Source organism: Agrococcus sp. TSP3-2-1 (assembly GCF_049897585.1).
Classification (GTDB): domain Bacteria; phylum Actinomycetota; class Actinomycetes; order Actinomycetales; family Microbacteriaceae; genus Agrococcus.
The window spans coordinates 110,900-223,059 of the sequence record NZ_JAFCWN010000002.1; the positions used below are offsets into that span (position 1 = coordinate 110,900).

Annotated in this window: 104 protein-coding genes (2 of these 104 running past the window's edge); 59 read left to right on the forward strand and 45 right to left on the reverse strand. The window is 71.0% G+C overall.

Going from position 1 to position 112,160, the window contains the following annotated elements:
- Positions 1-464, reverse strand: the beginning of a protein-coding gene (locus tag ACP7BI_RS03070) for a dihydrodipicolinate synthase family protein (protein WP_425843659.1). 472 nt of this gene lie to the left of the window's left edge; only the first 464 of its 936 coding nucleotides appear in the window; its start codon is at positions 462-464; its stop codon lies off the left edge, out of view.
- Between the two features lie 173 nt (positions 465-637).
- Between ACP7BI_RS03070 and ACP7BI_RS03075 the strand changes: the two genes are divergently transcribed.
- Together ACP7BI_RS03075 and ACP7BI_RS03080 are read left to right on the forward strand one after the other, a co-directional pair.
- Positions 638-1,639, forward strand: coding sequence for a LacI family DNA-binding transcriptional regulator (locus tag ACP7BI_RS03075; protein WP_425843660.1), 1,002 nt, complete (start codon positions 638-640; stop codon positions 1,637-1,639).
- Positions 1,640-1,673: 34 nt separating this feature from the next.
- Positions 1,674-1,979, forward strand: a complete 306-nt coding sequence (locus tag ACP7BI_RS03080) for a putative quinol monooxygenase (protein WP_425843661.1) — start codon at positions 1,674-1,676, stop codon at positions 1,977-1,979.
- Between the two features lie 54 nt (positions 1,980-2,033).
- Here the strand turns inward: ACP7BI_RS03080 and ACP7BI_RS03085 are convergent, their stop codons facing one another.
- The 4 genes from ACP7BI_RS03085 to ACP7BI_RS03100 all read right to left on the reverse strand — a co-directional run bounded on the left by ACP7BI_RS03085 (position 2,034) and on the right by ACP7BI_RS03100 (position 6,207).
- On the reverse strand, positions 2,034-2,816 hold the full coding sequence (locus tag ACP7BI_RS03085; protein WP_425843663.1) for an HpcH/HpaI aldolase family protein: 783 nt from the start codon (positions 2,814-2,816) through the stop codon (positions 2,034-2,036).
- Entirely contained in the window at positions 2,809-4,131 is a 1,323-nt protein-coding gene (locus ACP7BI_RS03090; RefSeq protein WP_425843664.1) for an MFS transporter, read from the reverse strand. Before ACP7BI_RS03090 ends, ACP7BI_RS03085 begins: the two co-directional genes overlap by 8 nt.
- Before the next feature lie 53 nt (positions 4,132-4,184).
- On the reverse strand, positions 4,185-5,264 hold the full coding sequence (locus tag ACP7BI_RS03095) for a zinc-binding dehydrogenase (RefSeq protein WP_425843666.1): 1,080 nt from the start codon (positions 5,262-5,264) through the stop codon (positions 4,185-4,187).
- 166 nt (positions 5,265-5,430) lie between these two features.
- Positions 5,431-6,207: an IclR family transcriptional regulator gene (locus ACP7BI_RS03100; protein ID WP_031224291.1), complete on the reverse strand. Its 777-nt coding sequence runs from the start codon at positions 6,205-6,207 to the stop codon at positions 5,431-5,433.
- A gap of 82 nt (positions 6,208-6,289) precedes the next feature.
- Here ACP7BI_RS03100 and ACP7BI_RS03105 point away from each other — a divergent pair, with 82 nt between their 5' ends.
- Entirely contained in the window at positions 6,290-7,750 is a 1,461-nt protein-coding gene (locus ACP7BI_RS03105; protein ID WP_425843668.1) for an aldehyde dehydrogenase (NADP(+)), read from the forward strand.
- Positions 7,751-7,830: 80 nt separating this feature from the next.
- Here the strand turns inward: ACP7BI_RS03105 and ACP7BI_RS03110 are convergent, their stop codons facing one another.
- The gene (locus ACP7BI_RS03110; RefSeq protein ID WP_425843670.1) at positions 7,831-8,127 is read right to left on the reverse strand and encodes a hypothetical protein; all 297 of its coding nucleotides are present in this window, start codon (positions 8,125-8,127) and stop codon (positions 7,831-7,833) included.
- Between the two features lie 70 nt (positions 8,128-8,197).
- Between ACP7BI_RS03110 and ACP7BI_RS03115 the strand changes: the two genes are divergently transcribed.
- Both ACP7BI_RS03115 and ACP7BI_RS03120 read left to right on the forward strand, forming a co-directional pair.
- Entirely contained in the window at positions 8,198-9,076 is an 879-nt protein-coding gene (locus tag ACP7BI_RS03115; protein WP_425843672.1) for a DUF2510 domain-containing protein, read from the forward strand.
- 228 nt (positions 9,077-9,304) lie between these two features.
- A complete protein-coding gene (locus tag ACP7BI_RS03120) occupies positions 9,305-11,200 on the forward strand; it encodes a DUF262 domain-containing protein (RefSeq protein WP_425843673.1) in 1,896 nt (631 codons plus the stop codon).
- A 25-nt stretch (positions 11,201-11,225) separates the two neighbouring features.
- Here the strand turns inward: ACP7BI_RS03120 and ACP7BI_RS03125 are convergent, their stop codons facing one another.
- Together ACP7BI_RS03125 and ACP7BI_RS03130 are read right to left on the reverse strand one after the other, a co-directional pair.
- Entirely contained in the window at positions 11,226-12,236 is a 1,011-nt protein-coding gene (locus ACP7BI_RS03125; protein ID WP_425843675.1) for an EcsC family protein, read from the reverse strand.
- Positions 12,233-13,402: a DUF3320 domain-containing protein gene (locus ACP7BI_RS03130; RefSeq protein ID WP_425843677.1), complete on the reverse strand. Its 1,170-nt coding sequence runs from the start codon at positions 13,400-13,402 to the stop codon at positions 12,233-12,235. Before ACP7BI_RS03130 ends, ACP7BI_RS03125 begins: the two co-directional genes overlap by 4 nt.
- Before the next feature lie 204 nt (positions 13,403-13,606).
- On the opposite strand from ACP7BI_RS03130, the gene ACP7BI_RS03135 reads away from it, so the two are divergent.
- From ACP7BI_RS03135 to ACP7BI_RS03150, 4 genes are read left to right on the forward strand one after another with little or no spacing between them, the layout of a single operon-like run.
- Complete coding sequence (locus tag ACP7BI_RS03135) at positions 13,607-17,590, forward strand: Eco57I restriction-modification methylase domain-containing protein (RefSeq protein ID WP_425843679.1); 3,984 nt, start codon at positions 13,607-13,609, stop codon at positions 17,588-17,590.
- On the forward strand, positions 17,587-21,012 hold the full coding sequence (locus ACP7BI_RS03140) for an SNF2-related protein (RefSeq protein WP_425843681.1): 3,426 nt from the start codon (positions 17,587-17,589) through the stop codon (positions 21,010-21,012). Before ACP7BI_RS03135 ends, ACP7BI_RS03140 begins: the two co-directional genes overlap by 4 nt.
- On the forward strand, positions 21,009-21,143 hold the full coding sequence (locus ACP7BI_RS03145) for a hypothetical protein (protein ID WP_425843683.1): 135 nt from the start codon (positions 21,009-21,011) through the stop codon (positions 21,141-21,143). Before ACP7BI_RS03140 ends, ACP7BI_RS03145 begins: the two co-directional genes overlap by 4 nt.
- Before the next feature lie 6 nt (positions 21,144-21,149).
- On the forward strand, positions 21,150-21,458 hold the full coding sequence (locus ACP7BI_RS03150) for a hypothetical protein (protein WP_425843685.1): 309 nt from the start codon (positions 21,150-21,152) through the stop codon (positions 21,456-21,458).
- A gap of 24 nt (positions 21,459-21,482) precedes the next feature.
- Here the strand turns inward: ACP7BI_RS03150 and ACP7BI_RS03155 are convergent, their stop codons facing one another.
- From ACP7BI_RS03155 to ACP7BI_RS03175, 5 genes are all read right to left on the reverse strand, one after another.
- Positions 21,483-23,705: a hypothetical protein gene (locus ACP7BI_RS03155; protein WP_425843687.1), complete on the reverse strand. Its 2,223-nt coding sequence runs from the start codon at positions 23,703-23,705 to the stop codon at positions 21,483-21,485.
- Complete coding sequence (locus tag ACP7BI_RS03160) at positions 23,698-27,153, reverse strand: TM0106 family RecB-like putative nuclease (protein ID WP_425843689.1); 3,456 nt, start codon at positions 27,151-27,153, stop codon at positions 23,698-23,700. The genes ACP7BI_RS03155 and ACP7BI_RS03160 overlap by 8 nt, the downstream gene beginning before the upstream one ends.
- A 98-nt stretch (positions 27,154-27,251) precedes the next feature.
- On the reverse strand, positions 27,252-27,896 hold the full coding sequence (locus tag ACP7BI_RS03165; protein WP_425843691.1) for a VWA domain-containing protein: 645 nt from the start codon (positions 27,894-27,896) through the stop codon (positions 27,252-27,254).
- Between the two features lie 164 nt (positions 27,897-28,060).
- Complete coding sequence (locus tag ACP7BI_RS03170; RefSeq protein WP_425843693.1) at positions 28,061-28,591, reverse strand: hypothetical protein; 531 nt, start codon at positions 28,589-28,591, stop codon at positions 28,061-28,063.
- Between the two features lie 54 nt (positions 28,592-28,645).
- Positions 28,646-29,269 (reverse strand): NUDIX hydrolase, encoded by a 624-nt coding sequence (locus tag ACP7BI_RS03175; protein ID WP_425843695.1) that lies wholly within the window; start codon positions 29,267-29,269, stop codon positions 28,646-28,648.
- 92 nt (positions 29,270-29,361) lie between these two features.
- On the opposite strand from ACP7BI_RS03175, the gene ACP7BI_RS03180 reads away from it, so the two are divergent.
- From ACP7BI_RS03180 to ACP7BI_RS03210, 7 genes are all read left to right on the forward strand, one after another.
- Positions 29,362-30,789, forward strand: coding sequence for an ADP-ribosylglycohydrolase family protein (locus tag ACP7BI_RS03180; protein ID WP_425843697.1), 1,428 nt, complete (start codon positions 29,362-29,364; stop codon positions 30,787-30,789).
- The gene (locus ACP7BI_RS03185; protein ID WP_425843699.1) at positions 30,786-31,505 is read left to right on the forward strand and encodes a hypothetical protein; all 720 of its coding nucleotides are present in this window, start codon (positions 30,786-30,788) and stop codon (positions 31,503-31,505) included. The genes ACP7BI_RS03180 and ACP7BI_RS03185 overlap by 4 nt, the downstream gene beginning before the upstream one ends.
- Positions 31,502-32,326: an N-formylglutamate amidohydrolase gene (locus tag ACP7BI_RS03190; RefSeq protein ID WP_425843701.1), complete on the forward strand. Its 825-nt coding sequence runs from the start codon at positions 31,502-31,504 to the stop codon at positions 32,324-32,326. The genes ACP7BI_RS03185 and ACP7BI_RS03190 overlap by 4 nt, the downstream gene beginning before the upstream one ends.
- Before the next feature lie 9 nt (positions 32,327-32,335).
- Positions 32,336-33,904 carry an SIR2 family NAD-dependent protein deacylase gene (locus ACP7BI_RS03195; RefSeq protein WP_425843703.1) on the forward strand — a complete coding sequence of 523 codons (1,569 nt, stop codon included), beginning with the start codon at positions 32,336-32,338 and terminating at the stop codon, positions 33,902-33,904.
- Between the two features lie 75 nt (positions 33,905-33,979).
- A complete protein-coding gene (locus ACP7BI_RS03200; protein ID WP_425843705.1) occupies positions 33,980-34,936 on the forward strand; it encodes a hypothetical protein in 957 nt (318 codons plus the stop codon).
- A complete protein-coding gene (locus ACP7BI_RS03205; protein WP_425843706.1) occupies positions 34,933-35,370 on the forward strand; it encodes a hypothetical protein in 438 nt (145 codons plus the stop codon). Before ACP7BI_RS03200 ends, ACP7BI_RS03205 begins: the two co-directional genes overlap by 4 nt.
- 193 nt (positions 35,371-35,563) lie before the next feature.
- On the forward strand, positions 35,564-37,363 hold the full coding sequence (locus tag ACP7BI_RS03210) for a hypothetical protein (protein ID WP_425843707.1): 1,800 nt from the start codon (positions 35,564-35,566) through the stop codon (positions 37,361-37,363).
- A 59-nt stretch (positions 37,364-37,422) separates the two neighbouring features.
- On the opposite strand, the gene ACP7BI_RS03215 is transcribed toward ACP7BI_RS03210, so the two are convergent.
- The 3 genes from ACP7BI_RS03215 to ACP7BI_RS03225 all read right to left on the reverse strand — a co-directional run bounded on the left by ACP7BI_RS03215 (position 37,423) and on the right by ACP7BI_RS03225 (position 40,766).
- Positions 37,423-37,971, reverse strand: coding sequence for an NYN domain-containing protein (locus tag ACP7BI_RS03215; RefSeq protein ID WP_425843708.1), 549 nt, complete (start codon positions 37,969-37,971; stop codon positions 37,423-37,425).
- A gap of 87 nt (positions 37,972-38,058) precedes the next feature.
- Positions 38,059-39,759 carry a BCCT family transporter gene (locus ACP7BI_RS03220; protein ID WP_425843710.1) on the reverse strand — a complete coding sequence of 567 codons (1,701 nt, stop codon included), beginning with the start codon at positions 39,757-39,759 and terminating at the stop codon, positions 38,059-38,061.
- Between the two features lie 62 nt (positions 39,760-39,821).
- Positions 39,822-40,766 (reverse strand): flavin reductase, encoded by a 945-nt coding sequence (locus tag ACP7BI_RS03225; protein ID WP_425843712.1) that lies wholly within the window; start codon positions 40,764-40,766, stop codon positions 39,822-39,824.
- Positions 40,767-40,790: 24 nt separating this feature from the next.
- Here ACP7BI_RS03225 and ACP7BI_RS03230 point away from each other — a divergent pair, with 24 nt between their 5' ends.
- The 7 genes from ACP7BI_RS03230 to ACP7BI_RS03260 are packed head-to-tail and all read left to right on the forward strand — an operon-like array spanning position 40,791 to position 46,428.
- A complete protein-coding gene (locus tag ACP7BI_RS03230) occupies positions 40,791-41,648 on the forward strand; it encodes a GntR family transcriptional regulator (RefSeq protein WP_425843714.1) in 858 nt (285 codons plus the stop codon).
- A gap of 41 nt (positions 41,649-41,689) precedes the next feature.
- Positions 41,690-42,301 (forward strand): amino acid synthesis family protein, encoded by a 612-nt coding sequence (locus tag ACP7BI_RS03235; RefSeq protein WP_425843716.1) that lies wholly within the window; start codon positions 41,690-41,692, stop codon positions 42,299-42,301.
- A complete protein-coding gene (locus ACP7BI_RS03240; protein WP_425843718.1) occupies positions 42,298-42,849 on the forward strand; it encodes an amino acid synthesis family protein in 552 nt (183 codons plus the stop codon). Before ACP7BI_RS03235 ends, ACP7BI_RS03240 begins: the two co-directional genes overlap by 4 nt.
- A 60-nt stretch (positions 42,850-42,909) precedes the next feature.
- A complete protein-coding gene (locus ACP7BI_RS03245) occupies positions 42,910-43,659 on the forward strand; it encodes an alpha/beta fold hydrolase (protein WP_425843720.1) in 750 nt (249 codons plus the stop codon).
- On the forward strand, positions 43,652-45,133 hold the full coding sequence (locus ACP7BI_RS03250) for an aldehyde dehydrogenase (protein ID WP_425843722.1): 1,482 nt from the start codon (positions 43,652-43,654) through the stop codon (positions 45,131-45,133). The genes ACP7BI_RS03245 and ACP7BI_RS03250 overlap by 8 nt, the downstream gene beginning before the upstream one ends.
- 6 nt (positions 45,134-45,139) lie before the next feature.
- Positions 45,140-45,337 carry a tautomerase family protein gene (locus tag ACP7BI_RS03255; RefSeq protein WP_425843723.1) on the forward strand — a complete coding sequence of 66 codons (198 nt, stop codon included), beginning with the start codon at positions 45,140-45,142 and terminating at the stop codon, positions 45,335-45,337.
- 44 nt (positions 45,338-45,381) lie between these two features.
- The gene (locus ACP7BI_RS03260; RefSeq protein ID WP_425843724.1) at positions 45,382-46,428 is read left to right on the forward strand and encodes an LLM class flavin-dependent oxidoreductase; all 1,047 of its coding nucleotides are present in this window, start codon (positions 45,382-45,384) and stop codon (positions 46,426-46,428) included.
- A gap of 61 nt (positions 46,429-46,489) precedes the next feature.
- On the opposite strand, the gene ACP7BI_RS03265 is transcribed toward ACP7BI_RS03260, so the two are convergent.
- The 10 genes from ACP7BI_RS03265 to ACP7BI_RS03310 form a co-directional block, all read right to left on the reverse strand.
- On the reverse strand, positions 46,490-47,650 hold the full coding sequence (locus ACP7BI_RS03265) for an iron-containing alcohol dehydrogenase (RefSeq protein ID WP_425843725.1): 1,161 nt from the start codon (positions 47,648-47,650) through the stop codon (positions 46,490-46,492).
- A gap of 223 nt (positions 47,651-47,873) precedes the next feature.
- On the reverse strand, positions 47,874-48,872 hold the full coding sequence (locus ACP7BI_RS03270; RefSeq protein WP_425843726.1) for an arginase family protein: 999 nt from the start codon (positions 48,870-48,872) through the stop codon (positions 47,874-47,876).
- A gap of 42 nt (positions 48,873-48,914) precedes the next feature.
- Positions 48,915-49,736, reverse strand: coding sequence for an FCD domain-containing protein (locus ACP7BI_RS03275; RefSeq protein ID WP_425843727.1), 822 nt, complete (start codon positions 49,734-49,736; stop codon positions 48,915-48,917).
- A complete protein-coding gene (locus ACP7BI_RS03280) occupies positions 49,729-50,376 on the reverse strand; it encodes an amino acid ABC transporter permease (protein ID WP_425843728.1) in 648 nt (215 codons plus the stop codon). Before ACP7BI_RS03280 ends, ACP7BI_RS03275 begins: the two co-directional genes overlap by 8 nt.
- On the reverse strand, positions 50,373-51,125 hold the full coding sequence (locus ACP7BI_RS03285) for an amino acid ABC transporter permease (RefSeq protein ID WP_425843729.1): 753 nt from the start codon (positions 51,123-51,125) through the stop codon (positions 50,373-50,375). Before ACP7BI_RS03285 ends, ACP7BI_RS03280 begins: the two co-directional genes overlap by 4 nt.
- A 12-nt stretch (positions 51,126-51,137) precedes the next feature.
- Entirely contained in the window at positions 51,138-51,932 is a 795-nt protein-coding gene (locus ACP7BI_RS03290) for a transporter substrate-binding domain-containing protein (RefSeq protein ID WP_425843730.1), read from the reverse strand.
- An 86-nt stretch (positions 51,933-52,018) separates the two neighbouring features.
- Complete coding sequence (locus tag ACP7BI_RS03295) at positions 52,019-52,747, reverse strand: amino acid ABC transporter ATP-binding protein (RefSeq protein WP_425843731.1); 729 nt, start codon at positions 52,745-52,747, stop codon at positions 52,019-52,021.
- 209 nt (positions 52,748-52,956) lie between these two features.
- Positions 52,957-54,216 (reverse strand): alpha-hydroxy acid oxidase, encoded by a 1,260-nt coding sequence (locus ACP7BI_RS03300; RefSeq protein ID WP_425843732.1) that lies wholly within the window; start codon positions 54,214-54,216, stop codon positions 52,957-52,959.
- A 47-nt stretch (positions 54,217-54,263) separates the two neighbouring features.
- Positions 54,264-55,595 (reverse strand): MFS transporter, encoded by a 1,332-nt coding sequence (locus tag ACP7BI_RS03305; RefSeq protein WP_425843733.1) that lies wholly within the window; start codon positions 55,593-55,595, stop codon positions 54,264-54,266.
- 124 nt (positions 55,596-55,719) lie between these two features.
- Positions 55,720-56,421, reverse strand: coding sequence for a FadR/GntR family transcriptional regulator (locus ACP7BI_RS03310; protein ID WP_425843734.1), 702 nt, complete (start codon positions 56,419-56,421; stop codon positions 55,720-55,722).
- Between the two features lie 63 nt (positions 56,422-56,484).
- Here ACP7BI_RS03310 and ACP7BI_RS03315 point away from each other — a divergent pair, with 63 nt between their 5' ends.
- The 6 genes from ACP7BI_RS03315 (at position 56,485) to ACP7BI_RS03340 (ending at position 63,904) form a co-directional block, all read left to right on the forward strand.
- Complete coding sequence (locus ACP7BI_RS03315) at positions 56,485-56,727, forward strand: hypothetical protein (protein ID WP_021065117.1); 243 nt, start codon at positions 56,485-56,487, stop codon at positions 56,725-56,727.
- Positions 56,724-57,161 (forward strand): type II toxin-antitoxin system VapC family toxin, encoded by a 438-nt coding sequence (locus tag ACP7BI_RS03320; protein ID WP_425843736.1) that lies wholly within the window; start codon positions 56,724-56,726, stop codon positions 57,159-57,161. The genes ACP7BI_RS03315 and ACP7BI_RS03320 overlap by 4 nt, the downstream gene beginning before the upstream one ends.
- A gap of 89 nt (positions 57,162-57,250) precedes the next feature.
- Positions 57,251-58,705: a DUF3375 domain-containing protein gene (locus tag ACP7BI_RS03325; RefSeq protein ID WP_425843737.1), complete on the forward strand. Its 1,455-nt coding sequence runs from the start codon at positions 57,251-57,253 to the stop codon at positions 58,703-58,705.
- On the forward strand, positions 58,702-59,433 hold the full coding sequence (locus tag ACP7BI_RS03330) for a DUF4194 domain-containing protein (protein ID WP_425843738.1): 732 nt from the start codon (positions 58,702-58,704) through the stop codon (positions 59,431-59,433). The genes ACP7BI_RS03325 and ACP7BI_RS03330 overlap by 4 nt, the downstream gene beginning before the upstream one ends.
- 2 nt (positions 59,434-59,435) lie before the next feature.
- Complete coding sequence (locus tag ACP7BI_RS03335) at positions 59,436-62,759, forward strand: ATP-binding protein (protein ID WP_425844066.1); 3,324 nt, start codon at positions 59,436-59,438, stop codon at positions 62,757-62,759.
- Between the two features lie 26 nt (positions 62,760-62,785).
- Positions 62,786-63,904, forward strand: a complete 1,119-nt coding sequence (locus ACP7BI_RS03340; RefSeq protein ID WP_425843739.1) for a Wadjet anti-phage system protein JetD domain-containing protein — start codon at positions 62,786-62,788, stop codon at positions 63,902-63,904.
- Positions 63,905-63,941: 37 nt separating this feature from the next.
- On the opposite strand, the gene ACP7BI_RS03345 is transcribed toward ACP7BI_RS03340, so the two are convergent.
- Both ACP7BI_RS03345 and ACP7BI_RS03350 read right to left on the reverse strand, forming a co-directional pair.
- Positions 63,942-64,202 carry a type II toxin-antitoxin system Phd/YefM family antitoxin gene (locus ACP7BI_RS03345; protein WP_425843740.1) on the reverse strand — a complete coding sequence of 87 codons (261 nt, stop codon included), beginning with the start codon at positions 64,200-64,202 and terminating at the stop codon, positions 63,942-63,944.
- A gap of 52 nt (positions 64,203-64,254) precedes the next feature.
- Positions 64,255-64,902 carry a hypothetical protein gene (locus ACP7BI_RS03350; protein ID WP_425843742.1) on the reverse strand — a complete coding sequence of 216 codons (648 nt, stop codon included), beginning with the start codon at positions 64,900-64,902 and terminating at the stop codon, positions 64,255-64,257.
- A 150-nt stretch (positions 64,903-65,052) separates the two neighbouring features.
- Here ACP7BI_RS03350 and ACP7BI_RS03355 point away from each other — a divergent pair, with 150 nt between their 5' ends.
- From ACP7BI_RS03355 to ACP7BI_RS03380, 6 genes are all read left to right on the forward strand, one after another.
- On the forward strand, positions 65,053-65,985 hold the full coding sequence (locus tag ACP7BI_RS03355) for an SDR family oxidoreductase (protein ID WP_425843743.1): 933 nt from the start codon (positions 65,053-65,055) through the stop codon (positions 65,983-65,985).
- A 192-nt stretch (positions 65,986-66,177) separates the two neighbouring features.
- Positions 66,178-67,275 carry a type I restriction endonuclease gene (locus ACP7BI_RS03360; RefSeq protein WP_425843745.1) on the forward strand — a complete coding sequence of 366 codons (1,098 nt, stop codon included), beginning with the start codon at positions 66,178-66,180 and terminating at the stop codon, positions 67,273-67,275.
- Between the two features lie 42 nt (positions 67,276-67,317).
- Positions 67,318-67,716 carry a VanZ family protein gene (locus ACP7BI_RS03365; protein ID WP_425843747.1) on the forward strand — a complete coding sequence of 133 codons (399 nt, stop codon included), beginning with the start codon at positions 67,318-67,320 and terminating at the stop codon, positions 67,714-67,716.
- Between the two features lie 102 nt (positions 67,717-67,818).
- Positions 67,819-68,847, forward strand: a complete 1,029-nt coding sequence (locus ACP7BI_RS03370) for a 3-oxoacyl-ACP synthase III (RefSeq protein ID WP_425843748.1) — start codon at positions 67,819-67,821, stop codon at positions 68,845-68,847.
- Positions 68,841-71,846 (forward strand): alpha/beta fold hydrolase, encoded by a 3,006-nt coding sequence (locus ACP7BI_RS03375; protein ID WP_425844068.1) that lies wholly within the window; start codon positions 68,841-68,843, stop codon positions 71,844-71,846. Before ACP7BI_RS03370 ends, ACP7BI_RS03375 begins: the two co-directional genes overlap by 7 nt.
- Positions 71,843-72,820 carry an NAD-dependent epimerase/dehydratase family protein gene (locus tag ACP7BI_RS03380; protein WP_425843750.1) on the forward strand — a complete coding sequence of 326 codons (978 nt, stop codon included), beginning with the start codon at positions 71,843-71,845 and terminating at the stop codon, positions 72,818-72,820. The genes ACP7BI_RS03375 and ACP7BI_RS03380 overlap by 4 nt, the downstream gene beginning before the upstream one ends.
- Before the next feature lie 62 nt (positions 72,821-72,882).
- Here the strand turns inward: ACP7BI_RS03380 and ctlX are convergent, their stop codons facing one another.
- The gene (gene ctlX / locus ACP7BI_RS03385) at positions 72,883-73,884 is read right to left on the reverse strand and encodes a citrulline utilization hydrolase CtlX (protein WP_425843751.1); all 1,002 of its coding nucleotides are present in this window, start codon (positions 73,882-73,884) and stop codon (positions 72,883-72,885) included.
- Positions 73,885-74,050: 166 nt separating this feature from the next.
- Here ctlX and ACP7BI_RS03390 point away from each other — a divergent pair, with 166 nt between their 5' ends.
- The 5 genes from ACP7BI_RS03390 (at position 74,051) to ACP7BI_RS03410 (ending at position 77,172) form a co-directional block, all read left to right on the forward strand.
- Positions 74,051-74,566, forward strand: a complete 516-nt coding sequence (locus tag ACP7BI_RS03390; protein ID WP_425843752.1) for a helix-turn-helix domain-containing protein — start codon at positions 74,051-74,053, stop codon at positions 74,564-74,566.
- A 4-nt stretch (positions 74,567-74,570) separates the two neighbouring features.
- Positions 74,571-75,140 carry a PIN domain-containing protein gene (locus ACP7BI_RS03395; protein ID WP_425843754.1) on the forward strand — a complete coding sequence of 190 codons (570 nt, stop codon included), beginning with the start codon at positions 74,571-74,573 and terminating at the stop codon, positions 75,138-75,140.
- A 334-nt stretch (positions 75,141-75,474) separates the two neighbouring features.
- Entirely contained in the window at positions 75,475-75,804 is a 330-nt protein-coding gene (locus ACP7BI_RS03400) for a LuxR family transcriptional regulator (RefSeq protein ID WP_425843755.1), read from the forward strand.
- Between the two features lie 4 nt (positions 75,805-75,808).
- Entirely contained in the window at positions 75,809-76,789 is a 981-nt protein-coding gene (locus ACP7BI_RS03405) for an NAD(P)H-quinone oxidoreductase (protein ID WP_425843756.1), read from the forward strand.
- 236 nt (positions 76,790-77,025) lie between these two features.
- A complete protein-coding gene (locus ACP7BI_RS03410; RefSeq protein WP_021011530.1) occupies positions 77,026-77,172 on the forward strand; it encodes a hypothetical protein in 147 nt (48 codons plus the stop codon).
- Between the two features lie 56 nt (positions 77,173-77,228).
- Here the strand turns inward: ACP7BI_RS03410 and ACP7BI_RS03415 are convergent, their stop codons facing one another.
- Together ACP7BI_RS03415 and ACP7BI_RS03420 are read right to left on the reverse strand one after the other, a co-directional pair.
- On the reverse strand, positions 77,229-77,939 hold the full coding sequence (locus ACP7BI_RS03415) for an SRPBCC domain-containing protein (RefSeq protein WP_425843757.1): 711 nt from the start codon (positions 77,937-77,939) through the stop codon (positions 77,229-77,231).
- 2 nt (positions 77,940-77,941) lie between these two features.
- Complete coding sequence (locus tag ACP7BI_RS03420) at positions 77,942-78,301, reverse strand: ArsR/SmtB family transcription factor (protein ID WP_425843758.1); 360 nt, start codon at positions 78,299-78,301, stop codon at positions 77,942-77,944.
- 100 nt (positions 78,302-78,401) lie between these two features.
- Between ACP7BI_RS03420 and ACP7BI_RS03425 the strand changes: the two genes are divergently transcribed.
- The 6 genes from ACP7BI_RS03425 (at position 78,402) to ACP7BI_RS03450 (ending at position 83,289) form a co-directional block, all read left to right on the forward strand.
- Positions 78,402-79,178, forward strand: coding sequence for an SseB family protein (locus ACP7BI_RS03425; RefSeq protein WP_425843759.1), 777 nt, complete (start codon positions 78,402-78,404; stop codon positions 79,176-79,178).
- Between the two features lie 70 nt (positions 79,179-79,248).
- Positions 79,249-80,313, forward strand: coding sequence for a 2,3-butanediol dehydrogenase (locus ACP7BI_RS03430; protein WP_425843761.1), 1,065 nt, complete (start codon positions 79,249-79,251; stop codon positions 80,311-80,313).
- 173 nt (positions 80,314-80,486) lie between these two features.
- On the forward strand, positions 80,487-80,627 hold the full coding sequence (locus ACP7BI_RS03435) for a hypothetical protein (protein ID WP_425843762.1): 141 nt from the start codon (positions 80,487-80,489) through the stop codon (positions 80,625-80,627).
- 2 nt (positions 80,628-80,629) lie between these two features.
- Positions 80,630-81,259: an ArsR/SmtB family transcription factor gene (locus tag ACP7BI_RS03440; protein ID WP_425843763.1), complete on the forward strand. Its 630-nt coding sequence runs from the start codon at positions 80,630-80,632 to the stop codon at positions 81,257-81,259.
- 118 nt (positions 81,260-81,377) lie between these two features.
- A complete protein-coding gene (locus ACP7BI_RS03445; protein WP_425843765.1) occupies positions 81,378-82,664 on the forward strand; it encodes an MFS transporter in 1,287 nt (428 codons plus the stop codon).
- A gap of 133 nt (positions 82,665-82,797) precedes the next feature.
- Entirely contained in the window at positions 82,798-83,289 is a 492-nt protein-coding gene (locus ACP7BI_RS03450; protein WP_425843766.1) for a glutathione peroxidase, read from the forward strand.
- Between the two features lie 272 nt (positions 83,290-83,561).
- Here the strand turns inward: ACP7BI_RS03450 and ACP7BI_RS03455 are convergent, their stop codons facing one another.
- Genes ACP7BI_RS03455 through ACP7BI_RS03465 form a run of 3 tightly spaced genes read right to left on the reverse strand, consistent with a single transcriptional unit; the run spans position 83,562 to position 86,698 of the window.
- A complete protein-coding gene (locus ACP7BI_RS03455) occupies positions 83,562-84,740 on the reverse strand; it encodes a thiolase family protein (RefSeq protein ID WP_425843768.1) in 1,179 nt (392 codons plus the stop codon).
- Between the two features lie 32 nt (positions 84,741-84,772).
- Positions 84,773-85,933: an acyl-CoA dehydrogenase family protein gene (locus tag ACP7BI_RS03460; protein WP_425843770.1), complete on the reverse strand. Its 1,161-nt coding sequence runs from the start codon at positions 85,931-85,933 to the stop codon at positions 84,773-84,775.
- Positions 85,934-85,939: 6 nt separating this feature from the next.
- Entirely contained in the window at positions 85,940-86,698 is a 759-nt protein-coding gene (locus tag ACP7BI_RS03465; protein ID WP_425843771.1) for an SDR family NAD(P)-dependent oxidoreductase, read from the reverse strand.
- 242 nt (positions 86,699-86,940) lie between these two features.
- Between ACP7BI_RS03465 and ACP7BI_RS03470 the strand changes: the two genes are divergently transcribed.
- From ACP7BI_RS03470 to ACP7BI_RS03480, 3 genes are read left to right on the forward strand one after another with little or no spacing between them, the layout of a single operon-like run.
- Positions 86,941-88,119, forward strand: a complete 1,179-nt coding sequence (locus tag ACP7BI_RS03470; protein WP_425843773.1) for an acyl-CoA dehydrogenase family protein — start codon at positions 86,941-86,943, stop codon at positions 88,117-88,119.
- 11 nt (positions 88,120-88,130) lie between these two features.
- Entirely contained in the window at positions 88,131-89,201 is a 1,071-nt protein-coding gene (locus ACP7BI_RS03475; RefSeq protein ID WP_425843774.1) for a 3-hydroxyisobutyryl-CoA hydrolase, read from the forward strand.
- Positions 89,194-89,970 carry an enoyl-CoA hydratase-related protein gene (locus tag ACP7BI_RS03480; protein WP_425843775.1) on the forward strand — a complete coding sequence of 259 codons (777 nt, stop codon included), beginning with the start codon at positions 89,194-89,196 and terminating at the stop codon, positions 89,968-89,970. The genes ACP7BI_RS03475 and ACP7BI_RS03480 overlap by 8 nt, the downstream gene beginning before the upstream one ends.
- A gap of 108 nt (positions 89,971-90,078) precedes the next feature.
- On the opposite strand, the gene ACP7BI_RS03485 is transcribed toward ACP7BI_RS03480, so the two are convergent.
- A complete protein-coding gene (locus ACP7BI_RS03485; protein WP_425843776.1) occupies positions 90,079-90,642 on the reverse strand; it encodes a MarR family winged helix-turn-helix transcriptional regulator in 564 nt (187 codons plus the stop codon).
- 63 nt (positions 90,643-90,705) lie between these two features.
- On the opposite strand from ACP7BI_RS03485, the gene ACP7BI_RS03490 reads away from it, so the two are divergent.
- From ACP7BI_RS03490 to ACP7BI_RS03510, 5 genes are all read left to right on the forward strand, one after another.
- A complete protein-coding gene (locus ACP7BI_RS03490) occupies positions 90,706-91,497 on the forward strand; it encodes an electron transfer flavoprotein subunit beta/FixA family protein (RefSeq protein WP_425843777.1) in 792 nt (263 codons plus the stop codon).
- The gene (locus tag ACP7BI_RS03495; protein WP_425843778.1) at positions 91,494-92,459 is read left to right on the forward strand and encodes an electron transfer flavoprotein subunit alpha/FixB family protein; all 966 of its coding nucleotides are present in this window, start codon (positions 91,494-91,496) and stop codon (positions 92,457-92,459) included. The genes ACP7BI_RS03490 and ACP7BI_RS03495 overlap by 4 nt, the downstream gene beginning before the upstream one ends.
- Before the next feature lie 881 nt (positions 92,460-93,340).
- A complete protein-coding gene (locus ACP7BI_RS03500) occupies positions 93,341-94,279 on the forward strand; it encodes a cytochrome b/b6 domain-containing protein (protein WP_425843779.1) in 939 nt (312 codons plus the stop codon).
- A gap of 79 nt (positions 94,280-94,358) precedes the next feature.
- A complete protein-coding gene (locus tag ACP7BI_RS03505; protein WP_425843780.1) occupies positions 94,359-95,207 on the forward strand; it encodes a hypothetical protein in 849 nt (282 codons plus the stop codon).
- A gap of 35 nt (positions 95,208-95,242) precedes the next feature.
- Positions 95,243-96,037: a sulfite exporter TauE/SafE family protein gene (locus tag ACP7BI_RS03510; RefSeq protein WP_425843781.1), complete on the forward strand. Its 795-nt coding sequence runs from the start codon at positions 95,243-95,245 to the stop codon at positions 96,035-96,037.
- Between the two features lie 34 nt (positions 96,038-96,071).
- Here ACP7BI_RS03510 and ACP7BI_RS03515 read toward each other — a convergent pair whose 3' ends face one another.
- The 4 genes from ACP7BI_RS03515 to ACP7BI_RS03530 all read right to left on the reverse strand — a co-directional run bounded on the left by ACP7BI_RS03515 (position 96,072) and on the right by ACP7BI_RS03530 (position 99,431).
- Positions 96,072-97,337, reverse strand: a complete 1,266-nt coding sequence (locus ACP7BI_RS03515; protein WP_425843782.1) for an MFS transporter — start codon at positions 97,335-97,337, stop codon at positions 96,072-96,074.
- Entirely contained in the window at positions 97,334-97,753 is a 420-nt protein-coding gene (locus ACP7BI_RS03520) for a MarR family winged helix-turn-helix transcriptional regulator (protein WP_425843783.1), read from the reverse strand. Before ACP7BI_RS03520 ends, ACP7BI_RS03515 begins: the two co-directional genes overlap by 4 nt.
- A 72-nt stretch (positions 97,754-97,825) precedes the next feature.
- Positions 97,826-98,155 (reverse strand): hypothetical protein, encoded by a 330-nt coding sequence (locus tag ACP7BI_RS03525; protein WP_425843784.1) that lies wholly within the window; start codon positions 98,153-98,155, stop codon positions 97,826-97,828.
- Positions 98,156-98,195: 40 nt separating this feature from the next.
- The gene (locus tag ACP7BI_RS03530) at positions 98,196-99,431 is read right to left on the reverse strand and encodes a phosphotransferase family protein (protein WP_425843785.1); all 1,236 of its coding nucleotides are present in this window, start codon (positions 99,429-99,431) and stop codon (positions 98,196-98,198) included.
- A gap of 100 nt (positions 99,432-99,531) precedes the next feature.
- On the opposite strand from ACP7BI_RS03530, the gene ACP7BI_RS03535 reads away from it, so the two are divergent.
- Complete coding sequence (locus tag ACP7BI_RS03535; protein ID WP_425843787.1) at positions 99,532-101,118, forward strand: ATP-binding protein; 1,587 nt, start codon at positions 99,532-99,534, stop codon at positions 101,116-101,118.
- Complete coding sequence (locus ACP7BI_RS03540; protein WP_425843788.1) at positions 101,103-101,765, forward strand: response regulator transcription factor; 663 nt, start codon at positions 101,103-101,105, stop codon at positions 101,763-101,765. The genes ACP7BI_RS03535 and ACP7BI_RS03540 overlap by 16 nt, the downstream gene beginning before the upstream one ends.
- A gap of 22 nt (positions 101,766-101,787) precedes the next feature.
- Here the strand turns inward: ACP7BI_RS03540 and ACP7BI_RS03545 are convergent, their stop codons facing one another.
- The 4 genes from ACP7BI_RS03545 to ACP7BI_RS03560 all read right to left on the reverse strand — a co-directional run bounded on the left by ACP7BI_RS03545 (position 101,788) and on the right by ACP7BI_RS03560 (position 105,267).
- Positions 101,788-102,906: a phosphotransferase gene (locus ACP7BI_RS03545; protein WP_425843790.1), complete on the reverse strand. Its 1,119-nt coding sequence runs from the start codon at positions 102,904-102,906 to the stop codon at positions 101,788-101,790.
- A gap of 86 nt (positions 102,907-102,992) precedes the next feature.
- Positions 102,993-103,475 carry a MarR family winged helix-turn-helix transcriptional regulator gene (locus tag ACP7BI_RS03550; RefSeq protein ID WP_425843792.1) on the reverse strand — a complete coding sequence of 161 codons (483 nt, stop codon included), beginning with the start codon at positions 103,473-103,475 and terminating at the stop codon, positions 102,993-102,995.
- Entirely contained in the window at positions 103,472-104,089 is a 618-nt protein-coding gene (locus tag ACP7BI_RS03555; protein WP_425843794.1) for a CE1759 family FMN reductase, read from the reverse strand. The genes ACP7BI_RS03550 and ACP7BI_RS03555 overlap by 4 nt, the downstream gene beginning before the upstream one ends.
- On the reverse strand, positions 104,086-105,267 hold the full coding sequence (locus tag ACP7BI_RS03560; protein WP_425844070.1) for an LLM class flavin-dependent oxidoreductase: 1,182 nt from the start codon (positions 105,265-105,267) through the stop codon (positions 104,086-104,088). Before ACP7BI_RS03560 ends, ACP7BI_RS03555 begins: the two co-directional genes overlap by 4 nt.
- A 184-nt stretch (positions 105,268-105,451) precedes the next feature.
- On the opposite strand from ACP7BI_RS03560, the gene solA reads away from it, so the two are divergent.
- On the forward strand, positions 105,452-106,594 hold the full coding sequence (solA, locus tag ACP7BI_RS03565; RefSeq protein ID WP_425843795.1) for an N-methyl-L-tryptophan oxidase: 1,143 nt from the start codon (positions 105,452-105,454) through the stop codon (positions 106,592-106,594).
- 13 nt (positions 106,595-106,607) lie between these two features.
- Here the strand turns inward: solA and ACP7BI_RS03570 are convergent, their stop codons facing one another.
- Complete coding sequence (locus ACP7BI_RS03570; RefSeq protein ID WP_425843797.1) at positions 106,608-107,924, reverse strand: uracil-xanthine permease family protein; 1,317 nt, start codon at positions 107,922-107,924, stop codon at positions 106,608-106,610.
- 107 nt (positions 107,925-108,031) lie between these two features.
- Between ACP7BI_RS03570 and ACP7BI_RS03575 the strand changes: the two genes are divergently transcribed.
- On the forward strand, positions 108,032-108,550 hold the full coding sequence (locus tag ACP7BI_RS03575) for a VanZ family protein (RefSeq protein ID WP_425843798.1): 519 nt from the start codon (positions 108,032-108,034) through the stop codon (positions 108,548-108,550).
- Here the strand turns inward: ACP7BI_RS03575 and ACP7BI_RS03580 are convergent.
- Positions 108,544-110,220 (reverse strand): thiamine pyrophosphate-dependent enzyme, encoded by a 1,677-nt coding sequence (locus ACP7BI_RS03580; RefSeq protein WP_425844072.1) that lies wholly within the window; start codon positions 110,218-110,220, stop codon positions 108,544-108,546. The genes ACP7BI_RS03575 and ACP7BI_RS03580 overlap by 7 nt on opposite strands.
- Positions 110,221-110,618: 398 nt before the next feature.
- Here ACP7BI_RS03580 and ACP7BI_RS03585 point away from each other — a divergent pair, with 398 nt between their 5' ends.
- Positions 110,619-112,160, forward strand: partial view of an ATP-binding cassette domain-containing protein gene (locus ACP7BI_RS03585; protein WP_425843800.1) — the 5' portion only. Its footprint extends 717 nt past the window's final position; only the first 1,542 of its 2,259 coding nucleotides appear in the window; it begins with the start codon at positions 110,619-110,621; its stop codon lies off the right edge, out of view.

Below are 112,160 nucleotides of genomic sequence, written 5' to 3' on the forward strand. Positions count from 1 at the left end.
TGTGTGTCGAGGTTGTAGGTCGCCTTCGTCGCGTCCGGGTACTGGAAGAGGATGAGCGGGAGGCCGCTCGTCTCGTAGATCTCGCGGTAGCGCACCTGCGGCGCGCCGTCCTGGTAGCCGAAGCGCAGCCATCCGTGCGAGGGGTAGACGAGGCCCGCCGAGGCGCCGGCCTCCACCGCGCGCTTCGCCTCGAGCGCGGCGACGGTCGAGCCCTCGCCGGTGATGCCGGCGATGACCGGCACGCGGCCCTCGGTCGAGTCGACGAACGCGGTGATCACCTGCGCCTGCTCCTCCTGCGTCAGGAAGGTGCCCTCGCCGGCGTGGCCGAGCACGACGAGGCCCTTGACGCCGTCGATGCTGCCGAGCCAGCCGCCGAGGCGCTTGATCGCCTCGAAGTCGACCGCGCCCTCTCGGGTGAACGGGGTGACGGGAGCGGGGGTGAGCCCGCGAAGGTCCAGAGCCATGGTGGCGTCCTCTCCATTGAGTGTCGCGGCGAAACCGCGGAGGTCTGTTGCGATTCAACGTGCAAACGTTTGCGCGAACGATTGCAGTCTGCACGCCGATGCGGTTGGCTGTCAAGCACCGGATCAGAATTGGTGTCCGGATGCGGTGACTACGCTGAGGCGAGGAGGTGCTGATGGCAGCGCAGCAGAACGACGTCGTGACGCTGCGCGACGTCGCGGCGGCGGCCGGCGTGAGCATCTCGACCGTGAGCCGGGTGCTCGACAGCAAGATCGCTCACTCAGCGCACGGCGACCGCATCCGTGCCGTCGCGGAAGAGCTCGGCTACCGGCCGAACCGGGCCGCATCGGCACTGCGTCGCGGCGAGACCGGCACGATCGGTGTGCTCGTGCCGCGCCTCTCGGACGCGGTCATGGCGCTCATGTACGAGTCGATCGCGGCGGCGTGCGAGCGGCAGGGCCGGTTCGCGATCGTGGCCACAGCCGGCGACTCGGAGGAAGGGGAGCGCCACGCTGCCGAGACCCTCCTCGCTCGCGGGGTCGACGGCTTGATGCTCGCCTCCGCTCGCATCGACGACCCGCTCGTGCGCTCGCTGCGGTCGCGGCGCATCCGTCACGCGCTCGTGCTCCGCTCCGACGGCGTGAGTCCCGCCTCGGTCGGCGATGACGAGCTGGGCGGCTACCTCGCGGTGCGGCACCTGCTCGACCTCGGGCACCGCGAGATCGCGATCGTCACCGGCCCGCTCTACACGACGAGCGCGCGCGACCGCCTCGCCGGCGCGAAGCGAGCACTCGGCGAAGCCGATGTCGTGCCGCTCATCGCCGAGACGGACGACTACCGCATCCCGTCGGGCGAGCGAGCGGCGAGCGGTTGGCTCGACGGCTCCCGCCGACCGACCGCGGTCTTCGCGGCGAACGATGACCTGGCGATCGGCGTCCTCGCCGCGTCGCACCGCGCCGGCGTCGAGGCGGGACGGGACTACGCGCTCGTCGGCTACAACGACATCCCGATCGCCGCACGCCTGCCGGTGCCGCTCACCTCGGTGCGCACCAACTTCGAGCAGATCGCGGTCGCGGGGCTCGAGCTCCTCAGCAGCGACTTCGAGGAGGGGGCGGTGCGGACCTCGATGCCGACGCTCATGCCGCGGAGCAGCTCGATGCGCGCGTCGCGTGGTTGAGTCATCTGGTCGGCAGCAGTCGAGAGGAATCACCATGACTGAGCACTTCGTCGCGATCGCGACCTACATCGCCAAGCCCGATGCCGCCGACCGCGTCGCGCAGCTGCTGCCGACGCTCGCGGCCGAGAGCCGCCAGGAGCCGGGCAACATCTCCTACTCGATCGCGCGCGATCTCGAGCGCCCGAACGTCTTCACGATCGTCGAGGTCTACGACGATGCGGATGCGTTCACCGCGCACCGTGAGAGCGCGCACTTCGCGTCGATCGGCAGGATGCAGATCATCCCGATGCTCGAGAGCCGGGAGGTCGTCGGCTACTCCGGGGACGGGGCGCTGGACTGAGACGAGGAAGGGCGGGCTCCGAGGAGCCCGCCCTTCCTGACGTCCGACCGCGCGTCAGTACGCCCGCGATGCTTCGAGCCGTGCGCCGGTCGCCGCGCCGAGCTGCGCCTGCATGTCTGCCCGGAGTGACGCCACATCGGTGGCAGCAGTCACCATCGTGAAGCCCTGCTCGGTGCGCCGCGCGGCCTGCTCGCCGTCGGCGCAGTGCACGCCGGCGATCTTGCCGCGCTCGCGGCACGCTGCCGCGACCCGGTCGAGCTCCGCGTCGAGGCGCGGGAGGATCTCGACCTCGAACGGCACTCGCGCGCCGAGCGCGAGCGAGAGGTCGTACGGCCCGACGTAGACGCCGTCGATGCCGTCGACGTCGAGGATCGCGTCGAGCTCCGCCAGCCCCGATGCCGTCTCGATCATCGCGAGCACGGTGACCGACGCATCCGTCTCCTCCGGCGTCGCACCGAAGTGCGGGCCGAGCCGCATCGGCCCGTAGGAGCGGCGCCCGCCGGCCGTCGGGTAGCGAGCCGCCTCCGCAGCCGCGCGCGCTTCGTCGGCGGTGTCGATGAGCGGCACGATCACGCCGCGCGCGCCGGCGTCGAGCACGCGCCCGATCTCGGCCGCGCTGTTCGTCGACACGCGCGCCCACGGCGTCGCGCCGCCCGCCGCGACCGCGAGCAGCGCCCGCACCTGCGCGTCATAGCCGAGCAGCCCGTGCTGCCCGTCGACGCACACGTAGTCGAAGCCGGTGCGCGCGATCTGCTCGGTCGCGACGGGGGAGTCGAGCGTGGCCCAGGCGCCCACGCGGGGCGCCCGGGCCTGCTCAGCGAAGCGCTGCTCAGACATCGAGCTCTTCGTTGTGCCGCACCTTCACGAACGACACCGACACGAACCCGACCACAGCGCAGAAGACCACGAAGATGGCCACCGGGATCCAGCTGCCCATGAACGCCGCGAGCAGCGCGGTCGCGATGAGCGGCGCGGGGCCACCCACGATCGCGGCGCCGAGCTGGTAGCCGAGCGATGCGCCGGTGTAGCGGATCTCGGGCGCGAAGTTCTCGGCGAGCACGGTGCCGATGAGCGAGCCGTAGGTCGGCCAGATGACCGCGAACGACAGGATGATCGCGAGGCCCGCGAGCCACAGGTTGCCGCTCGAGAGCATCGCGAGGTACGGGAAGATGAAGATCGCCACCGCGACGGAGCCGCCGAGGAAGACCTTCTTGCGCCCGATGCGGTCGGAGAGCCCGCCGTAGAACAGCATGCCGCCGATGCCGAGGATCGCGCCGACGAGCAGGAACGCGAGCACCGCGCCGAAGTCGTAGCCGAAGCTCGTGGCGTAGGAGATCGAGAACGTCGCGAAGATGAAGAAGGTGGCGGTCTCGACGAACTTCGCGCCGGTCGAGATGACGACCTCTCGCCAGTAGTGCTTGAAGACGGTGGCGATCGGCAGGCGCTGCGTCGTGCCCTCAGCCTTCACCTTGCGGAACGAGGGCGTCTCGTCGATCTTCGAGCGGATCCAGAGGCCCACGACGAGCAGCACGCCCGAGAGCAGGAACGGGATGCGCCAGCCGAACGACTCGAACGCCTCCTCGGGGAAGATCGCGCGAGCGCCGATCGTCACGATGTTGCCGAGCGCGAGGCCGGCGAGCGCGCCGATCTGCGGCACGGCGCCGTAGAAGCCGCGGCGGTTCTTCGGCGCGTACTCGACGGCGAGCAGCAGGCCGCCGCCCCACTCGCCACCGAGGGCGAGGCCCTGCACGAGGCGAAGGAGCGTGAGCAGGATGGGTGCGGCGACGCCGATCGCGGCGTAGTCGGGCAGCACGCCCATGAGCATGGTCGCGACGCCCATGAGGGTCAGCGTGATGACGAGCGTCTTCTTGCGGCCGATGCGGTCGCCGACGTGGCTGAAGACGACGCCGCCGAGCGGGCGCACGAGGAACGCGAGCGCGAACGAGGCGAACGCGAGCATCGAGCTCACGACCGGATCCTCGCTCGGGAAGAAGTGGAGGTTGAAGACGGCCGTGGCCATCGTCCCGTACAGGAAGTAGTCGTACCACTCGATGGTCGAGCCGACGGCGCTGCCCCACAGGGCGCGGCGGCGGTCCTTGGCCGAGACGACGATGTCAGGCATCGTCGGCGGCTTGTCGTCGATGGCGGTCATGCTCTCTCCTTTGATAAGCAAAGCGGATGCGTTGGTGCGGTTGAAGGGGGAGTTCAGGGGACGAGGATCGGGCGACCGACCGCGCCGGTGCGCAGGTGCTCGATCGCCTCGTTGGCGTCCTCGAGCGCGAAGGACTGGTCGAGCAGCTTCTCGAGCGGGAGCCGGCCGGCGCGGTAGAGGCGCAGGATCTCGGGCAGCTGCACGGGCGTGTTCGACGAGCCGTAGAGCGCGCCGACGACCTTGCGGTCGCCCTGCACGAGCAGGTTGATGGGGATCGAGAGCTCCTCGCCGACGGCGCCGAGCCCGACGACGACCTCGGTGCCGCCGGGGCGGAGCGCCTCGAAGCCTGCGCGGATGGTCGCGGGGCGGCCGATGGCCTCGAGCACGTAGTGCACGCCGGTGCCGGTGATCTCGAGCACCCGGTCGGTGAAGTCCTCGATCGACGAGTCGATCGTGTGGGTCGCGCCGAGCTCGCGCGCCTTCTCGAGGCGCGAGGCGACGACATCCGAGACGATGATCTGCGCGGCGCCGACGAGCTGCGCGGCGATGACGGCGGAGAGGCCGACGCCGCCCGCGCCGATGATGGCGACCGACTTGCCGGTCAGGTCGGGCATCTTGTTGAGCACGGTGCCCATGCCGGTGATGACGGCGCAGCCGACGATCGCGGCGATCTCCGACGGGATGTCGGCGTCGATCGCGATGAGCGACTCCTGCGAGACGACCGCGTGCTCGGCGAAGCACGCGTCGCCCATGAGGTGGTGGTAGCGCACGCCGTCCTTGCTGAGGCGCGTGCCGCCGCGCAGCAGGCCGTTCGTCTGGCCGTGCACCTTGCCGAGCGCGCACTGCGCCGGCTGCCCGGTGAGGCAGAACTCGCACTCGCCGCAGCGCGGGCGCCACATGAGCACGACCTTGTCGCCGGGCCGGAAGCCGCTCACGCCGTCGCCGACCTCCTCGACGATGCCGGCGCCCTCGTGGCCGAGCACGATCGGCGTGCGGGCGGCGAGGCCGCCGGAGATGTAGTGGACGTCGCTGTGGCAGACCCCGGCCGCCTCGATGCGCACGCGCACCTCGCCGGGACCGGGCTGGTCGAGCTCGAGCTCCTCGAGCACGAGCGGAGCACCTGTCTCGTGCATCACCATCGCCTTCACGCGGCGCCTCCTCGTTGATCGGTCGCTGCGCATCGATGCCGATGGGCGGCCCTGTGCGCAGCCCTGCGCAGCAGTCGATGTCTGACGACGTCGCTCAACGTAGGGCCGCGGTGCCGGTGCGGCGCAAACCGCGTTCCGGTCAGCGGAGCGGCTACAGCGAGCTGAAGGCGGAGTTGGCGCGGATGCGTCGGTTGAGGCCGAGGGCCGTGATGCGGACGGCGGGTGCGTACTGGAGCATGTTCGCGCGGTGCGCGGGGCCGGAGATCGAGATCGCCGCGATCGGCGTCCCGTCGGCTCGCAGCAGCGGGCACGCGACGCACTCGACGCCGGGGTTCGACTCCTCGACCTCGTGCGAGAAGCCGTTGGCCCGCACGGCGTCGAGCTGGCGGCGCAGCGCCGCCTCGTCGGTGACGGTGCCGGGGCCGAGCTGCTCGAACAGCTGGGGCGTCGCGCCGGCGACGACCTCGTCCGTCGAGTGCGCGAGCACGGCCTTGCCGCCGGCGGTCGCGTAGGCGGGCACTCGCCCGCCGATCCGCGAGCGGATGGGCATGTCGGCGTCGCGGCCGCGCAGGATCTCGACGTACACCTGATCGGGGCTCTTCAGCACGCTGAGCTGCACGGTCATGCCCGTCGCCTGGCGCAAGTCGGCCATCGCGGCGAGTGCCAGCTGCCGCAGCTCCTTCGAGCGCTGCGCGAGCTCGCCGAGCTCGAACATGCGGATGCCGACGCGCACGCCGTTGTCGGCGCGCTCGAGGAAGTCGACGGCGACGAGCTCGCTCACGATGCGCGACGTGACCGACTTCGCGAGCCCCGCCGAGCGCGCGATGTCGTTGACGCCCAGCACGGGCCGCTCGCCGCTGAACGCGCCCAGCACGGCAGCGACGCGACCGATCATCGAGCGCGGAGCGTTCCGTTCATCGGAACTCATGGCATCACTCTAGCCGCGCGGCGGTTTCAATGTGGGACGGCACGGTGCAGTCCCCGTGCCCTGCCGACGACTGGAGGACCCGATGACCGAGACCACGACGATCGCACGCACGACCGACGAGGCCGTCCTCACGGTCGCCGACGCATCCGCCGTCTGGGCCGCGACGCCCTACGCGGAGCGCGCTCGCGTGATGCGCGCCATCGCTGACGCGCTCGACGCGGCCGGCGCCGAGCTCATCGCGATCGCGCAGGAGGAGACGGCGCTCGCCGAGGCGCGCCTGAAGGGCGAGCTGAAGCGCACGACCTTCCAGCTGCGCCTGTTCGCCGACGAGGTGGAGCGCGGCGACTTCCTCGACGTGCGCATCGACCGGCCCGACGCGGAGTGGCCGATGGGCGCCCCGCGGCCGGATCTTCGCCGCATGCTCGTGCCGATCGGCCCGGTGCTCAACTTCGCCGCCAGCAACTTCCCGTTCGCCTTCTCGGTCGCCGGCGGCGACACGGCCGCGGCGCTCGCGGCCGGCAACGCCGTGCTCGTGAAGGCGCACTCGGGCCACCCGCGACTCTCCGACGCGACCGTCGCGGTCATCCGCGAGGCCGCGATCGAGGCCGGCGCGCCGGCCGACCTCGTCTCGGTCATCCACGGCACGCAGCACGGCGTCGAGGCGCTCCAGCACCCGGCGATCAAGGCTGCTTCGTTCACGGGCTCGATCGGCGGCGGCCGCGCGCTGTTCGACATCGCGAACGCGCGCCCCGAGCCGATCCCCTTCTACGGCGAGCTCGGCAGCGTGAACCCGGCGTTCGTCGCGCCCGGTGCCGCGTCGCGCCGCGCGCAGCAGATCGCGGAGGAGTACCTCGCGTCGGTCACCGGCAGCCAGGGCCAGCTCTGCACGAAGCCGGGCGTGCTGTTCGTGCCGGCGGGGTCGGGGATCGTGGATGCGCTGCGGGGCGCGGCCGTGCCGGCTCCCGCGCCGCTCCTGAACGACCGCATCCAGGAGGGCTTCGTCGCGGGGCTCGAGGAGCTGACGGGGCGCGGCGACGTCGAGGTGCTGCGCGAGGGCGAGGCGAGCCGCCAGTCGCCGCCCGAGGCGACACTGCTGCTGACGACGATCGACGCGGTGCTCGACGACCCGGAGGCGCTCGTGCGCGAGGTCTTCGGCCCCGCGGGCCTCGTCGTCACCTACACCGACGCATCCGAGCTCGAGCGCGTCGCGCGCGGCCTCGAGGGCCAGCTCACCGCGACGATCGTCGCCGACGAGGACGACGCCGCCGACCTCGAGGTCGCCCGCGGCCTCGTGCCCGCGCTCGTCGACCGGGCCGGCCGGGTGCTGTGGAACCAGTGGCCCACCGGCGTCTCGGTGACCTTCGCGCAGCAGCACGGCGGCCCGTACCCGGCAACGACCGCCCCGACGGCGACCGCCGTCGGCACCGCATCCGTCACCCGGTTCCTGCGCCCCGTCGCGTTCCAGAACTTCCCGGCGGCGCTGCTGCCCGAGGCGCTGCGCGACGAGAACCCGCTCCAGGTGCCGCAGCGCGTCGACGGCTGATCCCGCCGAGGACCCATGAGAAGCGAGGAGCCCGGGTCGGACGATGTCCATCCCGGGCTCCTCGTATGTAGTGACGGTCGTCAGCGCACCGGCGCCCACGCCCCCGTGGCGACCTCGTCGCGCTGCTGCTCGTCGCTGAACCGGTCGAGCGTGAACGGCGCGAGCACGGGCGACGGCGTGGCGGTGACGATCTCCTCCGCGAGCAGCTCGCCCAGGATGAGGCCGAGCGTCGCGCCCGAGTGCGTGAAGAGCGTGTAGAGCCCGTCGATCGACGGCACGCGGCCCGCGACCGGCTCGCCGTCGCCCGGGATGGGCTTGAGCCCGGCGGCGACGCGCTGCGCGGCGAGCTTCGGGTTGCCCGCGAGGCTGACTTCCAATCAATCGGCGGTCATGAAGACGGCTCACATTGGAGCGTCGATGCGCCCCTGGCGTGGTAATCGTTGAGGTGTGAGCGAGCAGGCCGCACCCGGTTGGTATCCCGACGCGCCGGGTCAAGAGCGCTACTGGGACGGCGCGGCATGGACCGCGTCGATTCGACCCCACGCATCGGGCGCGCCCGCCTCGCCCCCGCAGCCTTCCAGCGCCGCCAAGAGTTCAGGCGTGTTCTCGCGACTGAAGCAGGGCGTTGCAGACATGCAGACCACTCGACGCGAGGCTCTCGCAGAGGCGGAGCGTTCGCATGCAGAGGCTGAAGCCGCGGCGGGGCGAGTGGTGACAACGGGCATCTTCGGCACATCGACCATCGAGATCGACGAGGGCGTGTACGTCCGTATCGCCGTCGGGGACAAGACTCACACCGAAGCGGCGAAGATCTTCAAGAAGACCCCGTTCGAGAAACTGCGCTCCATCAAGTTCGCTGCCGCGGCCGCCGACGCGCCGCAGGAACGCGGGTCGGCCCTCGATGGCGTCGTGGGGTCGGCGGTGAGCACTCTCTTCAAGGGTGGAGCGGGGCTTATGAAGTCGAGCGTGCCGGGGCTCGCGGTAGCTGGCGTCGCGCATCTCGCGAGCGCAGAATCTCGACGCGCGTACCTCACCATCGCGACGGACAGGACGATCCACAATCTCACCAACGAGAGCCACAACTGCGTCATGGTCCGCAGCGTCAAGGCCCACAACGAGGTCGGTGCCGAGCTCGCGCGCGCAGGAGCCTCCGTGCTCGGTGAAGTGCAGGTCGAGATCTCGAGCCACGAGGCGGCGCCGCCGGTTCAGGCCGCGCCGCCCTCGCTCGCCGACCGCCTCCGGGAGCTCGCCGCGCTGCACCAGGAAGGCGTGCTCTCCGACGAAGAGCTCGCAAGCGCGAAGGCTTCGCTCCTGTCCGGGCTCTGATTGGTGTGACGAAGGCACTTCATCCATCACTCGCGCCCCCGCAGTCGAAGGGCGTTGGTCTAGACCAGGGTCACGCGTCGGCATCGTCGACGACGGCCCGAGCGCGCGGCATTCCGATGAAGCAGGCGGCGGACGAGTCATAGCGCCCTGACATCGGCCAGAATCTCCGACTCATGGCAATGTCGCGAATCGCGTCAGCTGGGAATCGCCCGATGTAGCGTGAGCAGCATGAAGGCTGCCGCGGTCACGCTCCGAACCCTGCTCCAGGGCACCGACAGATACGAGATCCCGCTATACCAGCGTCCGTACGTCTGGGAGTCGCGTCCGGGTGAGCCTGAGAGCGATCGTCTCGGACCCTTCTGGGAGGACGTCAAGGAGACGACGGACGCATACTTGGAGCGCGCGCGGCTGGTGCGTCAGGTAGGCGGCGATGAGGAGAAGGTCGCGCCGATGACGCCTCACTTCTTCGGGGCGGTCGTCATCGATCTCCCGTCAAAGAGCGGTGAGGTGACGACGCAGGAGGTGATCGACGGCCAGCAGCGACTCACTACGACGCTGTTGCTGCTCGCCGCCGCGACGCGACTCTCGGAACAGCGCGGCATGCACATGCCGGCGACGCGTCTGCGCCGGCTCTGGAAGCAGGACGACGAACTCGAGCTTCGGGGCCTCGCGCAGTTCAAGCTCACTCCTACCCGTCAGGATCAGGCGGCTTTCCTCGCCGTCATGGATGACGCTGAGGCCTCAAGGGTCGAGGGTCACAACATTACGCGCGCCTACGACTTCTTCGTCGAGCAGCTCGAAAGCTGGGTCGATGAAGCGCCAGAAGGCTCCGAGCGGGAACTGTTCGACGCGCTCCGCGTGACGCTCTACGAGCACCTGATGTTCGCCGACATCAGGCTCGAGGCTGGCGACAATGCGCAGGGCATCTTCGAGTCGCTCAACGCCCAGGGAGAGAAGCTGCTCGCGATGGACCTCGTGAAGAACGAGGTCTTCCGTCGTGCGAAGCGATTCACGATTGATCTCGACGCGCTCGACCGCGACGAGTGGTCTCGTCGTTTCGCCGATCCGTGGTGGCGCGGTCAGGTGCGCCAGGGACGGTACTTCCGTCCCGCGGCGGAGCTGTTCCTGATGCACTGGCTCATCGACCAACACGGCCGAGACATCTCGGCAACTGCGCTGTATGTCGAGTTCCAGGCGCTGGCGCGGACGGAGATGGAGAGTGTCGATGCGACGAACACCTTCGTCAGGCGCTTCCTCGCGGATGCCGACCGCTATAGGGCGCTGCAGGACCTCCCGCACAACACGGCGGAGCGCCGGTTCCTCGACCGGCTCAAGAGGCTTGACATCACTGTCATGTATCCGGTCGTCCTGCGTCTCTGGCGTTGGAAGGACGAGGGCCGCATCACCCGCGAGGGCATGCTGACGGCCTTCGCGGCACTCGAGTCCTACCTGTTCCGCCGATTCGTCGTCGTCCCCAATGCGGGCAAGAACTACAACTACATCGTGATCGGCCTGCTTCGAGCGCTCGGCACGGCGCTGGAGCCCGTCCAGGATCCAATCGCGGCGCTTGTCTCCTATCTCCGAGCCAGCGATGACAAGACTCGAATGTGGCCGAGCGACGACGTCTTCATCGCCAAGCTCTCGACACAGTCGTTCTACCGCTCCTATACGAATCGCAGAGACCTGTTCCTGCTTGAGGTGATCGAGCGACGCATGACGAGCGCGAGCCGCAAGACCGAGCAGATCGAGGTGCCGGCTGGGCTCACCATCGAGCATGTGGTGCCGCAGAGCTGGCAGGAGCACTGGCCACTCCCGGAGACAGGCGACGAGGAGGCGAGCGAGCGCGCTTCGCGCGCAAGGCAGGAGAGGATCCACCGGTTGGGGAACCTCTCCCTGGTCACGAAGAACCTCAACCCGGCGATGGGCAAGGATCCGTGGGAGTCGAAGCGGGAGCAGCTGCTGAAGTTCAGCAACCTGCAGCTCAACGCAGATCTCGTGACGAATCCGCTGTACGCGGCCGGCTTCGATGAGGATTCGATCGATGAACGCGGAGACAGGCTCGCCCGACTGCTCGTCGACGAGTGGCCGGGGCCTTGGCACGACGCCTGGCCCGCGACCAAGTAGCCGAGACTCTTGCGCCTCTTCCCGATCACTCCGCGTCCGTCGAGGACGACGACTCCCCGTCGCGCAGGCGGCTCAGCGCGACGGGCAGGGGAAGCCCGTACTTCTCGCATAGGAAGCGGGTCTGGCAGAAGCGCTGCGCGTCCCTCGCCACAGCGCCGAGCACTGTGGAGTTCGTCCCTGCGCCGACCAGGATGCCGACGACCGGCAGCACCTTCGCGACCTGCTGCACCGACACGTGGCCGCCCTTGGGACCGAGGAACTGCAAAAGCTTCTCGACTGCTTCCGCCAGGCGATGGTCGGCCCGCAGCTTCTGAGACCAGTTCACCCGATCCTTCATCGCCCAGGCGGCCTGCGCCGTCTCGCGGAGGGGCTCCGCCTTGGCCGCCTGCGAGACGAAGGACCGTCGCACCAGGCGGTGGATGAACTCTTGCTCCTGCGGATCCTTCGCATCGAACCCGTACGAGTAAGCGATGCGGGAAGCGATCACGACGCTCATGGCCTGCACGAGCACCAGGTCGGCGGTAATCGATGTGGGCAGTCCGGCCACGGGCACGAGGGCCAAGGCGCCCATGCCGCCGCCCTCGATCGCGCCCACCGTGCGCCATCTGAGCGTGTTCCTCGTCAGCAGCCGATCGCAGGACTTGAGATCGAGGTCGCGAAGGTCCTCGAACGACTCGATGTCGAATCCGCGCTTGCGGGCGAGCTTCTCGACGGAGCGCGGGTCGACCAGGTCGGTCGCCCAGTCGTTGAAGAGCTCCAAGACACGAGCCGCGTTGGCGGCGAGCGGCTTGACGGCCGCTTGCCCTATGGCGTCACCGGCCCTCTGAGCCCCTTCCACGATCACGCGCGGCATGCGGTCGACCGCTTTCTGGCCTGCGCGACCAGCGGCGTCGAGCGAGCCCTCGACGGTTCGATTGATCCAGTTGGGCAGGCCGCGGCGGTTCGCCCTGCCCTCCCAGTAGTCGTTGACGGATGCCCAGACGTCCAGCTCGTAAGGGCTCATGTCCGACGTGCGGTCGGTGCCGGTCGCACTCATCGCGTGCCCTCCGATCTGGGGAAGTGGTCGACCCGCTGACGGGCCGCTGCAAGGAGTCTTGTGGCGAGTGCGGTGCGGCGTCGACGGCCGAAGGTGCTCAGAACGCGGGCATCGAAGTTTACGTCATCGATTGGCGACGGCTGCTGAGCGCGGAGATGCCGCATCGCGTTCGCGACCTCGACGGGACTCATCTCCTCGATGCCGCGGTTGTCGTTAGGCCCGCTTGGTCGGAACTCCCTCCAATCGTCCCGTTCCACGTCCTCTGGCCACACGAAGCCGTCGCCGTCGACCAGCAGTCGCGAGGCCTTGATCTGATGCACGATGCTCCGGTGCTTGTCACGGCGAAGCCTTGCGACGCCGAAGGACCGAGCGACGAGCTTCGCCAGGCGGTCGATCTGCACGGGGCCTTCGAACGCGACGATCTCCTCGATCACCGCCCTGACGGCCTCCTTCGAGGCAGCTCGACGAAGGTGATCGAGCACTTCCGGGGTCCCGACCTGGACGATGACCCAAGGCTCGAACTCGATACGGCGCTGGCCGACGGTCGGCGTCCGAGCCGCGTCGTCCCGGGCGAACGCCTCCTCACCAGGCGCCGTCTCGTGCTCCGCCGCCTGCTCCGTCGACCCACCGTCGCCCGCGATCTCCGCTGGCTCGAAGAGCGGGAGCCGCTCAGGCGGAGCCTGCAGCTCGAACGCAGGCTCCGGCGCGCGGTCCACTGTTGCGTCATCCACCTGCGTCTTGCCCCAGAGCGGGTCTCGCTGTCGCGCGAGCGAAGCCGCCCCGTCGTCGTCCCCGAGAGCCTCGAGGAGGCGAGCCGCGTAGTCGAGGGCACGCCAGGTGTCGAGCACGTCGAAGGGGTGGAGGTGGGCCCATCGATTGCGGACCACGCGCAGTTCGCTCCCGAGGCGAGAGACGGTTCGGCTCGAGTCGTCGAGCGGATAGCCGAGCCCTCCGAGCCGCTCCGTCAGAACGCGCAGTTGCGACTGGAGATCGTGCCGGTCATGCACACGTGGCGAGCGACCCTTGATCTTGTCGAGCTCACCCAGGATCGCGTTCCACTCGAGGCCGCCGAGGTGCGGAGCCAACCGCGTGGCGATGATGGGATCGAGCCGTGAGGCCAACGCCTCGAGTCCGAGACCGACTGCGGCGCGACCATCTGCTGGCATGAATTCCTCGTTCTCGACAGGGCGGACCGAACGTACCGAGCCTCGCTGACATCCGTCCCCTTTCGGACAAGCCTCGCCGCAGGAAAGCTGATGACGCGTCACCATCTCGCGCTAGCGTTCGATCCAGGCGTCCCCACCGGGATCAGCCGTCGCGCACCGCGCGCCGCCTCAGCTCCGAGCTGAGGGCTCGAGAGAGGTATGACCGTGCCGGCATTGCAGCTGCAGAGCTCGACTTCCGTGGCGTGGAGCGAGGCGGGCGCTCTGGCGTCCGACGCGATCGTTCATCTCGGCCGCGATGACGCGGGCGCCGGGGCGATGCAGGTCGGCGTTGCCACGCTTCCCGCGCAGCCGACGAAGGGCATGCTCGAGACGCTCTGGAAGTCGAGGTCGGGCCGCGCGCCGATGGGCTTCATCGCTGCTGTCGTCGCTCCCGGCGGTGTCTGGATCCACTACCCCGCGTCGGGCGCTCCATCCATCGGGCCGATCACGGTCGGCCAGGCGGAGCGACAGCTGCAGTCGGTGCTGGACGAGCGAGACGGCCTCGCGGCCCACGCCCAGATTCGCGCGATCCAGGAGGCGATGGCGGCCTCCGGATCCGACGGGTTCTCCAACCACTTCCTCTTCGCCACGTATCACCTCCTCCGCGATGTGCCCAAGCGAGCCGACTGGCAGTCGGCCGGCGAGGCGGCGGCGACGATGCTGCCCAAGCGGGGCGCCGAGCTCGTCGCGGCGCTCGGCTTCTCTAGCGAGACCGCAGGCTCCGATCGCGTGCTGGTGCTGCGCACCGCCACGGGCCCGCGCCGTGCGGTCGCCGTGCTGCTCAAGGAGGACGAGCAGTTCGACCAGAAGTCGGCCACCTACCAGCTGACGCCGGTGGCGAAGGCGCTCGAGGTGGCGGGCCGCGAGGACGTGCCGTGGGTAATCGCGGTGCGGAAGTCGACCCTGCGGCTCTATCCCGGCCGGGACGGCGTCGGCGTAGGCCAGCGTGGGCAGTCGGAGACCTATTTCGAGCTCGACCTCGCTCTGCTCGCGCCGGAGCAGGCGGCGCTGCTCACGCTGATCTTCTCGGCTGCCGCGCTCGACTCAAACGGCTCCGCCCAGCAGCTCCTCGACGGCTCGGGCAAGTACGCCGCAGACCTCGGCACGCGCCTGCGCGACCGCGTCTACGAGGGCGTCGTGCCGAGCATCGCGCTCGCAGTGGCGGAGCAGCTGCCCTCGCTCGGGATCCCGCTCGACGCGGACGGGCTGCAGAACGCGTATCGGGTGACGATGCGCATCCTCTTCCGCCTGCTGTTCCAGGCGTACGGCGAGGCGACCGAGCTGCTGCCGGCTGGTAGGAACGAGCACTACGACGCGAACTCCCTGCAGACGTTCATCGCGCTCGAGAAGGACACCGAACCGGACCAGTTCGCGGCCGAGTCCGCCGCGATCTGGTCGGATCTCGTGCAGGTGTGGGAGGTCATCTTCCACGGCAACGGCCGGTGGGAAGTGCCCGCCTACGGCGGGAGCCTCTTCGATCCGGGCAGCGGCGAGGGGGCGCTCATCGGCAAGCTCCGGCTGACGGATCGTGTGCTCGGGCCTGCGCTGCAGCAGCTGCTGAGCGAGCAGACCGTGGATGGATCACGCGGCCCCGTGGACTTCCGGAGCCTGCAGGTGCGCGAGTTCGGAACGATCTACGAAGGGTTGCTTGAGTCCAGCCTCTCGGTGGCCGAGCAGGATCTCGCCCTCGATGCGAAGGGTGCGTTCGTGCCCGCGAAGGAGGGTGACCGAGTAGAGGCGTTCGCCGGGCGTCCCTACTTCCACTCGGCGTCTGGTGAGCGCAAGGCGACGGGCTCGTACTACACGCCCAAAGTTGTGGTCGACCACCTCATCGAGCGGTCGGTCGAGCCCGCTCTGCATGGCCATCTTGAGCGCGTCCGTGCGCTCATGGACAGCGGCAAGGATCGCGCGGCCGCAGACGCCTTCTTCGACTTCCGAGTCGCCGACCTGGCGATGGGTTCCGCGCACTTCCTCGTCGCGGCGGTCGACAAGATCGAGCGCGGCATGCGCGACTTCCTGACCGTGACCGAGGTGCCCGGCGTCCGCGCCGAGCTGGCGCGGCTGGCGGAGACGGCGCGTGACGCCCTCGGCGCCGACATGGAGGGCGCCCTCGCGATCACCGAGGGGCAGCTGCTTCGACGGCAGGTGGCGCGTAGGTGCATCTACGGGCTCGACATCAACCCGCTCGCGGTCGAGCTGTCGCAGCTCGCCCTGTGGATCCACACGTTCGTACCTGGGCTGCCGATGTCGAGCCTCGACCATGGTCTAGTGCTCGCAAACTCGTTGACCGGCATCGGCACGATCGACGAGGCTCTCGAGGCGCTCGGCGCCGAGGGGGTGCTCGAGCCGATCATCCGCGAGCCTCTGTCGGCTGCACGCGATCTGCTCCTCGACCACGCGAGTGCTTCCGAGGCCGACAAGTCGGAGGTGGCAGAGGGCGTCGCGATGCTCGAGCGCGCGCGGGCCGCTGCTGCCCCCGCGAAGGCGATGTTCGACGTGGCAGTCGCGAAGCGTCTGGGTCGCGCGGCCGGAGAAGCGTGGGACGAGGAGCAGTTCGTCGAGCTCGCGTCGACCGATGCAGTCCGTTCGGCGGTCGAGCCACTCCATCCGGCGCACATGCCCTACCTCTTCCCCGAGGTGTTCCTCCGCGACCGTCCCGGCTTCGACGTCCTCATCGGCAATCCCCCGTGGGAGGAGGTGATGGTCGAAGAGCCCAAGTTCTGGCTGCGAGTGCGCCCCGGCCTGCTAGGGCTCAAGCCCGCAGCGCTGAAGGCCGAGATCGCACGCCTCAGGGTGGAACGAGCGGACTTGCTGCCGGAGCTGCAGCGAGAGATCGACTCGGTCGAGGCGCTCCGGAAGGTGCTACTCGCCGGGCCGTACCCGGGACTCGGGACCGGCGATGTCGACCTCTATTCGGCATTCGCCTGGCGGTTCTGGCACTTGCTTCGAAGCGGGGGCCGGAGCGCAATTGTCGTGCCTCGGTCGCAGTTCAATGCCGCCGGCGGCAGGGCGTGGCGCGAAACCGTACTTCCGCGCTCCAGTGCCGAGATCGTCGTGCTCCTCAACAATCGACGTTGGGTATTCCCAATCCATCCCCAGTACGCCATTGCTCTCGCTGCACTCGAGAAGGTGGCGTCTGGTCGTGTGGCTCTTGCAGGCCCCTTCGCTAGCGAAACCGACTTCCTCGACGGACGGCACCGCCTCGGCGTAACTGAATTCGCCACGATTTCGGAGGCGAGCGCGGCGGCCGCGATCCCGAACCTTCCCGACGCGAAGAGCGTCGAGGTGTTCGCTCAGATCCGGCAGGCGCCTCGCCTGGACGCGAAGCGTCCCGGTTGGGACTTCCGGCCCGTCGCCGAGTTCCATGCCACCAACGACCGCAAGACGTTCGACGATGGGCCCGAGAGCCCGGACCGGATTCCTGTGCGCGGCGGCGCCGGATTCGACCTGTGGACGCCTGAGACGAGTGAGGTCTACGCGTGGGCGGATCCCGCGAAGGTCGAGGCGGCCCTCCAGGCGAAGCGACAGCGCCAGATCGGCCTGAAGTCATCGGCGTTCTTCGGCAAGCCTGCGTCCTGGGCTGCTGACGCGAGCACGCTGCCGCTCCGCCACCCTCGGATCGCATTCCGCGACGTCACGAACGCGACGAACACGCGCACCTCGATCGCTGCACTGGTGCCGCCCGGGACTGTGTTGACGAATAAGGCCCCGTATGTGTTTCGCTACGCGGGTGATGCCAAGGCGGAAGCGTATCTTCTCGGGATCCTGTCGTCGGTGCCTCTCGACTGGTATGCGCGCAAGTACGTCGAGATGGGCATGAACCTGCACATCTTCAACGGATTGCCTATTCCCGAGTTCCTGCCTGCCTCAGTCCGGTGTCAGCGCGTGACCGAGATTGCCGGTCGGCTGGCCGCGGCAGATTCTCGATACCGGGCCTGGGCGGGTGAAATCGGCGTCGAAGTCGGAAGCGCCAAGGCGGAGCCGATCAAGTCTGCCCTCATCGCCGAGCTCGACGCGCTCGTCGCATCGCTGTACGGCCTCACGCGCGATCAGTTCGAGCACATCTTCGCGACGTTCCACAGAGGGTGGGACTACCGCGCTCGGCTGGATCGCTCCTTGGCCTACTTCGACGAATGGAGCGCACGATGACCGAGCAGCTTCCGGTCTTCGCGACGAACCGCATCGCGCCGCCGATGACCGTGCGCGAGGAGGTGCGACGGCTATTCCGAGTGAACCGCGCTGCGCTCAAGGAGGCGCCGCACGCCGCGATCGCCACTGCCTACATCAACCCGGCCGGTTTCATGCTCCTCGCCGACGAGCTCGAGCGGCTGCCACGGATCCGCGTGCTGCTGGGCGCCGATCCTCTGCCCGACCCCCTGCTGCCGCCGGACGCCAGCGATGCTCTGCGGCGCCGGCTCGAAACGGCGCTCTCACGGCACGAAGACTGGCTGAAGGCGGAGCGTGACGCACTCGGATTCGAGGTGGGTGCGACGCAGTCGGCGAAGCGTCTCGTGGCCTGGCTGCGCGCGGCCGACGAGCGCGGTGATCCGGTCGTCGAGATCCGTCGGTACACCGGCGGCTTCCTGCACGGCAAGGCGTTCATCAGCCACCACCCGACGCACCCCGCCTACCTCGCGGGCTCGTCGAACCTCACGTTCGCGGGCCTGACGAGGAATGCAGAGCTCAACGTCGGCGCATCCGGCCAACACGGCTCGACCCAGCAGGTGATCGACTGGTTCGAGGAGTGCTGGAACGACTCGGAGGCGTTCGATCTGGCCGCGCTGTACGAGCCGCTGTGGGAGGAGCATTCCCCGTGGACTGTCTTCGTGCGCATGCTGCTGGCGCGCTACGGCGACCACCTCGACGAGGAGGAAGCCGGCGCGACCAGGTTCGAGCTGACGCAGTTCCAGGCGGACGGCGTCAAGCGCATGCGGCGACTCCTCGACGAGATCGGTGGCGTGCTTGTCGCCGACGAGGTGGGACTCGGCAAGACCTTCCTCGCCCTCGAGGTCATCGCTGCCGCGACCGAGCAGCAGCGGCAGCGCGTGCTCGTCGCCGCCCCCGCCGCGCTGAAAGCCTCCGTGTGGGATCCGGTGCTCGAGCAGTTCGGCATGTCTCGCCGGGTCACGGTGCACTCCTACGAAGAGATCCGAAGCCGCATGGATCCCCTCCACGCCGAGCACGCGACCTTCGTCGAGCGCGCAGAGGACGCGGCGCTCGTCATCGTCGACGAGGCGCACAACCTCCGGAACGCGGGTGCGGCTCGGTCCGAGGCCATGGATCGCATCATCCTGGCGGGTAAGCACCCGAAGAAGGTGGTGCTGCTGACAGCGACGCCCGTGAACAACTCGCTGATCGACCTCGAAACGTTGGTCAAGTATTTCATCCGCGACGACGCACGCTTCGCGCCGATCGGCATCCCGTCCATCCGCAAGTACATCCGCGAAGCCCAGGCGATGGATCCCGAGGCGCTGACTCCAGCGCACCTGTTCGACCTCATGGATCAGGTCGCCGTGCGTCGCACCCGCCGGTTCGTGAAAGAAAACTACAAGGGGCAGATGATCACCGGGCCGGGCGGCAAGAAGATCCCGGTTGAGTTCCCCGACGCCGACGTGCGGCGTGTGGACTACGCGCTCGACGCGCCGGGCGACGCACTGGTCGACGGCGTCACCTACGCGCTCGACATCCCTGAGGCGGAAGCGCATGTCGCGTCGTTCGAGGTGCGCCGGGGTGACCCTGGGCGGCTGCTGCTGGCGCGCTACGTGCCGAGCCGCTACCTGAGGTCGGAGGATCTCAACTCTACGCAGGTGTCGAACATGGGACTGCTCCGATCCGCGCTACTCAAGCGCCTCGAGTCCTCTCCCACGGCGCTCGCCGGCACCCTGAGCGTGCTCGAGCGGACGCACGAGGCGTTCCTCTCCGCGCTGGGGAGGGGCACCGTGCTCACCGGCGGCGCGCTGCGCGACTATGTCGGCTCCGAGTCCGAGGACCTCGACGAGATCGTCGCCGGGCTCGATGCCGACACGGAGCACCAGGCGTCACCTGCCGCGCTCTACGATGCGGACCTGCTCGCGTCCGATGTCGCGCTCGATCTCGAGCTGATCCGGCGGTTGCGCACACTCGCCGAGGCGGCGGCGCACGCAGGAGAGCCCAAGGTCGAGGCGCTCCTCTCCGAGCTCGAGCGCATCGCCGCAGAGGCCGAGAAGCCCGCCTCCATCGATGCACCGACCGGCGATCGGCGCAAGGTGATCGTGTTTTCCACCTACGCAGACACCATCAGAGATCTGCACGATCGGCTCCTGGACGCGCTGGAGGCTGCACCGGCCGACTCGCCTCTCGCGGCATATCGGAATCGTGTCGCACCGGCGATCATCGGCGAGTTCGCGTCTGGCAAGCGAGGCGGCATCGACCAGCCCACGCGCGCGAAGGCGGTCGCCAACTTCGCACCCCGCACCGCTGGCAAACTGAAGGCCGACGGGACGCCGATCGAAGCTGACCTGTACGACGTGCTCCTGACCACCGACGTCCTCGCGGAGGGCGTCAACCTGCAGCAGGCGGCGCACATCGTGAACTACGACCTGCCGTGGAATCCAATGCGCATCGTGCAGCGGCACGGCCGCGTCGATCGCATCGGCAGCCAGCACCGCTCGATCGAGCTCGACGTCTTCTTCCCCGCGGAACGGCTCGACGACTTCCTCGGCCTCGAGCAGACGCTGATCCGCAAGCTGCGCCAGGCAGACGCGGCAATCGGTGCCGGCAAGGTGCTGCCCGGTTTCTCTCACCTCACCCCGCAGGACCACTACGACGCCGACGCGATCGTCGAGGAGATCGAGCACCTGGTGGAACAGGGCGGCGGCTCGGCGGCAGGCTCCGGTGAGGAGTACCGGCGTCGGCTCGCGAACGCGCTCGATGCTGACTCGCAGCTCGAGGCACGGCTCAAGGACCTGCCGTTCGGCATCGGCAGCGGATTCGTGAATCCCGCGGTCCAGGGCCGGGCCTATGTGTTCTGCCTCCAGATGGGCGACAGCGGCCAGACCTGGTTCCGCAACGTGCAGGTTGACGAGTCCTGGCAGCCGATTGAGGTCGAGGACGGTGAGCTCGTGCAGGACGACACCCTCCAGTCGCTCGTCACCGCGGATCCGGGCAGCGCCACCCGGGCTCGCTCGCTCTCGGAGGCTGCCTTCCAGGGCGCGTACGAGGCGTGGGCGCTCGCGCGTGAGCATGCGCACTCGACGTGGATGCGATCCACCGATCCGAACGCGCTGGCGGCCGAGGCGCCGGCATCCTTTCGCGAGGCTCGCCAGGTCATCCTGAACCACGGAGGCCACCTGGGGACCGCCCAGATGGAGACGCTCAAGCGGCTCAAAGCGGTGCCGTCCGCGAAGGCCAGGAAGGCGATGCGGGGCGCTCTGCGCACGGCAGGGACTCCGGTGGATGTCGTCAATGCGATCGTCGGGGTGCTGGACGCCTTCGGCATCCAGGCGGCCGGAAATGTGGAGCCGCTGGCGCCGGTGGAGCTCGACGAGGTGCGCCTGATCGCGTGGATGGCCGTGGAGGGTGTCGAGTCATGACGCTCGACGACTGGGCGTTCGTGCTGCAGTGCGTGACGCTCGTCGCGGTCCTTCTCGCTGCATGGCAGGTGCTCTTCCACAGTCGCCAGATGCACCGCGACTTCGAAGCCGTGTATGTCCAGCGATATTAGGAGCTGATGGACCGGGGGAGCCCTGAGTTCGTGCTCCACGATGACGTGCTTCCATCGGACCGTGTTGTGCTGCGCGGCTACCTCCAGCTCTGTGAGGACGAGGTCGATCTGCGCAGGACCGCGCGGGTCACGGATTCCTCCTGGCTGTTCTGGCGTGAGGCAGTGCTCGCGCAGCTCCGCGAGCCCGCGTACCGGCGCGAGCTCGATGAGATCGATGTCGAGCGATTCCCGATGCTTCGCATGCTTGAAGCGCAGGGCGCATCCCTCGACCCGTTGTCGAGGCACTGGCTCTGGCGGAAGCTGCACGGGCTCTGACTCAGGCTCGTCGGATCGGCGGCGTCAGCTGTCTCCTGGGTCCTTCAGCTTGAACACCTCGTAGCCCTCGAGTCGCTCGAAGCCTTCCTGTGCCTCGAGGACCTGCGGCTGTCCGACGAGGCAGAAGAGATCCTTCGTTGTGATCTCCCAGGTGAACAAGACCATCGCCAGCACGTTGGCGACGATCGTGTACCCGCTCTGATGCGCTCCGAACCGCTTCGTCGGATTGGGGGAGTCTGCCTGCTCCTGCAGCAGCGGCTCCTCCGTCGGGTCCACCTCGTCACCTCGGATGCGCCACCCGAGCATCCTTGCCCGCTCCTCCCAGGCCGGCAGCGAGCTCGTCGGCTCCGGCCACGGACCACGCACCTCGGCGAGCAGGGTGCCATCGGACTGCCTGAGGAACTGGAAGTACGGGGACACGTGCGGGTCGTAGCGGAACTGCGCCGCGTAGAGCTGCAGGATCCTGGGCGCGTTCGCATCCACGACATCGAGCTCGTTCGCGATCGCGTCGATGAGCGGCATCCACGACGGGCCCAGCATCGGATCATCCAGCGCACGAGCTCTCGCGACCTCGGTCCGCTCGGCCTGCTCGATCGCCGCCTCGGCGAGGAGGATCGGCGAGCCGACGCCAGCACTCCGCGCCTTCGTCATCGCCTCGGCGAGATCGCGCGCCCGGCAGCGGAACATCGCAGTCTCCTGATCGTCGACCTGGAACTCGAAGAGGCGCATGGCGGGCGATTCCGAAGGCGGCAGTGCCGGTGCCTGGTCCGCATCCTCCTCCGGTGTGCTCGACGCCTCAGCGCGGACGTGCGAGAACCCGAGCAACCAGCTGTCGCCGAGCCTGGAGGTCGCGGGGTCTCGCGGGAACCAGTAGTCCAGGCCATGGATGGTCACCGGGTCATCGGCTGTGATGCCGTGGTGCAGGGTGAGCTGGACCAGCAGCTCGTGCGCCACCTCGAACGGGCTCGTCCCGCTTGGGAACCAGCGGCCGACGCTCCAATCGGACGGATCTTCGTCGGGGACGGTCGGCTCGCCAGCGAGCACGAATCCGCGGCCCCACCCGCGCGGCACGATACCGAGACCCTGCAGCCGAGCTGAACGCTCATCGTCCGTGCCGGAACGGATCTGGCAGTACCAGCCGCCATCGCGCACGATCACGCGAACGTGCGGAGACTCGTCGCCGTCGAAGCCGTGCACCACTGCGTAGGTGGTCATCGAGAGGGTGCCGAGGCGGCCGCCCATCAGGTCGCCGTCGAGCGCCAGGATCGAGGATGCGAGGCGGTCGGCGAAGCCGTGCCATCGCTCGTCGATCAGCGGATCGTTACGGAGGGATCCACGCGCCTCCATGTCGCGCTCCCAGCGCTCCTTCGCCCGTCGCTGATCGCTGGCCCCGCCGTGGTCGACGTTCGTCGGGGGATGCAGGATCGGCAGCTCACCCGGCTCCGCGAGCTCCGCCTCCTCGACGTCTTCCACGAGCACGTCGACGAGGTACTGCGAGGGCTCCGCGCCGATCGCGAGCCTCGCTCCGAGCAGCAGCACCTCCGCCAGCTCAGGGATCTCGTGCTGTCGGTAGAGCAGCTGGAGTGCGCCATGATCGCCGCGCTCCATGTCGAACCGGGCCATCTCCACACCGCGCCACTGGCCCAGTCGCACCAGCTCCTCGATGAGCCACGGATCGACACGGTGCGGGGGCATCGGGACGGTCGCGCACCAGAGCGCGGGCGTCAGGCGAGTGGCAGTCAGGCCAGGGAGATCGTGGTGCGTCACGATCAGCTCGGCGATCTGGCCCGGCTCGACCCAACGGAGCTCTCGGCTGATCTGCTCGAGGGTGTCGCCGTATCCCGGGGCAAGCCGGGGAGCCGAGCCGGCCGATCCCGGAAACGCGCGGTCGGCTGGCCAGAGCGCCGCGAAGTGGTGACTCGGCAGTCGCTCGCCCGAAGCCACTCGCTCTCGGGTCGCGAATGCGCCCAGCGCCCAGGCCAATGCCTCCTCGCGGTCGAGGAGGAGCTGCCCGGACCGTGGCGGGAATGCCGGCGCCTGCCCGTGGGCGACCGAAGGCAGGAAGTACTCCGTGTGCTTGAAGACCTCCCGACCCCCGGCATGCCTCGCAAGTCCGTCTGGCATCGCGCGACCCACCTCGAACAGCATCATCTTCCGGTCGAACTGCTGGGTTCGGCGCGCAAGCCGATACCAGTTGCCTTCGATCTCGTCCACGAGTTCAGCGTCGTGGTGCTGCGCGTCAGTCATACGTGCCTCCCAGGCTCCGATCCTGCATGACATGCGGGCCGGCCAGCCTCAGGAACGCGCTCAGCTGCGCGACACCCTCGGGCCTGGGCGGCAAGTGCGCCCGCAGCCCGGGTGAGTGCACGAGGTAGGCGAGCCACTGCCCCCGGGAGATCGCGACGTTCAGCCGATTGATCGAGAGCAGGAACTCAATACCGCGCGGCACCTCCGCCGCGCTGGATGCCGAGAGCGAGACGATGACGACGGCGGCCTCGCGGCCCTGGAACCGATCGACCGTCCCCACCGACGCAGCGCCGAACCCCGCTTGCCGCAGACGGTCCTGCAGCAGGCCCACCTGCGCGTTGTAGGGCGCGACGACGATGGCGTCGGCGGCGGTGAGCGGGCGTCGCCCGTGCTTGTCGATCCACTCGCGACCGACAAGCCCGCGAATGATCCGCACGACCTCCTCCGCCTCTTCCGGCGAGGTCGTGGTGTTGCCGCTGTGCTCGACCCGCACCGGCACGAGCCCCGGCTCGATGCCCGGCATGCTTCGCCCCGAGTCGTGCGCGCTGAGCATGCCGTCGTACGCGAGGTCGGATACTGCCTCGCAGAGGGCCGGATGCATCCGCCACGAGGTGCCGAGGAAGTAGCCGAACTCCGGCGGCACGACCGCGGCTCCGTCGCACAGCCAGCCGAGCGCCGAGTCGTCGACCGGCGCGGGGTGCGTGCCCTGGCTCACCTGCGGCAGCTGCTGCGGGTCGCCGATGAGCAGCAGGCGCTTCGTGGCGCGTCCCGCGGCGATCGTGTTGGCGAGCGAGAACTGGCCTGCCTCGTCGATCACCAGCAGGTCGAGAGGCGAGCGGCCCTTGTTCGCGAGACCCGCGAACGTCCACGCGGTGCCACCGACGACGCCGCCCGCGGTACCGAGCTCGCCCTCGGGATCGGACGAGGCCGTCCAGGAGTGCGAGGCGGTGTCGCCCTCCTTCCGCTTCTTCAGCACGCGATCGGCCGGCACGCCGGCCTCGATGACGCCCTCGAGCATGTGCTCGACCGTCGCGTGCGACTGGGCGACCACGCCGATGCGCCAGCCGCGCTCGACGAGGCGCGCGATCACCCGTGCGCCGGTGTAGGTCTTCCCAGTGCCGGGAGGTCCCTGCACGGCGACGAAGCGGGCGTCCAGCCCGGCGAGAGAATCGGCGATCGCCGTGATCGTCGCGCGGTCGCCCTCACCGACAGGCGCAAGCGCCCGAGGCGCGCGGCGACGGAGGACGTCGAGCGCGGCGTCGTCCGGCAGGCTCTCCGACAGCGCGTGTTCGGTGGGGACGGTCGCAGCCACCTGCTCCGCCCACGCCTCGATCGACTCGATGAGGGGGCCGGCGTTCGGCGGCTGCGCCGGCGTGAGCGCGATCGGCAGCGCGTCCCAGGGCGAGTTGCCCTTGCCCGCCTGCTCCACGAGCTCGAACTCATCGCCGTCGATCGCCGTGAGCGTCGTCCTGGCGTGGGCTCGCAGCTCTGTCGTCGCGTCAGGGTCGACCGGGCTCGGCTGCGTGTACACGGCATGCATGCCGGATGCCTCGTCGCCGAGGCGAGAACCCGGCGCGACAGTGCCGCGGAAGCGGATCCGGCGCGAAGGGCTCTGCTTGCGCGGCTCCTGCTCCCAGCCACCGACCTCGAGCACCTCGTCGATCGTCACCACGTCTCGCTGGTCGCGCCACTCCTCGACGAGTCCGTCGAGCCGAGAGAAGTGCTCCCACCAGAACGTCTTGCGCTCCCGCGTGTGGAAGCCGACCGCGGCCGCGGCGAGCCAGAGCGCTGTCTGCTCGGCGTCGCGGTGGGCCGGGTCGTCGCCGGCGCGCGCGAGCAGCCGCTCGACGAGCCGCTCGCGGGCCGCGACGACCTCGGCGCGCTCGGGCGAGAGCTCCTTCGGCGAGACCGCGGCGCGCTCGGCCCCGGTGCCCGACACGAGGCTCCGGAGCCAGTCGCGGAGGCCATGCGTCGACTCGACGTCGTAGGCGTTGTAGGCCTCGATCTGCCGGAAGAGGCGATCGGCCTCCTCGTGTTCGCCCCGCTCCCGCAGCTCGGTCGCCTGCTGGAACCATACGATCGAGTCGCCGGCGTTCGTCACCTCGCCCGCGCGCTCCGCGGGCATGTAGAGCGGCTCGAGCTTCTTCAGCGAGTAGCTCGGACTGCCGACCACGAGCGAGCGCTTCACCACCGGGTAGAGGTCGACGAGCACGCCCGCACGCAGCAGGTCGTCGACCTCCTCCTCACCGACGCCGTGCCGGGCGGCGATGCTCAGCAGGTGCGTGCGCTCGTACGACGCGTAGTGGTAGATGCGGAGGTCGGGGTGGCGCTCGCGGCGCTCGCGCACGAAGGCGAGGAAGTCGATGAGCGCCTGCCGCTCCTCGGCGAGGGAATGCGCCCAGAAGCCCGTGAACGCGCCCGTGGCGTCGCGTACGCCGAAGAGGTAGTCGAGGCCCCAGAACGGGCCGTCCTGCCAGAGCGGGTCGCCCTCGAAGTCGAAGAACAGGTCGCCGTCGCTCGGCGAGGGCAGTGCCTCGATCGGCGCCGCGTCGACGAGCTCGAAGGACACGGCATCCGCCTCGCGCGAGCGCAGCTGTGCCGCTGCCTGCTGGCGGAGGGATGCGAAGGTCGCGATCGCCATACGGGGAGGCTTCGCCGCGTCGTCAGCCGCGGCGAGCTCAGCGACCGAGCAGATGCCGGCGGCGCGCAGCCGATCTCGCTGGTCGCGACGGAGGCCGGCGATCTGGAAGACGTCGTCGGTCGCCGCGATCTGCTCCTCGCAGGCGGGGCAGGACCCGCAGGCGAGGATGCCGTCGGTCGCCCAGGCCAGCGGATCCGTCGCCTGCAGCCGCTCGTCGACCAGGTGCTCGAACCGCGCGCGCCGCTCGAGCAGCACCGGCTCGATGTCGCGCAACGCGTGGGTGCTGACGGTGTCGTCGCCCAGCAGCAGCCGCACCTCGTCGCCGACCGGCGCTCCCATCGCGCGGATGGCCCGCGCGTAGGCCGCCAGCTGCAGCAGCGCGGTCACCTTCGCGTGGCGCGCGAGCTTCGCATCCGACACGACGTATCGTCCCTGCTCGTCGAGCTCGACGAAGTCGGCGTAGCCGAAGAAGCGCTCGCCGCGGAACGCCGCCTGGAAGATGGCGGGCGCTCGGGCATCGAGCGCCGCCTGTGTGCGGGCGACGGCCTCGCTCCGGCCCTCGTCGTCGAGCGCTCGGCGGATCTCGACCACCGGACCACGCTCGCGCATCCCCGCGAGCAGGCGCTCCTCGTGCGCGTCGCCGAGGATCGCCGTGCGAGCGAGCATCGCGTCGTCGTCGGCGGGCGGCCGCTCGCGCCGGCCGAGGCGGGCATCGAGGGAGGTGAGCACGCGCCACTCGCACGCGCTCGCGCTGGTCAGGTCGCTGGCCGTCAGCAGCAGCTCTCCGGTCGTGTCATCGATGATCACGGCGCCCCTTCGGCTGTGGTCGTGCGGGCGGGGTCGCTGCGCGAGCGGACCCCGCCCGGGGTCATTGTGCGGCAGCCGCCCGTCGACGGCCCGCAGGGTCAGCGCAGGTCGTCGTCCTCGTTCTCGACCGCCGCCTCGCGGTCTGCGTCCGTGAACCCGCCGGTGCCGCCGGCGCGCACCGTCGAGATGTGGCGGCTCATGGTGCCGACCATTGAATCGATGTTGTGCGCGCCGCGCGAGAACGTCATCGACCGGTCCGCTCCGATGCCCAGGTCTGCGGCCGCGAGCACCGCGTCCTGATCCGCGCCGAGGAAGACGACATCCCATCCGGCGCGCTCGCGCTGACGCTCGATGAGGCGTCGGACGGTGCCGGGCGTGTACTCGAGGCTGCGGTTGTCGAAGCCGTCGGTGACGACCACCACCTGCGCCGTGGCGGGGCGGGCGTGCTCGGGCAGCGCGTCGAGCCGGGCGGCGAAGCCGTTGATCGAGCTGCCGACTGCGTCGTAGAGAGCGGTGCCGCCGCGCGGCTCGAGCCGGATGCGGACGTCCTCGGGTGCCGCGGAGACGTGCGTGTGCTCGACGACGTCGTCGAAGGTGACGAGGTCGACCGTGAGCATGCCAGGCTGCGCCGCCTGGTCGCGGAGCATCTGCTCGAGCGCGTCGACCATGTCGTCGCGGATGCCGCTCATCGAACCGGATCGGTCGAGCACGATGAGCAGCGCGGTGTAGTCGGTGTCGGCCATGGCCGGCTCCTTCCGTCGCAGGGATCCGACCGCGGCCCCGGCCTCCGGGCGGCTCTCGCCGCCCTCCGGGCGCCCCGCCGGTGTCGGTTCCGAGCGGTGATTCCAGTGTGTGGGCGACCACTGACGTCGGCTCAGGTTCGGCGGTTCGGGGAGAGGACCGCTCGTCACGCGTACATGGCGGTCGCCGTCGGGAGGTCGCCGATGCGAGGGAAGCCTCGGGGCTGCTCGGAACGCTCCCAGATCGCGGCGTCGATGACGTCGCCGGGGCGGGGCTCCAGGACGGCCGCGCAGATCGTCGCGAGCTCCATGGCAAGGGCTGAGGCCTCATCGTCCGCGAAGCGGAGCAGTACGAACGCGTCGCCCACGACCGCCATGGCTTCAGGGCGTCGACGGGACAGCTCCGTGAGGAGCGGGAGCAGCACGGTGTGATCGCCGGGAAGATCGAGGTCGACGCGGAGGGTGTACCCGGACGGCTCGTCAGCCTGGACCGAGCACCAGTGCAGCTCGTCGCCATCGACCCAGCCCTCGCCGTCTGGCGCTCCTGTCGAGAAGTGAGCGATTCCAAGCCAGTCCAGCGCGCCGATCGCCTGCTCGATCGCTGCTGCCCATGACGGACCAGCAGCGTCCTCTGACATCTCAGGGCGAGTAGCGAGAGCGTTGGACAGGTGCCGAGCAAGACGGTGAGCATCGTTCATGCGTCTCATCCTTCGGCCTGAACACGGCGGAGGCAAGGCTCTGAGGCGGCACGCTTACGCTCGCCGGAACAACCCCGCCGGCTTCCCCACCCCGCCGCGCTGCATGTCGCCAGTGTCCAGGAGCTGCGGTAGCACGCGCCGCCGGAACGTGTCCGGCTGCAGGAGCGCGCCCGCGACCGCCTCGTGCACCTCGCGCAGCTCCGCGATCGTAAACGGTTCGGTGAGGAGGTCCGCGGGATCCGGGTGCTTGTCGTAGTCGAGCCGCAGGCGCTCCACCGCGAACCGCACGATCGCGTCGTGGTCGAAGTCGAGGCCGACCGCGTCCGCTATGGGGGCCGCATCGAGGGCGCCCAGCGCATCCGCGCGCACGACGGCCATGTGCGCGACCGACAGGACCCATCCGCGTGAATCCCGGTCGAGCGCGTCGAAGACGTGGAGCTGCGCCGGTTCGACATCGCGGATGCCGGCCTTCTCGCGCAGCGAGCGCCGCACCGCGTCGGCCAGCACCTCTCCCTCGTGGAGGAAGGTCCCGGGCAGTCGCCGTCGTCGCGTCCGCTCGTCCGTCAGGAGCCCCACACAGAGTCTGCCGTCACGCACCGTCAGTACCGCGGTGTCGACCGCGACCGACGGCCGCGCGTAGTTGGTGAGGCTCGCATCCCTCTTCGCCCTCGTGCTCATTCACCGATTCAAGCAGGTCTGCGCTAATGTCAGTGGCCATGAGTTAGATCAAGAGTGAGCAAACCCGCTCGACTCGACCGGAAGGAGCCACCATGGCCCTCACCTCCCCTCAGACGGACCGCGCACTCGGCGCGATCCTCGCCGCCGCCGCTGGCGACGCCCTCGGCGCCCCGTACGAGTTCGGCCCGGCCGTGCTCCCGCCCACCACGATCGCGGCTCACGCCGGGGGAGGGTGGGAGCTGGGCGAGTGGACCGACGACACCGCGATGGCGCTGCCGATCCTCCGTGCGCTCGCCGATGGCCGCTCGCTCGACGACGAGGCGACGCTCGACCGCCTCGTCGCTCAGTGGATCGGCTGGAGCGCCACTGCGAAGGACGTTGGCATCCAGATCCGTGCGGTGCTGCGCGATGCGCGGCAGCCCAGTGCCGCGGCCGCTCGCGCCGCGGCCGTGCATCTGCACGAGCGGCGCGGCCGCTCCGGCGGCAACGGCTCGCTGATGCGCACGGGGCCTGTCGCACTCGGCTACCTCGAGCGCGGCCGCGCGGGAGACGCGGCCCGAGCCGCTCGCGCGATCAGCGACCTCACGCACTTCGACGTCGACGCGGGCGACGCGTGCGTGATCTGGACGCTCGCCATCCGTCGCGCGATCCTCACGGGCGACCTCGATCTCGAGCGCGCCATCGCAGCGCTCCCGGAGGAGCGCCAGCAGCGCTGGCGTGAGCTCGCCGGCGAGGCCGAACTGCGGATGCCGTGGGAGCTGACGGCGAACAACGGCTGGGTGGTCGGCGCGTTCCAGGCCGCGTGGTCGGCGATCGTCCACGGTGCGACGCTCGCCGAGGTGCTCGAGCTCGCTGTGCGCTCCGGCAAGGACACCGACACGGTCGCCGCGATCGCCGGCGGGCTCGCCGGTGCCGTCTACGGCGCGTCGGCCATCCCGGCTTCGCTGACCCGGCACCTGCACGGGTGGGCGGCTGAAGGAGCCGAGGGCGACCGCCGCACCCTGATCGAGCTCGCGACGCTCGCCGTCCGCGGCGTCGACTCCTATGGCTGGCCGATGGCAGAGCGCATGCCGCTGCTGAACGATCCGCTGCTCGTGCCGCACCCCGCAGACTCGGGCGTCTGGCTCGGCGACCTCGGCGCGCTCGACGTCGTCCCGGCATCCGTCACCGCCGTCGTCTCGCTGTGCCGGGTCGGCCGCCAGCAGGCGCGGGTCGAGGCGGCCAACCACATCGAGGTGCGGCTCATCGACCAGCCGGGCAAGAACCCGCACCTCGATCTCGTGCTCACCGACGCGGCGGATGCGGTGGCGATGCTGCGCGCGGAGGGTCACGAGGTGCTGCTCCACTGCGCGGAGTCGCGCTCGCGGACCGCGGCCGTCGGGGCGCTGTACGCGGTGCGGCACCGCGGCGCCAGCGCCGAGGAGGCTCTGGCTGCGCTGCGGGCCTCGATGCCCCGCTACAACCCGCAGCAGTTCCTCGTCGACGCGGTGCGCCGGCTCGCCTCGGAGATCGCACGATGACCGCCGACCGGTTCAAGCTCCAGCAGGCCTGGTGGCTCGCGAGCGAGCTCGGCCGCCGGCACCCGCGGGTGTGGATCGAGCGCTTCATGCACTCCACCGGGCCGGTGCTGGTCGCGGCCGAGGCAGGCGACGACGCCCAGGCGCGCGTCTTCTTCGACCTGCACGCGGGCGTGCGCGCGTACCGCGGGGAGAGCGAGTCGCATTGGTCGTGGGAGACGGTGCTGCACTGTCCCGGCGCGCACGACACGCTCAAGCGCATCGAGGTGACGAGCGGGCTCGGCATTCCGCACCGTTCACCGGCGACGACCGCCCGCTCGATCGTCTACCGGCTGATCGCTCGGCTGCTCGCGATGCACCTCGACGCACCTCGACCGTGGGTGCCGGTGCCGATCGAGGTGCAGCCGATGGTCCACGGCCTCCTCGAGCCGGAGGACGAGCCGCTGCTCCTCGGGTTCGAGACCGTGCACCACGACGTGCACAACCATCGCGACGATGCGGCGAAGCGCTTCGGCGACCCGAGGTCGGTGCAGGTTCGGCCCTGGCTGTGGGCGATGACGAGGGATGTCGAGACGACTTTCGTGCTCGACACGGACGGCTTCGTGCACACGCGGCAGGTCGGGGTGCGGCCGCTGCTCATGATGTACGACGAGCTGGGCCGCGACATCGACCGGCTCGCAGTGCGGGTGCTCGAGCTGGCGGGAGTGACACGCGGATGAGCGCTCTTCACGCGTCGGCGGCGGACGGTGCTCGCGGCCTTGAACCGACGGTCGTCGACGCCACGGATCGCTCGCCGGTCATCCTGCACGCGCCGCACGGATCGACCCGGATCCCGTCACCGTTCCGCGACCACTTCACGATCGACGACGCGGGGCTCCGGCGTGAGCTGCTCGCGCTGACCGATCACGCGGTCGATCGCATGGTGCGTCGCGCGCTCGAGTCGTGCGACGCATCCGCGGTGATCGCCGAAGTTTCACGACTCGTCGTCGACGTCGAGCGCTTCCCCGGCGATGAGGAGGAGATGAACGCCGTCGGCATGGGTGTGCTGTACACGCACGGCGCGCGTGGAGAGCGCATCCGCGAGGTGCCCGAGCCGGCGCGGGCCGAGCTGCTGCTGCACTTCGAGCGCTACTCGCGCGCGGTCGAGCTGCTCGTCGATCGGGCCATCGACCGGCACGGACGCGCGGTCATCATCGACGTGCACTCGTACCCGAGCCAGGCTCTGCCGTACGAGCTGCACGCCGATGGCCGTCGGCCGCCGCTGTGCGTCGGCTACGACGAACGTCACACGGCGGCGTCGCTGCTCAGCTGCGTACGCGAGGTGTTCGGCCATCTCGAGCAGGCGGACAACGAGCCGTTCGCCGGCGCCTACGTGCCGCTCAAGCACTTCGGCCGGGACCCTCGAGTGCAGTCGGTGATGCTCGAGCTGCGACGTGATCAGTACATGGATGAGCGCACAGGCGACCTCGACGGCGGGACGGTGAATGCGCTGGGGGACGCGGTCGCGCGGCTCGCGAGAGCGGCGACCGCGTCCGGATAGATTGCGGCCATGAGTGGCGGTCACGTGTTCATCACCATGGGCGACATCACGCATCTCGAATGCGATGCATGGTTGCTGCCCACGGATGAGCGGCCGGAGATCACTCCCGGATGGTTCGAGGCGCTGCCGGAGCTGCGCGAGCGCCTCGCTCGGACTGACGTCGCGAGTCTGCGTGCCGGAGACGCGCAGGCGGTTCCCCTCGCGCCGGGCGGGGACGGCCCGGCCCTCGTGCTCGCGACCGTGCCGCTCAACGGCGTGCTCAACGCCGCCGGCGTCGAGCACATCGAGACGTCGGTGCGTGAGTTCGTGGAGTGCGCCGCGCACATGGCCGCCGCTCCTCGTCACGAGCGGTCGAAGCGGCTGCTGGCACTGCCGAGCTTCGGAACCGGGAAGGGCGGTGGTGCGCACCTGAGGGGTCAGCTCGCCGAGCGGCTGCTCGACGTCTGCGCCGAGATGGCGAGCGCGCACGATGTCGACCTCGCCATCGTGCTACGCGACGAGCGCAGCTTCGCTCGCATGCAGGAGCTGCGGAAGCGCCGCGAGGGGTGGCAGACCGGCCTCTCCCAGGAGCAAGTCGGCGATGCCCAGCGCCTCGCCGACCTCGCGAGAAGTGGCCAGCTGGTGCCATTCCTCGGGGCGGGGACCAGCATGAGCGCTGGCGCCCCGAGCTGGCACGACCTGCTCGATCGGCTCGCGGACGACGCCGGGCTCGACGAAACGCAACGGAAGGCGCTGGAGAAGTGGGGCGAGCTCGATCGCGCCGCGTTCCTGCGACAGCGCACCATTGAGCGGCACGTCGAGCAGGGCAAGACAAGCCAGGAGGCGGAAGCGGCCTTCGCGGAGGCGGTCGTGCGGCTTGTCGACGTGCCCCGGTACGGGCTCGCGCCTGCCCTGCTCGCGAGCCTCCGCACGCCGCAAGCGATCACCCTGAACTACGACCGGCTGTTCGAGAAGGCGTCGGACGACGCAGGCCTGCCGCGCGTCCGCATTCCTGACGGCGAGAGGGCCGAGACGGGCGACGCGTGGCTTCTGAAGCTGCACGGGAGCGTCGACAGACCGGCGTCCATCGTGCTGACGCGCGATGACTACCTCGGTTACGCGTCGCAGCGGGAGGCGCTGTCGGCGATCGTAAAGGCGAACCTGCTCACGCACCACCTGCTGTTCGTCGGTTTCGGCCTCGCCGACGAGCACTTCCACCGCATCGTCCACGACGTGCGTCGAGCACTACCTCGGCCCGCATCCATGGCTGAACGGGCGACCGCGCTCACGCTGACCGACGACCGGATCGCGGCCGAGCTGTGGAAGGACCAGGTGCGGATGCGCCCCCTCGGCTCGGGACCAGAGCCTGACGGGCGCGCCGTCGAGGTGTTCCTCGACGTGCTGGTCGCCTATGCGACCGACGCACACTCCTACCTTCTCGCCGACGACTTCACCTCGTCGCTCAGCGGCGATGAGCGGCGCCTGCGCGACGCGCTGCGCAGACTCGGGGACGAGCTCGAGCAAGTGCCTGCCTCGACGGCGGGCCATGCGCAGGCGACCGCCATGCTCGCGGCGCTGGGGCGACGACAACCGGGATAGCGGCTCGACGGCCACAGACCCCCGACAAGCCCTGGCAGATCGAGCGTTGTCAGCGGCTCCCATGACAGTTGCCACATGACGGTGATCGATGGAGATCCAGCGCGGGCGACCGCTGACGCAGAGATGGAGCGCGAGATCGCGTGGCTGGCCGCGCAAGTGCCGACATGGCCGTGGAAGTGGGCGTCGACGTTCGAGGGCGGCGCGGAGCACTCCTATGTCATCAAGGGGCGCCATCTCGACGAGGGGGTCTACGAACGCGCCGCTCGCATCGTCCACGGTGCAGGCATGCCCAGGAAGTTCTACCGGCGCCTGAACATCGAGTTGCACCTGGCGGACGTCGAGGTGCCCTACGGTCGAGAGCCGCTCGGTCAGCGCGAGATGCAGCTCGGCGTCAAGCTGTGGCTCATGTCGCATCGCACGAGCGTCAGCAAGGCGCTCAACATCGCTCCCGTCACTGCCGAGTACGGCCGCCAGGACGCGCCGGCGACCGCGACCGACTCTCCCTCGCCATGGGATCTTGCCGCCCTCGACTTCGACGACGCGTTCGAGGCGAGCGGAGTGCTCGCGCTGGGCGAGCGGCTGCGCCAGCTCGGGGTCGAGGCCGGACACGTGACGGATCTCGGCTCGCGCGCGGGCGCCGCGCTCGACCTGGGCCTCGCCGGCCAGCAGCACGGGTACACAGCCGTGGAGAGCAGTCGCGGGTTGATGCACTCGCTCCTCTTCAAGCACCAGTGGGTCCGCGACGTGCACGTGAGCCCGGTCGAAGAGTTCCTTCGGGCGCGGGGCGAGCGCCGCTTCGAGACGGTGGTCTCGCTCTTCGGCGCCGCGTCCTACCTGCGCCCGGAGCGCATCCGCTCGTTGCGTGCTCGATCGGAGCGGGTCGTCCTGATGCACCACCTCGGTCGACCCGAGCGCGACTTCTTCGCCGAGACGCACCTTCCTGACTGGGCGGATGCGTCGCGGGCGGCGGCGGCGGAGCTCCCGGTTGCGAGAAGTGAGCGGCTCGGCGACTACCTGCTGACCGTCGCGTGAAGTCCGGGCAGGATGGCGGCATGACTGATCGCACGATCGACACGCTCGGGGACGCGTTCCGCGAGTACCGGACACCGTTCGAGAACCAGCGCTTCATCGCCGACTTCGTGGCGAAGGTCGACGTCGCCGCGCTGCTGCGGTACAGCGACCACTTCCGCGTGGAGCGGCGCTCGGGAGAGCCGGCTCTGCAAGTGCACCATGGCTCGACCATCGGGTTCCGCTCTGAAGACGAGGTGCAGGAGCTCGTCGGCGACGTCAAGCCCTTCCCGAGCGAGTGGCTGCCGGGTCGCTGGGGAGTGCGTCATCCCGTATCGGCGCAGTCGGGCGGTGGCGAGCGAAGCGGCAGCCCCCGCCAGGTGTCCAACGAGCCGTGCCCCCAATGCGGCGAGGTCATGTCTCTCGCAGGCTGCGACTGGTGCGGGTGGAAGCCTTGACCACCGGCCCCAGACTGCGGCGGCCATTTTATGAACGCGCCAGCCGGTCTCGGTGATTTACCAGTCCGCGCGTGCCATGAACGATGGGCGCTGTTGGCGTGCATGATGCTCATTAGGACGGCCTTCGCCGCCAGTCACCCCTACTCCCACGCCGCGCTCGGATGCCAGCGCTGACCTACCACCGGAGACGCTCGTGTCACAGAAGACCACCCTGCTGTTCCTGCACGGAGTCGGCGACGGCGATCGCGAGCGTCAATGGCAAACCGTGCTGGACGCGAGTCTGCAAACAGCGGGCTATCCATCGCTAGCGTCGACGTACGCCGTCGCGCCGAGGTACGCCCATCTCCTGGACGGGGTCGATGACGACGAGAAGCTGCCGCCCATGGTCATCAAAGCGCCTGCGCGGGATCTCGCGAGGCAGAACCGCCGGGACTTCGAGCGGAGGATCGGCGCGCTCGAATATCGCATCGGACGCCCCGATCGTGGTGCGACGCGGCCGGCGCAGGATGTGCTGATCGGTGCCGCCCTGGTCATCCCCCATTTCCAGCAGGCGCGCAACTACCTCTCGAATGCCCACATCCGAGCGGCTGTGCTCAACAAGGTCCTGAACGCGCTTCCGGCATCAGGGCGACTCGTCATCGTCGCGCACAGCCTCGGCTCGGTGATCGCCGCTGACGTCTTGCGGCGATTGCCGGTCGGCTTGCGCGTGGCTGGGATGGTCACCATCGGCAGTCCGCTCGCGAACGCGAACTTCTCAGGCTCGCGGTTGCGAGAGGACTTGAAGGACCCGCCTTCGAATCTGGACTGGTGGGTCAACTTCTGGAAAGGGCCGGATCCGGTGGTCGCCAGTCGCGGACTGTCGTCGGTGTTCCCATGGCTGCTCGACTATCGCATCCCGGCCCGACAGATGTACGGCGCTCCCGCTCACGCCGCCGTCGACTATCTCGGCCACGGAGCCGTCGCGGCGGCCATCGGATATGCCGTGTTCGGGTCGCTCTCGAAGGAGCTCGTAGCAGCGGACTCCGGCGTGGACGTTCCCCTGGACGCGGCTGAGACGATCACACTCCTCGCGCTCCGGTACGCCCATCACCTCGGACTGCGGATGCGCGGCGATCACCAGGAGCGCTTCGCGGGTGCGCGCCGAGCGGTCCAAGCGGAGGCCGTGTCGGAGCTGATATCTCAGCGCAGCGCTGCCCTACGGCCCTTGCCGTCCGCCGTCGCGCGGCTCGCCTTCGACCTATCGGCCCCGGACGCGGCCCCCCCGGAGCCTCTGCCTGTCACCACCCCCGGGAAGGAGGAAGCAGTTGTCCTGCTGACCGTGCTTGCCGCGCAGAATGTCATACGACCCTTCGAGATCACGGTCTCCTCGGACCTGCGGCGCGACGCGATGCGGGACCTCGCCGCGGAGATGGCACTCGGCAGCCAGTTCGGTGACGACGTCTTCGCGGCGGCGAAGGAAGCGCAGGAAGTGCTCGGCGGAGGCGGCCAGATCAACTGGCTCAAGTGGGGCGCGATCGGGGCCGGGGCGGTGGCGCTCGTCGTGGCAACCGGCGGTCTCGCGTTGGCAGCGGGCGCGGGGCTGGCGGGGGCCGCGGCGCTGACGAGTGCGCTCGCCGCTTTCGGTCCCGGGGGCATGATCGGCGGACTGCTCACTGCTGGAGCTCTGGTCACAGCTGGCGGCGGCGGCATCGCATTCGGGCTCGCCAGTCCTGGAACCACCGCAGCTGCGCTGGAAGCGGTGGTCGCGGGTCAGCTCGCGACCGCCATCCTTCGGAGGAAGCATGACCTCGAGCAGGATCCGGCGGTCTGGGACACGCTCGCCGACGCCGAAGTGGAGGTTCGTCGCGAGTACGAGCGCCTGGATGAGTTCTCAGACGAGAAGGCGCCCGGAATGCGGGAGCTGCATCGGAAGATGGTGACGCTGGGCCGAGCGCTCGACTACCTCCAGCGAGCAGGACTGGCGCCCGGGCAGGCGGAGTTCCGGACGGCGTAGGCGGTCGCGGCCCCGCAGCGCGGTCGCGCGTGCAGCCGCGATGCGACGTACTGACGGGGCTAGAGGAACTCGAGCGGGTCGAACTCGTCGATCGGGATGATGCGCACGCGCGGCAGGCGGCTCGTGAATGCTGCGACGTCGTACTCGAGGTCGAAGAACTCGATACCGTCGACGTCGCGCAGGTCGCCGGCCATGAACTCGCCGAAGCCGACGATGCCGACGCGGCGGGCGCCGTCCTCGGCCAGGCGCTGCATCTGCAGGGCGAAGTCGCGGTCGTGGCTCACGAGCATGACGTCGTCTGCCCGCTCGGCCAGCGCATCCGCCGTCTTCTGGATCGCGATGTCGACGACCTTGCCCTCGCCGCTCAGCGGCACCGGCCGGTAGCCCATCGCGATGAGCGCCTGCACGAACGACGCCGGCAGCTCGTGCGAGACCGCGAGGAAGAACAGGCCCTTCACCGGCTGGTGCCACGCGCGCTCGGCGAAGTCGAGCACCTTGTTCCAGCGCGGGCGCTCCTGCGGCTCAGGGCGGCGGTCGAAGATCGAGACGCCGAGCGTGGCGTCGATGTTCTCGCCGTCGATCAGCAGATACGTGGTGCGCTCGGGCATGGGGCGAGACTACAAGGCTGTGCTCCGGCTTCAACGAAGCTGGCCGCGCCCTCCGAGATGGAGGACGCGGCCGACTGCGGTCGAGCGCTACTCGGAGATGCGCAGCGTTCCGGTCTTCAGCTCCTCGCGGCGGACGTCGCGCATCGAGTCGAAGTGCGGGTCGTTGCGGAGCAGCATGATGAGCGAGATGCCCAGCAGCGCGACGATGATCGTGAACGGCAGCGCCGAGAGCATCGCCGCTTGCTGCAGCGCGCCGAGTCCGCCCATGAGCAGCAGTAGCGCGGCGCAAACTCCGGTCAGGGCCCCCCAGGCCGTGAGCACCGGCTTGGCCGGCTCGAGGGCTCCGCGGGAGGAGAGCATGCTGAGCACGAAGGTGTTCGCATCCGCTCCGGAGATGAAGAACAGCACGATCAGGATGATCGCGATCACCGAGGTCACGCCCAGCAGCGGCAGGTTCGAGAGCATCTCGAAGAACGCCGAGTTGATGTCTTCACCGGTCGCGGCGCCGATCGTGCCGCCCCCGTCCATGTCGAACTTGATCGCCGCGCCACCGAAGACGGTGAACCACGCGAAGAAGACGAGGCTCGGTACGACCATGACGCCCAGCACGAACTGGCGGATGGTGCGGCCGCGCGAGATCTTCGCCAGGAAGACGCCGACAAAGGCACCCCAGCTCAGCCACCACGCCATCATGAAGTACGTCCACCACTGCATCCACTGGGACGTGTCGGTCGTCAGCGGCGTGACGAGGCTCATCTCGAAGAAGTTGCCGAGGTAGGCGCCGGTCGAGCGGACGAAGAGGTTGGCGATGAAGCTCGACGGGCCGAGGAAGAACACGTAGATGCCGAGGCCGACCGACAGCAGCATGGTGATCTGGCTGATGTACTTGATGCCGCGGTTGACGCCCGACAGCGCCGAGAGCGTGAAGATGACGGTGATCACGGCGATCACGAGCACCTGGATGAACGTCTCGGTCGGGAGCCCGAACACGCGGTTGAGTCCCTCGGTGATCTGCGACGCACCCAGGCCGAGCGACGTCGTCGTGCCGAAGAGGGTCGCGATGATCGCGAAGATGTCGATGACGTTGCCGAGCACCCCGTCGACGCGGTCGCCGAAGATCGGGCGGAGCATCGGGGACACGAGGCCGGTGTTGCCCTTGCGGTGCGTCGAGTAGGCGATGGCGAGGCCGAACACCCCGAACACGGCCCAGGCGTGGGGGCCCCAGTCGAAGTAGGAGAACTGCATCGCCAGGACCGCCGCTTCGGTGGTGCCCGCGTCAGCGAGCCCGTGCGGCGGCGAGACGAAGTGCGAGATCGGCTCGGCGACGCCGTAGCTGATGAGGCCGACGCCCATCACCGCCGAGAGGATCATCGCGAGCCAAGCCCACGTGCTGAACTCCGGGCGGTCGGTGTCGGCTCCCAGACGGATGCGGCCGAAGCGGCTGAACGCGAGGTAGATCAGCAGGAAGATGCAGCCCGTCGTGACCACCAGGTAGGACCAGCCGAGGGAGTCGGTCGTCCACGTGGTAGCCGCGGTCATCACGGCGCTCAGCGACTCGGGCGAGAAGCCTGCCCAGGCCACGAACGCCAGGATCAGGGCGATGGATGCCCAGAAGACCGTGCCCGGACGGTGCCTGAGCGAGTCGGCCCGCAACTGCGCCGGGCTCGGTCCGCCCGCGGCGATGAGCCCGTGGCCGGCGAACTCCGGATGGTCGGGGTCGGCGAACTTGTCGTAGTCCGGGCCTCGCCCGGCGACCTGCTCTCGCAGCGGTGTACGACGGTCGGTCATGTCCTGCTCCACTTCATCGTGTTGCTCGTTCTCAGGTCTTGGGTAATGAGGGTCGGTGGGGATCACAGCGCCGAGAGGCCGCGGCCGTCGTAGAACGCGCCGGCCTTGTAGAGGATCGGGGCGGCTTCGGTGGTCTCTGCGTGATGCACGCGACCGACGAAGATCGTGTGCGTGAGCGCCTGGAACCGCTCCTTGATCTCGACCTCGATCGACGCGGACGAGCCATCGATCAGCGGGCTCCCCGCGGGAGCTGCATGCCACGCGACGGTCGCGAACTTGTCAGGGGACTTCGACGCGAAGACCGATAGCGTGTCGCGCTGCTCGCTCGAGAGGATGTTGATGCCGAGATTCGTCGAGCGGAACAGCGCGGGATAGCTCGACGATGTCTTCTGCACGCAGACGATCACCAGGGGCGGATCGAGCGAGACAGACGTGTATGCGCTCACAGCCAAGCCGCGGGGCTGGCCTTCGTCATCGATGGTGGTCACGACGGTGACCCCCGAGACGAACTGCTTGTTGAACGCCTTGAGCATCTCGCGGGGCGCGGGCACGGTCTCGTCGGCATAGTCCTCGTCGGCCTCTTCGAATGCGGAGTGCAGCGACGGCAGCCCGAGGTGCGTCAGCAGCTCGCTGGAATCCCACGTGACGCGCTCGTGCGCGATACGGCCGTCGAGGAGCGTGCTGAAGTTCGAACCGCGGGTGACGACCCGCTTGCCCGTCGGCGGCACCGTGCCGAGCGGCTCGGTGAACGTGCCCTCGGAGGTCCAGAAGATCGCGAGCGAGTCAGCCTCGACGATGAGCTGCTCGATGCGAGTCGCGAGGTCGGGGAACGCTGCTCGGACCTCGCGGATCTCCTGCTCGAACTCCGCGAAGCTGGAGGTGCGTCCGGAGCCGGTGCTCTCCCGGCGGTAGTTGGGGGCCACCAGGCGTTCGAACGCAGCGAAGTCCCCGTGGTCCCATGCGTCGGACCACGCGCGGGTCACCTCGTCCTTGAGCGATTCATGCATGCATCGGAGCGTAGACCGGTCTCCATGCATGCGTCAACCACCAACGCCTGCGCTGGGCTGACCGCGTCGATCCCGGTACCAAAACGCGGAACGCGGGGATTACCGCCGCGGGGCACTGCCCGCGCATTGACACCGTTGGCGGGCTACCGGTACGTTTCATGCATGCAACACGCTTGGCCTCTGGAACCGGGAGACGCGGCCTTCGCCGACCTCCCTCTGCTCGAACGGCTGCGTCGACTCGTGACGAGCGGGGTCTACGCGCCGGGTGCGCTCATGCCCGAGGTCGCGCTCGCCCAGGAGTTCAAAGTGAGCCGCACTCCCATCCGTGAGGCGCTCAAGCAGCTCGAGACCGAAGGCTTGGTCGAGATCCGACCGCGGGTTGGCACCTTCGTGCGGATCCCGACGCGGCGGGAGATCGTCGAGCTGTTCCAGCTCAAGGTCTCCCTGGAGGGTCTCGCAGCCAACCTGCTCGCCCGCCGCGGGCCGGCAGCGGAGCTGAAGACGCTCGCCCGCAACCTCGCCGAGAGCGAGGAGGCCGCACGCTCGCACCAGACCGAGGAGTACGCGCGCCTCGTGCACGAGTTCCACTGGACGATCGTGCTCGGCGCCGACAACGCCAAGCTCGCGGAGCACTACGAGCGCCTCATGAACCAGCTCGCGTACCACCGCATCGTGTTGCAGACGATCGAGCGTCCGGGTCGCCTCGTCGCGTCGACCGGCGAGCACCGAGCCGTGCTCGAGGCGATCCTGCAGAAGGATCCGATCGGCGCCGAGTTCGCCATGCGCGGCCACATCGAGGCCTCGAGCCTCGCCGCCCTGGCACCGGCCGAGACGCAGGCCGACGCGCTCAGCGGATCTGCCACGCAGGGCGGACCCGCATGACCATCACGACGAACGCGCGACGCGGTGGTGACGACCCTCTGATGGCGCGAGCCACGGCCCTGGGGCTCCGCCGGCTGCTGACGACCGTCGACGAGGTGCTGGCTGAGGGAGGTGCTCCGTCGGAGTCGTCGCTTCGCCAGGCGAGCGCGATCGCGGTCGTCAGGAATCCGTGGATCGACGATGCGCCGCTCGCGGACCTCTCGGCCGCGACCGCTGAGGTCGCGCCGGTGCTCGCGAAGCTGCTGACCGACCGACTGCTCGCAGCTCTCGGCGGGGTGGACGCGATCGAGGCCTACGGGAAGGCTGCCGTCGTCGGGCTCGGCGGCGAGCTCGAGCACGCCGGGGCCCTCATCCACACGCCCTACTTCGGGAACCTGATGCGGGAGTTCCTCGACGGCACCTCGATCATCTGCTTCTCCGACACCCGCGCCGACGCCGGGAGCGATCTGCGCGTTCCGCTGTGGCACAAGCGGCAAGCGGCGACTCGCAGCCATTACCAGAGCCTCGACGTGCACCTCGCGGACGCCCCGCACCGCGACGAGATCGCGGTCATCGCGGTCGCATCGACCGGCGCACGCCCGCACCCCCGGATCGGCGATCGGACCACCGATGCGCCGGTTGACTCCAGCGTCCTGAAAGGACTCGAAGTATGAAGGTTCGCAGGATCATCACCATCGTCGACGAGACGCTGCTCGAGGGCGGCCGGCCCGTGTCGCCAGTGGCGCGCACCGCTGTCGTCGCCGCGATCATCGACAACCCGTGGGCAGGGCAGGGCTTCGTCGACGACCTGTCCGTGGGCATCGAAGCCACCGCGTCCGACCTCGGCGCGTTGCTCGCTCCGCGCGTGATCGAAGCGCTCGGCGTACCGCTCGAGGCGTACGGCAAGGCCGCGATCGTCGGCCTCGACGGCGAGATCGAGCACGGCTCGGCGCTCATCCACACGCTGAAGTTCGGCGACCACTTCCGGAAGGCCGCCAACGCGACGACGCTGCTGCCCGCCGTGGAGAAGCGCGGCCCCGCGGGCGTGCTCTTCGACATCCCGCTCAAGCACTTCACCGACGCGACCATCCGCTCGCACCACCAGTCGTTCGAGGTCCGCATCGCCGACGCACCGCATCCGGGCGAGATCCTCGTCGCGCTCGCGGGCGCGAGTCGAGGCCGCCCACAGCAGCGGCTCGCGGCGCTGAGCACCGAGCAGTAGCAGCACAGAGCAGTAGCGACCCGAGCAGTAGCGGCCCCGAACCCAGTCAGGATCCCGACGATGACGTCAAGCGAGACCCCAACGCCGATCGTGCTGCTGCACGGCGTCGGGCTGGAGCGCTCGATGTGGCGAGCGGTCGCCGAGCGGCTACCGCGCCCGGTGCTTGCCCTGGACCTGCCGGGCCACGGCGGGCAGGCGCCGCTGCGGGAGCCGACGTCACTCGCCGAGCTCGCCCGCAGCGTGCTGGTGCAGCTGCCGGCCGGCCGATCGCACCTGGTCGGCTTCTCGCTCGGCGCCCTCATCGCGCAGCACATCGCCCGGTTCTCGCCCGAGCGCGTCGCGACCCTCACGTGCGTGAGCTCGGTCTGCCGTCGCACCCCGGAGGAGGCCGCTGCCGTGCTCGAGCGCCTCGAGTCGGCGAGGACGGACTTCGCCGCGACGGTCGACCGCTCCATCGAGCGATGGTTCGAGGGTGTGCCGGTCGCCCCGACGGTCGTGCAGGAGACGCGCTCGGTGCTCGAGCGCAACGACGCAGGGTCGTTCGTCCACGCCTACGAGGTCTTCGCCACCGGTGACCGCGACATCGCCGACGAGCTGGAGCGCATCACCGCCCCGACGCTCGCGATCACCGGCGAGCTCGACCCCGGGTCGACGCCTGAGATGACCAGGCGGCTCGTCGCCGCCGTGCCGGGGGCCCGCGGGCGAATCGTGGCGGGTGTTCGGCACATGCTGCCGGTGCAGGCGCCCGACGTGCTGGCCGATGCGCTCATGCAGATGATCACCGATGAAGAAGGAGACGGCGATGACTGATCGCTACGGACAGTTCATCGACGGGCGCTGGCGCGAGCCGGCGAGCGGCGCGTACTTCGAGAGCACGAACCCCGCGACCCTCGAGGTGCTCTACGAAGCCGCCCGCGGCGACGCGGCAGACGTCGACGCGGCGGTCATGGCCGCGTCGCGAGCGTTCGACGCGCCCTCGTGGAGCGGCCTCACCGCCACGCAGCGCGGCAAGCTGCTGCGCCGCCTCGGGGATCTCGTCGGCGAGCACGCGGAGGAGCTCGCTCGGCTCGAGAGCCTCGACAACGGCAAGCTCCTGCGCGAGATGCGGGGGCAGCTCGCGTCGCTACCCGAGTACCTCTACTACTACGGGGGCCTCGCCGACAAGATCCAGGGCTCGCAGATCCCGACGACGAACCTGCAGATCCTCAACTACACGCAGCGCGAGCCGCTCGGCGTCGTCGGAGCGATCACACCCTGGAACTCTCCGCTGACGCTGACGACTTCGAAGCTCGCGCCCGCGCTCGCCGCGGGCAACACGGTCGTGATCAAGCCGAGCGAGTACACGTCGCGCACACTGCTGCGGTTCGCGGAGCTCGCGAGCGAGGCGGGGTTCCCCGACGGCGTCGTCAACGTCGTCTCGGGCTACGGCATCGAGGCCGGCGCTGCGCTGGTGGAGCACCCCAGGCTCGCGAAGATCTCCTTCACCGGATCGACCCGCACGGGGTCGGCGATCGCCGCGAGTGCGGCGGCGCGCTTCATCGGGTGCACTCTGGAGCTCGGCGGCAAGAGCCCGAACATCGTGTTCGATGACGCGGACGTCAGCAACGCCGCGATGGGCGTCATCGCGGGCATCTACGCCGCAGGCGGCCAGACCTGCATCGCCGGCAGCCGCGTCTTCGCGCACCGCGCGGTCTATGACGAGCTGCTCGAGCTCGTGTCCGAGCGTGCGAGGTCGATCGTGATCGGCGACCCGCTCGCCAGCGAGACCGAGCTCGGACCGCTCGCCTTCAGCGACCAGCTCGAGAAAGTGAAGTCGTACGTCGGGATCGGCGTCGACGAGGGAGCGACGCTATACGCGGGCGGAGGGAGACCCGATGTCGACCTGCCGGGCTACTACTTCGAACCCACCGTGCTCACCGACGTCGACAACGACATGCGCGTCGTGCGCGAGGAGATCTTCGGCCCTGTCGCCGCGATCATGCCGTTCGACGACGAGGACGAGGTCGTGCGCCTGGCCAACGACACGGAGTTCGGCTTGGCCGCGGGCGTGTGGACCCAGAACCTGGCGCGTGCGCACCGAATGTCGCGGCGGCTCGACGCCGGGACGATCTGGGTGAACACCTACCGCGCGATGTCGCCGATGTCGCCGCGCCAGGGCTTCAAGAGCTCGGGCGTCGGCGTCGAGCACGGCATCGAGTCGATGTATGAGTACACCCGGCTCAAGAGCGTCTGGATCAACACCGACGAGGCCCCCGTCGGCGACCCGTTCGTGATGCGGGGGTAGTCGGCCATGCCTCTCATCGACATCTCCATCGCCGCCGGCCGCACGCCCGAGCAGCTGCGGGCCCTCATCCATGGCGTGCATCGTGTCGCCGAGGACACCGTCGGTGCCGCTCCCGAGAACATCACCGTCATCGTGCGCGAGGTCGAGCACCAGCACTGGGCGCGCGCCAACACCACCATCGCCGAGCGCAACCGTTCGTCCTGAACGCGCTCGACCACGACGCATCCGCTCTCAGAAAGGAACCGATCATGCGCTTCTCCCTGTTCGTCCACATGGAGCGCTGGGACGACTCCGTCAGCCACCGGCAGCTCTTCGAGGAGCTCGTCGAACTCACGCAGCTCGCTGAGGACGCGGGCTTCAGCACGGTCTGGATCGGCGAGCACCACTCGATGGAGTACACCATCTCGCCCAGCCCGATGCCGCAGCTGGCGTACCTCGCGGCGGTCACGAAGAAGATCCGGCTTGGCGCGGGCACGATCATCGCCCCCTTCTGGAACCCGCTGCGCGTCGCCGGCGAGACCGCGCTGCTTGACGTCATCAGCGGCGGCCGCGCAGAGGTCGGCATCGCGCGCGGTGCCTACCAGTTCGAGTTCGACCGGCTCGCCGGCGGGATGCCGGGGCCGGAGGGCGGGAAGCACCTGCGGGAGATGGTGCCAGCCGTGCGCAAGCTCTGGCAGGGCGACTACGCGCACGACGGCGAGGTCTGGCAGTTCCCCGTCTCCACGAGCGTGCCGAAGCCGGTGCAGCAGCCGACGCCGCCGATGTGGATCGCGGCTCGCGACCCCGACACGCATGACTTCGCGGTCGCGAACGGCTGCAACGTCATGGTGACGCCCCTCATGAAGGGTGACGAGGAGGTCGCTGCACTCGTCGAGAAGTTCGAGACCGCGATCGCGAACCACCCCGAGGTGGAGCGCCGTCCCGAGATCATGGTGCTGCGCCACACCTTCGTGCACGAGGAGTCGGAGCCGGAGGGCTGGCGAGCGGCCGCCGAGGGGATCAACAAGTTCTACCGGACCTTCGACGCGTGGTTCGGGAACAAGACCGATCCGGTCAACGGGTTCCTCGAGCCGAGCCCGGAGGACAAGTTCGCCGGGCGACCGGAGTTCGCTCCCGAGTCGCTCCACGAGACGGCGATGATCGGCACCCCCGACGAGGTCATCACGCGACTGCGCGAGTACGAGAAGCTCGGGGTCGACGAGTTCAGCTTCTGGAGCGACAACTCGCTCAGCCACGAGGAGAAGAAACGGTCGCTGCAGCTGTTCATCGAGAAGGTGGTGCCCGCCTTCCGGTGACCGGGCACACTCGGCCGCGATGAGCGGCGGCGGTGACACTCAGGCTCCGGTCACGCCGCCGCTATTCGTAGATCGCGCGGTACAGCTGCTCGATCTCCTCGGCAGTCGGCACACGCGGGTTGTTGTTCGGTGAGCCGGAGGCGAGCGCCTGCTGCGCCATGACGGGCACGCGCTCGTCCCACTCGGCGCGGTCGATGCCGCGCGTCGCGGGCGTCGGCACCTCGACCTCGCGGGCGAGTGTGCACAGCTCCTGCACGAGCGCGTCTGCCGCAGCGGCGTCGGAGTCGTTCTCGGATGTGACCCCGAGCGTGCGCGCGCACGTCGCGTAGCGCTCGACCGCGTGCTCGACCGAGAAGGCCGTGATCTCGGCGAACAGCATCGCGTTGGCCATGCCGTGCGCGATGTGGAAGTGGGCGCCGAGCGGTCGGCTCATGCCGTGCACGAGCGCGACCGACGCGTTCGAGAACGCCATGCCGGCGAGGGTCGCGGCGGTCATCATCTCCTCGCGCGCCTCGCGGTCGCTGCCGTCGCGGTAGGCGCGGCGCAGGTGCTGGCCGATGCGCGAGATCGCCGCCAGCGCGTAGGTGTCGGAGATCGGGTTGGCCTTGCGGCTCACGTACGCCTCGATCGCGTGCGTGAGCGCGTCGATGCCCGTGTCGGCGGTGAGGCGCGGCGGCATCGAGACGGTGAGCTCGAAGTCGACGACCGCGGCCTTCGGCAGGTAGCCGGGGCCCGCGCACAGCATCTTCTCGTTCGTCTCGCTGTCGGTGATGATCGTGAACTGCGTCACCTCCGAGCCGGTGCCGGCGGTCGTCGGCACCGCGATGACGGGCAGCGCCGGGCCGACGAACTGGAACGGCGCCTTCAGCTCGCGCATGTGGCCGCCCCGCACGGCGAGCACCGAGAGCGCCTTCGCCGTGTCGATCGGGCTGCCGCCGCCGAGCGCGACGATGCTGTCGGCCTCGTGCGCGCGGATCGCCTCGAGCCCGGTCTCGAGCGAGTCGGTCGTCGGGTCGGGGATCGTGCCGTCGTAGACCGACGCCTGCAGGCCCGCCGCCGTGAGCGCATCCGACACCCTCGCCGCGAGGCCCGTCGAGACGAGGAAGCCGTCGGTCACGACGATCGGGCGCTTCGCACCGAGGGTCTCGAGCAGCTCGCCGATGCTGTCGACGCTGCCCGCGCCGAATCGGAGGATGGGAGGGGTGTTGATGTCGATGCTCACCGGTTGCACGCCTGCGTGGTCGGACCCGTCAGAGGGTGTGGATGCCTCCACCATCATCGGGCACGGACGCAGCAGTCGACATCCGTGGCCGCTGACAGTTCTCGAATGATCATCGGAGGGGCTCGCTCGGCGGGGGCCGCCCAGCCGCGGCTCTCAGTGCACACGCAGATGCCCTGCTCGAGTCAGCGGGACCTCGAGCAGGGCATCGGCGTGAAGCGCGTGCTCAGGCGCGACCCTTGCGCTTGAGGTACGACTCGTTGAGCACCGCCCGTCCAGCGGACTCGATGATGAGCTGGGTGCCAAGCAGCGACGTGTTGTGCGAGCGCACATCGAGCATGGGGTTGATCTCCACGACATCGAAGCCGGCGAGCTCGTGCTTCGCGACGATCGCGAAGACGATCTGGCGCAACTCGTTGTACGTCAGGCCGTCGGCTTCCGCGGAGGCGCAGCCGGGCACGAGCGGGAGGTCGAGGATGTCGATGTCGACGCTGATGTAGACACGGCCATTCGCGGGGATCGAGTCGAGGATGCTCTGCGCTCCCTCGCGACGGTAGTCGGCCATCGTGACCACGTGGTTGCCGTTGTCGCGCGCTCGGTTGAGGTCGTCGATGCTCGCGCGGAGGCCACGTGCACCGACCTGCACCATCTTGGTGACGTTCGGGAGCTGCCCGATTTTCAGCATCGGGCTGCCGTTGCCGTACTCGGCGCCGTGGAAGAACGGTCGGTAGTCGAGGTGGGCATCGAAGTGGACGATGGTGATCGGCTCTTGGTACGCGCGCGCCACGCCGTAGCTGACCGCGTGGTCGCCGCCCATAACGAGGGGGATGGCGTCCGCCTCGAGGATCTGGCTCACGGAGTCGGTGATGTTCTTGTACGTCGCCTCCGGATTCGTGTAGATGATGTCGACGTCGCCGCAGTCAGCGATGCGCTGGTTGCCCATCTCGTACTCGAGGTACCGGCGGTCGGTCTCGATGTCGTAGTAGCCGGCGCGGCCCTGCATCTTCCCGTAGCCGGCGTAGCGCACCGACATCTCGCGCATCTGTCGCGGGGCGAATCGAGCGCCGGGGTACCAAGGGGAGCCCTCGTCGGAGGGGATGCCCAGCACCGCGAGGTCCGCGTCGAGCGTGCTGAGGTCCTGCACGATCGGCGAGCGCATGTAGGACGGGATGCCCACGAACGGGAGGTTGAGGCGATCGACCGGTTGCGGGTCGTTGCTGTGCATGAGAGTTCCTCTCGATTGATGGATGAAGTTCAGGACTCGGTGTCAGCTGTCGGGGGTCAGCGACCACTCGAGGATGCTGTCGAGCAGGTCGAGGTCGCGGCCCGGCTTGAGGCGCTCGATCTCGGACAGGAGTGTGTCCAGGTGCGCTCGCATCGACTCCTCCGCCGCCGCCGCGTCGCGTCGGACGATGGCATCGATGATGTCGTCGTGGAAGTGGACGCTGGACTCGTGAGTCCGCTGCTGCTGCAAGACAACGTCCATCGCCGCCTCGACGCGACCGGTTCGCTCGTGCAGCGCTTCGTTGAGCACAAGAAGCACGAAGGGATTGGTGGACGCCTTCGCGAGGTACCGGTGGAAGCCGAGAGCGGCTCCGCGAGGGTGCGGTCCGCCGGGAGCCACCACTTCTCGGTAGAGCGCCTGCGTCTGCCGGAGCTCCTCGATCTGAGCCTCGGAGGCTGCAACCGCGAACTCGCGCGCAGCTTCCGGCTCGACCGCTCGACGGATGCGCAGGAGGTCCTCGAGCCCCTCCGATGTGGAGATCGATTGCACTGCGGCGAGCAGCTCGTTCCGTGTCGTGTCCTCCTCCAGTCGTCGGAACAGCGCGAGTCCCTCCGGGCTCAGCACGCGTCCTTCGCGCCCGGCCTGGAAGCACAGGCCGTCCCGCTCGAGCTGCTTCAGTCGCCGAGCAAGCGTCGACTGCGACGAGTAGTCGAGGCCCTGGCGCTCGAGCGCCTCGCTCACCTCAGTGATGGACATCGGGTCGCCGGTCGCGCCGAGGAGCCGGATCAGATCGTCTCGGCCCGCTTCGCGTCGCGCGTCACCCCCGGAATGACGGCTCTCGGAGCTTCGATCGCTGCTAGACATCTGCTCTCAGCTCCATCCGGCGAGCCGCCAGGCTCAGCGAGTAGTTGATCACGAAGTACACGACCGCGGCGAAGCCGAAGAGCATGAACGGCTCCGTGAGCTCCCGGGAGTTGACGAGGTTGACCCGGTTGAAGAACTCGAAGACGCCGACGACGGCGGCGAGCGAGCTGTCCTTGACGAGCTTGACGAACTCGGAGACGAGCGCAGGCGACATGCTCCGAACGGCCTGAGGCAGCACCACGTGCCGCATCGCCTGGAAGTAGCTCAATCCGCTCGCGCGCGCCGCCTCCATCTGGCCGGGCTTGATCCCGAGGATGCCGGCCCGGATGACCTCAGCGACGTACGCGCTCGCGAAGATCGTCAGCGCCAGGGCGGCCGACCAGAACGGGTCGACGTCGGCACCCATCCCCGCGAGTCCGAAGAAGATGTACAGGATGAAGATGATCAGCGGGATGCTGCGGACCAGCTCGATGTACGCGATCGACGGGTAGCGCAGGTACGGGCGCTTTGAGATCCTTCCCGCTGCGAAGACGATGCCGAGCAAGAAGCTGCCGATGATCGACACTGCCGCGAGGCCGAGTGAGTACCCGAGGCCCGCCAGCATGAAGGGCGCATTGCTGAAGATGACTTCGAAGTTCATGCTTGAGTCCTGATCACTTGCGTCACGGTCATCGGGGCGCGCGGCTTGCCGCGCTTGCGGGCGAGTCGGCGTTCGATCCTCGACAGCAGGAACGACTCCGCGAGGCAGATCACCGCGAAGATGACTGCCACCGCGGTGAGGGCCTGGACGCCGCGGAAGGTCGCTGCTTCGATCTCCTGGGCCTGGAACACGAGGTCGGCGACGCCGAGGAACAGCACGATCGACGTGTTCTTCGTGGCCCCGATCCATTGGTTGCCCAGGGCACCGATGGTGGTGCGCAGCACCTGCGGGATGATGACGCTGAACATCGCGCTCCAGTAGCTGAGACCCGACGCGCGTGCGGCCTCCATCTGGCCCTTCGGGATGGACTGCAACCCGCTTCGGAAAACCTCCGCGATGTAGGCCGAGGTGTAGACGGTCAACCCCAGGACGCCTGCGATGAAGGCGTTCGAGTAAATGACGTTGAGCGGCGCGAAGATTGCCCGAACGGCGTCGACGCTGAACACGGCGAAGCCCCAGAAGACGAGCTGCACGACGAGCGGGACGTTCCGGAAGAACTCGACGTACGCGGTCAGGAGCCAGCGGAGCGGTGCGGTCTGCGGACTCTTCGTCACGCGCCCGAGCGCGACGAGCATGCCGATCACCGTCGAGAACGCGATGGCGTAGAAGGCCAGCTGCAAGGTGACCAGCAGGCCGTCCCAAAGCATGCCGAGTCCGGGTTGGGTCAGTACGGAATCCCAGTTGCCCATGGTGCTCCCCTCCTACCGCTCTTCGATCTCGTAGACGTCGGGCAGCGCTTCGCTCCACCACCGCAGATAGATCTCCTCGTACGTGCCGTTCGCCTGCAGCTCGAGGAGGGCGTCGTCGAACGCCTGGATGAACTCGTCCTCGCCCTCACGGAAGCCGGCAGCGATCGGGCCCTCCGCGAACGGCTCGCCGACGATCTGCACTGAGCGCCCGGCGGCCTCCGAGGACTGCTGCAGCCCATAGAGGATCCCCACCGTCGTCGTGACGGCTTGAGCCTCGCCACGGTAGAGCGACTGGAGGGCGTCAGGCCACGACTGGTAGGTGACGGTCTGGACACCCTCGGGTGCGTTCTCGCGAAGGACCGATTCCTCCGGCGTGCCTTGCACAGTGGCGACGGTCGTGTCCGGTCCGAGGTCGGCGATGCTCGAGATATCGGAGTCCTCGGCGACGAGCAAGGACTGACCGTCCGAGAAGTAGACGGTCGAGAAGTCGATCATCTCGTCGCGGGCGTCCGTGCGGAGCATCGAAGCCATCAACACATCGACCTTGCCGCTGTTGAGGTTCAGGATGCGGTTCTGCGAGTTGACCTGCACGAACTCGACCCGCACGCCGAGCTGCTCAGCCACCGCTCGGGCGAGATCGACGTCGAAGCCTGCGACGTCGAACTCGCCTTGCGGGATGAACCCGAACGGCCGGGTGTCGTACTTGACGCCGACGGTCAGGACGCCGTCTGCAAGTGCTCGAGTCAGCGAATCCGTGGGCTCAGGTCGGTTCGCGCAACCGGCAGTGACCGCGACAGCCAGCGACATGGCCGTGAGACCGAGCACTGCGCGGGCGCGACGGGACATCGTCGTCCGTCGCGTCGCTGCGTCGTTCTGCTTCCTCGTCCGCGACATCAGACGGCCAAGACCTTCGACAGGAAGTCCTTGCTGCGCTCGTGCTGGGGGTCGGCGAAGAACTCCTCCGGCTTGCGGACCTCGATGATCTGTCCCGCATCCATGAACACGATCCGGTCGGCGACTCGCTTCGCGAAGTTCATCTCGTGCGTGACGACAGCCATGGTCATGCCGCCTGCGGCGAGGTCGGCCATGACGTCGAGGACTTCCTTGATCATCTCGGGGTCGAGCGCGCTCGTCGGCTCGTCGAACAGCATCATCTTCGGACTCATCACCAGGCCGCGCGCGATAGCGACGCGCTGCTGCTGACCGCCGGAGAGCTGCGCGGGGTACTTGTCCGCCTGCTCAGGGATGCCGACCCGGTGCAGGAGCTGCTTGCCTCGAGCGATCGCGTCGTCCTTGGTCATGCGCTTGAGCTTGATCGGGGCGAGCGTGATGTTCTCGAGCACCGTCATGTGCGGGTAGAGATTGAACTGCTGGAACACGAAGCCGATCTCCGCACGCAGCGCGTTCAAGTTGACCTTCGGGGAGCTGACCTCGACACCGTCGACCGTGAGGGTGCCGCTCGTGACGGTGTCAAGACCGTTGATCGTGCGGAGCATGGTGCTCTTGCCCGAACCGGAGGGGCCGAGGATGACGACGACCTCCCCGGAGTCGATCTCGAAATTGATGTCGCGCAGCGCGTGGTACTCGCCGAACCACTTGTTCACTCCGTCGAATCGGATCACCGTTGACCTCCGTTCCCGTGCCGCCGCTCCTTCGCGGAGGCACCGTGCCGTGACAATCACGTCTCGCTGAGTAGATCAGAACTGACCCTCCGTGTCAACAGCATCGGCTGTTGTCAATTTTGACAGGATCACGAATGTGGCGAACTGCGGACGGAACGCAACTAGGGCCGCCCGGCGAACCGGGCGGCCCTAGTCCTGCGAGCAGGAGGTCAGCGCACCGACGGCACCGACGCATCCGTCTGCACCGGCATCAGCCGGCGCAGCTGCGTGACATGGCGGGGCTCGAGCTCCTCGAGCGACGAGACGCCGAGCAGCGCCATCGTGCGGGCGATCTCGGAGCGGAGAATCGCGATCGTGCGGTCGACGCCCTGGCGCCCGCCGGCCATGAGGCCGTAGAGGTAGGCGCGGCCGATGAGCGTGAACTTCGCGCCGAGCGCGACCGACGCCACGATGTCGGCGCCGTTCATGATGCCCGTGTCGATCATGACCGTCGCATCCTTGCCGACCTCGCGCACGACCTGCGGCAGCAGGTGGAACGGCACGGGGGCGCGGTCGAGCTGGCGGCCGCCGTGGTTCGACAGGATGATGCCGTCGACGCCGAGGTCGATGAGCCGCACCGCGTCGGGCACGTTCTGCACGCCCTTCACGACGAGCTTGCCGGGCCACATGCTGCGGATGACGTCGAGGTCCTCGTACGAGATGGTCGGGTCCATCGCCGAGTTCAGCAGCTCGCCGACCGTCCCGCCCGTCGTCGAGAGCGACGCGAACTCGAGCTTCGGCGTCGTGAGGAAGTCGATCCACCACCACGGCCGAGGGATGGCGTTCGCGATCGTCTTGATCGACAGCTGCGGCGGGATCGAGAAGCCGTTGCGGGTGTCGCGCAGGCGCGCGCCGGCGATCGGGGTGTCGACCGTGAACATGAGGGTGTCGAAGCCCGCCGCGGCCGCGCGCTCGACGAGGCCGTAGGAGATCTCGCGCTGGCGCATGACGTAGAGCTGGAACCAGTTGCGGCCGTTCGGGTTCGTCGCCTTGACGTCCTCGATCGTCGTCGTGCCGAGCGTCGAGAGCGTGAAGGGGATGCCCGCCGCAGCCGCGGCGCCGGCGCCGGCCGTCTCGCCCTCGGTCTGCATGAGGCGCGTGAAGCCCGTCGGGGCGATGCCGAACGGCATCGCGCTCGGGCCGCCGAGCACCTGGGTCGACATGTCGACCCGCTCGGCCGGTCGCAGGATGTCGGGGTGGAACTCGACGTCCTCGAACGCCTGCCGCGCGCGGGCGAGCGAGACCTCGCCGTCGGCGGCACCGTCGGTGTAGTCGAAGGCGGCCGCGGGCGTGCGGCGCTTCGCGATGACGCGCAGGTCGTCGATCGTGAGCGCGTTGTTCAGCCGGCGGCGGCGGCCGTCGAGGTCGGGCTTCTTGAACTGCATGAGCTCCATGAGCTCGAGCGGCTTGGGCAGTTGGCGCTTCACCATGATGTGCCTCCTGGTTCCTTGCGGGATGAGTGGATGCGTGGGGTCGCTCAGCGAGCGACGGTCTCGGCGGCGACGTCGAAGTCGGTGGGCTCGCGGTGCGCGACGTGCTTGATGAAGAACGACGCGATCACCGAGAGCGAGGCGCAGACCGCGACGTATGCGGCGATCGGCCACCACTGGCCGCCGCTGACCTCGAGCAGCCACGCGGCGATGAGCGGTGCGGTGCCGCCGAAGATCGCGGCGCCCACCTGGTAGCCGAGCGTCGCGCCGGTGTAGCGCACCTCCGGGCTGAAGCTCTCGGCGATGAGCGTGCCGAGGATCGCGTTGACGCTGCCCCACAGGATGCCGAAGGCGACGATCGTCGCGGCGAAGACCGCCCACGTCTCGCCGATGTTGAGCACCCAGTAGTAGGGCACGACGAGCACGATCGTGGTGATCGCCGAGAAGCGGTAGAGCACCGCGCGGCCCACCTTGTCGGAGAGGTGGCCGAAGAACGGCATCCAGATCGTCGCGACGAGCGCGGCGGCCGCGACCGCGAGCAGCACGGTGTTCTGCCGCACGTCGAGGATGTTCGTCGCGTAGGCGATGACGTAGGTGCCGAAGATGTAGAACGGGCCGGTCTCGGCGGCTTTCGCGCCGATCGAGACGAGCACGGCGCGCCAGTGCTTCGTCAGCACCTCCTTGATCGGCAGGCGCAGGCGGGCGCCGGTGTCGCGGATGCGCTTGAACTCGGGCGTCTCGTCGAGGCCGTTGCGGATCCACAGGCCGATGAAGACGAGCACGATCGAGCCGACGAACGGCACGCGCCAGCCCCACGAGAGGAACTGGTCCTCGGGCAGGAGCGTCAGCAGCGCGACGACGGCCGAGGCGAGCAGCAGGCCGAGCGAGATGCCCATCTGCGGCACGGCGCCGTAGAGGCCGCGGCGGTGCTTCGGCGCGTACTCGTAGGCGAGCAGCAGGGCGCCGCCCCACTCGCCGCCGATGCCGATGCCCTGCAGGATGCGGAACAGCAGCAGCAGGATGGGCGCCGCGATGCCGATCGCGGCGTAGTCGGGCAGCAGGCCGATCGCGACCGTGCCGCCGCCCATGAGCATGAGCGTCAGGAAGAGCGTCTTCTTGCGGCCGATGCGGTCGCCGATGTGGGCGAAGACGATGCCGCCGACGGGGCGGAAGAAGAAGGTGAGCGAGAACGACGCGTACGCGAGCATCGTCGACAGGAACGGGTCGCCGGTCGGGAAGAACGTCTTGTTGAAGACGAGCGCCGCGACGGTGCCGTAGACGAGGAAGTCGAACCACTCGATGACGGAGCCTGAGAGGCTGCCGATGAGGACGCGGTAGTTGAGGCGCTCCTGGGGAGCTGCCGTGGTCGTGCTGGACAAGAGTTCTCTCCCTCGAGAAGGTGCACGGAGTGTGGTCGAACCATGTGGTCGAACCACAGTGACAGTAGGGGGACGGCGTCCGCCAAGTCAAGCGGCGGATGCGCTCGCGGGCGTGCCGCGCGGATCACCCTTCGGGCGTCGGCGCGCTCTGCGAGGTCTCTCGGTAGTAGCCGCGGATGTGTGCCTGGATGCGCTCGGCGGCGCCGTCGCGGTCGTTCGCCCGCAGCCGCTCGAGGATCCCGCGATGCTCGCTCCGCAGTCGCACGGCGGTCGCCTTCCAATCGGGGAGCGCTTCGGCGCGCTCCCGCGTGTGGTCCGCGATCGAGGTGCGGAGCGCATCCATCAGCGTCGACAGCAGCGGGTTGTGCGCGGCGCGCGCGATCGTGACGTGGAACTCGGCGTCGAGCTCGAGGAAGTCGGGCACCGCGAGCTCGGGGTCGTCCATGCGGTCGAGCAGCGCCTCGGCGGCGGCGAGGTCGCGCTCGCCGAGCTCGGCGTGCTCGGCGCTCCACGACTCGAGCAGCAGCCGCGCCTCGTAGATGTGCCGGTGCTCGACGTGCCGGGTCGCGAGCTGCATGCTGAGCGCGAGCGCGAGCGCCTGCTCGGGCGCGGCGGTGAGGATCGTGCCGGAGCGCGGGCCAGAGCCGGTCGACGTGCGGATGGTGCCGAGCGCTTCGAGCACGCGCAGCGCCTCGCGCAGCGATCCGCGCGAGATGCCGAGCGCCTCGGCGAGCGCGCGCTCGCCCGGCAGGTGGTCGCCGATCGAGAGTCGGCCGCTCTGCAGCTCCTCGGTCACCCACGCCATCACGCGCTCGTGCGTCTTCATCGCTCCCGAGTATCCCAGCGGCCTGACCGGTCCCACAGCGCATGCACCTGCTACAGTATGCTCATGAAATCGGAGCGGCTGCAGGTGCTGATCGAGACCGAGCAGCGGGTGCGGCTCGAGCAGCGGGCGGCCGACCGCGGTGTCTCGGTGGCTGCCCTGGTCAGGGACGCGATCGACCTGGTGTATCCGCCGCACGGCGATCGCCGCGCGGCTGCGGCCGCCGACATCCTCGCGGCCGAGCCCATGGCCGTCGGCGACCCGGCGGCGCTCCGCGCAGAGCTCGACGAGCTGCGAGGCGGCGCGTGATCCTGCTCGACACGAGCGTGCTCGTCTACGCCGTCGGCGCAGAGCACCCGCTGCGCGAGCCGTGCCGGGCCGTCATCGCCGCCGTCGGTGACGGCACGATCGCGGCCACGACGACGGTGGAGGTGCTGCAGGAGTTCGCTCATGTGCGTGCTCGGCGGCGGGGGCGCGACGACGCCGCGGCGCTGACCGAGCGCTACGCGACCGCCTTGGCACCACTGATCAGCGTCGACGCGGACGATCTCTCGGCCGGACTGCGCCTCTTCCGGCAGCACGAGCCACTCGGAGCTTTCGATGCCGTGCTGGCGGCCGTGGCTCAGCGCCGCGAGCACGTGCGGGCGCTCGTCTCCGCGGATCGCGGCTTCGCGAGCATCCCGGACCTCGTGCACCTCGACCCGGGCGCGAGCGGCTTCCGCGCCGCGGCCGGCATCGGCTGAAGCGCGCCGGGAGCGCATCCCGCGGCGCGCGGGCTCGTCGCGTGCGCGTCACCGGCCTCCGCCAGAATGGACGTCATGGGGGCTCGACGATGACCACGGTCAGCGCCGCGCTGCGCCTGCAGCGGCTCGTCGCCGACGACCCCGCGCTCGCGTTGCTGCGCGCCGAGCACGCGCCGATCATCGTCGCGCTCCTCTCGCGGCTGCTCGGCGGCGAGGTGCGCCGTCGCCCGGCCGAGGAGTTCATCGACCTCGTGGACGCGGACCTCGATGCGCTGCGACCGCACTTCGAGCTGCCGCAGACCGGCAAGGCCTACGCAGCTGGGTGGCGGGCGGCGGGCTGGCTCGTGCGGCGGCCAGCCGCCGAAGCGCGCGCCGAGACCGTCGAGCTCTCGCCGGCGGCGCTGCGAGCCATCCGCATCTTCGAGCAGCTCGAGCACCCCCGGGCGACCGCCACCGAGTCGCGACTCATGACCATCCGCGATCAGGTGCAGCGGCTGGCGGTCGAGACCGACCCAGACGGCGCGCGCAGGCGCGAGGCGCTCGAGCGCGAGCGCGCTGCGATCGATGCCCAGATCCAAGCGATCGGCGAGGGACGGTTCGAGCCGCTCGACGCCGCACGCACGAAGGAGCGGGTCGCCGAGATCCTGCGGCTCGCCGAGGACGTTCCCTCCGACTTCCAACGCGTGCGGTTCCGCTTCGACGAGCTGAACCACGAGCTCATGGCGAGCCTGCTCGACGCCGACGAGTCGCAGCGCTCCGTGCTCGAAGACATCTTCCGCGGCGTCGACCTCATCGAGCAGACCGACGAGGGGCTGACGTTCGCCGCATTCTCGGCCCTCGTGCTCGACGCCGAGCGCAGCGAAGCCTTCGAGGCCGACATCGCGAGCCTGCTCGAGCGCGACCTGGGCGACGCGATGTCGGTGTCCGAGCGCCGGTTCCTGCGCACCTTCCTCCGCGAGCTCAAGCTGCACAGCCACGAGATCCACGGCGTGCTCGCCGAATTCGCGCGCGGCCTGCGCCGCTACGTGCAGTCGCAGGACTTCCAGCGCGACCGCGCTCTGCAGCGCAGCATCCGCGCCACGCTCGCGACCGCGCTGCAGACGGCCAAGCACGTCAAGCCGTTCCACGCGAGCGGCGTGGAGCTGCCGCTCACGTCGGTGGAGCTCTCGAGCATCGGCGCGCTCACCCCTCACGACCCATCTGAGTTCGCGATCGACGAGCACGTCGTCGCCCACGAGCCAGGGCTCGCCGACTACGAGCAGCTCAAGGCGCTCGCGCGCGAGACCGAGATCGACTTCGAGGAGCTCACCGGCGTCGTCAACGCGCGGCTGCGCGACGCCGAGCCGCTCACGGTCGCTCAGCTGCTCGCCGACTGGCCCGCCACCCAGGGCGTCGCGAGCGTCGTCGGCCTCATGACGCTCGCGATGCGGCACGGCGACGTCTCGGGCGACGAGACCGAGACCGTCGTCTGGCCCGGCGTCGACGGCGAGACCCGCAGCGCCGTGGTGCGCAGTCACCGCTTCGTCGAGAGGATCCCGACATGACCGATGCGCACGCGGCAGCGCCCGCGCTCGAGCACACCGCTTCCGAGCACGCGACCCCTGAAGACAACCGGTCGGATGCGTCGGCAGGCTCTTCGGCGCTCTGGCCGGGAGACGCGGGCCGGCTCCGAGAGGACTCCCGGCGCGCGCTGCTCGAGCTCATCCAGGGCCCCTACCTCTCATCGTCCAACCGCGGCCGGTTGTGGGTCGCGCTGCTCGCCGACGCCGACGAGATCCGCTCGCGGCTGCACGAGCTCTTCCTCGAGCTCGTGATCGACCGGAACGACGAGATCGCGTTCGTGCGTCCGGTCGACGCGGGGGAGCGCCCGGTGCCGCTCGCCGTGCGCTCGCGAGCGCTGACGTTCATGGACACGCTCATGCTGCTCGTGCTGCGCCAGCACCTGCTCGCCGCCCGCGGCGAACGGCGCGTGTTCGTCGATCGCAGCGACGTCTTCGAACAGCTCGCGCCCTACCGGGTCGCGCGCGACGAGGCCGACTTCGAGCGCCGCATGAACGCATCCTGGACCAAGCTCATGAACAAGCTCGGCCTCATCCACCGCGCCGGCGGAGATGAGCGAGTCGAGATCTCGCCCGCGCTGCGGCTCATCTTCGACGACGACCGCGTGCAGTCTCTGCGCCGCGAGTACGAGCGGGTGCTCGAGCGCCGCGGCGATGCGGCGCTCGACCTGGACGCCACCATCGACGCCGACGACCGGGAGCCGACGCCGTGACGATGCTCGAGATCGAGGGACTCGAGCTGCTCGAGCCGACGGTGCAGTGGCGGCTCGCCGAGGTGCAGCTGCTCAACTGGGGCACCTTCGACGGCCTCCACCGGGTGCCGATCGCGCGCAAGGGGCAGCTCATCACCGGTAGCTCGGGCTCTGGCAAGTCGTCGCTGCTCGATGGCATCGCCGCCGTGCTCACTCCCGACGGCATGCTGCAGTTCAACGCGGCCGCGCAGGGCGCGGGCGGCGGGCGCGGCGACCGCAGCATCGTCAGCTATGTGCGCGGCGCATGGTCGAAGGCCGCCGACGAGGAGCAGGATCGCGTCGTCAGCCGCTTCCTGCGGCCGGGCACGGTCGTGAGCGGGGTGCTGCTGCGCTACCACGACGGGGCCGACGCGGTGGTGACGCTCGCGCGGCTCATGTTCCTGAAGGGCACGTCGACCGACAAGGGCGACCTGCGGGATGCCTACCTGCTCGAGCAGGGCGAGCTCGACCTCGAGCGGCTGCGCGGCTTCGTCACGAGCGGTGCGAACGGGATCGACACCCGCGCGCTGCAGCGCGCCCACCCGAAGGCGGTGCTGACGACGAGCGGCAAGCACGCGAAGTTCTACGCGCGGCTGCAGAGCGTGCTGGGCATCGGCGGCGACAACGCGCTGCAGCTGCTGCACCGCACACAGTCGGCGAAGAACCTCGGCGGCCTCGACCACCTCTTCCGCACCTTCATGCTCGATCGGCCCGCGACCTTCGCGATCGCTGACAACGCGGTGCAGCAGTTCGGCGAGCTGGACGCCGCACACCGGCACGTCGTCGACCTGCGGCGCCAGCGCGACGCGCTCACCGTCATGCGCGACCTCGGCGACCGCTACGACGACGCATCCGCACGCGCCACCGCCGCCGGTGAGCTGCGCGACCTCGTGCGGCCGTTCGAGGCGCGCGAGCGGCTGCGGCTCGCCCGGCAGGAGCGCGCGGCGGCCGAGATCGCCGCGCGGCAGGCGAGGGCGGCGCTCGCCGCCGCGCGAGCGGCCGACGCGGCCGCGGCCGACGACCACCGGCTTGCGCAGCAGGCGCTCGATCGCGCCGGCGGTGCCGATCTCGTGCAGCTCGACGGCCGCATCCGAGACGCCGAGCGCGAGGTCGGGCACCGGCAAGCGCGGCTCGAGCGGCTCGCGCGCCAGCTGGCCGACGTCGGCATCGACCGTGCGCCCGGCGACGAGGCGCAATTCGCCGAGCTGCGGGCGCTCGCTGCCGACGAGCTCCAGCAACCGGCGGCGAAGCTCGACATGGAGCACCCCGCGGTGCAGCGGCTCGCCCAGTCCACCGAGCGGCGTCGGCGCATCGACGCCGAGCTGCAGGCGCTGCGCGACTCCCGCAGCAACGTCGACTCGCGGCGCTTGGGTGTGCGCGCGAGGCTCGCCGAGCATCTCGGCGTGCCCGAGCAGGCGGTGCCGTTCGCCGGGGAGCTGCTCGAGGTGCTGCCGAGCGAGCGCCGCTGGACGGGCGCGATCGAGCGGGTGCTGCGGCCGCTCGCGACGACGCTGCTCGTGCGTGCCGAGCACCTGGGGGCCGCGCGGCGCTGGATCGACGCGGAGTCGCTGGGGACGCGGCTCGTGTTCGAGGCGGTGGAGGCGGACGTGTCGTCGCCGCGCTCGCTCGCGAGCGACGCGTCGCTCGTGCGGAAGGTCGCGGTCGCCGACGGCGGCTTCCACGACTGGCTCGCGCACCGGCTGTCGGAGCAGTACGACATCGCGTGCGTCGAGACCGCCGACGAGCTCGACCGCTTCGCGCGCGCCGTCACGATCCGCGGACAGGTGAAGCGCTCCGCCACGCGCTACGAGAAGGACGACACGCACGCGATCGACGACCCGACGCGGTGGCTGCTCGGCTCGAGCGAAGCGCGTCACGAGGCGCTCCTCGCTCAGCGCGGCGAAGCGGATGCCGACGCGAAGCGCGCGCACCGCGAGGTCGAGCAGCTGCAGGCTGACGTCGCGCTCAGCACTCGCCGACGCCAGCAGCTCAGCCAGCTCGTGACCGAGTCGTGGGAGCAGTACGACGCTGACGGCGCGGCCGCGCGCGTCGCGCAGCTTCAGCGGCAGCGGGTCGTGCTCACGAGTGCGAGCGGCGATCTCGAGCGCGCGGCAGCGGCCGAGCAGGAGGCCCGGGCCACCGCGGCGGCCGCGCGCGCCGCCGCCGATGAGGCGCTCGCCGCAGACCGCGCCACCGAGCGCGAGCTGCAGAGCCTGGCCGCCGCGATCGCAGAGGCCGAGCGGTCGATCGCGGCCGACGGCCGGGGCGAGCTCACGTCCGAGCCGGTCGAGCAGCTCGAGGCGCGGTTCCGCGAGGTGCGGCGGCGCATGACGCTCGCCGACCTCCCGACCGCCGCGCGCGAAGTCGAGGGGCGGCTCGGCCGAGAGCGCGAGCGCGCGATCGGCGAGCGCGACCTCGCCGCCCAGGACTTCGCAGCGGCCGCGACGAGCTTCAAGGAGAGATGGGCCGTCGCATCCGCCGACTTCGTCGCGCGCGTCGACGATCGCGCCGGCTTCCGAACGCTGCTCGACACGATCGAGGCGAACGACCTGCCCTCGCAGGAGCAGAGCTTCCGGCGGCTGCTGCGGGCGAAGTCGAGCGACGTCGTCGGGTTCCTGCGCAAGGAGCTGCTCGACGCGCCGAAGGAGGTGCGGGAGCGCATCGCGCCCGTGAACGAGTCGCTCGGGCGGTCGCAGTTCGACCGAGACCGGTTCCTGCGGATCCGCGTCAAGCTCACGCGGGGCGACATCGTGCAGCGGTTCATGCAGGAGCTCGCGCAGATCGCCGAGGGCAGCTGGGACGACGAGGACGCCGCGTCGGCCGAGCGGCGATTCGAGGTGCTCGCGCAGCTGATGGCGCGCTTGGCCTCGAGCGAGTCGGCCGACCGCAAGTGGCGCGAGCTGTGCCTCGACACCCGGTTGCACGTCTCGTTCCTCGCCGAGGTCGTCGACCGCGCCGGGCTCGTGCTCGAGACCTACGACTCCGGGGCGTCGCTCTCGGGCGGCCAGCAGCAGAAGCTCGTGGTGTTCTGCCTCGCGGCGGCGCTCCGCTACCAGCTCACGCAGGACGGCGCTGAGCTGCCGCGCTACGGCACGGTCATCCTCGACGAGGCGTTCGACAAGGCCGACAGCAGCTACACCCGCATGGCGATGGACGTCTTCGTCGAGTTCGGCTTCCACATGGTGCTCGCCACCCCGCTCAAGCTGCTGCAGACGCTCGAGCCCTACATCGGCGGCGTCGCGGTGGTGCAGAACCCGACGCAGCGGCAGTCGACCGTCGACCAGCTCGGCTTCGAGCGGTCGCGGTGATCCCCGTCGAGGAGGCTCGCGCTCGCGTGGCGGCGAGGGTCACGGCGCTCGCCCGCGACTGGGCGGCCGACCCGGGGGCCGCCGCCGAGGCGGTCGTGCGCATCGCGCTGCACCCGCCGAGCGAGCGGGACGCACTCGCTCAGCAGGGGGCGGTGATCGCCTGGCGCGACGCCTGGACGGCGGCCGCGACCGAACCCGGGGTCGCGCTCGAGTGGGCGACCCGCAGCTGGAGCCGTCTCGGCGCCCAGTCGGTGCCGGTGCGCGTCGCCATCGAGGGAGCGGATGCGCTCGCCCGCTTCGCCGGGCGAGAGGCGGCGGATGCGTGGGCGCGCGTGCGCGACCGGGTCGCGGCCGCGATCGAGGGACTGGGTGGCGGCGTGGCGGTCGCCTCAGCCGCACGCTCGCACGCCACCGCGCTCGCCGCCTACGGCGACGACGAGTTCGGGGCGGTGCTCGACGTCTCGCGCTGGCTCGCCGAGCACCCGGTCGATGGCATGCGGCCCCGACAGCTGCCCATCCGCGGCGTCGATTCGAAGTGGTTCGGCGCCCACCGTGCGGTCGTGTCGGCGCTCGTGCTCGCCGCGAGCGGTCGCGAGTCGCTCGGCATCGTCGGCGATGCGCAGCAGTTCCGGGTGCGCCTGCTCGACGACCGGATGCTGCCGGGCGCTCCCCGCACCTTCGGCACGTCCGTGGAGGAGCTCACGACGTTGCGAGTCGAAGTCGACGCGGTGCTCGTGCTCGAGAACCTCGAGACGCTGCTCGCGCTGCCCCCCGTGCCTCGCGTCGTCGGCGTGCACGGGGTCGGCTACTCCGCGGCCGAGCTCGCGCGCATCCCTTGGTTCGCGGGCACGCGGGTGCTCTACTGGGGCGACCTCGACTCGAACGGCTTCGCGATCCTCCACCGGCTGCGGTCTGCCCTGCCGTCAGTGGTCAGCGTGCTGATGGACGAAGACGCGCTGCTGGCGCATCGCGACCTGTGGGTGCGGGAGCCGAAGCCCGCGCGGGGCGACTACCTGAGTCTCGATCCGACCGAGCAGGCGGCGCTCGAGCGCTTGCGCGACGAGGGCGACGTGCGCCTCGAGCAGGAGCGCATCCCTTGGGCGTTCGCGCTCGAGCGCCTGCGCGCCGCGCTCGCTCAGCGGTAGTCGGTGTCGCACCTGCCCGGCTCGAGGCGGCAGCGCTTCACGACAGGCCGAGGTCGCGCTTCACCTCGTCCCACGGCACCGGCTCCTCGTCGAGCCGCTGCTCCTCGTCCTGGGCCGCTGTTGCCGCCCTGATGTCTGCGAGCTCTTCCGCGTCGTCGAGTAGCCGTCGCAGCACGTCGGCGCCGACGATCGCGGCGACAGCGCGATCGCGGCGCGTGAGGTAGACGGGTGCGGTCGGCGCTCGGTCGACGAGCGTCGAGAGCCGGTCGCGCGCGGCGTTGATGGTGACCCGATCCATGGCGCGAGGGTAGCGCCGCTCGAACGTGGGAAGAAGTCCCGGTCGTGCCACGTCAGCTCAGGTGGCCGGACGGGAGCATCGGCTTCGCGGAGAGCTCGCCCGGGCGCATGCCGACGGAGAGCAGCAGGGCCATCATCACCTCTTCCGCGACGGTCCACACCGAGCAGCCCGGCACCATCGAGACCGCTGGGTTGCCGTGCTCGCACCGCTCCCACTCGAGCTGGGCGAAGCGCTGCGGGAGCGGCGACGGATGCATGAGGCGCAGTTCCCAGCCACCGTCCTCCTCGATGGAGACGGTGACGATGGCAGGCGCATCGACCGGCACCCGGCCGTCCGGCCACGGCTCGTGCTCGTGCTCCGAGCACGGCTGGATGCCGCGCGCGGCGATGTCCTCCGGGAGGAGTGCGGCGACCGGGACGACCGACGCGGCACCACCGCACATGCGCACGTGGTCGAGCACCTGCACGAGCTCGTGCAGGTCGTGCCGCCAGACAGGATTGCCGAGGCGGGAGCCTCTCAGCATCCGCCTGGCCTCGACATCGCCATCGCGCGGTCCGAGCCGCGTCTGCTCGCGCAAGTGCACCGGTGCCCCCGCGTGCCGCGCGACCTGCTCGGCCTCGGAGCGCGTGCGCGCGATGCACTCGAACGACCCGCCTCCCTCGACGTCGAAGGTGAACCGGTGGGTCGCATCCGCTCTCATGTCCGCAGGATGCGCGCGAACAGGGCGGCCACGTGACGCTCGGATGGCGGCCTGTGGAGAACGCGCACCTCCACATGCGCTGTGCACCAGCCGCACACCGCGCTCAGCCCCGCTGGCTACCGTGCTGATCCCGACGCGAAGGAGCCAGTCATGACCGACCAGACGCACGCCGACGACGCGCACCTCGAGACCACCGACCAGCTGACGTTCCAGAACCCCGTCGACCGCTACCCCGCGATCGAGCCGCCCGAGCAGCACCAGGAGGAGCCGGGCCTCGACTCCGAGATGACGCCGAAGAGCGACCGCGGCGAGCACTCGTACCGCGGCACCGGCCGCCTGCAGGGCCGCAAGGCGCTCATCACCGGCGCCGACTCCGGCATCGGTGCGGCGGTCGCGATCGCGTTCGCGCGCGAGGGCGCCGACGTCGCCATCAACTACCTGCCGGCGGAGGAGTCCGACGCGCAGTGGGTCAAGGGCATCATCGAGGCCGAGGGGCGCACGGCGGTCCTCATCCCCGGTGACCTCACCGACGCATCCTTCTGCGAGACCCTCGTGACGGATGCGGTGCAGGGCCTCGGCGGGCTCGACATCCTCGTGAACAACGCGGGCAAGCAGATCGCGCAGGAGTCGCTCGAGGACATCGACGACGAGCAGCTCGTCGACACCTACGCCGTGAACGTGCTCGCGATGTTCCGCATCACGAAGGCGGCGCTGGGGCACCTGCAGCCCGGCTCGACGATCATCAACACCACGTCGGTCGTCGCCTACATGGCGCCGCCGGTGCTGCTCGACTACGCGTCGACGAAGGCCGCGATCAACAACTTCACGAAGGGGCTCGGGCAGCAGCTCGCGCCGAAGGGCATCCGCGTCAACGCGGTCGCGCCCGGGCCGATCTGGACGCCGCTGCAGCCGACCGACGGCCAGCCGAAGGAGGAGCTGCCGGAGTTCGGCAAGTCCACGCCGCTCGGCCGCGCGGGCCAGCCGACCGAGCTCGCGCCCGCCTACGTGTTCCTCGCCTCGCCCGAGTCGAGCTACGTCATCGGCGAGACGCTCAACGTGAACGGCGGCATGCCGACGCCCTGACCCTCAGAGATCCGTACGATCCGAGCCCGGGCGCGCTTCTTCGGAGGTGCGCCCGGGCTCGTCGTCTCGGGGCGAACGCCTCGTTGGAAGCAGCGCTTTCCCTTGACGCACCGCGATACTCGAGCGCTGCGGTGGCGTGTTGAAGAAATGTCGCAAGCTCGCGCTACGTTCGTCCCAACGCGAGGAGGAACGATGGAGTTCAACGACCGGCTCGAAGCGCTTTCGGTGAAGGTGCAGAACCAGAAGTCTGCGATTCAGACCGAAGAGGCGACCAAGAACGCCTTCATCATGCCGTTCATCTCGTCGATCCTGGGCTATGACGTCTTCAACCCCCTCGAAGTGGTGCCGGAGTTCACGGCGGATGTCGGTCTCAAGAAGGGCGAGAAGATCGACTACGCCATCATGCGGGACGGCGAGGTGCAGATGCTCCTAGAGTGCAAGGCGTCGGTCGGCAACCTGAAGCTCGAGCACGCGTCGCAGCTCTTCCGCTACTTCGCCGTGACGAACGCGCGCATTGCGATCCTCACGAATGGGGAGGTCTACCAGTTCTACACAGACCTGGATGCGCCGAACCGGATGGATGAGAAGCCGTTCCTGGTGCTCGACCTCAGCGACATCGACCCCTCGGTAGTTCCGGAGCTGCGGAAGCTGACGAAGGAGAACTTCGATCTCGACTCGATCATCAGCGCTGCCGAGGAACTCAAGTACGTCGGTGCCATCAAGCGGGTCATCGCGGCGCAGTTCAAGGAGCCGTCGGACGAGTGGGTGAAATTCTTGACCTCTCGCGTTTACGACAAGGCGTTCACGCAGAAGGTGCGTGAGCAGTTCACGGGTCTCGTCACCAAGGCAGGGAAGCAGTTCCTGAGCGACCAGGTCAACGATCGGCTGAAGACGGCACTGGCGGCGACGGGGTACACGCCTGCCGTCGTTTCCCCCGCGACTGGGGCGGAGGTCGAGAGCGGCCCAGTGGCCGAGCAGGATCTCGACCGCGATACCGAGATCGACACCACGCTCGAGGAGCTCGAGGGCTACCAGATCATCAAGGCGATCGGCTGCAGCGAGGTGAAGCCACAGCGCATCGCTCACCGCGACGCGAAGTCGTACTTTGCGGTGCTCCTCGATGACAACAATCGCAAGCCGGTCGCGCGACTGCACTTCAACAACAAGAAGCAGAAGTACATCGGCGTCTTCGACGAGGCGAAGGTCGAGACTCGCCACCCGATCGACTCCCTGGAGGACATCTACTCGCACGCCGAAGCGATCCGTGAGTCGATCCGGCGCTACATGTAGAGGGAGGGGTTGCGGGCCTGCGCGGGGTGCGACGATCGACGTATGAGCTCTCGAGCGTGGCGCCGCACCGCGGCAGTGCTGTTCGCGCTCGCACTCGTCGCGCAGCTCGTGGTGCTCTACGTGCCCGACCCGCCGTCGGGCATCCCCGCGCCGCCGGGCTCCGACAAGCTCGTCCACTTCGCAGTGTTCGCAGCCCCGGCGCTGCTCGGCGTGCTCGCCGGGCTCCGGCCGCTCTGGCTCGGCGCGGCGCTCGCGGCGCACGCCGTGCTCTCCGAGCTCGTGCAGCACGTGCTGCTGCCCGGCCGCTCGGGCGATGCGTGGGATGCGTTGGCTGACCTCGCCGGCGTCGCCGTCGGCCTCGCGACCGCCCGGCTCGCGCGCCGCAGCGCGAGCGGCACGCTCGGTGCGCCCGATCGCGACCCCGAGCATCCGGCACCCTGAAGCCGAGGCGTTTCCCACGCGCCCATGCAGATCGACCACAGGTCGCGTCGATACCGTTATCGATGCGCGACCGCGCCCAGCCGCCTCCCACGGAGACCCCATATGACAGGCAACGCGACCACCCGCTTCGACAACGTCGCCCTGCTGTCGGTCGCGAGCACCCTGCCCAGCCGGGTGACGACCTCCGAGGACATCGAGCACCGCCTCGGTGACGCGCTCTCGCGCCTGCGCCTCAAGGGCGGGCTGCTGCGCCGGGTCGCGGGCGTGCTTGAGCGCCGCAACTGGGATGCGACGGCGGGGGAGTCCGCTGACGCCGCGACCGTCGACGCGGGTCGCCGCGCGCTCGCCGAGGCGGGCGTCGAGCCGGGCCAGGTCGGCCTCCTCATCAACACGAGCGTCACGCGCAAGCACCTCGAGCCCTCCGTCGCCGTGCGCCTGCACCACGAGCTCGGCTTGCCGACGAGCGCCATCAACTTCGACGTCGCCAACGCGTGCCTCGGCTTCGTCAACGGCATGAGCCTCGCGAGCGGCATGATCGAAGCCGGCCAGATCGACTACGCGATCGTCGTCAACGGAGAGGACGCCGACGACATCCAGGTCAACACGATCGACCGGCTGCTGCGCGACGACGTCGACCGGACGAGCTTCTTGAGCGAGTTCGCCACCCTCACGCTCGGCTCCGGCTCCGCCGCCGCCGTGCTCGGCCGCGCCGACAAGCACCCCGACGGCCACCGCATCCTCGGGGGCGTCACGCGCGCCGCGACGCAGTTCCACGACCTGTGCGTCGGCAGCGTCGACGGCATGTACACGAACGCGAAGGAGCTGCTGAAGGGCGGCCTCGACCTCGTCGTCTCCGCCTGGCGCGAGGCGGCGCCCGAGTGGAACTGGTCGACGATGGACCGCTACATCACGCACCAGGTCTCCTCGGTGCACACGAACGCCATCATCAAGGCGGCGGGCCTCGACCCCGCCCGCGTGCCCACGACCTTCCCGCGCCTCGGCAACGTCGGCCCCGCATCCATCCCCATCACGCTCGTCGAGGAGCGGAAGCACCTGCAGCGCGGCGACCGCGTGCTGCTCATGGGCGTCGGCTCTGGCCTCAACACGGCCATGATGGAGCTCGCCTGGTGACTGCTCCCGCCGCTGCGGCCGCGCTGCCGCCGACGGGGCTGCCGGGGCTCGACCCCGCCTGGAGCCGGCTCGTCGCGGTGCCGGGCACGGGGGCGGATGCGGGACGCGCCCGCACGTGGCACGTCCTGGACACGGGTGGTGAGCTCGAGCGCCTCGGCGCGGCCCCCGCCGGCACGATCCTCGCGGTGCACGGCAACCCGACGTGGAGCTACCTGTGGCGGTCGCTGCTGGCCGCGTCGGTCGCGGCCGCTGCGGCGGGGGAGCGCGCGTGGCGCGTGATCGCCGTCGACCAGCTCGAGATGGGCTGCTCCGAGCGCACCGGGATGCACCGGCCGCTCGCGCAGCGCGTCGCCGACCTCTCGGGCCTGACGGATGCGTTGCAGCTCGAGGGCCCGGTCGTCACCCTCGGGCACGACTGGGGCGGCGTCGTCTCGCTCGGCTGGGCCGTCGACCACCCGGGGCTGCTCGCGGGCGTGACGCTGCTCAACACCGCGATCCACCACCCGGAGGGCGTGCCGATCCCGGCGCCGCTGCGCCTCGCGGGCGCCCGCGGCGTGCTCGCCGCCTCGACCGTCGCGACGACCGCGTTCCTCGACACGACGCTCGCGCTCGCGAGCCCGCCGCTGCCTGCTGAGGTGAAGGACGCGTTCCGCGCCCCCTACCGCTCGGCCGATCGGCGCGGCGGCATCGGCGGCTTCGTCGCCGACATCCCGGCCGACGCCTCGCACGAGAGCCGTCCCGAGCTCGACCGCATCGCCGCAGGGGTCGCGGCGCTCGAGGTGCCGGCGCTCATGCTGTGGGGGCCGAGGGATCCGATCTTCAGCGACCGCTACCTCGACGACCTCGTCGATCGGCTGCCGCACGCCGACGTGCACCGCTTCGAGGGCGCGAACCACCTCATCGCCGAGGAGCGCCCCTACGCCAAAGCGATCCTGCAGTGGCTTGACACGGCCCCTTCCGCTCGTCGAGCAGGCGCCGAAGGCGCCGCCCCCCCTTCCGTTCGTCGAGTAGGCGCCCGCACCTCCGCACGTCGAGTAGGCGCCCCCACCTCCGCTCGTCGAGTAGGCGCCCCCACCTCCGCTCGTCGAGTAGGCGCCGAAGGCGCCGTATCGAGACGGGACGGTCGGGTCTCGATACGTCGTCCTGCGGACGACTACTCGACCAACGGGCTGGCGGCGGACGACTACTCGACCAACGGGCTGGCGGCGGACGACTACTCGACCAACGGGCTGGCGGCGGACGAGTACTCGACCGACGGGCTCGCGACGGAGGACTACTCGACCGACGGGCTCGCGACGGAGGACTACTCGACCGACGGGGGAGCGGAGGACTTCGTCCCCCTCTGGTCCGGCCTCGACGCCCGCGCGACCGACGACGACGTCGCCGTCATCGACATGTCCGCGAAGCGCGGCCCCGCCCGCCGCGTCACCTGGCGTCAGCTCCACGACCGCGTGCTCGACCTCGCCGTGGGCCTCGCGGAGCTCGGCGTGCAGCGCGGCGACCGCGTCTCGCTCCTCGTCAAGCCCGGCCCGACCCTCACCGCCGTCATCTACGCGTGCCTGCGCATCGGCGCGGTCGTCGTCGTCGCCGACGCCGGCCTCGGCGTCAAGGGCCTCACGCGCGCCGTCCGCGGCACGTGGCCCGACGTCATCATCGGCGAGCGGCTCGGCCTCACCGCCGCCCGCGCGCTCGGCTGGCCGGGCATGCGCATCTCCGCCGAGCGGCTGCCCTACGCCGCGAAGGCCGCGCTCGACGTCTCGCACAGCGTCGGCCAGGTCGCCGCGCTCGGCGCCGCGATCCGCTCGAGCGGCGAGGCGCCGCCGCCCGAGCCCGGCCCCGACGACGACGCCGCGATCCTCTTCACCTCCGGCTCCACCGGTCCCGCGAAAGGCGTCGTCTATCGCCACGGCCAGCTGAGCGCCCTTCGCGACGTGCTCGCCCGCCACCTCGAGATCACGCCCGAGACGGGGCTCGTCACGGGCTTCGCCCCGTTCGCGCTCCTCGGTCCCGCGCTCAGCACGCGCTCGGCGACGCCCGACATGGACGTCTCCGCCCCCCGCACGCTCACCGCGCCCGCGGTCGCCGCCGCGGTCCGCGAGTCCGACGCCGGCATCGTCTTCCTCTCACCAGCGGCGGTGCTCAACGTCGTGGCGACGGCGGATGCGCTCGGTCCCGACGAGCGCGCCGCGCTCGCGCGCGTGCACACGTTCCTCTCCACCGGGGCGCCGATCGGCGAGGCCCTGCTCGCCTCGGCCGCCGAGGTGATGCCGAACGCGACCCCGCACACGCCCTACGGCATGACCGAGTGCTTGCTCGTGACCGACGTGACGCTCGACGGCATCCGGGCCGCCGCATCCGCCCCCGACGCCGGTGTCTGCGTCGGGAAGCCCATCGGCGACAACCGCGTGCTCGTGAGCGCGCTCGACGCCGACGGCCGCGCGACCGGGGCGCCGAGCGCCGAGCCGGGCGTGCTCGGCGAGATCGTCATCGCCGCCGGGCACCTCAAGGACCACTACGACCGCCTCTGGCTCACCGACCGCCTGGCGGCGCGCGACACCGAGGCGCTCGTCGACGACGAGCAGCCGAGATGGCACCGCACCGGCGACCTCGGCCACCTCGACGCCGAGGGGCGCGTGTGGATCGAGGGCCGCACCCAGCACGTCATCGTCGCCGCCGGCGGCCCGATCGCGCCCGTCGGCCCCGAGCAGGACGCCGAGTCGGTCGACGGCGTGCGCCGCGCGGGCGTCGTCGGCGTCGGCCCGCACGGGCTGCGGCAGGCCGTCGCGGTCGTCGAGACGATCCCGCCTGTCGCCCGCCCCGGCCTCGCCGAGCCGGAGCTCTCCGCCGCCGTGCGCGAGCGCTCCCGCGTGCCGCTCGCCGCCGTGCTCGCCGTGCCGCAGCTGCCGACCGACATCCGCCACAACTCGAAGATCGACCGCTCGCGCCTGTCGGACTGGGCCGAGCGCGTGCTCGCGGGCGAGAAGCCGAGCGCGCCGTGATCGTCGTCGTGACCGGCGCATCCGGCTTCCTCGGCCGCGCCGTCGCCGCCGAGCTCCTCGCCGCCGGCCACGACGCGCGCACCCTGCAGCGACGCCCGTCCCGGGTCGACGGGGCGACGGATGTCCTGGGCTCCGTCACCGACGCATCCCTCGTCGCGCGCGCCCTCGAGGGCGCCGAGGGCGTCATCCACCTCGCCGCGAAGGTCTCCCTGGCCGGCGACCCGGCCGATTTCCGCCGCGTGAACGTCGACGGCACCCGCGCGATGCTCGACGCCGCCGAGCGCGCGCGCGTCTCGCGCTTCGTGCAGGTCTCGTCGCCCTCGGTCGCCCACGCGGGCGCGGCGCTCGCGGGCGTCGGCGCTGAGCCGGCCTCGCCCGAGCACGCGCGCGGCGACTACGCGCGCACGAAGGCGGAAGCCGAGCTGCTCGCGCTGTCGCGCGACTCCGCGTCGATGCGGGTCGTCGCCGTGCGGCCGCACCTCGTGTGGGGACCGGGCGACGCGCAGCTCACCGAGCGCATCATCGACCGCGCGCGCCGCGGCACGCTGCCGCTGCTGGACGGCGGCACGGCGCTCATCGACTCGACGTACGTCGACAACGCCGCGACCGGGATCGTCGCGGCCCTGGGGCGCGCCGAGGCCGCGCACGGCAAGGCCTACGTGATCACGAACGGCGAGCCGCGAGCGGTCGGCGACCTCATGGCCGGCATCTGCCTCGCCGCGGGCGTGCGGCCGCCGCGCTTCAGCGTGCCCGCTGCGCTCGCGAAGGCGGCCGGCAGCGCGATCGAGCGCGCCTGGGCGATCCGGCCGGGCCAGGACGAGCCGCCCATGACGCGGTTCCTCGCCGAGCAGCTCTCCACCGCCCACTGGTTCGACCAGCGCGAGACGCGCCGCGACCTCGACTGGGCGCCGAGCGTCTCGATCGACGAGGGCCTCCGCCGCCTCGCGGCGCACTACCGCTCCGCCGGCGGCTGAGCCCCCATCCCGCAGGCTGCGCCGGTCCGCGCGCGAAGCGCGACCAGCGGAGAGGTCCTCGGCTACGCGAGGAGCCCGCTGCCCTCCACGGCGAGCGCGTCGTCCGCCGCCGCGTGCCCCGGCCGCACACCGGGCCGCGGGTCGAGGTGGATGCCGGCGATCATGCAGCGCACCGAGCCGCCCGAGAGCTCGAGCGTCGGGATGTCGACCGCGACGATCCCGGCCGAGCGCTCGATCGCGGCGACCTGGTCGTCGCGCAGCGAGCGCCGCGCCCGCGCCGACATCGCCACGATCGGCCGCCAGCTGCCGTCGGCGTGCCGACCGGTCAGCTCGATCGCGTTGCCCGCGAACTCGCCGACCTGCGCCTCGGTGAGCTCGACGACCTGCCGACCGTGCACCGACAGGCGCTCGCGCAGCGCTTCGCGACGCGACGAATCCGGCACCATCTCGAGCGCGAACATCGCCATGCGGGTGCCGATCCAGCCGAGCACGTTGGTGTGGTAGACCGGCAGGCCGCCCGAGTCGAAGGCGTCGAACGCCATCGGCTCGTAGGCGAAGTCGGCGCAGAAGCGCTCGAGCGCCACTTGGTCGGCGCGGTGGCTGCGCGCCATGTAGGCGACGCGGGAGTCGTGGTCGATCACCATCGCGCCGGTGCCCTCGAGGAAGATGCCGTCGGCCTCGAGGCCCGAGTAGTCGACGATCGTCTGCACCCGGTAGTGCGCCTTGAGCATCTCGAGCACGTCGCCGCGGCGCTCGTGCCGCCGGTTCGCGGCGAACATCGGGAAGACGCCGACCATGCCACCCGGATGCGTCGAGATCCAGTTGTTGGGGAAAACGCTGTCGGGGCGCGTGGGGTCGTTGTCGTCGAAGACGTGCACCGTCACGCCCGCCGCGCGGAGCGCGTCGGCGACCGCGTCCATCTCGCGCGTCGCCTGCGCCGACAGGGCCGCGGGGTCGACCGCCGGCGGGTCGGCCTGGAAGGCGTTGTCGGCGGCCGTCGCGGGGTTCACGCGGAACCGGCGCGAGCGCACGAGGATGACGGCGGAGGGGGCGACGTTGCTCACGAGAGCCGACGGTAGCGCGTCGGCGAACCGGGATCGTCAATACAACCCGACGAGCCGCTCAAGATGCGCAGGCTGCATCGCAGGGACCAAGAGCAAGGACACTCTCACCCCTTGGTGAACGCAAGATGCGAAAGTATGTTACGTTATTTCCTCCTAGGAGGTACACATGAGCACCGCTCTGGCCACCCACACGTATCTGCCGCCGGTCGATGAGGAGCTCGGCGTCGTCAGTGACCTACTTCATCAGGAGCGTTCGGCTGCGCTCGTCGCGCCGGATGGCTCTCGATTCGAGCTGCCTGACGCGGTGTACGACGTTCTGGTGCAGGTCGTCGACTCCATGAACGCAGGCAAGGCCGTGCACGTGACGCCCGTCGATCAGCTCTTGACGACGCAGCAGGCCGCAGATCTGCTCGGAGTGACTCGGCCGACGGTGATCGCCATCCTTGAGCGGGGCGAGCTGGCGTTCGAGCGCGTCGGCACGCACCGGCGCATTCGCATGGATGATCTCCTGACGTTCCGCGCCCGCCGACGCGACGAGCAGCTTGCTGCTATCGCGGCTCTGCACGTCGATCCTGATGACGAACCAAGTGCGCAGGAGATCCTGGAGCGCGCGAAGCGAGCGCGCAAGGCGGTCGCATCGGCGAGGAAGGCTCGACAGCGCGAGCAGCGTCCGCCAGCATGAGGAAATGTACGTCGCGCTCCTGGATACCTGTGCGCTATGGCCGAGCAGGCAGCGTGATTTCCTGCTGAGCTTGGCCGTAGAGAATGTCTACCGCCCGATGTGGAGCGACGTCACTCTGGAAGAGCTCGAGTACCACGAGGCGGAGAAGCTGCGCGACCGCGGAACTTCTGCCGAAGAAGCCGAGCAACGGGCCGCCGCGCTGCTGAAGCGGATGTGCGACGCTTTCTCCGGTGCCACGATCGACACGTGGGCAACGATTCGCCCGGTGGGGCTACCGGACCCGGATGACGAGCACGTGGTGGCTGCCGCCATCATCGGCGGTGCAGACGTCATCGTCACTGACAACGTTCGAGACTTCCCTCCGGCGAAGCTTCCTGGGGGGCTGAAGGTGATCCGACCCGCGCCCTTTCTCGACGAGATGGTGCAAGCGCAGCCGGTCGAGAGCGCTGCCGCCCTGCGCGCGATGGCCGCGCGCTTGTCGAGTCCGCGACTCGAGCCCGGCGACCTCATCGATCTGCTCGAGATGCGGTACGGAATCTCGACGGCTGCTGACGTGCTGCGGGATTGGGTCTAGTGCTTCTGCCCTCCTGGCGGGGAAGACGTTCTCCGCGAGGTGATCTGCAAGCCGCCCTCCGCCGGTGCACCGAGAGGTAGCGGAGGCCCTGCTCGCCCGCGGTCACCGCGCGCCGCGAGCCGCGCGGCAGCCACACGATCGCGCCGGCCAGCAGCTCGACCGGCTCGCTGCCGATCTCGAGCGTGCCGGCGCCCGCGAGGTGCGCGCGGCGAGCTCGGCGGCGTCCGCCACGACGCGAGGCGCGCCGAGCGCGCCCTCGTGACCCACTGCATCCGCCATGTCCGCCTCCGCCGCCAGGCTAGAGCCCCGGCGGGATCCCCGGCATGCTGGGGGCATGGACGCCGTGCACCTGCCCACCCTCGCCGACGAGCTGCTCGCGACCGCGCGCGAGGCCTCGAGCGGCCGCGCCGGGCGGTCGACCCGCTCGGGCCGCGCGCTCTCACTGCGGCAGACGGTGCTCGCGCTCACCGAGGGCAACGGCATGGATGACCACTCCGCGAACGGCGAGGGCACGCTGCACGTGCTCGTCGGTCGCGTGCGGCTGCGGTGGGGGAGCGCGTCGGTCGAGCTCGCGGCCGGCGACATCGTCGACATCCCCGACGAGACGCACGCGGTGGATGCGCTCACCGACGCGGTGCTGCTGCTCACGATCGCGGTGCGGTGACGACGTGAAGGCGATCCGGCAGCGCGCGGCGGGCGCGCGGCTCGAGTGGGCGGATGCGCCCGATCCCGTGGCGGGGCACGGCGAGGTCGTCATCGACGTCGTCGCGGCCGCCGTCAACCGGGCCGACGTCATGCAAGCGGCGGGCAAGTACCCGCCGCCGCCCGGCGCCTCCGACATCATCGGGCTCGAGTGCTCGGGCACGATCACGGCGCTCGGCGAGGGCGTGGAGGGGTTCACGCTCGGCGAGCCGGTGTGCGCGCTGCTCGCGGGCGGCGGCTACGCCGAGCGGGTCGCGGTGCCGGCAACGCAAGTGCTGCCCGTGCCTGCGGCGATCGCGCTCGACGAGGCGGCGGCGCTCCCCGAGGCGGTGCTCACCGTCTGGACCGCCATCCGCGACGTGCCGCCGCCCTCGCCCGATGGCCTCGCGCTCGTGCACGGGGGCTCCGGCGGCATCGGCACGATGGCGATCCTGCTGCTGCGCGCCCACGGCTGGCGCGTCGCGACGACCGCGAGCGCGCGCCATCACGGCCTCGTGCGCTCGCTCGGCGCGGAGCTCGCGATCGACTACCGCTCGGAGGACTTCGTCGAGGCGGTGCTCGGCGCGACCGAGGGCCGCGGCGCCGAGCTCGTGCTCGACGTCATCGGCGCCGACTACCTCGACCGCAATCTCGACGCGCTCGCCCTCGACGGGTCGCTCACGATCATCGCCGTGCAGGGCGGCTCGAGGGCGGAGGTCGACCTGCGCCGGCTCATGCAGCGCCGGGTGACGCTCCGCGCCATGACGCTTCGCGCGCGCCCGATCGAGGGGCGCGGCTCGAAGGCGGATGCGGTGGCCCAGGTGCGCGAGCACGTCTGGCCGCTCTTCTCGACCGGCGAGATCCGCCCGGTCATCGGCGCGACGATGCCGCTCGCCGAGGCGGGCGCGGCGCACGCGCTGATGGGCTCGGCGGATGCGCCGGGCGGCAAGATCCTGCTCGTCCGGTGAGCGCCAGGCGGGCCGGCCGACGCGACCCCTTCGCGCCGACTCGACCCGTCGCGGCAGCCATTCGACCCCTGCTCGCCGACGCGACCCGCTGCAACGGCTCGGCTCGGCGAGAACGGGTCAGCTCGAACCCGGGCGGCCCTTCCGGGGCCGCCTGCACGGGGCGTCGCAGCGCCCGATGCATGTGGGTGGTCGGTGATGGACTCGAACCCGAGGGTTCGATTCGAGGAGGCATCACCATGGCACGCAGCGAGCGCAGCACGCGCTTCGGGACGGCGAAGACATCGTGGCTCCAGCGCCACACGGTGGCGGTGGAGGCCGAGCACCAGCTGCTCGAGCACGACCGACTGCGAGCGCAGGTGCAGGCAACGCGCGGTCTGCTGTAGCGGGACGAGACAAGCGGCCGGGTCGCGCGGCGCACACGAGCGCGAGCGGCTCGCGATCAGCGGTTCGCGTGCGCCGGATCGCCGCCCGTCGGGTCGGGGCCTTCGCCGTCCATGTGCATCTCGCCGGCGTAGAAGCCGAAGGTCGCCGTCGCCTGACGGCGCGCGGTCTCGCGGTCGATGCCGGCGAGGATCGACGCCTCAGCCCACGCATCGGCCGAGCCGCGGTTGAACGCCTTGCCCTCGTCGCCCATCGCCCACGCCTGGCCCTGCTCGGGCGTCATCGCCGCCTCCGGCGCCGTCAGGTGCAGCGCGAGGCCGAGGAGTCCGCCGTCCCACCCGACGCCGGTGGCGCCCGGGCCGAACGTCTCCCACATCTCCGCCGGCACATCCGCCTCGCGCGCGACGTGCTCGAGCTCGAACCGGGTCGCGTCGCCCTCGGCCGTCAGTCGCACCGTGAGCCACGACATGCCGCCGCCGAACTCCCACGTCACGCGATAGCGCGCGCGGTCGTCAGCAGGCGGTTCGCACTCGAGGATCTCGCCGCCCGCGTTGCCCTCGGTCTGGTAGCGGCCGCCGAGCCGCAGCTCGCCAGAGACCGGCAGGAACCAGCGCGCGATGCGAGCGGGATCCGTCACGGCGCTCCACACGTCGTCGATCGGGGAGGGGTAGCGCTGCGCGAGCGACTGCACGCGCGCGGGCGCGCCGTCGACCTCCGTGCTCCCCACCGAGCGCTCGACCGCGCCGAGCCGTGCCTGGACATCCACCATGGTCATCCCTCCGTCGTGCTGTCGCGCTCGGCGTCGAGCCGCCGCTGGCGGCGTCCTCGCGCGAGCTCGGTGTCGAGCGCCGCGAGCCGCGGCACCCAGGAGCGGTCGAACGCGCTGAGCCACTCGCTCGCCGCGCGCGGACCGGCCGCATCGACCGCGTAGAGACGCCGTCGCCCCTCGGGCCGCACGCTCGCGAAGCCCTGCTCGCGCAGCACCCGCAAGTGCTGGCTCACCGCCGGCTGGCTGATGCCGAACTCCGCGCCGATCGTCTCGGCAAGCTCGCCCGCGCTCGACTCGCCGTCGGCGAGCAGCTCGAGGATGCGTCGCCGCACCGGATCGCCGAGGACGTCGAGCGCGTGCATGCGAGCACTGTTGCATCGTGGATTATATAAGTCAAGACTGAATCGTGCATCGTCGGCAGATTCTCTGCCGCGCGGCCCGAGCGATCGCTAGCGTGGTCGCATGGCAGAGCTCGTGGACAACGGCCGGGTGCGGCGGGCAGTGGCGGCGTTCGCCGCCGACCGCTCGCAGGAGACGATGATCGACGTGCTGCGCGCGTGCCTCACGGGCGAGCTGCTGCTCGACGTGACGGGCTCCGAGCTCGACATCTCCGACGGCCGCCTCCACACGGGGTCGAAGCTGCGCATCAACCAGCGCGTCGGGCCCGACGGGCAGCGCGCGCTGCTCGCGTTCACGAGCAACGCCGAGATCGCCCGCATCCACCCGGAGGGCACGCAGTACCAGTCGATCGCGCAACCGGCGGCCGCGGTGCTCGAGCTCGCGCAGCGCCAGGGTGCCGCGTGGCTCTACATCGACCCGGCCGAGAAGACCGCGGCCCTCTCGGCGGCCGACATCGACTTCGCCCTGCGCCATCCGCGCAACGACCGGCTGAGCGCCGCGATCGCGGCGGCAGATGCGGGCACCGGCTCGCGCGCGGAGGTCATCACCGCGCTCGTCGCCGAGGGGCCGCTCCTGCTCGCCGGTCAGCCGGCCGAGGGCCAGGGGAGCGACGCGCCCCCGCAGCTGCGCGTCACGCGCCGCGACGACGGCAGCACGGCGCTCGTCGTCTACACGTCGGCTCCCGAGCTCGCCGCCCGTGACCTGCGCGACGGCATCGTCACGACGACCACGACGCACGTGCTCGAGCAGCTGCAGCAGGGGCCGTTCGCCGCGATCGTCATCAACCCCGCAGGGCCCTGGATCGAGCTGCGCCGCGAGGAGCTCGTCGCGGCAGGCTGACGCGCGCGTCCAGCGCGCTCTGATGCGCGCGCGCCATGGTGGGGGCTCCATCGACGAAGGGAGTCGCGACATGAAGGCGGCGATGTACTACGGCAAGGAAGACATCCGCGTCGAGGAGGTGGAGGAGCCCGAGACGCGCCCCGGCACCGTCAAGATCGCGCCGGCCTTCAACGGCATCTGCGGCAGCGATCTGCACCTGTACCACGACGGCCCGATCCCGCCCGCGCCCTCGGCCGACCAGCCGCATCCGCTCTCGAACGAGACGCTGCCGGTCGTCATGGGCCACGAGTTCTCGGGCGTCGTCGAGGAGCTCGGGGAGGGCGTCGACGGCCTCGAGGTCGGCGATCGCGTCGTCGTCGAGCCGCTCATGGTCGACGGCACGTGCCCCGCGTGCCAGGCCGGGAAGTACAACCTCTGCGAGCAGATGGGCTTCATCGGCATCTCGGGCCTCGGCGGCGGGCTCAGCGAGCGCACCGTCGTCGATCGCCGCTGGGTGCACCCCGTCGGCGACCTGCCGCTCGACCAGGCGGCGCTCATCGAGCCGCTCGCCGTCGCGGTGCACGCCGTCAAGCACGCGGGTGCCGAGGAGGGCCAGACGGCCGTCGTCGGCGGCGCGGGCCCGATCGGCCTGCTCGTCGCGGCGGTGCTGAAGGCGAAGGGCCTGCGGGTCATCGTGTCGGAGATGTCGACCGCGCGCCGCGAGAAGGCGCGCGACACCGGGGTCGCGGATGTCGTGGTCGACCCCGCGAAGGAAGACCTCGCCGAGGTCGTGCGCACCGACACCGAGGGCCGCGGCGCGGAGGTCGCGTTCGACGCGGCGGGCGTCGGCGCCGTCGTGACGCAGCTGCTCGACGTGCTCGGGCCCGGGGGCCGGCTCGAGATCGTCGCGATCCACACGAAGCCGTACGAGCTGGACATCACCGCTGGGCTCACGATGCAGGACCGCGTCATGGGCGCGTCGATCGGCTACGCCAACGACCACGTCGAGGCGATCGAGCTCGCGCGCAGCGGCGCCGTCGACCTCGAGCCCTTCATCACCGGGCGCATCCTCGTCGACGACATCGTCGAGCAGGGCTTCCGGCAGCTCATCGACAACAAGGAGCACGAGGTGAAGATCCTCGTCTCGATGCGCTGACGCGCTTTGCGCTGGGGCCCTCGCCGAGGCGGCGGGGGCCTCTCGCATGTCCGCGACACGCCGAAGCGATCTTTTCGAAAGAAGCCTTGCGAAGCAGACGCTTTGAAAGTACCCTTTCAGATGTCGGCACCCAGCATCCATCGCACCGCCGGCACCGAGTGAGGAGGGAACCCATGGGAGGCATGGAACGCATCCGCCACCGCATCGGCGTGCGCGTCGAGGAGCGGCACCGCGCAGGCCTCGAGGCCGAGCGCGCGGAGCGCCGCTTCGAGCGCATGCGCGCCGCGGCGATGAGCCAGCGTGGTTGGATCTGATCGTGGCTGAGGAGACCGACGTGCAGGGAGCGGCCGAGCAGGCCGCGCGGCGGAAGGCAGACATGCCCGACCTCCGCTCGAGCGACCCCGCGCTGCTGCGGGCGCTCGCGCACCCCCTGCGCGTCGAGATCCTCTCCGTGATCGACGAGCTCGGCGAGGCGACCGCGACGCAGATCGCGGAGCACGTGGGCGAGAGCCCCTCGAACTGCTCGTTCCACCTGCGCACGCTCGCCAAGGTCGGCTTCATCGAGCGCGGCGAGGCGCAGGGCACGTCGAAGCCGTGGCGCGCCGTGCACCGCAGCCGCGACCTCCGGCCCGACCCGGCCGACCCCGCCTCGATCCGCACCTCCGCCACGATCGGCGCGCTCTACGTGCAGCACGAGGCCGCGCGCGTCGTCGACTTCTTCACGAAGCATGGCGCCGAGGGGGAGTGGATCGAGGGCACGACCGTCAACCTCTCGGCCTTCTGGGCCACGCCGGCGGAGCTCAAGGAGCTCGCCGAGGAGATCGCGAAGCTCACCGAGCGCTTCCACGGCCGTGAGGACGACGAGTCGAGCCGCCCCTCCGGCAGCCGCAAGGCGCACTTCTTCGCCACCTTGAACCCCGACCTCGACGGCGAGCCGACGCCGTAGCGGCGCGCTCCCGGATCTCGATACGGCGGCTGCGCCGCCTACTCGATCAACGGGGTGAGGGCCGCATCGAGACGCCCCCGGCGCGCGATGGCGCGCGCCCGAGCTCAGGAGTCCCGCGATGACGACCACCGCAACCGTCGCCGCCGCCCGCAAGCCGCCGTCGCCCATGCGGCGGCCGGCCTACCGCCGCCTCATGGTCGGCTGGGTCGCGACGAACCTCGGCGACAGCGCCCTCTACCTCGTGCTGGCGATCTGGGTGCGCGAGCTGACCGGCTCCGACGCTGCTGGCGCGCTCGTCTTCCTCTTCATCGGCCTGCCGGCGCTGCTCGCGCCGTTCGCCGGCCAGCTCGCCGACCGCGTGCACCGCCGCCCGCTGCTCATCGGCACCAACCTCGGCACCGCCGCGGTCGTGCTGACGCTGCTGCTCGTGCAGGGCGCCGAGCACGTGTGGCTCATCTACGCCGTGACCTTCGGCTATGGGCTCGCCGCCTACCTGACCGCCGCGGCCCAGTCGGGCCTGCTGCGCGACCTGCTGCCCGACGAGGAGCTCGCCGGCGCCAACGGCATCTTCACCTCGGTCGACAACGGCATGCGCATCGTGAGCCCCGCGCTCGGGGCCGCGCTCTACGTCGCCGCGGGCCCCGCCGCGGTCGTCGTGCTGGCCGCCGCGGGGTTCCTGACGATGGCAGTGCTGCTCGCGACGATCCGCATCCAGGAGTCGGAGCCCGAGCCGCGCCTTCCGGGCGAGACCTACTGGCACGAGCTGTCCGGCGGCTTCCGCGCGCTGCTCGCCGACCCGCTGCTGCGGCTGCTGACGATCGCGACGGCGCTCGGCTTCGGCATCACGGGCCTGCTGAACGCGACGATCTTCCCGCTCGTCGAGCACGGCCTGCAGGAGGGTCCGGCGGCGCTCGGCCCCGCGCAAGCGATCCAGGGCGTCGGCGCGCTGCTCGGCGGACTGTGCTCGGCGGCGGTGCTGCGACGGCTCGGCGAGCGGCGGCTCGTCGCGGCCGGGCTCGCGCTCCTCGGGCTCGGCACGGTCGCCGCGTTCCTCGCGGTGCAGTGCCCGCTTGCAGAGGCATGGATGCGCTGGGGCGCGATGGGCGGGGCTCAAGCGCTCATCGGGTTCGGCGTGCCGTGGATCATCGTCGGCGTCGTGACGCTGCGGATGCGGCTCACGCCGCCGCGGCTGCAGGGCCGCACCTCGGCGGCGCTCAACGTGTCGATCAACGTGCCGCAGATGCTCATGCTCGCGCTCGGCAGCGCCTTGCTGACCGCCGTCGACTTCCGCTGGCTCGTCGGGGTGGCAGCGGCCGGCGTGCTCGTCGCGGCGCTCGCCGCGTGGTCGGGCCGCCGCCTCGACGCACCAGCCCCGCCCGCCGCGTCCGCCACCCCGCCCGCCTGAGCTGGCCGGGCCGCAGAGTTCCGGCACTCTGTCGTCCTGACGCCTTCAGATCGCGGAGTTCCGGCACTCTGTGAGGGGCGGGCAGGCGCCGCGCTCTCGGGGCGCGCATAGCAACGCGCGGCAGAGTGGCGGCATGACGACGCTCAGCGACTTCCAGGCAGAGGCCCTAACGGGCGAGCAGGTCGACCTGAAGGACTTCGAGGGCAAGGTCGTGCTCGTCGTGAACACCGCGAGCCAGTGCGGGCTCACGCCCCAGTTCGAGGGGCTCGAGCAGCTCTATCGCGAGCTGCAGGAGGACGGGCTCGTCGTGCTCGGCTTCCCCTCCGACTCGTTCAAGCAGGAGCACGACTCGGTCGAGCAGATCGCCGAGGTGTGCCAGAAGAACTACGGCGTGAGCTTCCCGATGTTCGCGCCGATCGAGGTCAACGGACCGTCGACGCATCCCGTCTTCCAGTGGCTGAAGGACGAGAAGAAGGGGATGCTCGGGGGCGCGATCAAGTGGAACTTCACGAAGTTCCTGGTCGGCCGGGATGGCCGCGTGATCGAGCGCTTCGCCCCGACGACGACGCCCGCCGAGCTGCGGCCGCAGGTGGAGCAGGCGCTCGCCTCACCGCTGGTCGAGTAGCCGCCCCTTCCCGTCGGTCGAGTAGCCGCCGCAGGCGGCGTATCGAGACCCGTCGGTCCCGTCTCGATACGCGCGCTTCGCGCGCTACTCGACGAGCGGGGAGTGCGCGACTCGACGAGCGGGGAGTGCGCGACTCGACGAGCGGGGAGTGCGCGACTCGACGAGCGGGGAGTGCGCGACTCGACGAGCGGGGAGTGCGCTGCTCGACGAGCGGGGAGCGCGCTGCTCGACGAGCGGGGAGCGCGCTGCTCGACGAGCGGGGGGGGGGGGGGCTACAGGCGCTCGATGATCGTCGCGTTCGCCATGCCCGCGCCCTCGCACATCGTCTGCAGGCCGTAGCGGCCGCCGCTGTGCTCGAGCTCGTTCACGAGCGTCGCGAGCAGCCGCGTGCCCGACGAGCCGAGCGCGTGCCCGAGCGCGATCGCGCCGCCCCGCGGGTTGAGCCGCTCCGGGGCGGCGCCCGTCTCGCGCAGCCACGCGAGCGGCACCGACGCGAACGCCTCGTTCACCTCGAACGCGTCGATCTCGTCGATCCGCATGCCGGCCCGGTCGAGCACCTTCGCGGTCGCCGGGATCGGACCGGTGAGCATCAGGATCGGGTCGTCGCCCACGACCGAGAACGCGACGAAGCGGGCGCGCGGTCGGAGGCCCAGCGCATCCGCCTTCTCCTTCGACATGATGAGCGCTGCCGAGGCGCCGTCGGTGAGCGGTGACGAGTTGCCGGGCGTGATGCGCCACTCGATCTCGGGGAAGCGTTCCGCGTAGCGGGGGTGCTCGAACGAGGGCTTGAGACCCGCGAGCCCCTCGCGCGTCGTCGACGCACGCACGGTCTCGTCGCGCCGGTGCTCGCCCGCGGGCGTCGCGATCGGCACGACCTCGCCCTCGAAGCGGCCGTCGGCGGCGGCCGCCGCGGCGAGCTCGTGCGAGCGGGCGGCGAAGTCGTCGAGCTCCGCACGGCTGAAGCCCCACTTCGCGGCGATGAGCTCGGCCGAGATGCCCTGGTGCACGAGCCCGTCGGGGTAGCGCTCGACGAGCCTCGAGCCGTGGATGTCGCGCTCGATCGCGGCAGTGCCGAGCGGCAACCGGCTCATCGACTCGACGCCGCACGCGATCACGACGTCCTGCGAGCCGGCCATGATCGCCTGCGCCGCGAACGTCGCGGCCTGCTGGCTCGAGCCGCACTGCCGGTCGATGGATGTGCCGGGCACGTGCTCGGGGAACCCGGCGGCGAGCAGGGCGTTGCGCGTCACGTTGCCCGACTGCTCGCCGACCTGCTGCACGCAGCCGCCGATGACGTCGTCGACGATCGCGGGGTCGATGCCCGTGCGCGCGACGAGCTGCTCGAGCACGCTCGCGAGCAGGTCGACCGGGTGCACGCCGTGCAGCGCGCCACCGGGCTTGCCCTTGCCCGACGCGGACCGCACCACGTCGACGATCACTGCCTCACGCATCCGTCATCCCTCCGTCGCCGCGTCGATCGCCGCTATGCCCGTGTCCGCTTCGCGATGTCCCGGGCGATGATCTCCTTCATGATCTCGGTCGTGCCGCCGTAGATCGTCTGCACGCGCGAGTCGCGGAACGCCCGCGAGATGGGGAACTCGTCCATGAAGCCGTAGCCGCCGTGCAGCTGCAGGCTGCGCGTGATGACGCGCTGCTCGAGCTCGGTCGCCCACCACTTCGCCTTCGACGCGTCGACGGTCGTCAGGTGCTGCTCGTTGAGCGCGAGGATGCAGCGCTCGACGTAGGCGCGCGTGACGTCGAGCTCGGTCTCGAGCTCGGCGAGCGTGAAGCGCACCGTCGACAGGTCGCCGATCGCGGCGCCGAACGCCTGCCGCTGGAAGACGTACTCGCGCCCCCAGCCGTAGGCGGCCTCGGCCGACGCGAGCGCGCCGCACGCGATCGACAGCCGCTCGCGCGGCAGCCGCTGCATGAGGTAGACGAGACCCTGGCCCGGCTCGCCAACGACGTTCTCCGCCGGGATCCGCACATCCTTGAAGAACAGCTCGGCGGTGTCTTGCGCGTGCAGGCCGAGCTTCTTGAGCTTGCGGCCGCGCTCGAAGCCGGCCATGCCGTTCTCAACCAGGAAGAGCGTGAAGCCGCGCGAGCCCGCCGCCGGGTCGGTGCGGGCGAAGACGAGCACCTTGTCGGCGTGGAAGCCGTTGGTGATGAACGTCTTCGAGCCGTTGAGGATCCAGTCGTCGCCGTCGCGCACGGCGTTCGAGTGGATGCCCTGCAGGTCGCTGCCCGCTCCCGGCTCGGTCATGCCGATCGCGCCGATCGACGTGCCGGCGGCCATCGGCGGCAGCCAGCGCTCGAGCTGCTCGGGGGTGCCGAGGTCCATGAGGTAGGGCAGCACGATGTCGTCGTGCACGCCGAGCGTCGCGTTCACCGAGGCGGCACCGATGCGGGCGAACTCCTCGCTGATCACCATGCGGAAGCGGTAGTCGTCGACGCCCATGCCGCCGTGGGCCTCGGGCACCGCGATGCCGAGGAGCCCCGCCTCGCCCATGAGCGGGTAGAGCTCGTCGCCGATCATCCCCGCCTCCTCCCACTGCGCGTAGTGGGGCGCGATGTGGCGAGCGGTGAACTCGCGCACGCTCTCGCGGAACGCGTCGTGCTCGTCGTCGTAGAAGCTGGAGCGCATCGTGACCTACCTCGGTGCCATTCGGATGGAGCCGTCGAGCCGGATCGTCTCGCCGTTGAGCATCGGGTTCGCGACGATCTGCGTGACGAGCAGCGCGTACTCCTCCGGCCGCCCGAGCCGGGCGGGGTGGGGCACCTGCTGGCCGAGCGAGACCTGCGCGGCCTCGGGGAGGCCCGCGAGCATCGGCGTCTCGAACAGGCCCGGCGCGATCGTCATGACGCGGACCTGCAGCGCCGCGAGCTCGCGCGCGAGCGGCAGGGTCATGCCGGCCACGCCCGCCTTCGACGCGGAGTACGCCGCTTGCCCGATCTGGCCGTCGAAGGCGGCGACGGATGCGGTGCTCACGATCACGCCCCGCTCCTCACCGATCGGCTCGAGCGCGGCCATGCGCTCGGTGGCGAGCCGGATGACGTTGAACGTGCCCACGAGGTTGATGTCGATGACGCGCTGGAAGGTCTCGAGCGGGAAGACGCCGCGCTTGCCGAGCACCTTCGCGGCGTCGGCGACGCCGGCGCAGTTGACGACGAGGCGGAGGTCGCCGAGCTCGGCGACGACGTCGAGCGCCGCGGCGACCGCTGCCTCGTCGCGCACGTCGGTGGCCGCGAAGCGCGCGCCGTCGAGCTGCGCGACCGCTTCGGCCTGCGGAGTGCCGCCGAGATCGGCGACGACGACCTTCGCGCCTGCGGCGAGCAGCGCGCGCGTGGTCGCGAGGCCTAGCCCCGATGCTCCGCCGGTGACGAGGGCGACCTGCCCGGTGATGTCCATGCGCACCCTTCGCGGCGCCGCCATCGGCACCATCGCCCCTGAACCTAGCGACCGCATCCGCCCCACCTCAACTGAGAGGTCTTCAACCGGATAGCCGGTGGGGCGCGACACATATCTCCTCGCCCCACCGGCTATCCGGTTGAAGACAGAGCGGGGTGGCGCGCCGCGCGCCGCGAGTGGTAGATATGTGGACGTCCACCGAACTGAGTGGACGCGCAAGCATGCGACGAGGAGGTCGTGCCGTGAGCACCGCCAGCCTGACCCACCCCGCCGAGTCGACCTCGGCGATCAGCGCCGAGGAGCGCGCCGCGCTCGTCGAGGCGGTGCGCGACTTCGCCGACGCGCGCCTCGCGCCGTTCGCGAACCAGCGCGACGCCGACCACGAGTTCCCCGTCGAGACGCTCCGCGAGGCGGGCTCCCTCGGCCTCGGCGCGATCGTCGTGCGCGAGGACGTCGGGGGATCCGGCCTCGCCCGGGTCGACGCATCCGCGATCTACGAGGAGCTCGCGCGAGGCGACGTCGCCGTCGCAGCGTACATCTCGATCCACAACATGGTCGCGTGGATGATCGACACCTTCGGCTCCGACGAGCAGCGCCGCGCGTGGCTCCCGAAGCTGTGCTCGATGGAGCACCTCGCGAGCTACTGCCTCACCGAGCCCGGCGCGGGCTCCGATGCCGCGGCGCTCGCGACGAGCGCCGTGCGCGACGGCGACGACTACGTGCTCACCGGCACGAAGCAGTTCATCTCGGGCGCGGGCAGCTCGGCGGTCTACGTCGTCATGGCACGCACGGGCGAGGCGGGCTCGCGCGGCATCTCGGCGTTCATCGTGCCGGCCGACGCACCGGGCCTCTCGTTCGGCCCCGACGAGCGCAAGATGGGCTGGAACGCGCAGCCGACGAAGCAGGTCATCCTCGACGGCGTGCGCGTGCCGGCAGCGAACCGGCTCGGCGAGGAGGGCGACGGCTTCGGCATCGCGATGCGCGGCCTCAACGGCGGCAGGCTCGGCATCGCCGCGTGCTCGATCGGCGGCGCGCAGTTCGCGCTCGAGCGCACGATCGCCTACGCCAAGGACCGCTCGACGTTCGGCGCCCCGCTCGCGACGCGGCAGCACGTGATGTTCCAGCTCGCCGACATGGAGACCGAGCTGCAGGCGGCACGGGCGCTGCTCGTGCAGGCGTCGGCGAAGCTCGACGCGAAGGCGGCCGACGCGCCCGCCGCGTGCGCGATGGCGAAGCGATTCGCGACCGACGCGGCGTTCTCGGTCGCCGACGAGGCGCTGCAGCTGCACGGCGGCTACGGCTACCTGCACGAGTACGGCATCGAACGGGTCGTGCGCGACCTGCGCGTGCACCGCATCCTCGAGGGCACGAACGAGATGATGCGCATGATCGTCGGCCGCTCGCTGCTGGACGCTCGATGACGGGCGGGCACGTGCGCACCGAGCACGTCCGCACGGAGCTGCGCGGCGCGCTCGGCGTCGTCGTGCTCGATCGGCAGCCGGCGCTCAACGCGCTCACGCACGAGATGGTGCTCGGGGTGGCGGATGCGCTGCGGCAGTGGGCGGACGACGCGCGCGTCGAGCGCGTGGCGATCACGGGCGCGGGGGAGCGGGCGCTCTGCGCGGGCGGCGACGTCGTCTCGCTCGTGGAGGACATCCGCGCGACGGGCGGCGAGGGCGCCGGCCGCTTCTGGCGGGACGAGTACGCGCTCAACGCCGCGATCGCGCGCTACCCGAAGCCGATCGTCGCGATCCAGCACGGCATCGTGCTCGGCGGCGGCGTCGGCCTCTCGGGGCACGCGAGCCACCGGGTCGTCACCGACTCGACGCGCATCGGCTTCCCCGAGGTGACGATCGGCTTCGTGCCCGACGTCGGCGCCACATGGCTGCTCACGCGCGAGCCCGGCGAGCTCGGCACGCGCGCCGCGCTCACCGGCGACCACTTCGGCGCCGCCGACGCGATCCTGCTCGGGCTCGCCGACACCTACGTGCCGGAGCGCCGGCTCCCCGAGCTGTTCGCGGCGCTCGAGGCCGCGGAGCCCGACGAGGCGATCGGCCGCTTCGCCGCCGAGCCGCCCGAGGGCCGGCTCGAGGGCGAGCGCGCCGTCGTCGACGAGGCGCTCGCCGGCGACGACGTGACGGGCGCGCTCGAGCGGCTCGACGCATCCGGCCCCGAGGGGCAGGCGATCGCCGCCACGATCCGGAAGCGCTCGCCCTTCGCCGTCACCGTGACGCTCGCTGCGCTGCGCCGCGCGCGCGGCCTGCCGAGCCTCGAGGCGGCGCTCGTCGACGAGTACCGCGTCTCGCGCGCGACCGCCATGCAGCCCGACTTCGCCGAGGGGGTGCGGGCGCAGCTCATCGACAAGGATCGCGCGCCGAAGTGGCGCCCATCGTCGCTCGCAGCGGTGACGCCTGCCATGGTGGAGGCGAGCTTCGCAGCGCCGCCGGAGGGCGACCTGCAGCTGCCCGCCGTCACCGATCGCACGAGGAGCACGCATGACTGAGCACGAGACCATCCGCGTCGAGCGGCAGGGCCGGGTCGCCTGGATCCACCTCGACCGGCCCGAGGCGCTCAACGCACTCAACGCGCAGCTCATGCGCGAGGTCGTCGCGGTCGCGAAGGAGCTCGACGCCGATGACGCGATCGGGGCGATCGTCGTGACCGGCTCGGAGCGCGCGTTCGCCGCCGGCGCCGACATCAAGGAGATGGCGGGCAAGTCGACCGCCGAGATGCGCGCCGACGGCCACTTCGACGCGTGGCTCGAGTTCGCGGCCGTCGAGAAGCCCGTCATCGCGGCGGTGTCGGGCTACGCGCTCGGCGGCGGCTGCGAGCTCGCGCTCATGTGCGACATCATCCTCGCCGCCGACACCGCGACCTTCGGGCTGCCCGAGGTCGGCCTCGGCGTCATCCCGGGCATCGGCGGCACGCAGCGCCTCGTGCGCGCGGTCGGCTACCCGAAGGCGGCCGAGATCATCCTCACCGGGCGCCGCGTGGGCGCCGAGGATGCCGAGCGCATCGGGCTCGTCTCGCGCGTCGTGGCGGCGGATGCGCTGCTCGAGGAGGCGGGGAAGGTCGCGCAGGGCATCGCGGCGAAGTCGCTGCCGGCGCTCCGCGCCGCGAAGGCGGCGATGGATGCGGCGCTCGAGGTGCCGCTCGCCGAGGGGCTCGCCGTCGAGGCGGAGCGCTTCACCGGCCTGTTCGACACGGCCGACCAGAAGGAAGGGATGGCGGCGTTCAGTGAGAAGCGCGAGCCGAGGTTCCAGCATCGCTGACGACACCCGTTGGTCGACTAGCCGCCGAAGGCGGCGTATCGAGACCCCTCGCTCGCGTCTCGATGCGCGCCCTGCGGGCGCTACTCGACGAGCGGGTGATGGTCGGGGCTACAGCGGCTCCGCCACCGGTCGCGGGTCCTCGAAGTCGCCCGCGCGCTTCCGCATCCGCGCGATGAGCCGCACGAGCTCCGCCGCGTCCTCGTCGTCGATGTCGAGCCCCGTGAAGGCTCGCTCGTTGAGCGCGACCGTCGCCCGCTCGACGAGCTCGCGCCCCGCATCCGTGATCGCCAGCACGGTCGCCCGCCCGTCGGTCGGGTGCTGCTCGCGCGTCACGAGCCCGTCGCGCACGAGCCGGTCGACCGTGCTCGTCACGCTCGTCGAGTGCACCTGCAGCCGCTTCACGGCCGACTTCATCGGGAGCCGCCCGTCGCGCGTGAACGCGAGCAGCCGCAGCACCTCGAAGCGCGCGAACGACAGCGAGAACGGCCGCAAGCACGCCTCGACCGGCGCGACGAGCAGCTGCTGCGCGCGGTTCACCGAGGTCACGAGCGTCATGCCCGGGACGGCATCCGTCCAGCCGTGCTCGATCCACTGGCGGCGGGCCTCGGCGATCGGATCCATCGGCATCGGCCTGCTGTTCGTCGGCCTGCTGTTCGTCGGCCTGTGGGGCATCGGCTCCTCCTCGTCGATCACCGTACCGTTGCCTCAGCACCCCACCACGAAGGGAACCGCTCGATGAAGATCGTCGTGCTCATGAAGCCCGTCCCCGACACGTACGGGCAGCGCGTGCTCGATCTCGAGACCGGCCTCGCCGATCGAGCCGCGAGCGAGACCGTCATCGACGAGATCGGCGAGCGCGCCCTGGAGGCGGCGCTGCAGCACGCCGAGCAGGCCGGCGACACCGAGGTCGTCGTGCTCTCGATGGCGCCGACCGAGTCGCAGTCCGTGCTCCGCAAGGGGCTCGCGATGGGCGCGGCGTCGGCGGTGCACGTCGCAGACTCCCGGCTCGCGGGCGCCGACTACGTGCGCACCGCCGAGGTGCTCGCCGCGGCCCTGCGCAAGACGGGCTTCGACCTCGTCATCGCGGGCGACGCATCCACCGACGGCAGCGGCGGCGTGATGGCCGCGATGCTCGCCGAGATGCTCGACGCGCCCGGCATCACCCGCCTCGAGGCGATCGAGATCACGGCGGATGCGGTGCGCGGCACCCGCGCGACCGACGGCGGGACGATGGTCGTCCAGGCGCCGCTGCCCGCCGTCGTCTCGGTGACGGAGGCGCTGCCCGACCCGCGCTTCCCGGCGCTGCGCGGCATCATGAACGCGAAGAAGAAGCCCGTCGAGCAGCTCACGCTCGACGACCTGCCGCTCGACGAGATCGGCGCGGCGCTCGACGAGACGGCGGCGCCGCGCTCGATCATGACCTCGATCGCCGAGCGGCCGCCCCGCTCCGCGGGCACCATCATCACCGACGAGGGCGACGCGGGCGAGCGCATCGCAGCCTTCCTGGCCGAGCGGAGGCTCGCGTGAACCCCATCCTCGTGCTGCTGCCCGCCGCTCCCGCGGGCGGCCTCATCGCCGGCACCGCCGAGGCGATCGGCGCGGCCGCCTCGATCGGCACGCCCGTCGCGGTCGTCACGGGGCCCGCGGATGCGCTGCCCGGCCTCGTCGAGCAGGCCGCGTCGTTCGGCGCGGCGCGCGTGCACACCGCGGTCGTCGAGGGCTCTGACCTCGGCGCCCCCGCGGCCGACGCCTTCGAGGCGGCGGCCCGGCTCGTGCAGCCCGAGCTCGTGCTCGTGCCCGCGACCGTCGAGGGCCGCGAGGCCGCCGGCCGGCTCGCCGCACGGCTCCGCGCGCCGATCGCCGCCGACATCGTCGGCGTCGCGCGCGACGAGCAGGGCGTCGTCGTGCGCCACTCCGTCTACGGCGGCGCGTACGACGTCGAGTCGGCCGCGACCTACGGACCGCTCATCGCGACGTTGCGGCTCGGCTCGATCGACGCCCGCGCCGAGGCCGTGACGCCGGAGGTCCAGCCGCTCGAGGTCACGGCATCCGGCCGTCGCACCGCGACGATCGAGCGCTTCGAGCCGATCGCGCAAGTCTCGACCCGGCCCGACCTGCGCACGGCGAAGCGCATCGTCTCTGGCGGCCGCGGGCTCGGCTCGAAGGAGCAGTTCGCGCTCATCGAGCAGCTCGCCGACACGCTCGGCGCCGCGGTCGGCGCCTCGCGCGCCGCGGTCGACGCCGGCTACGTCGAGCCGAGCGCGCAAGTGGGGCAGACCGGCACGTCGGTCTCGCCCGACCTCTACCTCGCGGTCGGGATCTCGGGCGCGATCCAGCACCGCGCCGGCATGCAGACGGCGAAGACGATCGTCGCGATCGACCGGGATGCGTCGGCCCCCATCTTCGAGATCGCCGACCTCGGCGTCGTCGGCGACCTGTTCACGATAGTGCCGCAGCTCACGGCGGCGCTCGAGGCGCGAAAGGGCTGACGGTGGAGCGAGCGGTGGTGGTGCGTCGGGGGCTCCCGCGCGTGCCCGGCGGCGAGCCGTGGCCGCCGGAGTCGGCCGTGCCGCCGGTCGGCGCGCCCTCGCCAGCTCCCTCGTTGGTGAGCGCGCCCGCCCCCTCCCGCCCGTCGAGCAGCGCGCCCGGCGCGCGTATCGAGACGAATCCGCCGCTCGAGGCGCCCGCCCCCTCCCGCTCGTCGAGTAGCGCGCAGAGCGCGCGTATCGAGACGAATCCGTCCGCTCCAGCAGCCGTCCGCCGCGGCTTGCCGCGCGTCGCCGGCGGCGAGCCGTGGCCGCCCGGGACGGGCGCTCCGATCGCTGCCGCCCCGGTCGAGCAGCCGGCCGGCGAGCCCGAGCCGCTGGGTGGTACCGATTCGTCGCCTGCCGCCCCCGTCGAGCGACCGATCGGTACCACCCCCGACGCCGACGCCGAGATCCGCCGCGGGCTGCCGCGCGTGCGCGGCGGCGAGCCGTGGCCGCTCGCTGACGCCGCCGCGTCGAGCAGCGCGCGGAGCGCGCGTGTCGAGCCGGAGTCGGCGGGTCTCGATACGCCGCCTACGGCGGCTACTCGACCAACGGAGGTGGAGGCGCCCGCGGCGGCTGCCCGACCAGCGGAGGCGGAGCAGCCTGCGGCGGCTACTCGACCGGCGGAGGTGGAGGCGCCTGCGGCGGCTGCTCGACCAGCGGAGGCGGAGCAGCCTGCGGCGGCTACTCGACCAGCGGAGGTGGAGGCGCCCGCCGCCACCCGTTCGTCGAGTAGCGCGCGCAGCGCGCGTATCGAGACGGAGGCGAGTGGTCTCGATACGCCGCCTGCGGCGGCCACTCGACCAGCGGTGGATGCGGCGGCTGCTCAACCCGCTCCCGCGGTGAAGCCCGCCCCTGCGGCGAAGCCGGCCGCCGCGCCGTCGATGCGCCCGGTCACCGCGCGCCAGTGGATCGCGACGGGCGTCATCGTCACGCTCGCGATCATCGGCCTCGCGACGATCGTCGTCGCGATCGCCCGCTGGTTCGTCGGCCTGGAGCCGGTCGCGGCGTTCATGCAGCAGTACTCCGGCACTTACGACCTGCCCGAGGGCGCTCCCGTCGGCCTGCCGCCGTGGCTGGGCTGGTCGCACTTCTTCAACTCGCTGCTGATCGTGCTCATCATCCGCTCCGGCTTGCAGGTGCGGTATGAGCGGAAGCCCGACGCCTACTGGACCCCGAAGCGCGGCGGCAAGAAGACCTCGCTCTCGGTCTGGCTCCACACGAGCCTCGACGTGCTGTGGGTCGTGAACGGGCTCGTCTTCGTCGTGCTGCTGTTCGCGACCGGGCAGTGGATGCGCATCGTGCCGACGAGCCTCGAGGTCTTCCCGCACGCGATCTCCGCCGGCCTGCAGTACGTCTCGCTCGACTGGCCGACCGAGCACGGCTGGGTGAACTACAACGCGCTCCAGCAGCTCGCGTACTTCACCACCGTGTTCGTCGCCGCGCCGCTCGCGATCATCACGGGCATCCGGATGAGCCGCTGGTGGCCGCAGGGAAAGGCCGGCCTCGACCGCGCCTTCCCCGTCGAGTGGGCGCGCGCGGTGCACTTCCCCGTGATGCTGTACTTCGTGGTCTTCATCGTCACGCACGTGCTGCTCGTGCTCACGACCGGGGCGCTGCGCAACCTCAACCACATGTACGCGGCGCGCGATGCCGACGACTGGCTGGGCTTCGCGTTCTTCGCCGGCTCGCTGCTCGTCATCGCCGCGGCGTGGTTCGCCGCGCGGCCCTCGCTGCTCGTGCCGATCGCGCAGCGCTTCGGCAGCGTCTCGTCCCGCTGACCCGCCGGGGGTCATCCCCCAGGTGGATCCCGGGGCGGCCGGGTGGCCCGGCCGGTCGCTCGCGCCTACCGTTGCTCGCATGACCGTCCCCAACCCCGCACCCTGGCCGGCCGCGCCGCAAGGGCAGCCGACGCAGCAGGCATCGGCGCAGCAGACCTCCGTCCCGCCCGTCGCCCCGACGCAGGCGACCACGCCGCGCCCGCCGCTGCCCAAGGCCGACGCCCACCGCGCCCGCCTCGCCGGCGGCCTCGGCGGCGGCATCGCCTGGCTCGGCCTCGGCATCTCGCAGGCCGCGATCCTCCTCCTCGCGCTGCCCTTCATCTTCGGCGCCGTCATCTTCGGCATCGGCTTCGCCCTCAGCGAGGGCGGTCCGAGCGCGACCGGTGGCGTCTGGCCGCAGCTCACCGACTGGCTCGGCTCCGCGGGCGGCATCGCCGTGATCGCCGCGATCCCGCTCGGCATCGTCGTCTGGCTCGTCGGCCTCTGGATCAGCGCCCGCATGCTCCGCCGCGCGGGCGTCCACCGCCCGGTCGGCGTCACGTGGGCGGGCTTCGGCATCGCCGCCGCCGCGAACATCGTGCTCGGCAGCCTCGGCTCGATCACGATCGGCCCCGCGTTCGGCGGCCTCCCCTTCGCCGGCGGGCCGAACCTCGACTTCGACCCGAGCGACACCGACTGGGGCGCGCAGGGCTGGAGCGGCGACCCGGGCGACTTCGATCCGAGCGCGATCGACCCCGGCTCGCTCGACCCGGGCCTCCTCGAGCGCATCGCCGAACCCGGCCAGCTCGTCGCCCTCGCCGGCCCGTGGATCGCGCTCGGCTCGCTCGCCTCGCTCATCGTGCCGATCATCCTGAGCACCTTCGCCTGGTGGTGGATGGCGCACGCGCTCCGCGCTCCCGCCCGGCCGGAGGTCGACGCCACCGCCTGAACGACGGATGCGGCCGGTCACGGCAAGATGGATGGGTGACAGACGATCTCGAGGCCACCCGCCGTCGCCCGCTGTGGTCGCTCATCGGGATCGGGCTCTTCGCCGGGTTCCTCTCGGGCATGTTCGGGATCGGCGGCGGCATCGTCATCGTGCCGCTGCTCGTGCTCGCCGCCGGCTTCGAGCGCCGCCTCGCCGCCGGCACGTCGCTCGCCGCGATCGTGCCGGCCGCGCTCGTCGGGGTCGCGAGCTACGCGGCGCTCGAGCAGGTCGACTGGCTCGTCGCGCTCATCCTCGTGATCGGCTCGGTGACCGGCGCGCAGGTCGGCGCCCACCTGCTCCATCGGCTGCCGCTGCTCGCGATCCGCTGGGCGTTCATCGTCTTCCTCGCCGCCGTCGCGGTGAGCCTGTTCCTCGTCGTGCCGTCGCGCGAGGCGGAGCTCGAGCTCACGGTGCTGCCGATCATCGGGCTCATCGTGCTCGGCTTCTGCACTGGCGTGCTCTCGGGCATCCTCGGCGTCGGCGGCGGCATCATCATCGTCCCGATGCTCATCCTGGTCTTCGGCCAGAGCGACCTCGTCGCCAAGGGCACGTCGCTCGCGATGATGATCCCGACCGCGATCTCGGGCACGATCGGCAACCTGCGGCGGAAGAACGTCGACCTGCGCTCCGCGCTCATCGTCGGGCTCTCCGCGTGCGTCACGACCGCGCTCGGCGCGGCCGTCGCCAACCTGCTCGACCCGCGCACCGCATCCATCGTCTTCGCCGTCTTCCTCGCCGTGCTCATCGTGCGGCTCGTGATCGAGGCCGTGAAGTCGAGCCGGAAGGCGTAGACGGGCAGCGAGCGGCTCCCTCAGCTCCAGCGCGCTACTTCGCGATGTCGATCTGCTCGGTGGGCGGCGGCAGCGTGAGCGTGCCCGTGCGGCTCATGCGGTCGGAGCGGCGCACGCGCATCCACCAGATGGCGCCGACCGCGAACGCGACGAGGCACGTGCCCGCGGCGACGAAGAGGCCCGCGCGAGGACCCCACGCATCCGCGACCCAGCCGACGATCGGCGCGCCGATCGGGGTGCCGCCCATGAAGACCGCGCCGTAGAGCGCCATCACGCGGCCGCGCATCTCGGGGGCGCTCGTGAGCTGCACCATCGAGTTGGCGTTCGTCATGAACAGCTGCGCCGTGAAGCCGGCGACGACGAGCGCGACGCCGAACAGCACGATGTGGGGGGCGACCGCCGCGGCGAGGCAGCCGAAGACGAACAGGCCGAGGCCGCCGATGATGAGCGTCCATCGCGGCCGCGCCGCACGGGCGGCGAGCAGCGCGCCCGCGACCGAGCCGATCGCCATCGCGCTCGAGAGGATGCCGAACGTGTCGGCCTGCGCCTCGTACTCGACGCTCGTCATGGTCGAGATGTAGATGGGGAAGTTGAGCCCGAACGTGCCGAGGATGAACGCCATCGTGAAGACGATCATCAGGTCGCCGCGCTTCTTGACGTAGCGGAAGCCGGCGACGATGTCGCCGAGGCCCTTCGCGCCGCGCGGGCTCGGCCGCAGCTCGTCCGTGCGCAGCCGCACGAGCGCGACGATCATCGCGATGAACGTCATGGCGTTGATGAGGAACACCGGGCCGGGCGCGACGAGCGCGATGAGGAGGCCCGCGACGGCCGGGCCGACGAGGCGCGCGCCGTGGAACGAGGCGGAGTTGAGGGCGACCGCGTTGGCGATGTCGTCCTGCCCGACGATCTGCGAGACGAACGCCTGGCGCGCGGGGTTGTCGAACGACTGCACGATGCCGAACGCGAGCGCGAACAGCTGCACGTGCCACAGCTCGACGACGCCCGCGGTGACGACGATGCCGAGGATGAGCGCGAGCACGCCCATCGCCGATTGGGTCACGAGCAGCACCTTGCGCCGGTCGTACTTGTCGGCGATGAGGCCCGAGACCGGCACGAGCAGCAGCTGGGGCCCGAACTGCAGCGCCATGTTGATGCCGACCGCGGTCGCGTCGTTGTTCGTGAGCACCGTGAGCACGGTCCACGACAGCGCGGTGGACTGCATCCACGCACCGATGTTGGAGATGAGGGCGCCGGTGAACCAGGTGCGGTAGTTGAACAGGCGCAAGGAGCGGAACATCATCGTTCGGCGAGCCTCTGGATGATGGGGATCGCGCGGATGAGCGCCTCGCGGTCCTCGGGGCTCAGCGCGTCGATCGCCTCGGCGAGCGCCCGGTTGCGGCGCTCGCGCGTCTCGGCGATCATCTGCTCGCCCTTCTCGCTGATGGCGAAGAGCACCATGCGGCCGTCGCTCGGGTGGTCGCGGCGCTCGACGTAGCCGAGCGACTCGAGGTGCTGGAGCGTCTTGACCATGCTCGGCGGCTTCACGCCCTCGCACGCGGCGATGCGGGCGAGGGTGGGCTCCTCGACGACCTGCAGGGCACCGAGCGCCGAGAGGTGGTGGAGCGAGAGCGCCTCGTCGACCCGCTCGGCGCGCATCCGCCTGCCCATGCGCACGAGAGCGACCCGGAAGGCGTCGGCGAGGGCGGTCGTCAGCATTTCGTTAGTCTACCAAACGACCGCCCGGGAGGTCGACCGCGATCGCGCCGAGCGGCGCGCGGGGGAGCGGGTTCAGCCGTTCGACGCGGCCGAGTCGGCGCTCGCCGAGTCGGCCGGCGCGACGGGGGCGGGGGCCGGTACGGGCTCCGGAGCGGGAGCCTCCGTCGCCGAAGCAGGCGCCGTCGGCGACGGCGCGAGGATCGTGCCCGCGGCAGCCTTCCCCTCGAGTGACGATCCCGCGCCGGTGCTCGCCCGGTCGCCGCGCAGCTCGACGCCCGAGACCGGCGAGCCGGCCGCATCCTGCACCTGCATCGCGCTCGCGATCCCCATCGCGCCGACGCTGAGGCCCGCGAGGGTCAAGGCTCCCGCGGTGCCGACGAGCACCCACTGCTTCCGCTGCATGCCTCCAGCCTCGACGGCCTCGGTGAGGGCAGGAGGACGCTCAGATGAGAGGGCTCTCATCTGCACCTCGCAGGATCTCGCGGCCGAGCGCGAGCTCGACCTCGGCGGTCTCGAGGTCGCCGCGCTCGATCGGGGCGAGCGCGTGCGCGAGCACGTGCACGGCCGTGCGGTGGGCGACGCGTGCCATGCCCGGTCGGTCGGGCACGAGCCAGCGCGCCGCCGCCGCGTCGAGCAGCCGCCGGAAGCCCGCCGCGCGGCCCTCGTCGCGCCGCGCGAGCGCGATCGAGGCGATGAGGTGCCCGATGAGCGCCGCCTCGTCGTCGGCCGGGTCGCCGAGCCCCGCGGTGTCGATGTCGATGACGCTCGCGACCGCGCTCGCGTCGTCGGCGTCGACGAAGAGCTGCCCGACGTGCAGGTCGCCGTGGATCGTGCGCCGCTCGGTCTCGTCGACGACGAGGGCGGATGCGTCGGCGCCCGTCACGACCTCCGTCACGGCGGCGAGGTGGTCGCGGAGCGTCGCCGACGGGCCGCCCGCCGGGCCGTCCTCCGCCCGCGCCAGCGCCGCGGCGATGCGCCCGAGGTACCAGTCGTGCCGCAGGCCGAGCGAGGCGCGCGCGTCGCGGCCGGCGTCGACCGCGGCGATCCGCTCGCGCAGCGCGTCGATCGAGTCGAGCAGCCGCTCCGGCTCGAGCTCCGCGAGCCGCGAGGTGAGCGGCAGCCCCTCCGCCGTCTCGGTGAGCACGATGCCGAGCTCCGACCAGCCGGTGATGTGCGGCACGGGCACGCCGCCGGCGCGCAGCGACTCCTGCAGCTCGACGATCGAGCCCGAAGCCGCGGGCCGCACGATCTTGAGGTACGTCTCCCGCTCGCCCGCGCGCATCCGGAACATCGCGCGCTTGCCGGGCCGGTAGACGAGCAGCTCGGGCGGGCGGTCGATCGAGACGCCGAGCCGGCCCATGAGCGTCGCGGCGGCGCCGGGGAAGGATGCGGGCGCGAGCGCGGGCAAGCGGGGGTCGGCGGGGTGGAGCCAGATGCGCGCGTCGGGGCGCTCGGGCTCGCCGAGCACGAAGCCCGTCTCTGCCTCCACGCGCTTCCCGGAGGTGTCGACGTACCAGTAGCGGGTCTGGGGCGAGAGCTCCTCGAAGCCCGTGAGGGCGCCGCCGCCGAACGGCTCGCGGCTGATGATGCGCAGCTCGCCCTCCAGCTGCTCGCCGAGGGCATCGCGCAGCATCCGCTCCTCGGCGCTCATGGCGGGCCCGTCGATCGCTGCGTCCACACGGCCATTCGACCAGATCGGCGCGCTCCGCGGGCTGATCGTGAGGCGCCTCTCATCGACGCCTCATCAGGCCCCGGTCCTCGGCCGGTTGAATGGGACCATGGCCGATCCCGAGCGGAGGCGACTGCGCCCATGGACGGTGCGCTCGCGCATCGTCGGGCTGCTGACGGTGCTCGCGCTCGTGTCGGCCTTCGTCGCGGGCGGCGTCGCCTACATCGCCGAGCGCTCGCGCACGCTCGAGCAGATCGAGACGAACCTGCGAGCGGCGCTCGAGTCGGCGAGCTTCATCGTCGCCGACGACGAGTGGACCGACTCCGAGCAGGCGCTGCGGGCCGTCGTGCAGCGCCTCGCCCCCGACGACAACACGGGCACGCTCGGCATCGTCGACGGCCGCGCGGCGCTCGTGCCGGGCATCGCGGCAGACGTGCCGCTCGACCGGCTGCCCGGCTTCGTCGAGCGCGTCGTCGCCGAGACCGCCGAGCACGAGGTCGTGGTCGGCACGTACGCGGGGGCCTCGCGCACGGTGCGCTACCTCGCGGCGCCCGTCGTCCTCGGCGACGTCGACGCGAGCGCACCGCCCGGCACCGTGTTCGTCACCGGCTACGACGTCGGCGCCGAGCTCGCCGAGCTCGACGGTGCCGCGCGCGTGTTCTCGATCACGGCGCTCCTCACGACCGCCGCGACGTTCCTCGTGGGACTCGCCGTCTCCGATCGGCTGCTGCGCCCGATCCGTCGGATGCGCGAGGTCGCCGAGCGCTCCTCGGCCGCGAGCCTCTCGGAGCGCATCCCGGTCGGCTCGAGCCGCGACGACGTGTCGCAGCTCGCCGTCACCGTCAACGGCATGCTCGACCGGCTCGGCGGCGCGCTCGACAGCCAGCGCGAGCTGCTGCGCGACGTCGGCCACGAGCTGAAGACCCCGATCACGATCGTGCGCGGCCACCTCGAGCTCGTCGACCCGCGCGACCCTGGCGACGTCGAGGCGACCCGCGAGCTCGCGATCGACGAGCTCGACCGCATGGCGCGGCTCGTCGACGACCTGCGCGCGGCCGCGCGGCTGCGCGACCCCGGCGCGTTCGAGCTGCGGCAGACCGACGTCGCCGCGCTGCTCGGCCAGATCGCCGACAAGGCGCGCGCGATCGACGGCGCCGAGCTCGAGCCGGTGACCCCGGTCGCGGCGCTCGCGATCCTCGACCCGGACCGCATCACGCAGGCGATGCTGCAGCTCGTCGCGAACGCCGTGCGGCACGCGCGCGGCCCCATCGCGCTCGGTGCGCGCGTCGAGGGCCGCGACTTGCAGCTGTTCGTCCGCGACCGCGGCCCCGGCGTGCCCGACGAGCTGAAGCCCGTCATCTTCGAGCGCTTCCGCCGCGGCGTCGCCGAGGGCCGCGGCGACGGCGGCTCGGGCCTCGGGCTCGCGATCGTGACGCTCATCGCGGAGCGCCACGACGGCACGGCGACCGTCGTCGATGCGCCGGTGCCGGGCGGGTCCGTGCCGGGCGGGTCCGTGCCGGACGGCCACGTGCCGGATGCGTCGCGCGGCTCCGAGTTCCGGCTCACCCTCCCGGGTGCCGTCGTCCCCGTCGCCGGTGGGACGCATCCGCCCAGGAACGTCGAGCGCCGCCTGCCCGGCCCCGACGCCCGACCCCACGAGACCGACAGCGAGGAGCAGGCATGGCATCGATCCTGATCGCGGAGGACGAGGCGCGCATCGCGTCCTTCGTCGAGAAGGGACTCGCGGCGGCGGGCTTCTCGACCCGGGTCGCGACGACGGGGCCCGAGGCGCTCGACCTCGCGCTCACCGATGGGTTCGACCTGCTCGTGCTCGACCTCGGGCTGCCGGGCATGGACGGCTTCGAGGTGCTCGCGCAGCTGCGCGGCTCGGGCTCGACGATGCCCGTCATCATCCTCACCGCTCGCGCCGGCGGCGCCGACACGGTCGCGGGGCTCGAGGGCGGCGCCGACGACTACATGGCCAAGCCCTTCCGCTTCGACGAGCTGCTCGCGCGCGTGCGGCTGCGGATGGCGAGCGCGGCGTCGAGCGGGCAGCCCGTCGCCGAGCTCGCCCACCGCGGGCTCGCGCTCGACGTGCGCACGCGGCGCGCGAGCGTCGACGGCCGCGAGGCGGAGCTCTCGGGCCGCGAGTTCGCGCTCGCCGAGGAGCTCGTGCGGCACGCGGGGCAGGTGCTCTCGCGCGAGCAGCTGCTCTCGCGCGTGTGGGGCTACGACTTCGATCCCGGCTCGAACGTCGTCGACGTCTACATCCGCTACCTGCGGAACAAGCTCGGCGCCGAGCGCATCGAGACCGTGCGGGGGATGGGCTACCGGCTCGTCTGAGCGCGGCCTCGCCGGTGGCTGCTCAGCGCCGGGGCCGGAGCCCCGTGACCTCGAGCGCGCGGTCGAGCAGCAGGCCCGCCGCCTCGGGCGAGCGCTCGGCGGCGCGGATGCCGTGGCCGAGCAGGTGCAGTGCGGCGAGGGCGCGCGAGTGGGCGGTGTGGAGCCAGCGCTCCTCGGCCGCGTCGGCGAGGTCCTGCAGGAGCTCCGCGTCGGCCGCCCGCCCGGCGACGTCGTTGCGCACGGCGCTCGCGGTCGCGTGCCCGACGAACGCCGCGCTGTCGTCGGCGGGGTCGCCGAGCCCCGCGGTGTCGACGTCGATGACCGACGAGACGGCGCTGCCGTGGAAGAAGAGCTGGCCGATGTGCAGGTCGCCGTGGATGACGCGCGGCGGCCCGACCCGGCGCGCGTCGGCGAGGATGACCGGTGCGAGCGCGCGCACATCGCCGACGCGGTCGGGGAGCGCGTCGCCGAGCCGGGCGAGGTGCCAGTCGACGCGCGTCGCGACCGAGGCGCGCGCGATGCGGCGCGTGCGCACGGTCAGCAGCCGCTCGCGCAGCGCGTCGACCGCGTCGACGACGTCGTCGGCCGGCATCGTCGCCGCGGTGACGGGGCCGGGCGTGCCGATCGCGTCGCGCACGACGACGACGCCCGACGGCGACCAGTGCACGACCTCGGGCGCGGGCACGCCCACCGAGCGGCACGCCTCGTGGATCGCCACGAGGTCCTCCGCCTCGGCGGGCCGCACGACCTTCACGAACAGGTGCACGCCGTGCTGCGTGATGCGCACGACGGCGCGGCGGCCGGGCCGGTAGGCGAGCACGCGCGCCTCGATCGCGCCGCTGCTGCCGGCAGCGGCCGAGATGCGCGCGAGCCGCTCGGGGTCGACGGCCGTGCGGAGCGCCGGCAGGCGCGGGTCGAGCGGATGCTTCCAGATGCGGGCGACCGGGGCGCCGTCGCCTGCGCGGACGACGAAGCCCGTCTCGACGGCCACCGGCAGCCTCGAGGTGTCGACGAACCACTCGCCGGCCCACTCGCCGTCGTCGATCGTGAAGCGCGCGATGCTCCCGTGCCCGAACGGCTCGACGGCGATCAGGCGACCGGTGCGACCGATCGCCTTCTCCAGCAGCGCCTGCTCACGCATGCACCCATCGTCGCAGGCGCGGGCGACGATCGGGGTACGGATGCGTCGGGAGCGCCCGGCGCGGCCCACGGATGCGCTCGCGGCGGCTACTCGGCCGCGTCGGTCGCCGCGGTCGCGCCGCCGAGCAGGCTCGAGCGCAGCGGGCCGAACACGCGGTGCAGCACCGCGATCGCCTCGTCGTCGAGGCCGCCGAGGAAGAGCTCCTCGACGTGCCGGGCGTGCACGGGACGCGCCTTCCGCAGGCGATGCCGCCCCGCATCCGTCAGCACCGCCTCGGTGCCGCGGCGGTCGGTCGGGCTCTGCTCGCGCCGCACGAGCCCCGAGCGCTCGAGCGCGGCGACGCGGTACGTGAGCCGGCCGGGCGCGAACGCGATCGCGCGCGCGAGGTCGCCCATGCGCATCCGCGAGCCCTCGGCCTCGTGCAGCACGAGCAGGATGTTGAACTCGCCGAGGTCCATGTCGGCTGCGTCCTTGAGGCGCCGCTCGAGCTCGTTCTCGAGCAGGCTCGAGCCCTCGAAGTACTCGCGCCATGCCTGCGAGGCCGACGGGCGGCCGCGAGCCGCGCTCACGCGTGCCCCAGCATCTGCTCGAACGAGACGAACGCCTCGCTCTCGACGTCGAAGGGGTCGGCTTCGCGGCGGCGCGGGAGCGCGACCATGAGGTCGGCGAGCTCCTGCCCCTCGCGGGCGATGCGGCGGTCGAGGCCGGTGGCGGTGCCCCAGTCCTCGCTCGCCGCGAAGACGCCGGTGGGCACGACCTGCGCCTTGAGGTAGGCGAACATCGGCCGCATCGCGGTGTCCATCACCATCGAGTGGCGGGCCGAGCCGCCCGTCGCGCCGAGCGCCGTCGGGATCGAGGCGAGCTGCCCCTCCTCGATGACGTCGAAGAACGACTTGAACAGGCCCGAGTAGGACATGTTGAACGTCGGCGTCACGGCGATGATCGCCTCGGCGTCGACGACCTCCGCGATCGCGGCGGCGAGCGCCTCGGACGGGTTGTGCGTGAGCATGTGCGAGGCGATGTCCTGCGCGAGCGGGCGCAGCACGACGTCGACCGCCTCGGCGGTCTGGCCGTGCGCGGTGAGCGCCGAGAGCGTCGCGTCGCGCAGTCGGTCGGCGAGCAGCTTCGTGCTCGAGGGCTCGCCGAGACCGGCGGAGACGACCGCGATCCGGGGCGAGCTCATCGCGCGTCCGTCGATCGCTGCGCGATCGCCGCGCCCGTGTCGAGGTCGCTGCGCGCGCCCTGCTCCTGCCACGCGCGGCCCTGCTCGCCGAGCTGCGTGCCCGCCTCGCGCGCCGCGGCGACGCGCGCGGCGTGCGTGGGCGCATCCGGCACGCCGGGCTGGCGCACGCGGTCGAACTCCTGCCGCAGCACCGGCACGACCTCGGTGCCGAGGATCTCGATCTGCTCGAGCACCTCCTCGAGCGGAAGGCCGGCGTGGTCGATCAGGAAGAGCTGGCGCTGGTAGTCGCCCGCGAAGTCGCGGAACGAGAGCGTCTTCTCGATCACCTGCTCGGGCGTGCCGACCGTGAGCGGCGTCGCCTCGGTGAACTCCTCGAGCGAGGGGCCGTGCCCGTAGACGGGCGCGACGTCGAAGAACGGGCGGAAGCGCTCCTTGGCCTCGCGCTCGGTGGGCTTCATGAAGATCTGGCCGCCGAGGCCGACGATCGCCTGCTCGGGCTCGCCGTGCCCGTAGTGCGCGAAGCGGTTGCGGTAGAGCTGCACCATCCGCTCGGTGTGCTCCTTGTTCCAGAAGATGTTGTTGTGGAAGAAGCCGTCGCCGTAGTACGCGGCCTGCTCGGCGATCTGGGGCGAGCGGATCGAGCCGTGCCACACGAAGGGCGCGACGCCGTCGAGCGGCGCGGGCGTCGAGGTGTAGCCGGTGAGCGGCGTGCGGTGCTTGCCCTGCCAGTTGACGACCGGCTCGCGCCACAGCTTGTGCAGCAGCGCGTAGTTCTCGATCGCGAGCTCGATGCCGTCGCGGATGTCCTTGCCGAACCAGGGGTAGACCGGGCCGGTGTTGCCGCGGCCGAGCGTGAGGTCGACGCGGCCGTCGGCGAGGTGCTGCAGCATCGCGAAGTCCTCGGCGATCTTCACCGGGTCGTTCGTCGTGATGAGCGTCGTCGCGGTCGAGAGGATGAGCCGCTCGGTCTGGGCGGCGATGTAGCCCAGGATCGTCGTGGGCGAAGAGGAGAAGAACGGCGGGTTGTGGTGCTCGCCCGCGGCGAAGACGTCGAGGCCGACCTCCTCGGCCTTCTTCGCCATCGCGACCCACGCGCGGATGCGCTCGTGCTCGGTCGGCGTGCGACCGGTCGTCGGATCCTCGGTGATGTCGCTCACCGAGAAGATGCCGAACTGCATGCTGCTCATCAGGGTCCTTCCGTCGCGAGCAAGTGTTTCAAAATCGAATAGTTAGTGCAACGGCTCGTGCCGCAAGGGTATTCCTCCTCGCGGCAGATCGTTCAAATCCGTCGGATATCGCGAGCGCGTCCCCGTGTTGCGGGCGGATGCGTCGGGCGGCTGCGCGCGTCGGTACGGTTCGAGCATGGGTGCGCAAGCGGACGTCGCGGTGATCGGGCTCGGCGCGATCGGCTCGAGCGCCGCGTGGCGGCTCGCCGCTCGCGGGCTCGACGTCGTCGGCATCGACCAGCACGAGCCGGGGCACGCGTGGGGCGGCTCGCACGGCCGCACACGGCTCTTCCGGGTCGCGTGCCTCGAGCACCCGGGGCTCACGCCCATCGCGCGCCGCGCGCGCGAGCTCTGGCGCGAGCTCGAGGCCTCGAGCGGGCAGGAGCTGCTGCTCGAGACCGGCGCGGTCATGATCGGCCGGCCGGGCTCGCGCATCATCGAGGGCACCCTCGCCGCGGCTCGGGAGCACGACCTGCCGGTGGAGCGGTTGACCCCCGACGAGCTCGGGCGGCGGCTCCCGGGGCACGCGCGGCTCGAGCCAGGCGACATCGGCCTGTGGGATCCGGAGGCGGGGATCCTCCGGCCGGAGGCCGCGATCGTCGCGGCCGTCGACGCCGCTCGCGCCGCCGGGGCGCGCGTCCGCACCGGCGAGCGCGTGCTCGCGGTCGAGCCGGACGGCGACGGCGTCGTGGTGCGGCTCGCGGCGGGCGACGTGCGCGCCCGCCGGGTCGTGCTCGCGGCGGGGCCGTGGATCGGGCAGCTGGCCGACGTGCCGCTCGTGCCCCATCGCGTGGTCATGACGTGGTTCCGCGCGCAGGGCGGCCACGACGCATCCATCGACCGCCTGCCGGTCTTCATCCGCACCGCGCCGGGCACCGGGCAGTGGATCTGGGGCCACGGCGCGCTCGCGGGCGACCTCGCGAAGGTCGGGCCGGAGTTCGACGGGCCGTTCGCGCCCGACGATCCCGACGCGATCGACCGCGAGGTGCACGCGGGCGAGACCGACGGGATCGCGGCGCTCGTCGCGGCGACCTTCCCCGACCTCGACCCCGAGCCGGCCGAGTCGACGACGTGCATCATGGCGCACACGCCCGATGGGCAGTTCCTCGTGGGGCCGACGGATGCGTCGGGCAGGGTCATCGTCGCGGGCGGCTGCTCGGGGCACTCGTGCAAGCACGCCGCCGCGCTCGGGGAGCTCGCTGCCCAGCTCGTGGTCGACGAGCCGCCGTTCGCCGACATCGGCTTCCTCGACCCGCGCCGCTTCGCCCTCGCCGACTGAGCGGCGCGGGGCCTCAGTCGGTCGTCGTCGTCGCGGGCGGCGCGTGGTCGTCGCGCACCGCCTCGGGGCGGCCGCGGAGCCGCTCGAGCCCGGCCATCAGGTGGTAGATCACGAGGGTCGCGACCGTGCCGAGCACGATGCCGCCGAACGAGATCTGCCCCGAGGCGAGCGTGAAGTCGGCGATCGCCACGATGAGGCCGACACCGGCGGCGAACTGGTTGCGCGGGATCGAGAAGTCGACCTTGTTCTCGACCCAGATGCGCACGCCGATGATGCCGATGAGGCCGTAGAGCGCCGTCGTGACACCGCCGAGCACGCCGTCGGGGGTCGCGAAGATGACGGCGCCCACCTTGGGGCTCAGGCCCAGCAGCACCGCGGTGATCGCGGCGATCCAGTAGGCGGCCGTCGAGAACACCCGCGTCGCGCTCATGACGCCGATGTTCTCGCCGTACGTGGTCGTCGGCGAGCCGCCGAACGTGCCCGCGATCGTGGTGGCGATGCCGTCGGCGAAGAGCGCGCGGCCAGCGAGCGGGTCGAGGTCGCGGTCGAGCAGCTGGCCGACGCCCTTGACGTGCCCGAGGTTCTCGGCGACGAGCGGCAGCACGACCGGCACGAACATCAGGATCGCGGGCAGCAGCGCGGGATCGAAGGTCGGCGACGTGAAGGTCGGGAGCCCGATCCACGCGGCGTCCTCGATCGCCTCGAGCTTCTCGGGGTCGACGCGGCCCGTCAGCAGCGCGATGACGTAGCCGAGGACGACGCCCAGGAGGATGGCGAGGCGCGCGACCATGCCGCGGAAGAGCACCGCCGTCAGGACGATCGCGAGCAGCGTGATGGCCGCGAGCAGCGGGTCCTTCACGAAGTTGTCGCGCGCGGCCGGGGCGAGGTTGAAGCCGATGAGCGCGACGATCGTGCCCGAGACGACCGGCGGCATGACCGCGCCGATCCAGCGGGTGCCCGAGAAGTGCACGACGACGCCGACGAGCGCGAGCAGCAGCCCGACGAGGATGACGCCCGAGAGGGCGAAGCCGGAGCCGCCGATCTCGGTCGCCGCGCCGATCGGCGCGAGGAAGGCGAACGACGAGCCGAGGTAGCTCGGGAGCCGGTTCTTCGTGATGAGGAGGAACAGCATCGTGCCGAGCCCTGAGAACAGCAGCGTCGTCGACGGCGGGAAGCCGGTGATGATCGGCACGAGGAAGGTCGCGCCGAACATCGCCACGACGTGCTGCATGCCGAGGCCGATCGTGCGCGGCCAGGCGAGCCGCTCCTCGGGGAGCACGAGGTCGGAAGCGGTGAGTCGCGACGCGTCGCGGAGGCGCCAGGTGAACATGCGGTTCCTTCGGTGGTCGGGGCGGCGGCGACCGCCTCTCGGATCGTAGTCCGCAGTCATCCGCTCGGGCGACGCGCGCGGCCGGCGATCCCGGCTACCGTCTCGAGGTGCTCTCGACGATCCTCGCCGCCTACCCGTGGCTCGCGCCCGCGGCCCTCGCCGCACTCGTGCTCGTGTGCCCGCTCATCGGCGCGCTGCTCGTCGGCCGGCCGCGCGCGGCCTGGATCCTCGCCGCCCTCGCGGCGCTCGCGGTGCTCCTCGCGACGCTGAGCCCGACCGGTCGCGAGCTCGAGGTCGGCTGCGTGCTCGAGCTCGAGGCCCGGCTCACGGCGCCGGAGCCGCTCGCGAACGTCGTGCTCACGGTGCCGCTCGCGCTGCTCGTCGGCGTCGCGACGCGCAAGCCGGCGCTCGGCGCCGCGGTCGCGGTCGCGCTCGCCGTCGCGATCGAGGCGGTGCAGGCGCTCGCGCCGGGGCTCGGCCGCTCGTGCGCGGCCGACGATGCGCTCGCGAACGGCGTCGGCGGCGTGCTCGGCGCCCTGCTCGCGCTCGCGGCGCTCGCGATCGCGCGCCGAGCGCGGCCGGCCGTCGACCGCCCGGCCGCACGGCGCATCCGCACCCCTCAGTAGGCCTGCTCGCGCTGCTCCGTGACGACGTGGAGCAGCACGAACCGCTCGCCCTCGCGCCAGAGCCGCACCGCATCTGCGACCGCGGCCGGCACGTCGGCGTCGCGTTCGACCGCGATGCCGTGCCCGCCGTAGGCGCGCGCGAGCATCGCGAAGTCGGGGTTCTCGAGCTGCGTGCCGGAGACGCGGCCGGGGTGGCGGCGCTCCTGGTGCGTGCGGATGGTGCCGTACTCCCGGTTGTCGACGAGCACGACGAGCGGCGTCGCGCCGACCTGGGCGGCGGTCGCGAGCTCCTGGCCGTTCATGAGGAACTCGCCGTCGCCCGCGATCGAGACGACCTGCCGCTCGGGGAAGTGCAGCGAGGCGGCGACCGCCGAGGGGATCGAGTAGCCCATCGATCCGTTGCCGCAGCTCACCATCGAGGGGTAGGCCCGCGTGGGGAAGTAGCGGTGCGCCCAGTTCGTGTGCTCGCCGGCGCCGAAGGTGACGAGCGCGTCGTGCTCGAGCTGCGGCACGAGGTGCGCCATGACGGTCGCCATCGAGGCGCGGCCCGCGCCGGGCTCGAGGCCCGGGAGCGCGCTGAAGGCGACCTGCTGCTCGCGCAGCCTCGCGGTCCACTCGGCGCGGCGCTCGTCGGGCGCGAGCTCGATGCGCTCGAGGTCGCGGGCGAAGGCGCTCGGGCGAGCGAGGATGTGGTGGCTCACGGCGCCCGAGCGGCCGCGCAGCGTCGGGTCGATCGAGACGAGGAAGTTGCGCCGCTCCCAGCCCTGCCGCACGAGGAACCCGTTCGTGACGACGTCGCCGGGGAGCGTGCCGACGAAGACGAGCAGGTCGCACTCCTCGAGCACGTCGAGCGTCGGCTTCGGCCGGCCGTAGCCGATCGGGCCGGCGTAGGAGGGGGAGCCGAACGGCACGATCCCCTCGGTGCGCCACTCGGCGACCGCGGGCAGGCGGTACCGCTCGAGCCAGCGCGTGAGGCGGTCGGATGCGTCGGCGTCCCAGTCGCTGCCACCGGTGACGAACAGCGGCTTCTCGGCGCTCGCGAGCGCATCCCGCAGTGCCTCGAGGTCGTGCGCGGTCATGCCGCCGTCGGCGACCGGCAGCTGCGGCTGCGGGTGGCGCTCGATCGACTCGCGGATGACGTCCTCCGGCAGCCCGATCACGACCGGCCCGGGGCGCCCCGCGCGCGCGAGGAACAGCGCGTCGGCGACGACCTCCTGCGCGCGCTCGGCGACGTCGAGCGTGACGACGCTCTTCGCGCCGGCGGCGAACCAGCCGTCGACATCGAACTCCTGGAACGCCTCCTTGTGGCGGTGCGCGAGCGGGATGAGGCCGATGAAGAGCACCATCGGCGTCGAGTCCTGCCACGCGGTGTGCACGCCGACGAGCGCGTTCGCCGCTCCCGGTCCGCGCGTCACCATCGCGATGCCGGGCAGCGGCCCGAGCTTGCCCTCCGCCTCCGCCATGTACGCCGCGCCGCCCTCGTGGCGGCACACGACCGTCTCGATGCTCGAGTCGTGCAGGCCGTCGAGCACCTCGAGGTAGCTCTCGCCCGGCACGACGAACGCACGCCGGATGCCGTGCTCCTCGAGCACGCGAACGATCGCGTGCCCTGCCGTCTCGGTCATCGGGTGGGGATGCGTCGGGTCGGCCTGGCGCGTCGGCGCGGGCATGAGCTGGGTCAAGAGTGCTCCAAGTTTCGGCAGGAGTGATGCGAGGGATGCGTCGCCATCGCGTCGGGCGGGTCGCCGAGCGGGCGCTCACGGGGCCGTGATGCTCGCGGGTGGCGCGCGTGGCCGAGGGATCGAAAGTGCCGAACCGCTCCCGAGGCTATGCGCCGCGGTGCCCGACGCGATCGGGGGCAACGCGCGAAAGATCGTCGCATCTTCGCTCCGTGCCAAGACGAGCGCTGCTTCCCGACTCGCAGAGTGCCGTCACTCTGCGGTCAGCACCCGACCCGAACGACAGAGTGGCGCCACTCTGCGCCGGACACTCGGGCGGAACGACAGAGTGGCGGCACTCTGCGGGGAGCGACCGCGCCCGGGTGGGCGGCCCGCGCTAGGTTCGCTGCGTGATCGAGCACATCGCCGTGCGGGGCGCGCGGGAGAACAACCTGCAGGGCGTCGACGTCGACATCCCGAAGCGGCAGCTGAGCGTCTTCACGGGCGTCTCGGGCTCCGGCAAGTCGAGCCTCGTGTTCGGCACGATCGCCGCGGAGTCGCGGCGCCTCATCGACGAGACGTACGACGCGTTCGTGCAGGGCTTCATGCCGCCGTCGCCGCAGCCCGACGCCGACAGTCTCGAGGGTCTCACCGCCGCGATCCTCGTGAGCCAGGAGCAGATGGGCGCGAACTCCCGCTCGACCGTCGGCACCGCGACCGACGCGTACACGATGCTGCGCGTGCTCTACTCGCGCGCCGGCACGCCGCGGCTCGAGTCGTCGGTGATGCTCTCCTTCAACGACCCGCGCGGCATGTGCCTCGCGTGCGAGGGCCTCGGCCGCGTCTCGACGATCGACGTCGACGTCATCGTCGACCGCTCGAAGAGCCTCAACGAGGGCGCGATCGACTTCCCGAACTACGGCGTGGGCACCTGGTACTGGAAGATCTACGCCGACTCCGGGCTGCTCGACCCCGACAAGCGGGTCGCTGACTACACCGACGATGAGCTCCACACGTTCCTGCACGGCGAGGAGCGCAAGGTCACGTTCGCCGGCTTCAACATGACCTACGAGGGCCTCATCCCGAAGCTCCGCAAGAGCGTCTTCGTCAAGGACGTCGACTCGATGAAGCCCACGCTCCGCGCGATCGTCGAGCGCGCCGCGACCTTCGAGGCGTGCCCCGAGTGCGGCGGATCGAGGCTCAACCCCGCAGCGCGCGAAGTGCGCGTCGAGGGGATCACGATCGCCGAGGCGACCGCGATGCAGCTCACCGACCTCGCCGCCTTCGTCGCCGCCATCCCGCCCGCCGCGGGCGGCGCCGCGACCGCGCCGCTGCGCGCGAGGCTCGTCGACCTGCTCGAGACCTTCGACGCGATCGGCCTCGGCTACCTCTCTCTCGACCGCCCGGCCGGCAGCCTCTCGGGCGGCGAGGCGCAGCGCACGAAGATGGTGCGCCACATGGGCTCGGCGCTCACCGACGTCACCTACGTCTTCGACGAGCCGACCGCGGGGCTCCACCCCCACGACGTGCAGCGCATGAACGGCCTGCTGCAGCGGCTGCGCGACAAGGGCAACACCGTGCTCGTCGTCGAGCACAAGCCGGAGGTGATGGCGATCGCCGACCGCGTCTTCGACCTGGGTCCGGGCGCGGGCGTGCACGGCGGGAGGGTCGTGTTCGAGGGCACGTTCGACGAGCTGCGCGCCTCCGGCACGCGCACGGGCGAGCACCTCGAGCACCGGCAGCAGCTCAAGGCCGAGGTGCGGACGCCCGCCGGCAGGCTCGAGATCCGCGACGCGCGCGAGCACAACCTGCAGGGAGTCGACGTGGATGTGCCGACGGGCGTGCTCGTGGCCGTCACGGGGGTCGCGGGCTCGGGCAAGTCGTCGCTCATCCACGGCTCGCTGCCGCGCGACGGCGTCGCGTTCGTCGACCAGTCGGCGATCAAGGGCTCC

Excerpts from the sequence above, each read along its gene's own strand:
- ACP7BI_RS03075 (WP_425843660.1), top strand. The coding sequence starts at position 638 with ATGGCAGCGCAGCAGAACGACGTCGTGACGCTGCGCGACGTCGCGGCG.
- ACP7BI_RS03080 (WP_425843661.1), top strand. The coding sequence starts at position 1,674 with ATGACTGAGCACTTCGTCGCGATCGCGACCTACATCGCCAAGCCCGAT.
- ACP7BI_RS03085 (WP_425843663.1), bottom strand. The coding sequence starts at position 2,816 with ATGTCTGAGCAGCGCTTCGCTGAGCAGGCCCGGGCGCCCCGCGTGGGC.
- ACP7BI_RS03090 (WP_425843664.1), bottom strand. The coding sequence starts at position 4,131 with ATGACCGCCATCGACGACAAGCCGCCGACGATGCCTGACATCGTCGTC.
- ACP7BI_RS03095 (WP_425843666.1), bottom strand. The coding sequence starts at position 5,264 with ATGCACGAGACAGGTGCTCCGCTCGTGCTCGAGGAGCTCGAGCTCGAC.
- ACP7BI_RS03100 (WP_031224291.1), bottom strand. The coding sequence starts at position 6,207 with ATGAGTTCCGATGAACGGAACGCTCCGCGCTCGATGATCGGTCGCGTC.
- ACP7BI_RS03105 (WP_425843668.1), top strand. The coding sequence starts at position 6,290 with ATGACCGAGACCACGACGATCGCACGCACGACCGACGAGGCCGTCCTC.
- ACP7BI_RS03120 (WP_425843673.1), top strand. The coding sequence starts at position 9,305 with ATGAAGGCTGCCGCGGTCACGCTCCGAACCCTGCTCCAGGGCACCGAC.
- ACP7BI_RS03125 (WP_425843675.1), bottom strand. The coding sequence starts at position 12,236 with ATGAGTGCGACCGGCACCGACCGCACGTCGGACATGAGCCCTTACGAG.
- ACP7BI_RS03130 (WP_425843677.1), bottom strand. The coding sequence starts at position 13,402 with ATGCCAGCAGATGGTCGCGCCGCAGTCGGTCTCGGACTCGAGGCGTTG.
- ACP7BI_RS03140 (WP_425843681.1), top strand. The coding sequence starts at position 17,587 with ATGACCGAGCAGCTTCCGGTCTTCGCGACGAACCGCATCGCGCCGCCG.
- ACP7BI_RS03145 (WP_425843683.1), top strand. The coding sequence starts at position 21,009 with ATGACGCTCGACGACTGGGCGTTCGTGCTGCAGTGCGTGACGCTCGTC.
- ACP7BI_RS03150 (WP_425843685.1), top strand. The coding sequence starts at position 21,150 with ATGGACCGGGGGAGCCCTGAGTTCGTGCTCCACGATGACGTGCTTCCA.
- ACP7BI_RS03155 (WP_425843687.1), bottom strand. The coding sequence starts at position 23,705 with ATGACTGACGCGCAGCACCACGACGCTGAACTCGTGGACGAGATCGAA.
- ACP7BI_RS03165 (WP_425843691.1), bottom strand. The coding sequence starts at position 27,896 with ATGGCCGACACCGACTACACCGCGCTGCTCATCGTGCTCGACCGATCC.
- ACP7BI_RS03170 (WP_425843693.1), bottom strand. The coding sequence starts at position 28,591 with ATGAACGATGCTCACCGTCTTGCTCGGCACCTGTCCAACGCTCTCGCT.
- ACP7BI_RS03175 (WP_425843695.1), bottom strand. The coding sequence starts at position 29,269 with ATGAGCACGAGGGCGAAGAGGGATGCGAGCCTCACCAACTACGCGCGG.
- ACP7BI_RS03180 (WP_425843697.1), top strand. The coding sequence starts at position 29,362 with ATGGCCCTCACCTCCCCTCAGACGGACCGCGCACTCGGCGCGATCCTC.
- ACP7BI_RS03185 (WP_425843699.1), top strand. The coding sequence starts at position 30,786 with ATGACCGCCGACCGGTTCAAGCTCCAGCAGGCCTGGTGGCTCGCGAGC.
- ACP7BI_RS03190 (WP_425843701.1), top strand. The coding sequence starts at position 31,502 with ATGAGCGCTCTTCACGCGTCGGCGGCGGACGGTGCTCGCGGCCTTGAA.
- ACP7BI_RS03195 (WP_425843703.1), top strand. The coding sequence starts at position 32,336 with ATGAGTGGCGGTCACGTGTTCATCACCATGGGCGACATCACGCATCTC.
- ACP7BI_RS03200 (WP_425843705.1), top strand. The coding sequence starts at position 33,980 with ATGACGGTGATCGATGGAGATCCAGCGCGGGCGACCGCTGACGCAGAG.
- ACP7BI_RS03215 (WP_425843708.1), bottom strand. The coding sequence starts at position 37,971 with ATGCCCGAGCGCACCACGTATCTGCTGATCGACGGCGAGAACATCGAC.
- ACP7BI_RS03220 (WP_425843710.1), bottom strand. The coding sequence starts at position 39,759 with ATGACCGACCGTCGTACACCGCTGCGAGAGCAGGTCGCCGGGCGAGGC.
- ACP7BI_RS03225 (WP_425843712.1), bottom strand. The coding sequence starts at position 40,766 with ATGCATGAATCGCTCAAGGACGAGGTGACCCGCGCGTGGTCCGACGCA.
- ACP7BI_RS03230 (WP_425843714.1), top strand. The coding sequence starts at position 40,791 with ATGCATGCGTCAACCACCAACGCCTGCGCTGGGCTGACCGCGTCGATC.
- ACP7BI_RS03235 (WP_425843716.1), top strand. The coding sequence starts at position 41,690 with ATGGCGCGAGCCACGGCCCTGGGGCTCCGCCGGCTGCTGACGACCGTC.
- ACP7BI_RS03240 (WP_425843718.1), top strand. The coding sequence starts at position 42,298 with ATGAAGGTTCGCAGGATCATCACCATCGTCGACGAGACGCTGCTCGAG.
- ACP7BI_RS03245 (WP_425843720.1), top strand. The coding sequence starts at position 42,910 with ATGACGTCAAGCGAGACCCCAACGCCGATCGTGCTGCTGCACGGCGTC.
- ACP7BI_RS03250 (WP_425843722.1), top strand. The coding sequence starts at position 43,652 with ATGACTGATCGCTACGGACAGTTCATCGACGGGCGCTGGCGCGAGCCG.
- ACP7BI_RS03255 (WP_425843723.1), top strand. The coding sequence starts at position 45,140 with ATGCCTCTCATCGACATCTCCATCGCCGCCGGCCGCACGCCCGAGCAG.
- ACP7BI_RS03260 (WP_425843724.1), top strand. The coding sequence starts at position 45,382 with ATGCGCTTCTCCCTGTTCGTCCACATGGAGCGCTGGGACGACTCCGTC.
- ACP7BI_RS03270 (WP_425843726.1), bottom strand. The coding sequence starts at position 48,872 with ATGCACAGCAACGACCCGCAACCGGTCGATCGCCTCAACCTCCCGTTC.
- ACP7BI_RS03275 (WP_425843727.1), bottom strand. The coding sequence starts at position 49,736 with ATGTCTAGCAGCGATCGAAGCTCCGAGAGCCGTCATTCCGGGGGTGAC.
- ACP7BI_RS03280 (WP_425843728.1), bottom strand. The coding sequence starts at position 50,376 with ATGAACTTCGAAGTCATCTTCAGCAATGCGCCCTTCATGCTGGCGGGC.
- ACP7BI_RS03285 (WP_425843729.1), bottom strand. The coding sequence starts at position 51,125 with ATGGGCAACTGGGATTCCGTACTGACCCAACCCGGACTCGGCATGCTT.
- ACP7BI_RS03290 (WP_425843730.1), bottom strand. The coding sequence starts at position 51,932 with ATGTCGCTGGCTGTCGCGGTCACTGCCGGTTGCGCGAACCGACCTGAG.
- ACP7BI_RS03300 (WP_425843732.1), bottom strand. The coding sequence starts at position 54,216 with ATGGTGAAGCGCCAACTGCCCAAGCCGCTCGAGCTCATGGAGCTCATG.
- ACP7BI_RS03310 (WP_425843734.1), bottom strand. The coding sequence starts at position 56,421 with ATGAAGACGCACGAGCGCGTGATGGCGTGGGTGACCGAGGAGCTGCAG.
- ACP7BI_RS03315 (WP_021065117.1), top strand. The coding sequence starts at position 56,485 with ATGAAATCGGAGCGGCTGCAGGTGCTGATCGAGACCGAGCAGCGGGTG.
- ACP7BI_RS03325 (WP_425843737.1), top strand. The coding sequence starts at position 57,251 with ATGACCACGGTCAGCGCCGCGCTGCGCCTGCAGCGGCTCGTCGCCGAC.
- ACP7BI_RS03330 (WP_425843738.1), top strand. The coding sequence starts at position 58,702 with ATGACCGATGCGCACGCGGCAGCGCCCGCGCTCGAGCACACCGCTTCC.
- ACP7BI_RS03335 (WP_425844066.1), top strand. The coding sequence starts at position 59,436 with ATGCTCGAGATCGAGGGACTCGAGCTGCTCGAGCCGACGGTGCAGTGG.
- ACP7BI_RS03345 (WP_425843740.1), bottom strand. The coding sequence starts at position 64,202 with ATGGATCGGGTCACCATCAACGCCGCGCGCGACCGGCTCTCGACGCTC.
- ACP7BI_RS03350 (WP_425843742.1), bottom strand. The coding sequence starts at position 64,902 with ATGAGAGCGGATGCGACCCACCGGTTCACCTTCGACGTCGAGGGAGGC.
- ACP7BI_RS03355 (WP_425843743.1), top strand. The coding sequence starts at position 65,053 with ATGACCGACCAGACGCACGCCGACGACGCGCACCTCGAGACCACCGAC.
- ACP7BI_RS03360 (WP_425843745.1), top strand. The coding sequence starts at position 66,178 with ATGGAGTTCAACGACCGGCTCGAAGCGCTTTCGGTGAAGGTGCAGAAC.
- ACP7BI_RS03365 (WP_425843747.1), top strand. The coding sequence starts at position 67,318 with ATGAGCTCTCGAGCGTGGCGCCGCACCGCGGCAGTGCTGTTCGCGCTC.
- ACP7BI_RS03370 (WP_425843748.1), top strand. The coding sequence starts at position 67,819 with ATGACAGGCAACGCGACCACCCGCTTCGACAACGTCGCCCTGCTGTCG.
- ACP7BI_RS03390 (WP_425843752.1), top strand. The coding sequence starts at position 74,051 with ATGAGCACCGCTCTGGCCACCCACACGTATCTGCCGCCGGTCGATGAG.
- ACP7BI_RS03395 (WP_425843754.1), top strand. The coding sequence starts at position 74,571 with ATGTACGTCGCGCTCCTGGATACCTGTGCGCTATGGCCGAGCAGGCAG.
- ACP7BI_RS03400 (WP_425843755.1), top strand. The coding sequence starts at position 75,475 with ATGGACGCCGTGCACCTGCCCACCCTCGCCGACGAGCTGCTCGCGACC.
- ACP7BI_RS03410 (WP_021011530.1), top strand. The coding sequence starts at position 77,026 with ATGGCACGCAGCGAGCGCAGCACGCGCTTCGGGACGGCGAAGACATCG.
- ACP7BI_RS03415 (WP_425843757.1), bottom strand. The coding sequence starts at position 77,939 with ATGGTGGATGTCCAGGCACGGCTCGGCGCGGTCGAGCGCTCGGTGGGG.
- ACP7BI_RS03420 (WP_425843758.1), bottom strand. The coding sequence starts at position 78,301 with ATGCACGCGCTCGACGTCCTCGGCGATCCGGTGCGGCGACGCATCCTC.
- ACP7BI_RS03425 (WP_425843759.1), top strand. The coding sequence starts at position 78,402 with ATGGCAGAGCTCGTGGACAACGGCCGGGTGCGGCGGGCAGTGGCGGCG.
- ACP7BI_RS03430 (WP_425843761.1), top strand. The coding sequence starts at position 79,249 with ATGAAGGCGGCGATGTACTACGGCAAGGAAGACATCCGCGTCGAGGAG.
- ACP7BI_RS03435 (WP_425843762.1), top strand. The coding sequence starts at position 80,487 with ATGGGAGGCATGGAACGCATCCGCCACCGCATCGGCGTGCGCGTCGAG.
- ACP7BI_RS03445 (WP_425843765.1), top strand. The coding sequence starts at position 81,378 with ATGACGACCACCGCAACCGTCGCCGCCGCCCGCAAGCCGCCGTCGCCC.
- ACP7BI_RS03450 (WP_425843766.1), top strand. The coding sequence starts at position 82,798 with ATGACGACGCTCAGCGACTTCCAGGCAGAGGCCCTAACGGGCGAGCAG.
- ACP7BI_RS03455 (WP_425843768.1), bottom strand. The coding sequence starts at position 84,740 with ATGCGTGAGGCAGTGATCGTCGACGTGGTGCGGTCCGCGTCGGGCAAG.
- ACP7BI_RS03460 (WP_425843770.1), bottom strand. The coding sequence starts at position 85,933 with ATGCGCTCCAGCTTCTACGACGACGAGCACGACGCGTTCCGCGAGAGC.
- ACP7BI_RS03465 (WP_425843771.1), bottom strand. The coding sequence starts at position 86,698 with ATGGACATCACCGGGCAGGTCGCCCTCGTCACCGGCGGAGCATCGGGG.
- ACP7BI_RS03480 (WP_425843775.1), top strand. The coding sequence starts at position 89,194 with ATGACTGAGCACGAGACCATCCGCGTCGAGCGGCAGGGCCGGGTCGCC.
- ACP7BI_RS03485 (WP_425843776.1), bottom strand. The coding sequence starts at position 90,642 with ATGCCCCACAGGCCGACGAACAGCAGGCCGACGAACAGCAGGCCGATG.
- ACP7BI_RS03490 (WP_425843777.1), top strand. The coding sequence starts at position 90,706 with ATGAAGATCGTCGTGCTCATGAAGCCCGTCCCCGACACGTACGGGCAG.
- ACP7BI_RS03505 (WP_425843780.1), top strand. The coding sequence starts at position 94,359 with ATGACCGTCCCCAACCCCGCACCCTGGCCGGCCGCGCCGCAAGGGCAG.
- ACP7BI_RS03515 (WP_425843782.1), bottom strand. The coding sequence starts at position 97,337 with ATGATGTTCCGCTCCTTGCGCCTGTTCAACTACCGCACCTGGTTCACC.
- ACP7BI_RS03520 (WP_425843783.1), bottom strand. The coding sequence starts at position 97,753 with ATGCTGACGACCGCCCTCGCCGACGCCTTCCGGGTCGCTCTCGTGCGC.
- ACP7BI_RS03525 (WP_425843784.1), bottom strand. The coding sequence starts at position 98,155 with ATGCAGCGGAAGCAGTGGGTGCTCGTCGGCACCGCGGGAGCCTTGACC.
- ACP7BI_RS03535 (WP_425843787.1), top strand. The coding sequence starts at position 99,532 with ATGGCCGATCCCGAGCGGAGGCGACTGCGCCCATGGACGGTGCGCTCG.
- ACP7BI_RS03540 (WP_425843788.1), top strand. The coding sequence starts at position 101,103 with ATGGCATCGATCCTGATCGCGGAGGACGAGGCGCGCATCGCGTCCTTC.
- ACP7BI_RS03545 (WP_425843790.1), bottom strand. The coding sequence starts at position 102,906 with ATGCGTGAGCAGGCGCTGCTGGAGAAGGCGATCGGTCGCACCGGTCGC.
- ACP7BI_RS03555 (WP_425843794.1), bottom strand. The coding sequence starts at position 104,089 with ATGAGCTCGCCCCGGATCGCGGTCGTCTCCGCCGGTCTCGGCGAGCCC.
- ACP7BI_RS03560 (WP_425844070.1), bottom strand. The coding sequence starts at position 105,267 with ATGCAGTTCGGCATCTTCTCGGTGAGCGACATCACCGAGGATCCGACG.
- solA (WP_425843795.1), top strand. The coding sequence starts at position 105,452 with ATGGGTGCGCAAGCGGACGTCGCGGTGATCGGGCTCGGCGCGATCGGC.
- ACP7BI_RS03570 (WP_425843797.1), bottom strand. The coding sequence starts at position 107,924 with ATGTTCACCTGGCGCCTCCGCGACGCGTCGCGACTCACCGCTTCCGAC.
- ACP7BI_RS03580 (WP_425844072.1), bottom strand. The coding sequence starts at position 110,220 with ATGCCCGCGCCGACGCGCCAGGCCGACCCGACGCATCCCCACCCGATG.